Origin of the sequence: Streptococcus sp. V728 (assembly GCF_052077995.1) — a bacterium.
GTDB classification, from domain to species: Bacteria; Bacillota; Bacilli; order Lactobacillales; family Streptococcaceae; genus Streptococcus; species Streptococcus infantis_B.
This window is the reverse complement of the sequence record NZ_JBQJJH010000004.1, coordinates 1-115,343: the sequence shown is the minus strand read 5'-3', so window position 1 is coordinate 115,343 and position 115,343 is coordinate 1. Positions and strand designations below refer to the sequence as shown.

Below are 115,343 nucleotides of genomic sequence, written 5' to 3'. Positions count from 1 at the left end.
TCATAGTAGAGAGTCAATTCCCCATCTTCGTTGATCGATAGTTCACTCAAGGAAAGTGAGTTGGTAAAATACTCTTCTGTTAACTCCACATCATTTTCATCTGAATCAATCCAGTCTTGGGCTGTTTCCCACAGTTCTTTGACGATATAGTCTTTAATCTTAGCATCTTGAACTTGGAAAGATCCCATAAATTTCTTTAAATTATCGAAAGAACTTGGAGGAAGACTTTCATCTGCACCCGCATCAAACATAGCATGAATCTTACCGCCTTCATAGGTGATGAAGCCTTCAAACCAAGAATAGGCTCTATTTAGGGTGAACTCCCCAATAGCGTCTCGAATGATAACAGGTTTCTGGTAGGTTTCGATCAAGGTCTCTAACCTAGCATCCGTAGATTGGTCATCTAGGTATTCCAGCAAGCGGTAGCAATTGTTCGCCACTTCTGACATATAAGGCCCTAACTCCATGAAGGGACGTTTTTGACACTTAATGCGGTGAATTTTGTAGGGTTCAAAACTAAAGCCCCAATGCTTTTCTTTAAATTCTTCCGGAGTCAGGAGCCATTCCAAACGTCCTTCAAGTTCAGAAAAGTCCTGAGTTTCGACATTGACACTAGCTTTAAAATGAACGGACGGCATTAGACACCCATCTTTTAAAGAAGCAGCCCCATTTACATTTTGGAGGGTAAAAATCAAGAGTTCGACAATTTCACCACAAAATTCCTGTTCAAAATCATCTCTTGTTTTCTCAAATGGGGGTTTTAATCGGTTTGTCATTCTTATCATCCTTTCGCTCTATGCTTAAAATCGTTAGTATAGCTTTGTATCCGCTTACATTATATCGTGTTTTAGATTTTATTTCACTTATAAAGTGTGTCATAACAAAAAAAGAAGCGGAAACTCAAGTTCCCAACTTCTCATTATTCTTAGTTCATCGATACGTGTACGTGGTCATAGTGGTTTTCTGTAACGCTTCCACGGTCTGGCATTGGATTCCATGTGTAGGCTGGTCCATATTTGCTATCGAATGGTGCATAGAAACGTTGTTTCCAGATGATGTAGCTGATGCCACGGCTAGCCATATTTTGGATAGCATAATCCGCAATTTGGTCTCCGAGAGCTGAGCTTACTGGAACCATAAAGTCAATGGCAAGACCTTTTCCGTGGTCTCCACTATCACCAGGACGGTAGCCGCTAAATGATGTAATACCAAACAAGTTCGCAACTTCTTCTTTAAAGGCAGCCGTTTGTGGTTGAAGACCTGCATTTTCTGATTTCGTAGCTGCGATACTTGCATAATCAGGTGCTGCTGGTGCTGCATAAGTTGTTGATGCACCTTGGCTTGCTTCAGCTTGGTAAGTTGATGGTGCTGATTGTACTTCTGTTACAGCTTCTGTTGTTGCTTCCGTAGTTGCTTCAGCAACTGTTGTGGTTGTTTCTTCCACTACAGGTGTTTCTGTTACTGGTGCTGCAGCCTCAGTAGTAGCTTCTGTTGTTGCTTCTGCTACAGGCTCTGCTACTGGTGTTGCTACTTCGGTAGTAGCTTCTACAGCTGGTGCTGCAGTTTCTGTTACAGCTTCTTCATTAGCTTGTGAATCTGTTGTTTCTGCTACAACTTCTGTTTCTTCAACTGGTTGAGTTAAATCTTCAACTTTTACAGTTTGGTCATCTACGATTACTTGGTTCTTTTTCAAATCTGCTGTTGCACTTGCTACATCAGAACCTACTTCTTCAGGTGTGTATACCTCAACACCTGTTACTTCTTCTTGTTCATTAACGATTGTAGTCAATACAGTATCTGGGAAAATCAAGTCAATATTCGTAATCTTGTTCAAGTTAGCAAGGACATTTAAGTCAACTCCCAAAGCTTCCGCAATCGTGCTTAAGGTATCTCCATACTTAATTGTATAACTTGTTTTATTCTCACTTTTAGCAACATCGTTTTGAATTTGCTCAACTGTACGTGGTGACCATGCAACTTCCTCTGCTTGAGCTGCCAAGGCAGGGGCAATTGATAAAGCTACCGTTGATGCTAAAATAATTCTTTTCTTCATACTATTCAAACTCCTTCTTCAAATGTAGTACCTGTCTATCATAACATAAAGAAAAAAGAAAAAAAGCCCTTTTGGGGCTATTTAACAGAACTGTACATTCGTTGTAACAAATCACATTACTTGAAATAGTTTGTTAGTTTCTTGTCATCAAGCTGACACATTCTTCCTAAAATACTCTAGAAAGAAAGCGAGCTAATATCTTCTAATTGCTCTATCTGTTGATTACAAGCTGCGGGAGAGGCAAGGAAATTGATACTCTGGATGCCACTGTTTTGAGCAAATTCGATATCCAAGGTTCTGTCGCCTATATAATAGGTGCGATCTGGGTTTAAATGGTATTTATTGATAAGGTAGGTGGCTGCTTCTGGACTTGGTTTGCGGGCAAATCCGCTCTGGCTAGTCAAGATTTCTGTAAAATAAGAATCCAATCCTAGAGCACGTAAAATGGTAAAGGCATTTTCTCCTTTATGAGTATAGACAAATTGCTGAATTCCTCGCTGATCTGCCCAAGCTAGAACCTCACGTGCACCTGACATCAAGACGACTTGGGCATTCTTTTCGGACAAACTCCGAGCTCGAACTTGATTGAGAAGCCCTACATCTAGTCCTCGTTCTTTTGCCACTTGCTCCAATAAATCCTGGACAGAATATTTCAAGATAAAAGCTCGAACTTCTTTCTTGTTATAAGGAAGAGAAAACCGACGATAGGTTTCTTCAATCCCTGCTAAGATGGCTTCATAAGAATCCAACAAGGTTCCATCCAAATCCCAAATAAAAGCTGTTTCTTGCATTTCTTATCCTTTCGATATCATATAAACTTGGTAACGATAACATAGGAAAATCCAACGGAAACTATTATCCAAAAGAGTCCCTGCCCAAATACCAGGCAAGCCCCAACCAAGAACAATTCCCATCAAGTAACCTGTTCCGATACGGATACACCACATCCCGATACTTGTTGCATAAAAGGGAAGGCGGGCATTTCCCAAACCCTGCCAGACAGCTGTATAAATGACTGTCCCCGTCGTCATAGGAGTCCCTAGTAGAGAGAACAGCGTCACTAAAACACTGGCTTTAATAGCCGCAGAATCACTGGTGTAGAGGTAACTTAGTGGTGTTCCGAGAGCATAGATACTAAGCGTCAAGGGCAACATGAGAAAGAGGGATAGCCAAAAAGTTTGCCTACTGAGCTTGTCCACCCTTGCCCAATCATTCTCCCCTACTGCTCGTGCCACCTGCATAACTGTTGCCGTAGCGACACCAAAAGCAGGCATGTAGTTAAATTGAGTCAAGACTTCACCAATCGCGTTTCCCGCGACAGCCTCTGTCCCAAAGGAAACAACTAGGGCAATAATAACCACATCTCCAGCTCGCATCATGAGACGCTCTCCCGCTGCAGGTAAAGCTAAGGTCAGCAAGTCTTTGTCCAGTCCAAACCTTGGCCTCGTATATGGAAGTTTTAATTGTGACCATAAAATCACAACCCCAACCAAACGAGATAGGATGGTTCCCCAGGCTACACCAGCAATGCCCATATCAAGAATAAAGATAACGATACTTGAAAAGACAATATTCAAGGCATTGGATAATAGACTCACATAGAGGGGGAGACGAGGATTATGAGTGGCGCGAATCAAGGCACCTAGACTAGTCATCAATCCCAAGAGAAGAATTGTCCCACCAACTAAAGCTAGGTAAAGTCCACCACTTTCAGCGACCGCTTCTTCCGTCCCCAAAAGACCTATCATCTCTTGTCCTGCAAAGATGGACAAGGCTCCTAAAAATAAACTCAAGAGTAGGGTGATTTTGAGTGCCTCTGTCACATGGTAGGCCAGTCTAGACTGGTCCTTCTGCCCCAAACTTTTGGAAATGACGCTTGAAATCGCAGCTCCTAGAGCTATAAAAATTGCCTGGTAAATGGTGATAATATTGCTCGCTACAGATACACCCGAAATGGCTATCAAACCTAGATGGGCCACCAGATAACTGTCCACCATCCCCATAAGCATCTGCAAGAAATTTTCACCCATGGCTGGCAGAGCAATGTTGAGAATGTCCTTATTTTTCTTAAACAATCCTTCCTCCTGATGAAAAGAAACTCAGTTAGTTGCCCAACCGAGTTTACTTCCTCTGTTTTAAAGTCCTAGATAAGATTCTACTGCAGCCTGCATATCTGCTGCTGCAACAGTTGTCTTGTGACGAACTGGAGCTGTTTCAAGTCCATCCACTGCTGGTGGTACTGCCACTCCTGAAATTTCGTGCAACTGAGCCAAAGCTTCAAAGTCGGTCAAGCCTGATTTCCCTGTTACAGCTTCTACTGCAACTACTGGAAATTTATATGGACTAGCTGTTGAAGCAATCACAGTCTTAGTCGCATCACCTGTCGCTGCTTGGTATTTTTTATAAACAGCTGAGGCAACCGCTGTATGAGGATCCTCAATATAAGAATCTGATTCGTAAACACGCTTGATTTCTGCAGCTGTTTCTGCTTCTGTCGCATATTCTGCTGCAAAGAGGTCAAGGATCTCTGCATCAAAATCTGTCAATTCATACTGACCTTGAGTGTTCAAGGCATTCATAAGTTCAGCGGTCTTTTTAGCATCATTTCCCAAAAGGTGGAAAATCAAACGCTCCAAGTTTGAAGAGACCAAGATATCCATAGACGGGCTAGTAGTTACCTTAAACTCACGCTTCTTGTCGTAGACACGAGTTTTAAAGAAGTCTGTCAAAACATTGTTGTCATTTGAAGCGCAGATCAACTTACCAACTGGCAAACCGATTTGCTTAGCGTAAAAGGCAGCTAGGATATTTCCAAAGTTTCCTGTCGGTACAGTGAAGTTAACCTTGTCACCAGCTTTAATCTCACTAGTTTTTACCAACTGAGCGTAGGCATAAACATAATAAACAATCTGGGGCACCAAACGGCCGATATTCATAGAGTTAGCCGATGAAAATTGCAACTTGTTAGCTGCCAATTTTTCACGAAGAGCCACATCGTTGAACATATGCTTCACGTTGGTTTGAGCATCATCGAAGTTTCCATCAATGGCGATGACATGAGTATTATCACCAGTCTGAGTGGTCATTTGCAATTCTTGCACCTTGCTGACACCGTCTTTTGGATAAAAGACGATAATTTCAGTTCCAGGTACATCCGCAAATCCAGCCATGGCAGCTTTTCCAGTGTCTCCAGATGTTGCTGTCAAGATGACAATCTTGTTTTCCAAGCCATGTTTCTTAGCAGCTGTTGTCATAAAGTATGGCAAGATAGACAAGGCCATGTCTTTAAAGGCAATGGTTGATCCATGGAAGAGTTCCAAGTTGTATTGACCATCAAGTTTGACAAGAGGAGCAATAGCTGGAGTATCAAACTTGCTATCGTAGGCATTGTTGATACAGTAGTCCAACTCTTCTGCTGTAAAGTCATCCAAGAAGGCTGACAAGACAAGTTTGGCCACTTCTTGGTAAGAAGCATCTTTTAATGTGTCAAAATCCAAATCTACCTTTGGATAACTAACCGGAGTAAACAAACCTCCATCTGTTGCCAAACCTTGCAAAATCGCTTGGCTGGCTGTTACGGTATTTTTCGCATCACGCGTTGATTGATAAACTAATGTCATAAATCTCTATCCTTTATCTATAGTCTCATCCATTATAACATGATTTTTCAGAAAATTCTCCCTTTATAAGAAAATTATAGAGTCATTTCTTCTTTTAAAGGCTCTAAATAAGTCATTTCTCTCAGACCTCTACTCTCAAGCCCTTGCTCTGCTATAGCCAGCAAGTCTTTGGAGAACTGGACAACACCAGCTTTTTCCTCATCTGTGAGTTGTTTCTTAGAAAACTGTCGTCTCAAAGACTTGTAGTCACGGCCAAAGTTCTCAAAGAAAGGAGCGGTTTCGAGATAAGTTTCAAGCTTGTCTAGATTTACCAACAAACCTAGATGAAAGGCTGCTGAAGCAAAGGTACGGTCTAGCGGTTGCGTACAAACACTACGGAATTCAATCGTCCCTCGAGTTGTTAAGTCTTGATATTGGTAACTACGGTGCGTCTGGAAATCCTTCTCTTGAGGAACCAGAAGAGTTTCTTTTCCATTTAGAGTATAGGCAGGAATTTCATCAGTAGCTAGGTAATCTCTAGCCCGAATTGGAGAAAAATAGTAGGTTTCCCCATCTCGTTCTGCTGTAAAAATCGCAGAGCGGTCTAGATAATCAAAGAAATCATCCTCATCTTTGAAGAGTTTTGCATTGACACCGACATTCTCTGGATAAATTCCATGCATGGATTCTTCCCAAAAGATATCTCGTGAAATCAGAGTATCCCAATCTGCTCCCGAAAACTCAGAATTGGCAAATAAGTAAGCTTTTGCTGCTTCAATTTGAGTGAAAGCATTAATGACACGTAGGTAGTTAGCAGTCGATACATCCAACTGAACTTGACTCCCACAGATAAAGGCTCCATATTGTGGGAAGTCATGCAAATTAACTCTCTCTTGGCGACTTCCCATATGTAGGTAATCCATCAGCATCTGGTAGCGAGGATAAGCCACCGGTCGATTGTCATTCAGATCCCAGTTTGGATGAATCCCCCACCCCTGGATAGCATGATCCTTTTCGCTTAGCTTTTCCTGAATGACCTTCATATAAGCTTGAAATCGTCCTTCGACCTCTTGGATTTTCTGGGCTCTACCAAAGGCAAACTCCAAGGTCGTATAAGAAACCTCAAACAAAATCCGATCCTGACTCGCAGGTTCTACAAGTTGAATCGGATTCCCGTCCTCGTCCTCTTTCTCAACTTCCAAGCTGAGAGCATCCACTAAAAATCGCATCAAATCCTTGGCGACTTCAATATCTGTGGGTTTCCCTTTCGTGTGTACGATAGGAAACTCCAACTCAATCCCGATGTAGAGTTCTGGATTTTCTTTGATATTTTTTAAATAACGGCTTTTCAATATCCGAATAGAAGGGGACATACATACCTCTCACTCTAAATTCTCTTACTAGAAACATCAATTGCTTTCTATATTATACCAAAAAACTCTATGAGAACTTGACCGAAAAACGACTTTCAACAAATTGTTAATTACTTTGAAGTTTTATACTAATTTTCCCATGCAAGATTTTATGAAATCTCGAAGAGTATCGATATATCAATATCTTCAAAAACAAACTTCCCCCTTACATTCTTAGGATTTATTATAAGTAGTTGATTTTTTGCTGAAAACGGTTTATACTTAAAGAGTCTTAAAGTTTTCTTAAACTACAAGTCAAACATTTTATAAGGAGGAATGACAATAATGAGTATCGGAATCATTATTGCGAGCCACGGTGAATTTGCCGCGGGTATTCATCAGTCAGGATCTATGATCTTTGGTGAACAAGAAAAGGTTCAAGTTGTAACCTTTATGCCAAACGAAGGTCCAGATGATTTATACGCCAAATTCAACAATGCTGTGGCTGCATTTGACGCAGAAGATGAGGTTCTAGTCTTGGCTGACCTTTGGAGTGGTTCTCCATTTAACCAAGCTAGTCGCGTAATGGGAGAAAATCCTGAGCGTAAATTTGCCATCATCACTGGACTTAACTTGCCGATGTTGATCCAAGCCTACACAGAGCGTCTTATGGACGCGAATGCTGGAGTGGATAAAGTCGCTGCGAACATCATTAAAGAAGCTAAAGATGGCATCAAGGCTCTTCCAGAAGAGCTAAACCCAGCTGAGGAAGTTGCAACTGCTGCAACTGCTGCAGCTGCTCCTGTAGCCCAAGCTGCTATCCCAGAAGGAACAGTTATCGGAGACGGTAAATTGAAAATCAATCTTGCTCGTCTTGACACACGTCTTCTTCACGGACAAGTCGCAACTGCTTGGACACCAGATTCAAAAGCAGACCGTATCATCGTTGCTTCAGATAACGTTGCAAACGACGAATTGCGTAAAGAGTTGATCAAACAAGCTGCTCCTAACGGAGTGAAAGCTAACGTTGTTCCAATCAAAAAATTGATTGAGGTTGCAAAAGATCCTCGTTTTGGTAACACACACGCCCTTATCTTGTTTGAAACACCTCAAGACGCCCTTCGTGCTATCGAAGGCGGTGTGCCAATTAAGACTCTTAACGTTGGATCAATGGCTCACTCAACTGGTAAAACAATGATCAACAACGTATTGTCAATGGACAAAGACGACGTTGCTACATTTGAAAAAATGCGTGATCTTGGTGTTGAATTTGACGTACGTAAAGTACCAAACGACACTAAAAAAGATTTGTTTGACTTGATTAGCAAAGCTAACGTTCAATAATTAACATTAAATAGAAAAGGAATAAAACCATGTCAGATATTTCAATCATTTCTGCTATCTTGGTTGTAGTTGTTGCCTTCTTCGCAGGTCTTGAAGGTATCCTCGACCAATTCCAATTCCATCAACCAATCGTAGCATGTACCCTTATCGGTCTTGTAACTGGTAACCTCGAAGCAGGGGTTATGCTTGGTGGATCACTTCAAATGATCGCCCTTGGTTGGGCTAACATCGGAGCTGCCGTAGCTCCTGACGCGGCTCTTGCTTCTGTTGCTGCTGCAATTATCATGATCAAAGGTGGTAACTTTACTACTGAAGGTATCGCAGTCGCAACTGCAACTGCAATCCCTCTTGCCGTAGCTGGACTTTTCTTGACTATGATCGTTCGTACAATCTCAGTTGGTTTGGTTCACACTGCAGATGCTGCTGCTAAAGAAGGAAACATTGCAGCTGTTGAACGCGCTCACTACTTTGCCCTTGCTCTTCAAGGTCTACGTATTGCTATCCCAGCTGCACTCTTGCTTGCAATGCCAACTGAAGCAGTTCAAGGAGTATTGGAACTTATGCCAGAATGGCTTAAAGGTGGTATGGCTGTCGGTGGTGCCATGGTCGTTGCCGTTGGTTACGCTTTGGTTATCAACATGATGGCTACTCGTGAAGTATGGCCATTCTTCGCTATCGGTTTTGCTCTTGCAGCAATCTCTCAATTGACTTTGATTGCCCTTGGTGTCATCGGTGTTGCCCTTGCCTTCATCTACCTCAACCTTTCTAAACAAGGTGGAAACGGTGGCGGAGGAGCTGCAACTTCTAACGATCCAATCGGTGATATCCTAGAAGACTACTAGAAAGGGGAACAATCATGGCTGAAAAAATTCAATTATCAAAATCAGATCGCCAAAAAGTTTGGTGGCGTTCACAATTCCTTCAAGGTTCATGGAACTACGAACGTATGCAAAACTTGGGTTGGGCTTACTCTTTGATCCCAGCTATCAAGAAACTTTACACTAAAAAAGAAGACCAAGCCGCTGCTCTTGAGCGCCACCTTGAGTTCTTCAACACTCACCCATACGTAGCTGCTCCAATCATGGGGGTTACTCTTGCACTTGAAGAAGAACGCGCAAACGGTACTGACATCGATGATGCTGCTATCCAAGGTGTTAAGATTGGTATGATGGGACCTCTTGCTGGTATCGGTGACCCAGTCTTCTGGTTTACAGTACGTCCTATCCTTGGTGCCCTTGGTGCATCACTTGCAGCAACTGGTAATATCGTTGGACCACTTCTCTTCTTCTTTGGATGGAATGCAATCCGTATGTCTTTCCTTTGGTATACACAAGAGTTTGGTTACAAGGCTGGATCTGAAATCACCAAAGACATGTCAGGTGGTATCTTGAAAGACATCACTAAAGGAGCTTCTATCCTTGGTATGTTCATCCTTGCCGTTCTTGTACAACGTTGGGTATCAATCAACTTCACTATCAACCTTCCAGGTAAACAATTGTCAGAAGGTGCTTACATCGTCTTCCCAGAAGGTCCTGTTACAGGTGGAGAATTGAAGGGAATCCTCGGCCAAGCACTTAGCGGTTTGAGTTTGGATAGCGTTCAACCACAAACGCTTCAAGGTCAGTTGAACTCATTGATCCCAGGATTGATGGGACTTCTCCTTACTTTCCTTTGCATGTGGTTGCTTAAGAAAAAAGTATCTCCAATCACAATCATCCTTGCACTCTTTGCAGTTGGTATCGCAGCTCGTTACTTCGGTATCATGTAATCTCGGTGAGAATATACAAACAAAAAAGAATCAGGTTTATCACCTGATTCTTTTTTGTATTCTTTTATTCTGCCAAGGCACCCATTGGATCCCATGGTGCAAGAACGATTGGTTCTGCTTCATAGGCAGCTCGTTCTTCTGCTGTTAGTAATTCTTTACGTACAACAATTTGGTAAGTGTATTCGTCCATCCAAGCATCTGAGGCAACAAAGTAACCATCTGCACCGACCTTGTCTCCCCATGAGTTTTCAACTTTCCACTTGATTGATTTACCATTTTCATCCAAATCAACACCTGTCAAGACCATCGCATGGGTCATCAAGCTTTCACTGTAGTCCAAACGTCCTGCCTTGTCTTGAGTGAGTTGGATATCCATGCTTGATTCAAAATCATAGACATCTGTCGCAAGAATCCCTGCTTTACGGTTGCTGAGTTGGCCGACATCTGAACCAAACCAAACAGTTTCTCCTGTTTGCATTTGAGCAATCGCCAATTCTTTCAAGCGTTCCATCGGTACGTTGATGTAACGAACCGCACGGCTACCAACGACATTTCCCAACATCTCAACTGTATATGATTTACCGTATGGTTTATCAGCAGTCGGAGCATTGATCACAGAAACGTAGTCTTCTAGTGGAAGGTCAACGTATTTCTTGTAAAATTCTTGTGGGGTGATGCCTTTTTCGCTTTGGTAGTTGTTGTCCTTATCGCGATAAGCAAAGTCAAACTGACGTGGTGGGAGACCTAGTGACATGGCAAGGAAGTTAAAGATTTCTTGCAAGAGGTCTTCTTTCTTGGCTTGAACAGTTGCTTGGTCAGCGCCAGAAGCCAAGAGGTCACGCAAGATTTGGGCATCTTGACGAAGCAATTTATTAAGAATGGCATTTAGCTCACGACTATTGCTAGATGAAACAGATTCTGGATAAACAGACTTAGGAACGACACCGTATTTCTCAAAGAGAGAAACAACCATATCCCACTGACCACCATCTTGTTGTGGAGTTTGGAGTAGGAAGCTAACCTTTCGGCTAGTCAATTCTTGATCTGCAGTCGCAATCACTCGCTCCAAGAACCAGTTAGACTTTTCATACTTGTCCCAGAAGAAGGTGTGAGCTTGTGATAATTCAAAGTTTTCAAGTTTGTATTGAGAGATGAGTTTGTGGCGGAAAGTATTGAGGGCCGCAAACATCCAGCAACGACCTGAAGCCTTCTGGTTAGTCACCTTGTCCTTTGTCAAGTCAAGTGAGAAAACAGGTGTGTTATCTACATGACTCTGACGACGCTCAAGGGCTGCAAAAATTCCGTTGTGGCTAGTAGCATTTTCGATAGCTTGGTATTTAACATTTGCTTCATAATTAGCAAATAATTTATCTGTAAATGATTCTTGAATCGCGTTCATAAAATCCTCCTTTTTTCTTACTGTCTATTATAACTCTTTTCACAAATGAAGCAACCAAAAACTGAAAAAGGCAGGGATATTCTCCCTTCCTTTTTCGATTATCCAGTTTATTGAACACTCTCAAGCAAAGCTTCTAGCTCATCCTTGGTTAAACGACGCCATTCTCCACGTTTTAAATCCTTATCCAAGGTCAAAGTTCCCATGGTCAGACGTTGCAAGTCCACCACTTCCTTGCCACAGTAGGCTACCATCCGTTTGATTTGGTGAAATTTTCCTTCTGCGATGCTCACTCGGACCAGACTTTGATTCTTTTCTGCATCCATAGACACAAGCTCCAGCTTGGCAGGTTGGCAGGTAAAGTCCTTGAGCGGAATTCCTTGCGCAAATGTCTCAATGTCTTCATCCGTCATGATTCCATTAACCTGCGCCAGATAGGTCTTATCCACATGTCGTTTAGGCGAAAGAAGAGCATGAGCCAACTGGCCATCATTGGTCAAGAGCAAGAGTCCATGCGTATCGATATCCAAACGTCCTACTGGGAAAACTTCCTTTGAACGAGCTAAGTCATCCAACAAATCCAGTACAGTTTTGTGTTTGGGATCTTCAGTCGCTGAGATAACCCCCTGTGGCTTGTTCATCATATAGTAGACAAACTCTTCATAGTGTAAAACTTGCCCATCAAAGCAAATCTCATCTGCTTCTTCATTAATTTGCAGTTTGGCTGATTTTCCCTTTTTGCCATTGACCGTCACGCGCCCAGCCTTTAGAAAGTTTTTGACATCCGTTCTGCTACCGACAGCACAGGCAACTAAAAATTTATCTAATCTCATAGGGCTATTATATCATGAAAAAGCATAGACTTAGAACAAAAAAAGCCGCCTGATTGGGCGACTTAATTTTTTTATAGGGAGATTATTATGAAAAAGTTTTAGGAGTTTAAGTTAAGTTCTTTTTAACTTATGAGATAAGTATACAACCCCTAACTTAAAGTTTCCTTAAGATATTTTAAATTTGAGATTTTCCCATTTTTCTTGCCAATTTTTCTTAGATAAACGCTTTTGATAGAGCTTCATTCGGTCTTGATTTTCTAAAAAATGAGGAGTTGGACGAACCTGAAAGTTCAAAATATCCTCCAAACCATAAGGCGCAAAGAGCTCTAAAGTTGCGTCAGTATGCAAGCGAAGTCCTACTGCCGTACAACGTTCAGGATATTTACTCATGGCATCACAGGAATTCACATACGGTTCCGTATGGGGACTATGCTGGTGCATATAGACTTGATTTTTCAGCTCCCACTGATACTGGGGAAAGTCCTCTCTCAACTTGTTCTCTATAGCCAACGTTTCTTCATAACTCACATCTGGGTCAAAGAAAATCACATCCACATCCGTTTCACGGTCAAAGGCTGGTTTATCGGACAAAAGATTCCAGATAAAATTTCGGACCGAACCAGCTGCCAACCAGGAATCTTTCAATTCCAGGTCACGGATGATAGTCAGAATAGCCATCATATCAGGATTTTCTCTAAAAGAATCTAAGATTTCAATCTTATTTTTCAATGTATTCATACCCTAAATGTTCATAGGCCTTAGCAGTCGCGACCCGTCCTGAACGAGTTCGCATGATAAAGCCTTTCTGGATTAGGTAAGGTTCATACATATCCTCTACCGTCTCACGCTCTTCAGCGATATTTACCGAAAGTGTTCCTAAACCGACAGGACCGCCACCGTACATTTCAATCATGGTGCGGAGAATTTTCTGGTCTACATAGTCCAAACCTTCATGGTCTACATCCAGCATGGTCAAGGCCTTATCCGTAATCACATCATCAATCAAGCCATCGCCCATAATCTGCGCAAAGTCACGCACACGCTTAAGGAGACGATTGGCAATACGAGGAGTTCCACGGCTACGTAAAGCCAACTCCGAAGCTGCCTCATGGGTAATTTCCATTTCAAAGATATCTGCAGTCCGCTCGACAATCTCTGTCAAGTCAGCATGGGTATAGTATTCCATGTGACCAGTGATCCCAAAACGGGCACGAAGTGGATTTGAAAGCATCCCTGCTCGTGTCGTCGCACCAATCAAGGTAAAAGGAGGCAAGTCTAGATGAACGCTACGGCTAGCTTCCCCTGCCCCAATCATGATGTCGATGTAGAAATCTTCCATGGCACTGTAAAGGACCTCTTCGACTGACATGGGCAAGCGATGAATTTCATCAATAAAGAGAACATCTCCTGGCTCCAAGTCATTCAAAATCGCTACTAAATCACCGGCTTTTTCAATGACAGGTCCAGACGTTTGCTTGAGATTGACTCCCAATTCATTGGCAATGACAAAAGCCATAGTTGTTTTCCCGAGCCCTGGAGGGCCAAACAAAAGAACATGGTCCAGCGCCTCATCACGCATTTTTGCTGCCTCGATAAAGATTTGAAGCTGATCTTTGACCTTGTCTTGTCCGATATATTCACGTAAATATTGGGGACGGAGGGTACGTTCTACCAACTCTTCATCACCCATGATTTCATTATCTAAAATTCTACTCATGTTCCTATTATAGCAAAAATCCAGCCTACAAACAAAAAAGCCACCGAATTTGGTGGCTTCTTTAGGGAGATTATTATGAAAAAGAAAAGTTTAGGATTTCTATTAAATAAAGTTAGGAGGTCTTTACTTAATAAGTACATGATACAGTAGAAGACTTAAAATTAACTTAAGATAAAAAAATTATTTTAATTTTTTCTTGCTAGAAACCTTAACCAAGACTAGCCAAAGCAGAAAAGTTAGGAGGCAGATACTCAACACTATTAAGTATGTTTCTTCCTTTGTTAAAAGGTTCTGCCAATTAAGCCGGATTCCTAATTTTTCTTGAAATTCTTCTAATAAACTACTATTCCCCATAAATGTAGTTTCTAATTGCTCCTTCATTAAGACCTGTCTATAGAGAGAAGCAAGATAGGTAGCCGGTGTGCACTTCATGAGAACTTGAGCGAAGTTAGGAAGAATTCCCATTGGTACATAAGTTCCTACTAAAAATCCTGAAGCTGTACCTACAATTGTAGCCAATTTACCCAGACTATCTACTGACTGGAAATGATAAATCAAGAGTACATTTACCAATGTTGAAAGGAGACTACTTAGCAGCATGATTAAACTTATTTCAAATAGCTTACTCATAGCTGGAATTTCTTGAAAGTAAAGGCTCATAACAATAAACATAAAGGCTTGCATAACAAAGGAAATGATAAGGCTACTAATAAGATAAGACAGTTGCAAACCCCAGCTCCCTAAATCTGTCAAAAAGAGATCCTGATCCACTTGATTTTCACGGTCTTGTACCATCTGGGTCAAAGCTGTAAAACTGGTTGTAATCCCAGTCACAGCCAAGGTTCCACCCATCAGCCAGTTATTTAATAGACTCTTATTATCAGGAAGTTGGGACCAGGCATCCATCAAATTTTTCTGCAAAAAAATGATATAGAGTAGAAAGGAAATCAAAGCTCCCAGTAATGAGAAAAAGACTCCTGAACGATTACGAAAATACAACAAAAAATCACGCTTTAATAAGGCTAACATTAGCGCACCTCTCTTCCTGTAAGGGCTATGAAGGCATCATCCATAGTTCCTGGACGAAATTCAAAGCCAGCAATCTTCTCACGAACTTGGGTCAAATAATCAATAGCTTCCAATTGGCTCTTAGGATAAAGACTATACTCAAACTCATTTTCCTTTTCCACAGGCATATTTTTAGGTAAGAATTTCTCCACCTGCTTGTCTTTAAAACAAATTTTTAAAAGATTGGAAGCGTACTCACTTTTAATCTCAGTAGCAGAACCTTGGGCAATAACCTTTCCATGATCTATAATATAAAGTTGATCTGCCTCATCTGCTTCATCCAGATAATGAGTCGTTAAGATAATAGTCATCCCTTCATCTCTTTGTAGACGATACAATAAATCCCAAATGGATTTGCGAGTCTGAATATCTAGTCCAGTCGTAGGCTCATCTAGAAATAAAATATCGGGATTGGATAGGAGAGCCCGAGCAATGTCAACTCGACGTTTCTGTCCTCCTGATAAAGTTCCATAAAGTTGTTTCTGAAAAGCAGTCAACCCTAGTTGATTGATTAAATCTTCCACACGACCACCTTTAATCCCCTTATACTGCTGGGCTCGAATGGTTAGGTTTTCTTTGACTGTCAACTTTTCATCCAATACACTTGCTTGAAAAACAACTCCAATCCTAGTATTTGGCGCATAGATGATTTGACCATTAGTTGCTCGTTTAAGTCCGATTAACATTGAAATCGTGGTCGATTTCCCAGCCCCGTTAGGTCCTAATATTGCATTAAAACTCCCTTTTTCAAACTCTAAATTTATATTTCTAACTGCTATATGGTCTCCATAGTTCTTAGTGAGGCCTTTTGCTTGTAAAATCATATTTCCTTCCTCCTTTTTACACCTTCAGTTTAACAAAAAGGAAAAAGAAAAAATATACTTTGGAGCCATGTGGTCGAAATGGATGATTATGTGGTCAATTTTATTTTAAAATTTCTACAGGTGAACATAAAAAAAGCCACCGAATTTGGTGGCTTCTTTAGGGAGATTATTATGAAAAAGAAAAGTTTAGGATTTCTATTAAATAAAGTTAGGAGGTCTTTACTTAACAACTATATGTTACAGTAGAAGCCTTAAAGTTAGCTTAAGCGAAAAATTTATTTAAATTTTTTTCGGTCCACCAAAATCATGCCCGCACACTGGAAACTAGATAAGGTTTCAAACCCCAGAGAACGATAGAATCCCAAAGTTTTTTCTGTCTGTTCAGTCGCTAGTTGGATTTGGTAGGCATCCTTATAGTCAGCCAAGGCTTCTTTCATCAAGTTACTACCAATTCCTTGGCGCTGATAGCTAGGCAAAACAATCAAATCCTGGACAAAAACGGATGAAAATCCGTCTCCAACCAAACGCACTAAACCAACGATTTTCTCACCATCACGGGCAAGATAAGTCGCTAGCGAATGAGACAAGGCCTGCTCCAACATCTGTGGCTGATTGGTATAGTTTGTCCAACCAACTGCCTGATAGAGATGTAAAACGTCATCAATTGAAACAGGTCTTTCTTTTGTAATCTTAATCATAGCAAACCTTTCTAGCATTCTCTAAGAGATGTCAACTGATGGCCTTCTTCATCAAAATTCTCAGATTTTAACCACGCTTCCAAGCGAGCTTTGACTTGAGGCCAGTCCTTATCGATCATGGGCAACCAATCCGTATCTCTGGTGCGACCTTTATAGATAACAGCTTGGCGGAAGGTTCCTTCATAGACAAAGCCCAAACGCTCTGCTGCTTTTCTAGATGGAAGATTGAGGGCGTCGCACTTCCACTCATAGCGGCGATAGTTGAGTTCTTCAAAAACATAACGAGCTAGCAAATAGTGGGCCTCTGTTCCCATCCTTGTCTGTTTGAGAGCCGGAGAAAAGGTCACCGCGCCAACTTCAATGGTGCGATTAGCTTGGTCAATACGCATGAGAGAAAAAGTCCCTAGCACCTTTCCAGTCGCTTTATCGATAATCGCATAATAGAAACGATCCTTACGCTCAAGCATCTGCTTCAAAGCTACGATTAATTTTTCGAGATTCTCTACTGGTGGTTGAAAGAGATAGGTCCACATTTCTCGAGGTGATTCTGGGCCATAAACAGCTAACAAATCCTCCGCATGCTTTTCTACTGATAGAGCTTCGATAATCGTATACTGTCCTTCTATCCGTACAAGTGAAGGCAAAACTCCAGGTGTGTCGTCTACAGGTTCACCAATCATCTGACCATATTCATTTACAGGCATAATTTTCTCCTTGTCTCACTCTTATAAGTTTAAAGATGTGAATAGTATATCACATCTCACAGATAATCTACAAAAAATCCTCCAAAGCTGAGCTCTGAAGGATTTTTAAATTTATTTCACAACAATATTTACAAGTTTGGTTGGCTTCAATAGTCCAGTGGACTATTGAAGGTGGCAGATATGGCTAATAAACTCGTTATTTAACGACAATATTCACGAGTTTATTTGGTACACTAATCACTTTCACGATTTCCTTACCTTCGATCTCTGCCTTGACTTTTTCGTCAGCCAGAGCGACTTTTTGCAACTCTTCGCGTGACAGGTCTTTCGCAACCATGAGTTTAGCACGGACTTTACCTTTGATTTGAACGACAATTTCAATTTCGTCTTCAATTAATTTGCTTTCGTCCCATGTTGGCCAAGCTACATAAGAGATTGACTCACCCGTTGCTGCCACTGTTTGCCAGAGTTCTTCTGCCAAGTGAGGGGCAAATGGGGCAATCAATTGGATAAAGCCTTTGGCGTAATCCACGTAGAGTTTGTCTTCCTTGTTAGCCGCATTGATAAAGACCATGAGCTGGGCAATGGCTGTGTTGAATTTCATCGACTCGATTTGCTCTGTAACAGCTTTAACCGTTTCATTGTAAACCTTGTCAAGAGCGCCATTGTTTTCCGCAACGATTTCTTTGCTTGTAATCAAACGGTACACACGGTCGAGGAATTTACGGCTTCCTTCCAATCCTTCTTCAGACCAAGCGATAGAAGCATCAAGTGGTCCCATGAACATTTCATAAACACGAAGGGTATCCGCACCGTATTGTTCCACCACATCATCTGGATTAACCACGTTCTTGAGAGATTTAGACATCTTGGCTGGTGCTTGCTCCAACTCTTCTCCTGTTTCCACATGGAAGAAGGAACCGTCACGTTTTTCAACCTTATCAGTTGCCACGAGAGCGCCACGGTGGTCACGGTAGCTAGTTCCCAAAATCATACCTTGGTTAAAGAGTTTTTGGAATGGCTCTTTGGTTGGAACAACACCGATATCATAGAGGAATTTATGCCAGAAACGAGCGTAAAGCAAGTGGAGCACGGCGTGTTCTGCCCCACCCACGTAAATATCGACTGGCAACCATTGTTTGAGGAGATCCTCGTCAGCCAATTTCTCAGTGTTGTGTGGATCGATATAGCGGAGGTAGTACCAGCTTGAACCTGCCCATTGTGGCATCGTATTCGTCTCACGACGACCTTTGACACCATCCTCACGAGTCACTTCAAGCCAGTCTGTCAAGTTAGCCAATGGGCTTTCACCAGTACCTGAAGGGCGGATGTCCTTGGTTACTGGCAAGACAAGTGGGAGTTCACTTTCTGGAACAGCTGTTGAAGTTCCATCTTCCCAATGAATGATTGGGATTGGTTCACCCCAGTAACGTTGACGGCTAAAGAGCCAGTCACGAAGACGGTAGGTAACCTTTTCTTGACCACAGCCTTTTTCTTCTAGCCAAGCCACGATTTTAGCAATGGCTTCTTCTTTGTTGAGTCCATCTAGGAAATCAGAATTGACGTGAAGGCCATCTTCTGTGTAGGCAGCTTCTGCTACGTTTCCACCTTCAAGTACTTCTACGATTGGAAGTCCAAACTGGTTAGCAAATTCCCAGTCACGTTGATCGTGGGCAGGTACAGCCATTACAGCACCTGTTCCATAGCTAGAAAGAACGTAGTCCGCAATCCAGATTGGGATTTCTTTACCATTGACAGGGTTGATAGCATAAGCACCCGTCCAAACCCCTGTTTTTTCCTTGGCAAGGTCTGTACGAGCCAAGTCTGATTTAAGGCTGGCTTGGTGTTTGTAGTCCGCTACAGCTTCAGCTTGTTCAGGTTTCGTGATGGCATCTACTAGTTCATGTTCAGGCGCCAAAACAGTGAATGTCGCACCGAAAAGGGTGTCAGGACGTGTCGTAAAGACAGTGAATTCCTTGTCTGTTCCTTTTACTTTGAAGGCTACATTGGCACCAGTTGATTTCCCGATCCAGTTGCGTTGCATGTCCTTGATAGATTCTGGCCAGTCAAGGTCATCCAAGTCAGTCAGCAAGCGCTCCGCATAGGCCGTGATTTTAAGCATCCATTGGCGCATCGGTTTGCGGACAACTGGATAGCCACCACGCTCAGATGTCCCATCTGGAAGAACTTCTTCATTGGCGATAGCTGTTCCTAGTTCCTCAACCCAGTTTACTGGCACTTCCGCTTCATAAGCTAAGCCTTTTTCGTAAAGCTTGGTGAAAATCCATTGCGTCCACTTGTAGTAGTTCGGATCTGTCGTATTGACTTCACGATCCCAGTCGTAAGAGAAGCCAAGCGCATTGATTTGGCGTTTGAAGTTGGCAATGTTTTCTGCTGTGAAGTCAGCTGGATCATTACCAGTATCCATAGCATATTGCTCTGCAGGCAAACCAAAGGCATCCCATCCCATTGGGTGAAGGACATTGTAGCCTTGCGCACGTTTGAAACGGCTGAGGATATCAGTCGCTGTGTAACCTTCTGGATGTCCTACGTGAAGACCAGCTCCAGATGGATAAGGGAACATGTCGAGTGCATAAAACTTAGGTTTTGAAGCATCTGTTCCTGTCTTAAAGGTGTGATTGTCAGCCCAGTATTTTTGCCACTTAGGCTCGATTTCTTTATGATTGTAAAAACTCATGCTGTCTCTCCAATTTTCGTGATGCTCCTATTATACCATTTTTAGAGGGAATTAGCCTCTTTATTCTTAACTCTTTTCTTTTTTGACCTTGCCTTCCATTTTTAATACTGCTATACTTACTTTAACAGACTCTTCCCAAAGAGGTGAATTATGCCCCATTCTTTCAAAAAATCTCTCCAAAAAGAGATTCTTCACCGTAGTTCTTTAGCTGCCCTAGCGACTTCTCTCTTACTCCTTATCCTTCTATTTGGATTTTCCTATTTCCTTCAAAAGCAGCAACTAGCTAAGGATACTCAACAAATTTCTCAACATGTTCAAGACATGAAACAAGCAAATTATGAATTATTGGAAACCATGAATAAAAAAATGGTTCCAGAATTTATAGAAGGTAAACACACTGATAGAGAATTATTTAGTCTATTTTATGAAACAAAAGCTCAACTAAAACTCAGTTCTGATTTTGTCATTCTCGATGAGACTGGCGAACTTTTATTTAGCACCAATCGCAATCATAAAGAAACTCTTTTAGCTCCCTATTATTTAAAATTATTAATTCAAAACACTACCCAAGGATCCATTTCAGAGAAAGTTGCTCTATCGATGGACAAGCAACATTATGCTGTCTTTATTATGCCTATAATTCAAAATCAACGAGCAATAGCATATAGTATTTCCTTTGTGAATGAGAATGATTTCGTATCAAGTATCCCCTTAATTAATTCAAAATATATCATCACAGATTCCTTTGGTAATATATACTCTAGTAATACTAACCAATTTACACAATCAACTCTGGAAAAATTTGATGAGAAATCTCTCCGTTCAAAAACACATTGGTTCGTTGAAAATCCAATTTTGATTGAAAAACGTAAAGTTGATTCAATTTTTTCAATTTACACTTTCCAATCATTCTTTCCTATTCCTAGCTTACTTAGCCTTGCTTCCATACTAACACTTTGCATCTTTCTATTATATTTTTGGCAGGCTAGAAGAATCGCCCATAAAATCGCAACTCACAATGCCGGCCCTATCGAAAGTTTGGTCTATCAACTGCAGGAAATTCCTAAGAAGAACGATAGGAAGCTGGTTCTCCAGACAGGAGACGAGTTTGAACTGATCGCTGAGAACATCAACGATATGCTGCAGGAGTTGGACGAGCTTCATCAAAAGATGTTAACTATCGAGAAGGAAAAATGGGTTTTTGAAAGAAAGATGCTAGAAGCTCAGTTCAATCCTCATTTTCTCTACAATACACTTGAGACGATTAAGATCACTTCTTTAATGGATGCAGCTCTCACACAAGACCTGATTCAAAATCTCACGCGTATCTTGCGATACAGTGTGACTGAATTAGAGAAAGAAACGACTCTTGGACAGGACTTAGAGATTATTGAAGCTTACCTAAAGATTCATCAAATCCGCTTTGAACAATTTTCTTATCATATTGACTGTTCTCAAAAACTATATTCCCAAGTCATCCCAAAACTTTTCCTATTACCCCTTGTAGAAAATGCTCTAAAATACGGAAGACAGTATCGTATCGACCTTGCTATCTCTATAAAAATCACTCAAGATCAGGAAAAACTAACCTTTATCGTTATGGATAATGCCGGTGGTTTGACTAAACAAGAACGACTACATATCTTAGAATCTCTGAATAGTCCACATACGCAACATGGTATTGTCAACAGTTATAAACGATTAAATAACTTTTTTGATACTGTCGAATTGGATTTAGGAGTGAACCCTAAAGGCGAAACCTGGGTAAAATTTGTAACGAAAGGAAGAACACATGTTTAAACTTATCATTGTCGAAGACGAACATCTAATTCGAAAATGGCTTGAGATTGCTGTAGACTACTCTTCCTTAGGTATTCAAGTTGTAGGAACCGCTAGTCATGGACAAGAAGGGATGGAACTGATTCAAAAACTAAAACCACATATTGTGCTGACGGACATCACCATGCCAATCATGGATGCTTTCATGATGTTTGAAGCTACAAAGTCTCTCTCTTATGAAAAAGTAATCCTATCTGGTCATGACGATTTTCAAAATGCTAAAAAAGCTATGCAATATGGAGCAGTTGATTTCTTATCCAAACCAATTGATACCAAGGAGTTGACAGAATGTCTTCAAAAAATTGTTTTGCGATTACGAGTTAGCACTCGTCAAGAAACTCCTTTTTTAGAAGAATATCAAACTTTACTCACCTCTATCCAACAAATTGATACACAAAATCAAATCATTCAGCAAATTCTTGAATTTGTGCACCAACACTACTGCATGCACTTTACCATTTCTACCATTGCAGAGAATCTAGGATATAGTGAAAGTTATCTATATAAGGTTATCAAAGAAGACTTCCCAATGACGCTAAATGAATATATCTTACGCTACCGCCTCAAGCAAGCTATAGATAAAATGGCTGAGTCCCCTAATTCTCCCTTAAGCGATATCTCTGAACAAGTTGGATTTTCAGACTATAAATATTTTGCCAAAGTTTTTAAAAAATATCTCCATATTTCTCCAAAAGAATTAAAACTCATGGATAAAAACCATTGATGTAAAAGGATTGCTCAAATCAGGCAATCTTTTTATTTTGTACTTATACTAGAACAAACTAGGAAACTCGCTACAAGCTGCTCAAATCATAGCTTTGAGATCACAAATAAAATGACGTGCTTTGAAGAGGATTACCATCGAAATCCCAGTTACAGTTTCCCCATCCTTGCGCGAGATACCCATTTCCTATTCCCCGTTTTAGATTTCTTTAAGGTTTTTATTATATCCTGTAGAACTCTGCAAATTATAAACATTAAGCAAGTCGTAGAGTAAAAACGTTCGTAAAAAAGGAAATACTTATGAAAAAAATACTATTCTTTCTCTCTTGTGGATGGATATTTCTTACTTTATCAGGATGTTCTTCAACAACAGAAGCGGAAACTAGCGCTGAAAAAGATTCAGATAACACTTTGGTTGTCTACTCGCCTAACCCTGAAGACCTTATCGAAGAAATAATCCCAGCCTTCGAAGAAAAATATGGTATTAAGGTTGACTTAGTACAAGCCAGCACTGGTGAATTGTTTAAAAAAGCTGAGTCAGAAAAAGAAGCTCCTGTAGCGGATGTCATTTTCGGAGGCTCCTACGCCCTCTTCTCTTCTAACGAAAATCTTTTTGAACCTTATATTTCTCAAGAGAACGACCAGATAATCCCTGAATATCAAAATAAAACTGGATTCTACACTCCTTATACACTTGATGTCAGTGTCATCATTGCCAATTCAGCTCTTACAAAAGGTATTAAAATTGACGGCTACAATGATCTACTCAATCCTAAATTAAAAGGAAAAATCGCTACTGCTGATCCAAGTAATGCTTCTAGCGCCTTTGCACAACTAACAAACATGCTTGTAGACCAAGGTGGATACGAAAATGAACAAGCTTGGACCTATGTGAAAAATCTATTTACCCTAGTAGATGGAAAAATTGCATCTAGCTCTTCGAATGTTTACAAAGCTGTCGCCGATGGAGAAATGGCTGTAGGACTCACCTATGAAGATCCTGCCTTAAAACTCTTAAATGATGGGGCTGATGTAAAAGTCATTTATCCAAAAGAAGGAACCGTCTTTTTACCTGGTAACGCGGCTATCGTCAAAAACGCCAAACATATGGAAAACGCTAAGAAATTTATCGATTTCCTCCTTTCTCAAGAAATCCAAGATAAGCTAGGAACTGAAACAACAATCAGACCCATTCGTAAAAATGCTAGAACCAATAAAAATATGAAGGCTATGACAGAAATCAATATTGCCACTGAAGATTCCGATTATGTCATTAAAAACAAATCCTCTATTCTTAAAAAGTACAATGACATTTTTACAGATATCCAATCTAAAAAATAAAATTTGACTTACCAGTGATTAACTGTCAAACCCTGCTATAAAATCAAAAAGATTACTTCCGTTTTTGTAGAGAATTTTACCCTATTAGGATAGAATTCTGAGTTTTAAAAACGCTTACATTTTTTTACAATAGTATTATCAAAACTTTGGAGGTATCCATCATGAAAAAGAAATGGATGTATTTTGCTGCTTGTGGACTTGCTATTTTGGGGCTGACTGCCTGTTCTTCTGATGACGCTTCAGGAGATAAAGCTACTGAAAACGGAGGTAGCGATACTCTTGTAGTCTATTCGCCAAACTCAGAAGGACTAATTGGTGCAACAATCCCTGCCTTTGAAGAAAAATATGGCATTAAGGTTGAACTCATTCAAGCAGGAACTGGTGAACTCTTTAAAAAATTGGAATCTGAAAAAGAAGCACCTGTTGCAGATGTCATCTTTGGTGGTTCTTATACTCAATATGCTACTCATGGGGAGCTTTTTGAAAACTATGTTTCTCCTGAAAATGAAAATGTCATCAAAGAATATCAAAATACAACTGGTTACTCAACTCCTTATACATTGGATGGTAGTGTATTGATTGTAAATCCTGACTTAACTAAGGGTATGAATATCGAAGGATATAGCGATCTTATCAAACCAGAGCTCAAAGGAAAAATTGCAACAGCTGACCCTGCTAACTCTTCTAGTGCCTTTGCTCAACTAACAAACATGCTACAAGCTGAGGGTGGCTATACAGATGAAAAGGCTTGGACTTATGTCAAAGATCTCTTTACTTTAATTGATGGTAAAATCGGTTCAAGTTCATCTGGTGTTTATAAGGCAGTGGCAGATGGAGAAATGGCTGTTGGTCTTTCATATGAAGATCCTGCAGTTAAACTTCTAAATGACGGTGCTAACATTAAAGTTGTTTATCCAAAAGAAGGAACTGTTTTCTTACCAGCAAGTGCTGCTATTATCAAAAACGCAAAAAATAAAGAAAACGCTAAGAAATTTATCGATTTCATCATTTCACAAGAAGTCCAAGACACCCTTGGTACAACAACTACTAATCGTCCAGTTCGTAAAAATGCTAAAACTAGCGAAAATATGAAACCAATCGAACAAATTAAAACACTAACTGAAGACTATGACTATGTCATCAAAAACAAATCAGACATTGTTAAGAAATACAACGAAATCTTTACAGATATCCAATCTAAACAATAATAGGGGTTGACCATGAGCGAGATTAAAATTATTAATGCTAAGAAAATTTACAATGATGTACCCGTTATCGAAAATTTAAATGTTACAATTCCTAAGGGGAGCCTTTTCACTCTCCTTGGGCCTTCAGGATGCGGAAAAACAACTTTGCTTCGTATGATTGCTGGATTCAACAGTATCGAAGGAGGAGAATTTTACTTCGATGATACCAAAATTAATAACATGGAACCTAGCAAACGAAATATTGGGATGGTTTTCCAAAACTATGCGATTTTCCCACATTTGACAGTGCGTGATAACGTAGCATTCGGACTCAAGCAAAAGAAAGTTCCGAAAGAGGAACTCATCAAACAAACAAATAAATACCTTGAGTTGATGCAGATTGCCCAGTACGCTGATCGTAAACCAGATAAACTTAGTGGTGGTCAACAACAACGTGTTGCTCTAGCACGTGCCTTAGCTGTTAATCCAAGCGTTCTCCTCATGGATGAGCCCCTCAGTAACCTAGATGCCAAACTTCGTCTAGATATGCGTCAAGCCATTCGCGAAATCCAACACGAAGTTGGCATTACAACTGTCTATGTAACTCACGACCAAGAAGAAGCTATGGCCATTTCTGACCAAATCGCGGTTATGAAAGATGGTGTTATTCAACAAATTGGTCGTCCAAAAGAGCTATACCACAAGCCCGAGAACGAATTTGTCGCAACCTTTATCGGTAGAACAAACATAATCCCTGCTCGTTTAGAAAAGCAAGCTGATGGAGCTTACATCGTATTCGAAGACGGCTACTCTCTTCGTATGCCAGATCTTGACCAAGTTGAAGAACAAAATATTCGTGTCAGCATTCGTCCTGAAGAATTTATCCGTGATGAAAATGGCACAATCGATGGAACAATTACCGACAGCGTTTACCTTGGCTTGAATACTGAATACTTCATTGAAACAGGATTTGCTCCAAAACTTCAAGTGAGTGAAGAATCTACATTCGAAGAAGATTTAGAAAAAGGAAATCATGTTCGTTTACGTATCAATACTCAGAAACTCAATGTCTTCTCTGAAGATGGTTCTCGGAATCTCATAAAAGGAGTCAGCCATGGAGCGTAAAAAACTTAATATCTGGACTGCATCTTCCTTCTTCATTTTTCTTACATACTTAGTTTTCTTAGTCTACCCAATCGTGACTGTATTAAAACAAGCGTTGATACATGAAGGTAGTTTCTCTTTAGAAAATTTTGTAACATTCTTTAGCAAATCTTATTATTCTGAGACACTCATTAATAGTTTTAAGGTTTCTGTAACTGCCACAATCACTTCTGTCGTTGTTGGTACCTTGCTAGCTTATCTTTTTTCAATGTATGACTTCAAGGGAAAGAAATTTTTACAAATTTTGATTATCATCGCATCCATGTCAGCTCCCTTTGTAGGTGCCTATTCTTGGATTCTACTTCTTGGTAGAAACGGAGTTATCACAAAATTTCTAACCAACACACTACATTTGCCAGGCTTTGATATCTACGGCTTTAAAGGTATTGTACTTGTCTTTACACTCCAACTTTTCCCTCTCGTCTTCCTTTATGTAGCTGGAACTATGAAGAGTATTGACAATTCCCTCTTGGAAGCTGCGGAAAGCATGGGATCTTTTGGATTTAAACGTATTGTAAAAGTCATTTTACCTCTTTTGGTCCCAACTTTATTAGCAGCAGCCCTACTGGTATTTATGAGAGCTTTCTCTGACTTTGGTACTCCAATGTTGATTGGAGAGGGATACCGTACCTTCCCAGTGTTAATCTACACACAGTTCATTAGTGAAGTTGGAGGCAACTCAGCATTCGCATCTGCCTTAGCAATCATGGCTATTACAATTGCACTGGCTATCTTCCTCATCCAAAAGTACATTTCAAATCGTTATAGCTTCAGTATGAACTCGCTTCATCCAATCGAACCTAAGAAAACGACAAAAGGAAAGATGGCTGCTATTTATGTGACTGTTTATGGCATTATCTTATTCTCTGTATTACCTCAAGTTTACTTGATTTATACATCATTCCTTAAGACATCCGGTATGGTATTTGTTAAAGGATACTCATTAAATAGTTATAAGACAGCCTTTAACCGTATGGGGTCTGCTATTTTCAATACCATTCGAATCCCTCTACTTGCCTTGGTTCTTGTTGTTGTCTTTGCGACCTTCATCTCATACCTTGCAGTTCGTAAGCGCAACCTATTTACGAATCTAATCGATAGTCTTAGTATGGTGCCTTATATTGTACCAGGAACAGTTCTCGGTATTGCCTTTATTTCTTCATTCAATACAGGTATCTTCGGAAGTGGCTTCCTTATGATTACCGGAACAGCCTTTATCCTAATTATGTCCTTATCTGTAAGAAGACTTCCTTATACTATTCGCTCTTCAGTTGCTAGTTTGCAACAAATTGCTCCTAGTATCGAAGAAGCTGCCGAAAGCTTGGGAAGTAGCCGTCTCAATACCTTTACTAAAATCACAACCCCAATGATGCTTTCAGGTATCATTTCAGGAGCAATCCTATCATGGGTAACAATGATTTCAGAACTTTCTACTTCGATTCTCTTATACAATGTTAAAACTAGAACAATGACCGTAGCAATCTACACTGAAGTACTTCGTGGAAATTATGGCGTGGCAGCTGCTTTGTCAACTATCCTCACTGTCTTGACAGTTACTTCATTGTTACTATTTATGAAAATTTCTAAAAACAATAGTATTACACTCTAGTTTTTCTCCTAAAAACAGTCAGATTTCTTATTGGCTGTTTTTTATTTATACTCTCTATAAGTTAATTCTTAATAAATAATATTAATGCAAGTTAGTGCTTTTTATGGTAGAATATAGGAAAGTGCTTTCTCAGAAGGAGGGAAAAATGAACAAACAAACCATCGCTGTTTTAGGGCCTGGTTCTTGGGGTACTGCCTTGTCACAAGTCCTCAATGACAACGGACACCAAGTACGTATCTGGGGAAATATTCCTGATCAAATTGATGAAATCAATACACAACATACTAACAAACGTTATTTTAAAGAAGCTGTATTAGACGAAAAAATTGTTGCCTATCATGATTTGGCAGAAACCTTGAAGGGTGTTGATGCTATCTTGTTTGTGGTACCAACCAAGGTAACCAGATTGGTAGCTCAGCAAGTCGCTGCAGTTCTTGATCATAAAGTGGTTGTTATGCATGCCTCCAAAGGGCTTGAACCAGATAGCCACAAACGTCTCTCTACTGTTTTGGAAGAAGAAATTCCTGCTGAATTAAGAAGTGATATTGTCGTCGTCTCTGGACCTAGCCATGCTGAGGAAACCATTGTCCGTGACATTACCTTGATTACAGCAGCTTCAAAAAATCTGCAAACAGCACAGTATGTTCAATCACTCTTTAGCAACAACTACTTCCGTCTATATACAAATACGGATGTTATTGGAGTTGAAACAGCTGGAGCTCTAAAAAATATCATCGCTGTTGGGGCAGGGGCTCTCCATGGACTTGGATTTGGAGACAATGCTAAAGCTGCTATTATCACGCGCGGTCTTGCAGAAATTACACGTCTAGGAGTAAAACTTGGAGCAAATCCACTGACTTATAGCGGACTTTCAGGTGTCGGTGATTTGATTGTTACAGGAACTTCTGTCCACTCACGTAACTGGCGAGCAGGTGATGCTCTTGGGCGTGGCGAAGCCTTGGCAGATATCGAAGCCAATATGGGAATGGTCATCGAAGGAATTTCAACAACCAAAGCTGCTTACGAGTTGGCACAAGAACTTGACGTTTACATGCCTATCACCCAAGCTATTTATCAAGTTATTTATGAAAATGTTAATATTAAGGATGCCGTTGCTGAACTTATGAGCAATGAGTTCAAATCGGAAAACGAGTGGTCATAATCACCGTTAGAAAGGAAGCTCATGAAGCAAAAAGTGAGAAAAGCCGTTATCCCTGCTGCAGGACTTGGAACTCGTTTCCTACCCGCAACCAAAGCCTTGGCCAAAGAAATGTTGCCAATCGTGGATAAACCAACCATCCAGTTTATCGTTGAAGAAGCTCTCAAGTCTGGAATTGAGGATATTCTTGTTGTAACAGGGAAGTCAAAACGCTCCATCGAAGATCATTTTGACTCAAACTTTGAGTTGGAATTCAACCTTAAGGAAAAAGGAAAAACTGATCTTTTGAAATTAGTTGATGAAACAACTGGTATGCGTCTTCACTTCATTCGTCAAACCCACCCACGTGGTCTCGGAGATGCCGTTTTACAAGCCAAAGCTTTCGTCGGGAACGAACCTTTTGTGGTCATGCTTGGGGATGACCTCATGGATATCACTGATGACAAAGCTGTTCCATTGACCAAGCAACTCATGAATGATTATGAGAAGACTCATGCTTCTACTATCGCTGTGATGCCTGTACCACACGATGAAGTTTCTTCATACGGTGTCATCGCTCCTCAAGGTGAAGGAAAAGATGGACTTTACAGCGTTGAAACCTTCGTTGAAAAACCAGCTCCTGAAGATGCACCAAGTGATTTAGCGATCATCGGTCGTTACCTACTCACACCTGAAATTTTCGGTATTCTTGAAAAGCAAAAACCAGGTGCCGGAAATGAAATCCAACTAACAGACGCTATCGATACACTTAACAAAACTCAACGTGTATTTGCTCGTGAGTTTAAAGGCTCTCGTTACGATGTCGGAGACAAATTTGGATTTATGAAGACATCTATCGAATACGCCCTGAAACATCCTCAAGTCAAAGATCACTTGAAAGACTACTTGATCGATCTTGGAAAAGAACTTTCAGGAGAAAAATAATTGATAAAACCAGGTTCAAAATGTTCCTGGTTTTTTTGCTGCCTAAACACCTCCAAATCTTGTCTAAGCCTAATTTCTTGCAATAGATGCTTTTATGGTATAATAATAAGAAGTGAGGAAAGAAATGAAGAATAAATTGTTAGAACTTAAAGAAAAAGGACTGGCTTTCCTTCAGTCTCTAAAAACAAAACTAAAAAATATAGATTTAGGCAAAATTAGTCGTAAAGACTCTAAGAAGAAAAAACAAACTAAGACCAATATCTGGACAATCTTTGCTAATATCTTATTGGGAATCAAGGCAACCTTTAATACCCTTTTTATCATCGCCTTTCTTGGTGGACTTTTGGGCACTGGGGTTGTTTTCGGTTATGCGGTTTCTCTATTTGACAAAGTAACCGTTCCTCAGACGGAGGATCTGATCAAACAGGTGAATGATATTTCATCCATCTCTGAGATTTACTATGCTGACGGATCCATGATCGGTGCTATTGAGAGCGATCTTCTGCGAACATCTGTTGCGTCGGACGCTATTTCAGATAATCTCAAGCAGGCTATCGTTGCAACAGAGGATGAACATTTTGCAGAACACAATGGTGTCGTTCCTAAAGCTGTTATTCGTGCTAGTCTAGGAAACTTTATCGGTCTTGGTTCTTCGAGCGGTGGATCTACTCTGACACAACAGCTCATCAAACAACAAGTTGTTGGTGATGCCCCTACACTCGCTCGTAAAGCTAGTGAAATTGTGGATGCCTTGGCTTTAGAGCGAGCAATGAGCAAGGATGAAATCTTGACAACTTATCTCAACGTCGCTCCATTTGGCCGTAACAATAAAGGTCAAAATATTGCGGGGGCTCAACAAGCAGCCAAAGGTATTTTTGGGGTTGATGCAAATCAGCTAACAATCCCTCAGGCAGCCTTTATAGCAGGATTACCACAAAGTCCTATCTCTTACTCCCCTTATGAAGCGACTGGTGAGATGAAGAGTGAAGAGGATATGGAACTCGGAATCAAGCGTTCCAAAGATGTTCTCTACAATATGTATAGAACTGGAGTGCTCAGTCAGGAAGACTACGAAACCTATATAGCATATGACATTAAGCAAGACTTCTTGCCAGCAGAAAGTGTAAACCTAACAGCTAAGGGTTATCTTTACTTCACTGCACTTGATGAAGCGACTAAAGTCATGTATGATTATCTGGTCAAAAAAGATAACGTTTCCGAACAAGAGCTTAAGAATGAATCTATTCAGAAATCTTATCGTGAATTGGCTGAAAAAGAAATTCAAAATGGTGGTTACCGTATCACTACTACAATCGATAAAACGATCCATAATGCAATGCAAAATGCAGTGGCAAACTATAGCTACCTTCTAAATGATAGTAGTGGTCAACCTGAAGTCGGAAATGTCTTAATGGATAATAAAACAGGAGCCATCATAGGATTTGTAGGAGGACGAGATTACCAAAGCAATCAAAATAATCACGCCTTTGACACAAAACGATCTCCGGCTTCGACTACCAAACCTATCTTAGCCTATGGTATTGCTATTGATCAAGGCTTGATGGGAAGTGCTAGCATCCTATCAAACTATCCAACGAACTTTGCCAACGGAACTCCGATCATGCACGTCAACAGTCCGGGAACAGCTATGATAAACCTAAAGGAAGCTCTCAATTATTCCTGGAATATCCCGGCCTACTGGACTTATCGTATGCTTCGTGAAAAAGGAGTTGATGTCCGCTCCTATATGGAAAAAATGGGGTATGAAATCCCAGAATACGGTATTGAAAGTCTTCCTATGGGAGGAGGAATTGAAGTTACTGTAGCTCAACATACAAACGGATACCAAACCTTGGCCAACAATGGTGTTTACCATAAAAAATACATGATTTCGAAAATCGAAAAAAGCAGTGGAGAAGTTATCTATGAACATAAAGACGAACCTGTTCAAGTCTACTCAAAAGCTACTGCAACCATTATGCAAAGTCTACTAAGAGATGTACTTTCATCCCGGATAACTACAAGCTTCCAAAGCGATCTTTATGGCATAAATTCCAGTCTAGCAGGTGCTGATTGGATTGGGAAAACTGGTACAACCAACGAGGAGGGCGATATGTGGCTCATGCTTTCAACTCCACGATTGACCCTTGGTGGCTGGGTTGGTCATGATGATAACAGTCCGTTAGCCAAAGGCGCATATTATCGTAATGCTAAGTATATGGCCCACCTCGTAAACGCTATTCAACAAGCTTCCCCTTCTGCTTGGGGAACTGAGCGTTTCAGCCTTGATTCAAGTGTAACATCTTCTCAAGTCCTTAAGTCTACTGGACAGAAGCCTGGTAAGGTCACTATCAACGGCAAAGAGATTGACGTTACTGGAGAAATGGTAACAAGTTACTGGGCTAACCAAGCTGGTGCTCCGACTACTACCTACCGATTTGCTATTGGTGGAAGTGACTCTGATTACCAAAAAGCTTGGAATACGATTGTTGGAAATTTAATAAAACAAGACAACAAAGATAAAGATAAAGATAAAGATAAAGATAAAGATAAAGATAAGGATAAAGATAAAAATAATAACAATAATAACAGCTCTTCTTCGAATAGGTCCCAACGCTAACATACCTATTATCAAGAGTATGTCACCTAACTCGACTTTTATATGAATCACTATCAAAAAAATATTTTCAAGGGAACCATATATTCCCTCCTTTCCGGATTAATATGGGGTATTTGTGGCATTTTAGGAGAATTCTTCTTTACGCATTATCCAGTCTCCTCTGGGTGGATCACTTCTATGCGACTAAGTCTTGCAGGTAGTTTTGTACTCATCTTGTCCGGCTTTAAGTTCCGTTCCCACTTATTCGACCTTTGGAGAAACCGCAACAACTACCTACCTTTTCTGGCTTATGCTATCTTAGGAATTTTCTCCGTTCAGTATTTCTTCTATCTCTGTGTAGAATACTCTAATGCAACAACGGCAACTATCCTACAATTTATCAGTCCTGTTTTCATTCTCATATACAACCGTATTATCTACAAGAAAAAAGCTTCTAAAAAAGCAATTTTCTATGTTTTGACTGCTATGCTCGGAGTCTTTCTGATGGCTACTAAAGGCGATCTGTCTAAACTATCCATCACTCCCCTCGCATTGCTGACAGGGCTTCTCAGTGCTCTGGGAGTTATGTTTAATGTTATCTTGCCCCAGCCATTTGCTAAAAAATACGGTTTTGTGCCAACTGTTGGTTGGGGAATGTTGCTGGCTGGACTCTTTAGTAATTTTCTCTATCCTGTTTATAGAATTAGTTTTCAGCTTGATTGGGTGAGTATCTTGATTTGTTTGACCATTGCCTTTTTGGGAACAGCCTTTGCTTTCTTCCTATCCATGAAAGCTGTCTCGCTCGTTTCTCCTTTGGTGGTGTCAGTCGTCAGTGCAAGCGAACCTTTGTCATCAGCTATTCTAAGTGTTCTATTTCTAGGTCTGGTCCTAGATGGGTATCTGCTTCTGGCTATGATCTTGATTATTATTCCCATGATCTTCTTATCCATTGAAGAATCAAAAGATAAACTGAAAGAATCCTCTTTTAACACTTAAGGCTTCAAAATTGAAGCCTTTTTTGGTAGAATAGTAAGCATTACAAAGAGTGAGGAGACACCTATGACTGCTACAAAAATGAATGCACAAGAAATTATCCAATTTATCGCTAATGCTGAAAAAAAGACAAGTGTAAAAGTGACCTTTGAAGGGCAACTTGATGGAGCCATCCCTGCTTCTGTTATCAAGCTTGGGAATGTTCTTTTTGGAGACTGGAAAGATATCGCTCCACTTCTTGAAGGACTTACAGAAAACAAGGACTATGTTGTTGAACAAGACGCCCGCAATTCAGCTGTACCTCTCCTTGATAAACGTGATATCAATGCTCGTATCGAGCCAGGCGCTATCATCCGTGACCAAGTTGAGATTGGTGACAACGCTGTTATCATGATGGGAGCTGTTATCAATATCGGTGCAGAAATCGGTGCTGGCACTATGATTGATATGGGAGCTATTTTAGGTGGACGTGCTATTGTCGGTAAAAATAGTCACGTAGGTGCAGGTGCTGTTCTTGCAGGTGTCATCGAGCCAGCTAGTGCTGAGCCTGTCCGTGTCGGTGACAATGTTCTCATCGGTGCTAACGCTGTAGTTATCGAAGGTGTTCAGATTGGTAGTGGTTCTGTTGTCGCTGCAGGTGCCATCGTTACTCAAGATGTTCCAGAAAATGTTGTGGTAGCAGGCGTTCCAGCTCGTGTTATCAAAGAAATCGATAGCAAAACCCAACAAAAAACAGCGCTAGAAGATGCGCTTCGCACCTTGTAAATAGTAACAGAGGCGGAAACTTTTCCAGCCTCTTTATCGTATTAGTAAAAGGAAAATAGATATGTTAGATTTGATTCAGACTCGACGCGATCTTCACCAAATTCCTGAGATTGGTTTAGAAGAATTCAAGACTCACGCTTATTTACTCAATGTCATTGAGAAATTAACAGCTGACAAGGATTTTGTTCAGATTCGTACCTGGCGAACTGGTATTTTAGTTTACTTACAAGGAAGTCAGCCAGAACGTACCATCGGTTGGCGGACAGACATTGATGGCCTCCCAATTGTTGAACAAACAGGCCTTCCTTTTGCCTCTCAACATCCAGACCGCATGCATGCTTGTGGGCATGATTTTCATATGACCATTGCACTTGGAAGTCTCGAACGTGCTTTAGAAAAACAACCAAAAAACAACCTCCTCTTTCTCTTTCAACCTGCGGAAGAAAATGAGGCAGGCGGTATGCTCATGTATGAAGATGATGCCTTTGGTGACTGGTTGCCTGACCAATTCTATGGACTTCATGTTCGTCCAGACTTAAAAGTTGGACAGATTGCGACCAATACCCGTACACTCTTTGCGGGCACTTGCGAAGTCAAGATTCGCTTTAATGGTAAAGGTGGTCACGCTGCTTTTCCACATGAAGCCAACGATGCTCTGGTTGCAGCTAGCTATTTTGTGACCCAAGTTCAGTCGGTTGTCAGCCGTAACGTCGATCCTATCGAGGGAGCTGTCGTCACTTTTGGTGTTTTTCAAGCTGGGACAACCAACAATGTCATCGCTGATACAGCCTTCCTGCATGGAACCATTCGAGCTCTTACACACAATATGAGTCTCTTGGTTCAAAAACGTGTCAAAGCTATCGCTGAAGGTGTAGCAGCTGCTTTTGATATGGATGTAGAGATTGAACTCAAGCAGGGAGGTTATTTGCCAGTCGAAAACAACCCTGAATTAGCCCGGGAGTTGATGACTTTCTTTGATGAAAAAGAGGACATTGAACTAATCGATATCGAACCTGCCATGACAGGGGAAGACTTCGGTTACCTTCTCTCCAAGGTTCCTGGTGTCATGTTCTGGCTAGGTATTGATAGTCCTTATGCTCTTCACCATCCAAAGATGAGTCCTAAAGAAGAAGCTCTGGCTGTCGGTGTTGAGGCTGTATCAAGCTTTTTAGCCAAGAAAGCTGCGGAGTAAACAATGAAAAAAGCCTTACGCAAGCAGGTCTTGCAAGAACTCAAATCTCTATCCAAAGAAGAAAAGGAAGTTATGGGCGCTTGGTTGACTGAGCAACTACTTCTACATCCCTTCTACAAGGAAGCAAAAACCATCGCCACTTACCTGTCTTTTCCTCATGAATTTCAGACAGCTAGTCTCATTGAACAAGCTCAAAAAGATGGAAAGACTATCCTCATTCCCAAAACCTATCCACATGGAAAAATGGACTTTGTTCTATATGAACCAGAGAAACTCGAAAGAAATTCTTTTGGACTTCTTGAACCACAGGGGAAAACTATTGTCTTTGAGCCGTCTCAGATTGACTTGATCCATGTTCCTGGTTTAGCTTTCAATACTTCTGGTTATCGAGTTGGCTACGGTGGTGGCTATTACGACCGCTACTTGGAGCATTTTTCTAGTCACACCATTAGTACACTTTATCCATGTCAGATTCAGGACTTCCAACCTGATCACTACGATATTCCAGTTGAGGAGGTACTCATCTATGAAAGAGATTTTTGATCGTCGTTATCCTGTCACGACCTTCTTTCTACTCGTGACAACCCTGGTTTTTGTACTCATGTTTCTAACCAGTGGTTTCAATTACACAAGCGCAGCCACCTTGTATAAATTCGGAGCTGTGTATCCCCCAGCAATCAAGGCCATGCCTGAACAAATCTGGCGCCTATTCTCCGCAACCTTTGTTCATATTGGCTTGGAGCACTTTTTAGTCAATATGTTGTCCCTTTACTTCTTGGGACGTCAGATGGAACAAATCTTTGGCTCCAAACAGTTTTTCTTTATCTACCTTCTATCAGGTATGATGGGAAATCTCTTTGTCCTAGTTTTTAGTCCCAATGCTATTACTGCAGGTGCTTCAACTGCCCTCTACGGGATGTTTGCCTCAATTGTCGTTCTTCGTTATGCTTCACGCAATCCCTATCTTCAACAGCTTGGTCAATCCTATCTCTCCCTCTTGGTCATCAACCTAGTAGGAAGTATTTTAATGCCAGGAATCAGCCTTGCTGGACACGTAGGTGGAGCTGTCGGTGGTGCATTACTAGCTATCGTCTTCCCAGTTCGAGGAGAACGAAAGATTTACAGTCCAGGCCAACGTGGTCTAGCAACCCTAGCCTTTATTGCTTTATCAACTCTACTACTTTTTATCGGACTATTATAAGAATAAGAAAAACCATTGGAAACTCTCTCAAAGAGCTTTATTTCCAATGGTTTTTTCTTAATCTAATTGGTTATTTTACTTTTAAAATCCATTATTGTCACTGAGTTCTTTGAACCAGTGGCCGGATTTTTTCAGGCGGCGTTCTTGTGTTTCTAAGTCTAGCTCGACCAAACCATAGCGATTTTTGTAGCTGTTGAGCCATGACCAGCAATCGATAAAGGTCCAAATCAAATATCCTTTACAATTAGCACCGTCTTCGATAGCACGATGAAGCTCACGAAGGTGACCTTTGACAAAGTCAATACGGTAATCATCCTGAATCATGCCATTTTCACGGAATTTATCTTCACCTTCAACACCCATACCGTTTTCAGTTAACATCCACTCAATATTCCCATAGTTTCCCTTGATGTTTTGGGCAATGTCATAAATTCCTTGCTCGTAGATTTCCCAACCGCGGTGCGGATTGATCTTACGACCAGGCATGACGTAAGGCTCATAGAAATGCTCTGGCAAAAGGGGGCTGTCAGGATGCTTGGCAAAACGTGGCGCCATGACACGCAAAGGCTGGTAGTAGTTGACTCCAAGGAAATCTACTGTGTGCTCACGAATCAGCTCCAACTCTTCGGCTGTGTATTCTGGTAACAAGTCATGGTCTGCTAAAATCTCCACTAACTCTTCTGGATAAGTTCCCAAGACAGATGAATCTAGGAAAGATTGCGCTTGGAAGAGGTCCGCAATGCGTGCAGCTTTGACATCCGCAGGATGCTGGCTACGTGGATAAGCCGGAGTCAAGTTGAGGACAATCCCAATCTTAGAGCCTGGTAAGACCTCATGGCAAGCTTTGACCGCAAGAGTGCTGGCTAGTTGCGTGTGGTAGGCAACCTTAACTGCTGCTTTGGCATCTACCTTATGAGGATAATGGGCATCATAGAAATAGCCAAATTCTACAGGAACGATGGGCTCATTGAAGGTAATCCATTGGTCCACCAAGTCTCCATAAGTTTCAAAACAGAAACGAGCATAGTCTTCATAAGCCTTGATGGTCGCCTTATTTTCCCAACCATCCCCATCTTCTTGAAGGGCAAAAGGCAAGTCAAAGTGATAAAGATTGACTAAAAGGCGAATTCCCTTAGCCTTAATAGCTTCAAAGACCTGACGATAGAAAGCCACACCTTGAGGATTGACTTCTCCACGCCCTTGTGGGAAAATACGAGACCACTGGATAGAAGTACGAAAGGCTGTATGACCTGTTTCTAACAAAAGTTCAATGTCCTTCTCCCAGTTTTCATAGAAGGTCGACGTTTTGTCAGGGCCAATGCCATTGAAGTAACGGTTTGGCTCTACTTGGTACCAATAATCCCAGAGATTATCTCCCTTGCCGTCACCAGGCGCTCGCCCCTCTGTCTGTGGTCCAGAAGTTGAGGAACCCCAGACAAAATCCTTTGGAAATTTTAGCATAGCTCTACCTCTTTATTTACTCTTTTTATGTTTATTTTATCCCATTATAAAGAAAAAACAAGGCAAAAACTAGTTACATTTTTGTCTTGTTTTTCTTCTGATTATAGATTTTATTTATTTGTTAGGATTTCAAGGGTTTCAAGTAAGTTATCTGCGTGAACTTCGATTGTATCTCCGGTCGCCTTAATCTTCACTTCTACGATACCGTCGGCTGCTTTTTTACCAACAGTGATACGGATTGGAAGACCGATCAAATCGCTATCGCTGAATTTAACTCCGACACGTTCGTTACGGTCATCTGTCAAGACTTCGTATCCTTTGTTGACCAAGGCTTCTTCGATACGATTAGTCAATTCAAGACTTGCTTCATCCTTGACATTAACTGGAATCAAGTGTACATCAAATGGCGCCAATTCTTTAGGGAAATTGATACCCCAAGCGTAACGGTATTCCCCTTTAGGAGTTTTGTTAACAAAGAGGCGAGCGTGTTGCTCCATAACTGCTGAAAGGAGACGACTAACACCGATACCGTAGCATCCCATGATGATTGGCAAAGCGCGGCCATTTTCGTCCAAGACATCTGCTCCCATACTTGCTGAGTAACGAGTACCCAGTTTAAAGATGTGACCAATTTCAATACCACGCGCAAAGTTGAGAACACCTTGTCCGTCAGGAGAAATTTCACCTTCACGAACTTCACGGATATCCACATACTCGGCAGTGAAGTCACGACCTGGGTTTACACCAGTCAAGTGGTAGCCATCTTCGTTGGCACCAGCAACCGCATTACGGCTATCTTGTACCTTGCGGTCAGCGATAATCTTAACATTTTCTGGAAGATTTACTGGGCCAAGAGAACCAAAGTCCGCTCCCAACAATTCTTTCACTTCTGCCTCAGTTGCAGGTTCTAAGAAGTCTGCTCCAAGATAGTTTTTCAATTTAACTTCGTTGAGTTGGTCATTGCCAACGAGTAGAGCCACAACTGGCTCCTCGTCTGCGATATAAACCAAGGTCTTGATTGTTTGCTCTTCAGAGACATTTAAGAAAGCTGCGACTTCATCAATCGATTTGACACCTGGTGTTTCCACGCGAGCCACTTGATCTTCAGTCACAACACGATTGCTTGGTTTGTACTCGTTCATTGCCATTTCCAAGTTAGCTGCATAGCTTGATTCACTTGAGTAAGCAATGGTATCTTCACCAGAAACCATCCATTTGAGCAATTCTGCCTTGATTTCTTCTTGCACTTCTGCAGGGATTTCATCAAATGATGAGACAGACTTGTCTAAAACAACCCAACGGTCAAGGTCTGTACGAGCAGGTGTGATGGCCATAAATTCTTGGCTATCCTTACCACCCATAGCTCCACCGTCACCGATGATGGCTTTGAAGTCCAAGCCACTACGAGTGAAGATACGCTCATAGGCTGCCTTATACTCATCATAAGTTACATCCAAGCTATCGTAGTTAGCGTGGAAGCTATAACCGTCTTTCATGATGAATTCACGCGTACGAAGAAGTCCATTACGTGGACGTTTTTCATCACGGTATTTAGGCTGGATTTGGTACAAGTTTAGTGGCAATTGCTTGTAAGACTTGACAGAATCACGGACAATCGCTGTGAAGGTTTCTTCGTGAGTTGGGCCCAAGATAAAGTCTGATTTCTCACGATTTTTCAATTTGTACAAGTCTTCACCGTAGGTTTCATAACGGCCAGATTCACGCCAAAGGTCAGCACTGAGAAGGGCTGGAGCCAACATCTCAACAGCACCAATCTTGTCAAATTCTTGACGCATGATCTTCTTAGCTTTTTCGATAACACGGTTAGCAAGTGGCAGGTAAGAATAGACTCCTGCTGATACTTGACGAACATAACCAGCACGCAACATAAGAGCGTGGCTGATAACTTGAGCATCGCTTGGCATTTCGCGAAGCGTTGGGATTAGCATTTTACTTTGTTTCATATTTTTCCTCTAATTCTTAAAAGAAGGTTCGCATGATGTCGTTCCATGTAACGGCAATCATCAAGACAACCATAATCACAACTCCGACTAGAGTAACATAGGTTTCAATTTCTTGTTTCAGTGGTTTGCGGCGAATAGCTTCGATGATGTTGAGCACGATTTTCCCACCATCAAGTGCCGGGATAGGAATCAAGTTGAAAATCCCGATATTGATAGAAATCATAGCCAAGAAGAATAGGACGTTTTCAAGTCCATTCTTAGCAGCATCGCTACTTGCCTTAAAGATGGCAACAGGACCACCCAGTTTATTCAGGTCAGGTTGGAAAATCAAGTTTTTCAAGGCATTGAGAATGCGCAAGGCTGAGTCAGCTGCAGATGTGAATCCACCTACAAACATAGACCAGATATCTGATTTGAGTCTCGGTTGAACACCCAAAATATAACGCCCTTGGCTTTCCTCAGGTGTCACACTGACTTGTTTTTCAGTTCCATTTTCAGAGACTGTCACATCTAAAACAGGTGCTGTTTTATCCTTGGTCTCTGCTTCCACTGCCTGAATCAAATCTTGCCAGTTACTGATTTCGTGTGAACCGACTTTAGTGATTTGGGCCGTATTTTCAATACCGACCTTTGCAATCGCGCTATCAGGGATGATACTAAAGTTATTACTTTGTGTATCACGAACACCACCTTGCATGAAAATCAAAATCCAGAAGACGACAACTCCTAGGATAAAGTTATTCATGGGGCCTGCAAAGTTGGTAATCAATTTGCCCCAGACAGTTGCATTTTGATATTGAACGTCTAGCGGAGCGATACGAACTTCCGTTCCATCAGATTCCACAATAGTTGCATCATGGTCTAAGGAGAACGTTTTTTCCTCTTCTAAGACCAAACCTGTGATAAAGAGTTTATCCTCAAAGTCATATTGGGTTACCTGCATCGGAAGGGCTGTTTGGTCGACCTTCTTACCAGAAAGATTGATACGCTTAACCTTGCCATCCTCGGCCAAAGTCAAGCTAACAGGGGTTCCTGTCTTAATCTCTGTGGTATCCTCGCCCCAACCTGCCATGCGGACATAACCACCCAACGGTAGGAGACGAATCGTGTAAGCTGTCCCGTCTTTCCCGATATGGGAAAAGATTTTTGGTCCCATTCCAATGGCAAATTCACGAACCAGAATGCCAGACTTCTTGGCAAAATAAAAATGTCCGAACTCGTGAACCACCACTATAATTCCAAAAACAAGGATAAAGGTTAATAATCCTATCATTTAATTTCTGTTCACCTTTCCTTAAAATAAGCCAAAGAGGTGCATAATGGGGAAAACTGCTAGCATAGAATCAAAACGATCCAGTACTCCGCCATGCCCTGGAATAAAGAATCCTGAATCCTTGACTCCAAAATGGCGTTTCATGGCACTTTCAATCAAATCACCTAATTGACCTGCAATACTAAAGAAAATTGCAAAGAGCATCATTTTATAAATGCCGTAAGGAAGGGCAACTGTGCTATCCACTAACATAAAGATGAGTGTGACAAGCATAGCAGCTACAATCCCACCAAAAGCTCCTTCTACTGATTTGTTAGGAGAAACTCTTGGAGCCAATCTTCTCTTTCCAAAATTCATACCCACTAGGTAGGCACCACTATCTGTTGTCCACACGATACAGAGAGCCAAGAGTGCTTTATCCAAGCCAGCGATTCGAGCATCGACTAAAGCGTTGAATCCAAAACCAACATAGAAGCTCATAGCAATTGGGAAGGCGGCATCCTCAATCGTGTAGTTTTTGCTGAAGACAGTCGCTCCAAGCATAACAAAAATTACAACACTGTATGCGACGACATTTCCATCTACGGGCAAAAAGGTCAGATAGTTTTCCAAGGGAATAGTTAGTACGAAAGTTGCTAGCAAGGTTAACAAGCCCTCAGGGGTCATGGTATTTAAACCTTTCATCTGGAGCAATTCACGAACTCCAAGCATGGCTAAAATTCCCATCACAATCTGTAGCCACAGTCCTCCAACCATCAAGAGTGGGATAAAGATAGCTAGGGCCAAAGCGGCAAATATGGTCCTCTTTATTAAGTCCTTTTTCATAATTTTCCTATACTCCTCCAAATCGACGATTGCGGCGGTTAAACTCTGCAATAGCTTCCTTCAAGGCTTCCTCATCAAAGTCAGGCCACAAGACATCTGTGAAATAAAGTTCACTATAAGCTGCTTGCCAAGGCAAGAAATTACTCAAACGAAGCTCGCCACTAGTTCGGATGATCAAATCTGGATCGCGTAAAGTTTTCGGCAAATGCCCCGTAAAGAGATATTCCCCAATCAACTCTTCTGTAATATCGCCCGGATTTACCTTGGCATCCAAAACATCCTGCGCAATCAACTTGACTGCCTGTGTAATTTCAGCTCGTCCACCGTAATTAAGGGCAAAATTGAGAATCAAACCTGTATTTAACTTGGTCAACTCTTCTGCCTTTTTCAAAGCTTCAAAAGTCTGTTTAGGCAAACGATCAGTCTCCCCAATCATTTGAATCTTCATGTTCTTTTGGTGCAACTCAGGAACATACTTATCATAAAATTCAACCGGCAGATTCATGATAAACTTAACTTCCTGGTCTGGACGAGTCCAGTTTTCAGTTGAAAAGGCATAAACTGTCATAGCCTTGACACCCATATCACTGGCCGCAATGGCTACTGTTCTCAGAGCATCCATCCCAGCCTTATGCCCAAAGACACGTGGCTGCATGCGTTTTTTAGCCCAACGACCATTCCCATCCATGATAACCCCGATGTGAGCTGGCACTACCGCTGGTGTTTCTGTAACTTTATCTTTTTTTAAAAATCCAAACATGATTGTATTCCTATTCAAAAATCTATCGTTTCATTATACCATATTTTTCGCATTTCTTCTAACATCTTTTCTTATTCTAAGGCGGAATTTCCTATATAACTCCTATCTTTCTAAACTAACAAGCCTTGCATTTCCCAAAGAAAGTTGATACAATAAAACATAAAGATTTATCCTTGTTCAGTCACAGGGGTTTTTTATTGAAAGGATCTTATCATGTCAAAAAAACTACAACGTAAAAAACAATTAAGAAACAGTCTTCGTCGCTCAGGCGCACTTTCAAACGCAGTAAACAAGGTTGTCGAAGAAACAAAAAAAGTTGTGAAACACGCTGAAAAAGCTGCAAACAACGCAGGTAAAGCTGTTTCTAAGCAAGTTGAAAAAACTGTAGAGGCAACTAAAGAACAAGCTCAAAAAGTTACAAGCTCAGTAGAAGAATTCGCAGCCAACCTAGGTGGACTTTCAGTCGACCGTGCCAAGACTTTCTACGATGAAGGAATCAAGTCAGCTGCTGACTTCAAAAACTGGACAGAAAAAGAACTCCTTGCCTTGAAAGGAATCGGTCCAGCTACTATCAAGAAATTAAAAGAAAACGGCATCAAGTTCAAGTAATCTTTCTTGTTCCTTGCATTTCCGTCAAAAACTTGTTAAAATAAAGCCATTAGAGGTGTTTTGAGTCCCACATTTTACAGAAAGTGGCGGAGCTGAGAAATCCACAAATGTGTCAAAACTGGTTGCTAATGGATGAAATTTAAAAATGAAATATAAATGTCTTTTTGTTTTAAAGACGAGAGATGCGGGCTCTGCCCGAAATTGGGTGGTACCGCGGATTAAACACATTCGTCCCTGTCAGATTGATGACAGGGGCGATTTTTTTATTGCGGCCTAGCAAAAGGAAGTTGTCATGAAACAATCTTTTAAAACCAGTAAGCTCTACTTTGGTTTTCCTATCTTCATCTTAGGGTATCAGGACCAGAACTTTGGGCACAATATTACGACCTGCAGTTCCTCATATAGCCTGGGCGATTGGTTGGTCATCGGGGTTGGTTCTGAGGAAAATGCGGCTGACCAGATTAAGCATTACCAGAAGTTCACTGTGAACATCCCTGACGAAAACCTCATGCTTGAGATGGAGCAGGCTGGCTTTATCAGTCACCGGGAGAAATTGAAACACCTGGGGCTTGACTATGAGATTTCTGAACGAACTCAGGCACCGATTTTAGAGGCTTGTCCAGTCGTTTTGGATTGCCAGGTAGATCGAATTGTCGAAGAAGATGGCATCTGCCATATCTTTGCCAAGGTTCTCGAGCGACTGGCTGATCCAGAACTCTTAGATGACAAGGGACATTTTAAAAATGACCGTTTTGCGCCGACCTACTTTATGGGGGACGGCCACCAGCGTGTTTATCGTTATCTAGATGACCGAGTCGATCCCATGGGGAGCTTTATTAAGAAAGCGAGGCAGAAGAATGACAAGAGCTGAACTGCCAGAACGAATCGAAACGGAGCGTCTAGTCTTACGAGTCCGTACAGTGGCGGATGCTGAGGATATCCATGCCTACGCTAGTCTCCCAGAAGTTTCTTACCCAGCAGGTTTCCCACCCGTCAAGACCTTGGAAGATGAGATTTATTATCTGGAACATATCCTTCCCAAGCGCAATGAAAAGGACAATCTCCCAGCAGGCTATGGAATTGTGGTCAAAGGGACTGATAAAGTTATTGGCTCAGTTGATTTCAACCATCGCCATGAAGACGATGTACTGGAGATTGGCTATACCTTGCACCCAGACTATTGGGGCCTAGGTTATGTACCAGAAGCGGCGCGTGCCTTGATTGATTTAGCTTTTAAAGAATTGGGACTTCACAAGATAGAATTGTCTTGCTTTGGTTACAATGTCCAAAGTCAACGAGTCGCTGAGAAGCTTGCTTTCACCCTCGAAGCTCGGATAAGAGACCGGAAAGATGCTCAGGGCAATCGCTGTGATGATTTGAGATACGGCTTGCTGAAGAACGAGTGGGAAACTCAAGGTCAACATTAAAAATAGAAATAACTAGAAAGGACACACACATGTCTAAAGAACTTTCACCTAAATACAATCCAGCCGAGGTTGAGGCTGGTCGTTACCAAAAATGGCTTGACGAAGATGTTTTCAAGCCTTCAGGCGATAAAAAGGCTAAGCCTTATTCAATCGTGATTCCACCACCAAACGTAACTGGGAAACTTCACCTTGGTCACGCTTGGGATACAACTTTGCAAGATATCATTATCCGTCAAAAACGCATGCAAGGTTTCGACACGCTTTGGCTTCCAGGGATGGACCACGCGGGGATTGCGACTCAGGCTAAGGTTGAGGAGCGCTTGCGTGGTGAGGGCATCAGCCGTTATGACCTCGGTCGTGAGAAATTCCTTGACAAAGTCTGGGAATGGAAAGACGAATATGCCACTACTATCAAGGAACAATGGGGCAAGATGGGGCTCTCTGTAGACTACTCTCGTGAGCGTTTCACGCTTGACGAAGGTTTGTCAAAAGCCGTGCGCAAGGTCTTTGTGGATCTATACAAGAAAGGCTGGATCTACCGTGGTGAGTTTATCATCAACTGGGATCCAGCAGCTCGCACAGCCCTTTCTGATATCGAAGTTATCCACAAGGACGTGGAAGGTGCCTTCTACCACATGAACTACATGCTGGAAGACGGCTCACGCGCCCTTGAAGTTGCGACAACTCGTCCTGAGACTATGTTTGGGGACGTTGCCGTTGCGGTCAATCCAGAAGACCCACGCTACAAGGATTTGATCGGTAAAAACGTCGTCCTTCCTATCGCTAATAAATTGATTCCAATCGTTGGAGATGAGCACGCAGATCCAGAGTTTGGTACTGGTGTCGTGAAAATCACGCCTGCCCATGATCCAAACGACTTCTTGGTTGGACAACGCCATAACTTACCACAAGTCAATGTTATGAACGATGACGGAACCATGAATGACTTGGCCTTCGAATTTGCAGGCATGGATCGTTTCGAAGCTCGTAAGGCAGTCGTTGCTAAGTTGGAAGAAATCGGCGCCCTCGTCAAAATCGAAAAACGTGTTCACAGTGTTGGTCACTCAGAACGTACAGGTGTCGTGGTTGAGCCACGCTTGTCTACGCAATGGTTCGTGAAGATGGACCAATTGGCTAAAAATGCTATTGCCAACCAAGACACAGAGGACAAGGTAGAATTCTACCCACCTCGTTTCAACGATACCTTCCTTCAATGGATGGAAAATGTCCATGACTGGGTAATCTCTCGTCAGCTCTGGTGGGGTCACCAAATCCCTGCTTGGTACAATGCTGAAGGTGAAATGTACGTTGGCGAAGAAGCTCCAGAAGGTGACGGATGGACTCAGGACGAAGACGTTTTGGATACTTGGTTCAGTTCTGCCCTTTGGCCATTCTCAACTATGGGCTGGCCTGATGTCGACTCAGAAGACTTCAAACGTTACTTCCCAACTTCAACCTTGGTAACAGGTTACGACATCATCTTCTTCTGGGTATCTCGTATGATCTTCCAATCATTGGAATTCACAGGACGCCAACCATTTAAGAATGTCCTTATCCACGGTCTAATTCGTGACGAGCAAGGACGTAAGATGTCTAAATCTCTCGGTAACGGAATTGACCCAATGGATGTTATCGAGAAATACGGTGCCGATGCCCTTCGTTGGTTCCTTTCAAACGGTTCTGCACCAGGCCAAGACGTGCGCTTCTCTTACGAGAAAATGGATGCTTCATGGAACTTCATTAACAAAATCTGGAACATCTCTCGCTACATCCTCATGAACAATGAAGGTTTGACCCTTGAACAAGCAACTGCTAATGTGGAAAAAGTTGTTAACAAGGAAGCTGGAAACGTCACAGATCGCTGGATTCTCCACAACCTCAATGAAACCATCGGAAAAGTCACTGAAAACTTTGACAAGTTTGAGTTTGGTGTCGCTGGTCACATCCTCTACAACTTCATCTGGGACGAGTTTGCGGACTGGTATGTTGAGTTGACCAAGGAAGTCCTTTATAGCGATAACGAAGAAGAGAAAGTTATCACACGTTCTGTTCTCCTTTATACTTTGGACAAGATCCTTCGTCTCCTTCACCCAATCATGCCATTCGTGACTGAAGAAATCTTTGGACAAATCTCAGAAGGCTCTATCGTTACAGCGGAATACCCAACTGTTAATCCAGCCTTTGAAGACCTTGCTGCCCACACTGGTGTAGAAAGCCTCAAAGACTTGATCCGTGCCGTTCGTAATGCGCGTGCTGAAGTAAACGTAGCACCAAGCAAGCCAATCACCATCCTTGTTAAGACAAGCGATAGCGACTTGGAAACCTTCTTTAACAGCAATGTCAACTACATCAAACGCTTCACAAATCCAGAACACTTGGAAATCGCATCAAACATCCCTGCACCTGAACTCGCTATGTCAAGCGTCATCACAGGAGCAGAAATCTACTTGCCACTGGCAGACCTCCTCAATGTCGAAGAAGAACTCGCTCGTCTCGACAAGGAACTGGCTAAATGGCAAAAAGAACTGGACATGGTTGGTAAGAAGCTCTCTAACGAACGCTTCGTAGCCAATGCCAAACCAGAAGTCGTCCAAAAAGAACGCGACAAACAAGCCGACTACCAAGCCAAGTACGACGCTACAGTCGCACGTATTGATGAGATGAAGAAGTTGGTTAAGTAGTGTGGAAGTGATTTAATTTCTATAACTGAACAAAAGAAATGGAGCGGATATATGGATTCGATTAGACTTAAGAATTTAAGAAGTCTTGTAGATACTGGGGATATTGAAATTAAACCATTAAATGTTATTTTGGGGTCTAATAGCTCGGGTAAAAGTACTTTTTTACGTTTTTTTCCTTTATTAAAACAAACTATTAATAGAAAGATTCGAGGTGTTTTGTTTTGGAGTGGTTATGATCAAAACGACGTAGATTTTGGTGATTTTGATACAGCGGTTAATAATCAAAAGGGACACGACAAAATGGAATTTTCATTTTCATTTGACGTTCCTAGGTACGAAATAATAAAATACGCTCGTTTTTACAAATTAAACAAACGATCCTTTTTTGAAAAAGTACCTAAATTCAACAAAACAACTATTTCAATTTGTTTAGAAAAAAATAAAAGTAATGAATTAGAGAGAATTTCAAGAGTAACTATTTCTATATTGGATGAAGACATAACGATTGATGTGCAAAGTAAGAAAATAAATATAGGTGATAGAGAATATGGATTACTTACTTCAGATAGTGGATATATACATAGATTAGATAGTATTTTTCAACTAAATAATCTACTTGATTCAGAAGAGATTCTCGAAAAAGAATTAGGAGACATAATTAAAGAAATAAACAGTGATGATATACCGACCTTTTGGGAATATCATGATATTATAAAAAGAGATTTGGAAAAGTTATTTAAAGTAAACCGTGATAATGACGAGTTTGAAATTACAAAAGTTAAGAAATTATCAGAAAACGAGTTAATAATTTATAAAGATATACTAATGATTAAATTTTTAGAGATGATTTTAAAAATTTCTGATAACTATATCACGTCCTATTTTAATAAATCTGTTTATATTGCTCCTATCAGAGCTACTGCTGAAAGATATTATAGGCTAAGAAATTTATCAATTGAAGAAGTAGATTCTAGTGGCAGGAATCTTGTTGATTTTTTGTATAATCTTGATAATATAAAGTTTCAACAATTTCAAGAATGGACAAATGAATTTTTAGGCTTCCAAGTAGAAAAAGATGAAATAGGTTACGATGGGATTAATAAAGGATATGTATCTATTTATATTAGAAAAAATGGAGATCAGAATCGATATAACCTATCTGATACTGGATTCGGTTATAGCCAAATCCTTCCTATTGTAACTCAACTTTGGTTTATTGCTTATAATCCACGGAAAAAATTGTATTTATTGAAATCCCCTACCACAATTATTATTGAACAACCCGAACTTCATTTACATCCAAAACTACAAAGTAAGCTGATTTCAGCGATATGTAGTTTAGCTAATCGTAATTTCCGATTTATTATTGAAACTCACAGTGAAACAATTATTAATAAAATTGGAGATTTAATCTACAAGAAGAAAATAGGAAACGAAGATGTAAACATACAAATCTTTTCAAAGAAAAATGAGAAAATGGAAACAATTGTTGAGTCTTCTTCGTATGATGAAGAAGGGTTTCTTGAAAACTGGCCTATTGGATTCTTTGATGAAGGGAATTATCTCTAAAATGATATTTGAAATTCATAAAAGTTGTCTGCAATTATTAGCAGAGGAGGACCCAGACGTATGTTCTATGCTAAATAGTTTAGCGACAAATAGGAGAAAAGGATTAAACGTAATTATTGCAGACCGTGATGTGCTAGATTACTTAAAAAACTGTACACTTCTTGAGGTTAATGCTCGGAGGTTATTTGGTGATTTGAGAAGAAAAAGCCCTGAAACAGAAGGATTAAAAAAAGTTGTAAGTAGATACTATACAATTGTTGCTAATAATAGTATCGAATGTGATAATTGTCATATTATTACAGTATCAGATATTCTTAAAAATGAGTTTTTATCGAAAACACAACTTATAGTTGAAGATTCAACCGATTTTGATTTTTATCACTATATTGGATTGTATTTTGCCTCTAGAAATAGAATTAGTTATAACCTTTCGTTTGATATAGTCCCCGGAGGTGGACAAAATTCTGCTACTATACTTGATGGGTTAATTAAGCAAGAAAATAGATTATTACTCGGTATATTTGATGGCGACCAAAAATATCCCGGGGATACAATAGGTGGAACGTTAAAAGCTGTACTAAAGATAATAGACTCAAAAGACAGAAAGTTTTTCGAATGTATTTCATTAGCTGAGCAGGGTGTCCATGAAGTCGAGAACTTAATTCCGTTAAAACTCATTGAAGAAATATATGATAGTAGAGAAATTAATGCACAACATACTATAAAGTTTTTAAATAGATTGTATGAGAAAGAATCAAATTTGTATTTTTACTTTGATATGAAAAAGGGTATCTATCTAGGAAATAAAACATATACTGATAACTATGATGCTTGTTGGAAAGATTGTGTTGAATCATTTAAAGTAAGCGAAAATTTAGAAAGCTTACATATTTCCAAAGTTATTATTAGTCAATGTGGTTTATTGGAAAAAGCTATTGAATACCTTTCTAAGAAAAGTTTAGAGAACGGTGAAGATTTAATTTTCATATTTGAGAACTTCGTAAAAAATACATTTATTGATTCAAAATGGACTGAGCTTGGAAAGGAAATTTTTACATGGGGTTGTGTTGGTAGAAGGATTCCATAATGTTGATTTTTATATAAACCGTCATAACATTTAGTTATTTATTTTAGAAAGCAGGTTACTACATGACAAATTCTGTAAGTTCGAACCGACCTGAGAAGTACAACATTGCAGCTTTCTTCTCAGGTGTTGGGGGAATTGAGTTGGGATTTGAACAGACCAACGAGTTCAGAGTGGTGTATGCCAATGAATTTGATAAGTATGCGCGTCAGACTTATCAGTTAAACCATCCAGATACCTATTTGGATGGTCGTGATATTCACGATGTTCAGCCAGAGGATATTCCGGCTGAGCGCGTGGATGTGATTATGGGAGGTTTTCCTTGCCAGGCCTTTAGTATTGCGGGTTATCGCAAGGGCTTTGATGATGATCGTGGCGATCTTTTCTTCGAATTGCTTCGCATGATTGAGGGATGCAAACCTCGCGCTATTTTCATCGAAAACGTCAAGAACATGGTAGGTCATGACCATGGCAATACCTTCAAGGTCATTCGTGAAGCCTTGACTGAGAATAACTACTTTATCAAGTGGAAGGTTCTTAACGGAAAAGATTATGGAAATATCCCACAAAACCGTGAGCGGATTTACATTGTTGGTTTTGATACAAAAGAAGCCTATGACTTATTTGAGTTCCCAGAGGAAATCAAACTAACCACGACTCTTCAAGACGTCATTAACTTTGGTGATCAGCTAGACGAGGTCTACTACTACCGTGAAGGCAAGCAGAATTTCTACGACCAGTTGAAGTTTGAAGTGACTAGTCAAGATACAGTTTACCAATGGCGTCGTCAGTATGTCCGTGAAAATAAGAATGGCGTTGTCCCTACCCTCACAGCCAATATGGGAACAGGCGGACACAACGTTCCGTTGATTTTGACGGACAGTGGTGAGATTCGCAAGCTGACACCGAAAGAAACCTTTAATGTTCAAGGCTATCCTAAATCCTTTAAAATCCCAGAAGGGGTTTCTAATGGTCAGCTATACAAGCAAGCTGGAAACAGCGTGGTTGTGCCTGTGATTAAACGCATCGCGGAAAATGTTGCTAAGGCTTTAAACGAAAGCCAAGGGCAATCTCAACTTGACCGCTCAGGAAAATTCGCCATTATCTATACCAAGATGAATGGTCAATTTGAAGGGCAGTCCTATGTCAAGGATTTTGTGGATAGCTATGACCAGGCTCTTGAAAAAATCAAAGCTTATGACGATGGTTTAGCCCTTCTGTCAGATGAAGAATATTTGAGACTTGTTAAAAAACAAGGCAGACTCGAATTTTACAGTATTAATTAACGAATATATAAGAGGATTAGTGAAAAACTAATCTTCTTTTGATATACTGAAAATAGAAAAGAGGGCGCTTATGTGGGAACATCTAAAGTCTGAACAAAAAGACAAATACAAAACCTTAATTACCAACTTCGCTAGCTTGAGCCAGGCTTTCTCTCAAAAGGCAGAATCCGAAGACGAGGAACAAACAGAACATTCTGTCGCTCCGATTGTCAACTCCAAATTCCAGGAGACTGTTTTCCAGAAGGCTTTTAATGCTGTCGGGGAAGATATCGCCAATACTTCCTATGATGCTTCCGTCGTTGTGGATGAAAATCATAAATACCTAGTGGGTATTAAGTCTTTTGGGGTTAATTCTGGAGACCAAAAAATCGCTCAGTTTAAAAAAGATTCTCAATCTTGGACGGACTTATTGGGTGATATCAAGTTTCATGCGGATATTTCAGCAGATAAAGAAGCTGCAGACAAGGAAAACTATCAACGCTATGAAGAGTTAGCACGAAAGATTGCGACCTTGAGAAACCAGAGAATCGAATCTTCTAAGGCACAGATCAAGGGATTCAACTCTGACTCGGTCAATGTTGAAGCTGTTTACCACGTTCTGATGCCGACACCAAAGGGAGAAAATCCTAAGATTTTTGTCGGTGAAACATCTTATTTGCCAGTCGATATTGATAATCTAGTCATTGAAGGATCAACTACCAAAAACAACCCTACTAATTTTCGATTTACGGATGGACAACACCACTACAAGTACACGGCAGCTGACAGCCAGCTCCACATGACTTTTAACAATAAAGACATTGTTGTAGACACTTGGGACGTCCATTATATCGAAGATCCTTTTTCTCTCTTTGAAAACCTTCATCTACTGACAGCCAAAAAGGAACAATCCGATATTTTGGAAACAGTGTCTTGGGTTATCACAGATAAACATGGAAATGTGGAAGAAAACTCTGGTTTCAATGCCTTTAACGGTGGATCAAAACTAGCCAAAAAAGATCGTCTACCACGGATTTTAAAGATTCAGGATAAATTCAAGGACAATTTAGCTCCTGAAGAACTAGCTTTTGTGACTTTCTCCCTAGAAGAAATCCTCTTGAAAAAGTGGACCAGCAAGGAAGAAAAAGTTCAGATGAAGGCGATTCGTGAGGACTTAATTCACTTTGCCCATAATACTGGCAATGAAAAACTCATTAAAGAAATTGAACAGCTAGTTTATCGTCCAGTTAGCGAAGTTTATATCCCGCTACCTGACTCCAAAAACTTCCATGACGAAAGGCCCGACTTCTTTGGTCCTGGATTTGGAACTTTTGAATCTGGGACTAAAAAACTGGCCCTGTCCAAAGAAGAACGAACCTTTAAACTACGCTTCTTACCTTCTGGTGATGTCATCAACGCCTATATCAACCAAGAAGCTGGAAAGGCTATTCAGTCAACTGATAAGCAAGAAATTCTTGGAAATTGGATCTTGCGTGGTGTTTTCCAGTTGAAGGAAAGAGAAGTCTTGACAGGTCAAAGACTCAATGAACTGGAAATCAACGGAATTCGATTGACCAAGTTTAAAAACGGGGAAATCGGTATTGAATTTATCTGGATTGATACCGAAAACCCACCACACGATGCCATCGGTTGGGTAGCAAAATAGCTCTGAACGACACAAAAAATCTCTTAGTTCTATTTCTAAGAGATTTTTTCTTTCTCCCCCCTCACAACCAGCCTTCTTCTTCGGCAGTTTTGGCTGCTTCGGTTCGGTTGCTGGCGCCTAGTTTGGAGAGGATATTGGTCATGTAATTACGAACGGTACCGTTTGAGAGGTAGAGCTTGTCCGCAATCTCTTGGTTGGACAGCCCCTGTGCTACTCCATGTAAAACAGCTACTTCCTGCTCGGTCAAGGGATTGGGATGGGTCATCATGACTTCCATCAGCTCTGGAGAATATTCCTTGCGCCCCTCTAACACCGTATGTAGGGTTTGCATGAGTTCGGCGATGCTTCGCTCTTTCAAGACATAGGCGTCGACTCCTGCTTTGACCGCTCGTTCAAAATAACCTGGACGTTTAAAGGTCGTAACGATAACCACCTTGGTTTCAGGCACTTCTTGTTTGATCCACTCGAGAGCTTCGAGTCCTGTCTTGACTGGCATTTCGACGTCAAGGATGGCAATATCTACTGCTTCTTTCCCCAAAACCTCAATAGCCTCGGCTCCATTCTTCGCCTGCAGAACAGTCTCTACATCTGGCTGAAAGCTTAAGAGCTGGCACATGGCGTCTCTAAGCATACTTTGATCTTCTGCGACTAATACTTTCATCTACTTTCTCTCCTTATAAGGCAGATGCACGCGCACCTCTGTTGGACGTTTCAAACTGACCAGCTCTACTTGACCTGAGAAGGCTGCAACACGATCTCGGACTGTATGGAGTTCATTTCCTTTTACAGTTGCAAAACCTTTCCCATCATCTCTGACCGTCAATAGCAATTCCTGATCTGTACGTTCCAGTTTTAGATAGGCTTTTTCAGCACTGGCATGTTTGATGATATTGGTCGCCAGTTCTAACAAAATCATAGCAGCCGTCGACTCCACATCCTGGGTCAGGCTAGCCTTGTCCAATTGATTGTCAACCTCAACCTCAATTCCAGCAATCTCCAGCATCTTTTTGACAGTTTCAAGCTCTGATGCTAGAGTCCGTGATTTCAGATTTTCCACGATGGTTCGTACTTCATTCATAGAATCCTTGCTGATCTGGTGAATTTCTTTTAATTCCTTCTCCACCTGTGGATAGGCCTGCATCTGAAATAACTGCAAGGCTAAATCTGTCTTGACACTCAGCATAGCAAAGGTATGCCCCAGACTATCATGCAAATCCTGACCGATACGACTGCGTTCATTTTCAGCAAGCAATAAATTTATCTGAGCATTTTGCTTGGCCTGGGCTTCTTTCAAATCCTCGACAATGCGAATCCGAACCAAACCCAATGTCATCAAATCGACAAAAGTAAGAATCCCAAGCTCAAAGGCTACAGCCTCAGTTTCGACTGACTGAAACATCATGAGTTGTCCAACAACAAGAACTTGAGCAAGGAGAAAAGTCCAGACATGAAGAGGACGTAAGCTACGCACTCTAAAATGATAAATCAAGAGATTGGCAAGGAAAAAGAAGAACCAGACATAGTTGCCATAAATAAAGACGGTATTCCCAGCTACATAGGCTAGCATGATAATCCAAAAGAGCCAGGATAATCGCTGGCTCTTGGTTGTCAAAACGCCTAAGTAAGCCACCACAAATAGAATATCAACTAGTAAATGCCAGCTAGGAATTTCCCCAACTACTGCAGAGAGGATAGGGAAAACCATAAAAATCAAACTGGCCCAAAACATATAGTGTATGCTTTTCAGTCTTTCAAGCATTAAGCATTCTCCTTATGACCTTGAAGGTAAATAGTCAAACCAAATAAAACTGCTGAAAAAACAAGTAGATAAACTGTGGATGATAAATTGATGCCTCCCTCGTTTAAGAAGGTCTTGAGCAATTCCATCAACTGATAGGTTGGTAGACACTTCCCGATTGCTTGCATCCAGTCTGGAAATAAAGTGATGGGCATCCAGAGTCCGCCTAAAACAGCCAAGCCTAGATAGAGAAGATTGCCCACGACAGACATCAGCTGACTAGACGGTAAGAGTGTCAGGATCAAACCAAGCGCTACAAAGGCTATACTTCCCGCAATCAGCAAGAGCGCAGCCCCAATCCAGCTTCCTAAAGGCATATCCACACCTCTGACCAAGTGCCCAACTGAGAAAACAACCAGGATTGAAACCAAATAATCAACCATCATACTTGTTATCTTTGATAGATAATATTCTACCATATTTACTGGAGTATGGCGTAATGTTTTCTGCCAGTTGTTGATTTTATCGGTATGTAAAACAGCTGGGAATGAAAACATAGCTGTCGACATCATAGAAAAGGCCGTCATAGAGATAAGGTAGTCGCGCATAAAATTAGCTGGCCCATCTGGTGTATCCTGGTACATGCCTGAAAAGAATAAATAGAAGGCCGTCGGCATCCCTACGGATAATAGATAATAGACTAATTGTCGTTTGGTCAATAGAAATTCGATCTTGTTTAGTGCGATCCATCGTTTCATCTTAGTCATCTCCCTTTTGTGTTTCTTCAAAGATTGTATCTAGCAAGCTACGGTTATTGACTTCAATTTCTTGTATCCTACAGCCTGCCTGGACTAACAGTTCCCAGAAAGCATCTGCTTCGCGTGTAACTACTTGCAGGGCATCTTGTTTTTGTGACCAGTTTTCAACCAAGTTAGACTGTTCGACGACTTCCTTGTAAGCTAGAGGTAGGATGAAGTGCTTTTCAATCTCCTCACTGCGCATGGCTAGAGGTGTCGTATCACGAATCAACTCTCCCTTATTTAAGACCAAAATCCGGTCCGCTGTATGCTCTACTTCCTCAATATAATGAGACGAATAGAGAATGGTGACTCCCTGCGCTTTTAAGTCTTGGACAATTTCCCAAAAACGTTGACGGGTTGAAGTATCCATGGCCGCAGTTGGCTCATCTAAAAAGACAAGCTTTGGTCGGCCAATCAAGGTCAAGACAAATGAAAAGAGACGCTTTTGTCCACCTGACAATTTTTCCGCCAACTGCTCTTTTTGTTGCTTGTCAAACTGCAATAGTTGATCGATTTCCTGGTTGTTCAAGGGATTTGGATAAATGCTTTGAAAGAAAGCAATCAACTCTTTAACCTTTAATTTCTGAACAATGACATTTTCTTGAGGGAGGTAGGCTCTGGTGTAGTCTAACTGAGAACTCTTCACTGGCAAGCCTTGGATGGATACTTGACCGCTGGTGACTAGTTTATCTCCAAGCAAACAGTCCAAGAGTGTTGTCTTACCGGCACCATTTGGACCAATCAAGGCGACGCATTCGCCCTCTGCTACCTCTAAGGAAATATCCTTCAAAATAGCCTTGCCCTTGATGTTCTTATTTAGACTTTCTACCTTAATCATGTTCATGATATTCTCCTTTCAACCACTCCTTCCCCATCGGAAAGGCGATAAAAATCATAAATCCTAGACCCCAAGCACCGCGAATGACTTGGTGAAGGAAGGCTTGGTCAAACCACCCTGTAAACATTTCGACCAACCATACCACTAGTGATAGTGCAATAAAGAGATAGAGAATCGCTTTTTTCATTTTTCAAACTCCTTTTTCACATCTGAGACCAATTTCAAACCTTCTCGGATCAACCAAGACATCATACCAAATCCTGCAAATAACTCCCAAGGAAAATGATAGAAGCCTTCGTCCAATCCTGAAAACATGAGATAAGTCATGACTCCTGCTGCTACTAAACTCATTGCGACAATTACTTTATGTTTCATTTTTTCTTCCTCCATTTGATACATCTAGTATAATTCTTTGAAGGTAGAATCACTAGAAGCTTCTGTCATTAGGAAATATGACAAATGTCACAAAAAAAGAAAGTTGAGAAATCAACTTTCTTTTTTCTATTATTTAATCTTTATTCCACACTGAAAAGATATGGGTAAACTGGTTGTTGACCTTGGTGAATTTCTACTTCAACATCTTCGAATTCTTCTGCGATTTCTTGAGCAATTTCATTTGCCAATTCTTCACTTCCGTCTTCTCCGACATAGAAGGTTACGATTTCACTGTCTTCGTCCAACATGTGTTTCAAAGTTTCAGTCAAGGTTTGGTGCATATCAGGGTTTGATACGAGGATCTTACCATCAACCATACCAAGATTGTCATTTTCATGGATTTCCAAACCATCGATAGTTGTATCACGAACGGCTGTTGTTACACTACCACTGATGACATCGCCAAGGGCTGCAGTCATGCGTTCTTTATTTTCTTCGATTGATTTGCTTGGGTCAAAGGCAAGAAGACTAGTCAATCCTTGAGGAATTGTACGAGCTTCTACCACAACAGCTGGTTGTTCCAATACTTCAGCTGCAGATTGAGCTGCCATGAAGATATTTTTGTTGTTTGGCAAGAAGATGATGTTGCGAGCATTAACTTGCTTAACAGCCTTGACGAAGTCTTCTGTCGAAGGGTTCATAGTTTGTCCACCTTCGATGACATAATCCACACCTTGGGCACGGAAGATGTCTGCCAAGCCTTGTCCAGCTACTACTGCGATAAGGGCATATTCTTTTTCTTCAGCTGGTTTGCTGACTTGAGCTTCTTTTTCTACTTGCGCTTCGTGTTGGTTACGCATGTTATCGACTTTAACCTTGACCAAGCTACCATATTTGAGACCTTCTTGCATAACAAGGCCTGGATCTTCTGTATGGACGTGAACTTTAACGATTTCGTCGTCATTGACAACAAGTAGAGAATCCCCAAGATTGTTCAAGTAGTTACGGAACTCTTCGTAGTCAAACTCTTTAGCATAAGTCGGACCTTGTTTAAGGGCAACCATGATCTCAGTACAGTAACCAAAGGTAATGTCTTCAGTTGCCACATGTCCAGCTACAGATTTGTGGTGTTCTGCATTGATCATCTCACCCATATTGGCTGGAGTAGCTACAAAGTCTTCAGACGCACTGTATTCACCAGTAAGAGCTGAAAGGAATCCTTCATAGATAAAGACCAAACCTTGACCACCTGAGTCCACAACTCCAACTTCCTTCAATACTGGAAGCATTTCTGGAGTTTTGGCAAGGGCTGCTTTAGCTCCTTCTAAGGCAGCGCGCATAACTTCAACTGCGTCATCTGTCTGTTCTGCTTTTTTCTTAGCACCGATGGCAGCACCACGTGATACGGTCAAGATAGTTCCTTCAACTGGCTTCATAACAGCCTTGTAGGCTACTTCAACACCTGATTGGAAGGCAAGAGCTAGGTCTTTCCCTGTTAACTCTTCTTTTGTCTTGATGGCTTGTGAGAACCCACGGAAAAGCTGAGAAGTGATAACTCCTGAGTTTCCACGCGCACCCATCAAAAGACCTTTAGCCAAGATACTTGCAGCCTCTCCAACTGTTGAAGCTGGTTTGTCTGCGACTTCTTTAGCACCATTTTCGATCGTCATCCCCATGTTTGTTCCTGTATCTCCATCTGGAACTGGAAAGACGTTCAATGAATTGACATATTCGGCTTGCTTGTTCAAACGAGTTGAAGCAGCCTGTACCATTTCTTGAAATAAGCTTGTAGTAATATTTGACACGATTATTCTCCTACAACTTTGATATTTTGAATGTAGACATTCACAGTTTGCGCAGTGATTCCAAGTTGGTTCTCTAAACTAAAGCGAACACGCTCTTGGATGTTTTTTGAAACTTCACTGATTTTTGTACCGTAGCTCAATACAGTATATACATCAACTGCAATACTACCGTCTTCAGCTGCTTTAACGACTACACCTTTTGAATAATTTTCCTTACCAAGAAGGGCTTGGAAATTATCTTTGAGGGCATTTTTACTAGCCATACCGACTACACCAAAAATTTCAGTTGCTGCACCACCTACAACAGTAGCGATCACATCATCAGTTAGTTCGACTTGACCATCTTTTGTATTAATTTTTACAGTCATTTTTTTTACCTCAACTAGTTGATACTCTATTTTATCATATTTCAGCCCAACTGTAAAAGCAGAATGATGTATCATCGGATTTTTGCTTGATTTTTCAAATGATTTCAGCTTTCGAGCAAAAGAAAAAGACCTCGTCGGTCTTTTCATGTTTATTAAACGCGTTCTACTTTTCCTGATTTCAAAGCACGAGCTGAAGCCCAAACTTTTTTAGGTTTACCATCGATAAGAACAGTAACTTTTTGAAGGTTTGGTTTTACGGCACGTTTAGTTTGGTTCATCGCGTGTGAACGGTTGTTTCCTGATACAGTCTTACGACCTGTAAAGTAACATACTTTAGCCATTGTGTTTTCCTCCTATTAGATCTAATATAGCGGATGTGCTAGCACCACATACCGTACTATGTTATCACACTTTCTCCATTTTGGCAAGGGAATTGGAAGACTTTTTTTATTTAACGTAGACGACACCAAGTTTCCCGAAAGCTACGTCTCCACGGATAATCAAGGTTTTGCTCGTTGGGGCTACAGGAGCGTCTGCCTTGGCTGCTCCACAGAAAGTCTCCACTTTCAGATCCACTCTCCAGTGTTGGGGAACATAGACAACTGCATTCCCAAATCCGACTTCTATCTTCAAGGTTGCGCTATCACCTAACATCTCTGCATTGTCATAATAAATCTTGGCATTCCCAAATCCGACTTCAAACTCGTCTTCTACCAAATCTTGGTTCTGCTTGTAAAAAGTTCCGCTACCAAAGGCTACTTCCTTTTCTGTAAGGATAGTCTTTTCACCGTCATACCACCATTTTTTCCCATTCCAAGTCCGATTAGTATGAGTCAGCATACTAACTCCGAGCACGATTAGAATTCCTGCCCAAAACAGTGATTGATTGGGGATCGGTAAAATGTCATAAAAATGATTGGCAATCAATAGGGCTATAAAAGCTGTAAAAACTGCTGGTGTCAAACGACGGCGAAGCAAAGCATCAACTGATTGATAGGCAAAAAATCCAATACCAATCAAGGGCCAAATCTGCCCTCCAAATGAAGGGATTCCAAAATTCCCCTGTAACAATACTAAAGCTGCCAATACTAGCAACACAATACCAAATGCTTTCTTTTTCATCTTCTTACCTCATGTTTCTTAGATTTTCTTTTAGGAGGGATTGATAGTGCCGTGACACATGAACCTCCTTGTGGGTCTGATAAAAGGAAATAGTGCCTGTCCCTGAGAAGGACTTGTCCACCGAGTAGACCTGCAGAAGATTGGCAATGGTCGACTTGGATACCCGACTGAAATAGCGAGGCAGGATAGCCTCTAACTCATAAAGCTTGAGTCGAACCTCGTAGGCATCTTTCTGGGTATGGGCGTAAATCTTGCTACCTTCTGTCTCAAAAAAGAGAATTTCTGACAAGTCTAAGTAATACTCCCCCGTCCCCTTATAAAAAATCAACCTAGGAGCCTTGGTTTCTTGCAAGAGTCGTTGCAAGTCAGCTATTTCAACTGTCAGTGCTGCAGCCTTGATGACAATCTCTGTCTCAGTTAATTCACTATCAATCTCGATTCGTAACTTCATCCTATCTCCTTTCTGCATCTACTATACCAAAGCCCATAAGACTTTACAAGGGCAAAAAAGCAAGTGGTCACTTTTGACCCGTAAGTGGTTACGAGCCCAAGCCCACTTGCTTTGCTTTTTACAAAATAAAGAATAGAATTCCCCAGATGAGCCCACAGGCATAGCCAACTAGAACATCCTTGGGATAATGAACGCCACCCAAGACTCGCACCAGACCGAGAAGAGCTGACAAGACCAACAAAATCAAGCCCACAGGCAGATTTGCGTGCAGACAAGCCATGGAAATGATGGTTGCTGAAAAGACATGGCGGCTGGGCATTGAATTGCCTGCACTATCCTTGTCTAGTAGCGGGATAATTTCCCAAGCCTCATAAGGACGCGGTTGATTGATCCACTTACGAACTAGCGTTAATAGGACAAAGCCAGAAGCCGGCACCATGATATAGGTGGCAAGGTCTTTCCCCAAGCCTTTGCTGATAAAGCTTGCTCCCAGTAAGGTCAAGTATGCCAAGGGCATCAGGACTGTCATCATGCGATTAAAAACACGCATCAGTTGCAAAAGCTGTGGATGTCTAAGGAGATTTGATTTCCTTTTATCATACCACTCTTGATAGTTTTTCATTATTTCTCGATATTCCTATTCTTTACACAAGAAGCCTGTTAGCTTCTCCTACTCTAGTATAGTGTAGAAAAAGAAGGCCGTCAAGCCTTCTTTTAGTTTATTCTTCTACTTGGTCTTCTGTAAATTGACTATTGTAGAGGTCAGCATAGAAACCACCTTGAGCCATGAGCTCATCGTGATTGCCTTGCTCAATGATATTTCCATCTTTCATGACAAGAATCAAATCAGCATTACGAATAGTTGACAAGCGATGGGCAATGACAAAGGACGTACGTCCCTCCATCAAACGGTCCATGGCTTTCTGAATCAACTCCTCTGTACGTGTGTCGACTGAAGATGTCGCTTCATCAAGAATCAAGAGCGGTGCATCCTTGAGAAGGGCACGAGCAATGGTTAAGAGCTGTTTCTGTCCGACTGACAAGGTCACTGTATCATCTAAAACAGTATCGTAGCCATCTGGTAGAGTCATGATAAAGTGGTGGATTCCTACTGCTTTTGCTGCTTCAATCATTCGTTCATCACTAATCCCTGTTTGGTTGTAGATGAGATTATCACGAATGGTTCCTTCAAAGAGCCAAGTATCCTGTAAAACCATTGAGAAGGCATCGTGTACTTCTGAACGTTTCATAGACTTGGTATCCACACCATCAATGCGAATGCTTCCCTTATCAATCTCATAAAACTTCATCAAGAGATTAACAATAGTCGTCTTCCCAGCTCCAGTTGGTCCAACAATGGCAATCTTTTGCCCTGCATGAGCTGTCGCAGAAAAGTCATGAACGATGGTTCGCTCAGGTGTGTATCCAAAGGAAACTTGATCAAAGACTACTTCACCTTTCGTATCAGTCAATTGTGTTTCCTTATGAGATTCATCTTCCATCTCAGCTTCACTTAGAAATTCAAAGACACGGGTCATAGCTGCACTGGCTTGTTGTAAGCTGGTAATCCCTTGGGCAATCTGTGATAAGGGTTGAGAGAAGGTACGAACATAAACCATAAAGGCTACGATAATCCCAATACTGATATGGCCTTCAAGAGCCAAGGCAGCACCGACGATAACAACCAAAACATAACTAAAGTTTCCGACAAAGAACATAGCAGGCATCATGATGCCAGAAATAAACTGAGACTTCCAGATACTATCATGTAGATTTTGATTCAATCCTGCGAATGTTTCTTTAGTTGGTTCCACAGCATTATAGCTGGTCACAACATTGTGGCCAGAGTACATTTCTTCTACATAACCGTTTACGGCTGCTAGGTTGTTTTGCTGGGCTTTAAAGTAACCCTGTGACTTAGCCATAATCACTGAAACAGCAGCAAAACCTACAAGGGTTGAAACAACTGTTACCAATGCCAAAATCCAGTTCATGCCAAACATGGTAATCAAAACAGCAATCAGTAGAAAGCTAGCTGAGAGAACCGTTCCCAGACTTTGATTGAGGGACTGAGCCGCCGTATCGACGTCATTGGTTACACGAGAGAGAGTATCTCCTTGAGAATGACGGTCAAAATAAGCAAGAGGCAAACGATTAATCTTTTCAGCGATAGCCGTCCGCAAGCGTTTTGAAAAATGTTGGATACTCGTTGAAAAAATATAGGCTTGTGTATAGTTGAGAATGGCACCAAGCACATACAAAATAGCTAAAAAGCTGGCGATACTTGACACAGCTACCAAATCGATTTCTGTAGCCAAGCCATCTGAAATCAAGTTGGTGATTTCCTTAATCTTAGTTGGTCCATAAACCGTGATGATGCTTGAACATACAGCCGCCACAACCGCAACTAGTAGAGGAAGTTGGAGACCTGCTAGAAAAGGTTTATATTGTTTCCAAAAGGACATCTTCTTATTTTCCATGTTCCAATTCCTCCTTCGATAGTTGTGAATAGGCAATTTCTTGGTAAACTTCGTTGGTCGCAAGAAGTTCCTTGTGGGTGCCTTGTCCCACGACTTTACCTTGATCCAATACTAAGATCAAGTCAGCATCCATAATTGTTGAAATACGTTGGGCAACGATTAACTTAGTCATAGATTGCGTTTTTTCAGCTAATTCTTGGCGCAAGATACGATCTGTCTTGTAGTCCAAGGCCGAGAATGAATCGTCAAAAATGAGAATTTCTGGCTTACGAGCCAAGGCACGCGCAATGGCCAAACGTTGTCTTTGACCTCCTGAGAAGTTAGTCCCACCTTGAGCCACTTCTGAGTTTAGACCTGCTTCCTTATCTTCGATAAAGCTTTTAGACTGGGCCAACTCAAGAGCTTGCCACATAGCAGTCTCGCTTAGCGGAGTTTCTGGACTCTTACCAAAGTCGAGATTGCCCTTGACATCTCCAGAGAAAAGGACTGCTTTTTGTGGGATATAGCCGACTTTATTCCGCAAATCTTCCAAATCATAATCCTGTACATTGACACCGTCCACTAGGATTTCCCCATCAGATACATCATAAAAACGAGGCAAGAGGTTCACAAGCGTAGATTTACCAGAACCAGTTGATCCGATAAAGGCAATGGTTTGACCAGCTTCTGCCTTGAAGCTGACATGTTCCACAACTGCTTCTGAGTTTTTAGAATAGCGGAAGGTGACATCACGGAATTCCACTTGACCTTGAATAGAAGAATCTGCCGTCTGTGGTTGACTAGGATTTTCAATAGAAGAATGCAAGTCTAGCACCTGATTGATACGTCCTGCAGAAACCAAGGTACGAGGAAGGACGAAAAAGAGAGCACTCATGAGCAAGAAGCCCATCACGACCTGCATGGCATAAGACATGAAGACCACCATATCACTAAAGAGTGGTAGACGGTCTGTCAGGCTAGCATCGTTGATGATATAGGCACCAATCCAGTAAATGGCTAGACTCAAGCCACTCGAAATCGCCATCATAATAGGATTCATAATCGCCATCAAACGGTTGACAAAGAGATTAAGACGAGTGACTTCCTCATTGGCTTCTTCGAATTTCTTGTCTTGATAATCCTCGGCATTATAAGCACGCACCACTCGAATCCCTGTCAAACTTTCACGAGTAATACTATTGAGTTTATCTGTCAATTTTTGGATGACAGATTGTTTTGGAAAGGCCAGAGTCAGGAGAACAGTAGTCATCAGAACATTAACGATAACAGCAACCACGACTGCCCAGAGCCAGTACTCAGACTTCCCAAGGATTTTTCCAATGGCCCAGATAGCCATGATTGGTCCACGAGTGACCACCTGGAGTCCCATGGTAAAAAGCATCTGAACCTGTGTGATATCATTAGTCGTCCGAGTCAAGAGACTTGGGATTGAAAAACGTTTGATCTCTGTCTGCGAGAAATCTAGAACACGATTAAAAATATCACTTCGTAAATGAGTTGTGTAAGACGCTGCAACGCGAGCGGCAAAAAATCCAACAGTAACGGATGAGAGAAAAGCAAGTAGAGACAAGCCTATCATCTTAATGGCTGGTGACCAAAGTGCGTCCAACTGCGTACCTGGAGTTCCAAGTAGTTCTGTAATTTCTGAAATGTAAGTCGGTACTTCTAACTCTAGATAGACCGAGAAACAGGTAAAGAGGACAGTCAAGAGAATCATTCCCCACTCTTTTCCTGTGATACGTTTAGCGAGTTTCTTCATTCTTACCTCCCATTTTATCTACATTAGCCTGTAGTAGACCCATGACTTCTTCAAAAACAGCTAGTTTTTCCTCAGAAATTCCATCAAGTAGACTACGGTCAATTCGATCAAAGAAAGACTTGATTGGCTTCATCTGAGAGCGTGATTTATCCGTCAATCGAACGTACTTGGCTCTCTTGTCATTTGGACTCACTTCCAATTCCACCAAACCATTTTGTACCATACGCTTCACTAGATTGCTGGCGACTGACTTGGTGATATTGAGTTCCTGCTCAATATCCTTGATTAACACCGCCTGTTCAGACTCCTCACGATAGTCTAAAAATCGTATAACTTGGCCCTGCGGTCCGCCCATAAATTCAATACCACAACGCTTGGCTTCCTGTTGCACCATAAGGTGAACCTGATGACCAAAACGTTTAAAAGCTAACATTGGCTTATCCATGATTGCTCCTTTTTACATATAAATAGTTCTCTAGAGAACCAATTAGTTTTCATGAGAACTATTTTATCACTTTCAAATAGGATGTCAAGAAAAAAGTTCTTATGAGAACTATTTTATTTAAAATTGACATTAGGGCTCATTTTATCTATAATAAACACTATCTTACACGAATAAGATTCCACCCTGACTAGAAATGAGAAAGCCACAAATGAAACAAAAAGAAGAGAAAATCTTAGGAATCATTGCTATCATCTTGGGAACCCTTGCACTTCTCGGATCCTGGTTGCCAATTATCAGCGTACTATCTTTTTTCTTTGCTATTATTGCAATAGGTCTAGGTGTTTTTGGTATCATCCTCAATCTCCAGAACCGTAAAATATTGGCGATTATTGGTACCGCTCTAGGCATTGGATCCATTTTCCTTGTTTTGACAACGCAAGTACTCCCTTCTGGTGTTTTTACCGACTTGGCTAGAAATTTTCGTCACCCATACAGAAGTTTAACCTCTTTAACAGAAGATGACGATTTTGGAACGCTACCAAATAATAGCATCGATGAGGATGAGGACGACGAGGATACCGATTCCTTCACTTGGACCAAGGAACAATTCGATGCTTTGATAGAAGGTGATACTGCAAATAGAGGAAAAGGGGGCTCCAACTATAAAGATATTATCAGCAAGCATGGCCAGCCAGATTCTGAAATTGAGTCAACTTCAGGCGACTATGAGATTAAAAAAATCTCCTATGTCTCACTCGGTTCTAATACTAAGACAGTTGTACTGACTTTCGTGAAACAGGAAAATGGCCAGTTTCTTCTCATCCGTAAATTTGCCCTAGGATTAGACAGAACAGCGCAAACTGATGATGGAGTAAGAGTCTAAGATAACTAAAAAGCGAACAGACTTAATAGTCTGCTCGCTTTTTTATTAGAATCCATCTACGTTTGTGTAGATTTTTTGTACGTCTTCGTCGTCTTCAAGGACTCCGTAGAGTTTTTCAAATGTTTCCAAATCTTCGCCTGACAACTCAACTTCTGATTGAGGAATCATTTCCAATTCAGTTACTTGGAATTCTTCAATACCAGATTCACGCAAAGCAACGATAGCCTTGTGAAGATCAGTTGGAGCTGTGTAAACAGTGATTGTTCCTTCTTCTGCTTCTACATCGTCTACATCAACATCTGCTTCAAGCAAAAGCTCAAAGATCGCATCAGCATCATCACCTGCAAAGACGATAACACCTTTGTTGTCAAAGAGATAAGACACAGAACCTGAAGCTCCCATGTTTCCACCGTTTTTACCAAAAGCAGCACGGACATTCGCAGCTGTACGGTTAACGTTTGAAGTCAAGGTATCAACGATCAACATTGAACCATTTGGCCCAAATCCTTCGTAACGTCCTTCTGTAAAGGTTTCGTCTGTATTTCCTTTCGCTTTATCGATAGCCTTATCAATAACGTGTTTTGGCACTTGCGCTTGTTTGGCACGATCGATAACGAATTTCAAAGCAGTGTTTAGTTCTGGATCTGGTTCACCTTTTTTAGCTGCTACATAGATTTCTACACCAAATTTTGCATATACTTTAGAGTTAGCTCCATCTTTAGCCGTTTTCTTGGCTACGATATTGGCCCATTTACGTCCCATTAGGAATCTCCTTTATTCACATTTTAATCTTTCTTATTATAACACAAGTCTAGCTGATTTTCACTAGAGGAAATGGATTTTCTTTTGTAAACCAGGCTAAGATTTTCCACCGACTGCCACGATTTTCTTACCTTCTTTTATCCAAGGGTGTTGAGAGAGGGAGAAGTAAAGTTGAACGGTCATAACAACCCAGAGTAGCGGTTCACATAGGATAACTCCAGTATAACCTGTCCAAGGGATGATCCAAGCCACGAAAATAATTTTCCCAAACAACTCGATAAAGCTAGATACGAGGGGCAAGAGTTTTTGCCCTAACCCCTGCAAGCTATTTCTATAGATCAATAACAGGCTTAAAAATGGATAGAACACCGAACTAATACGCAGGTATAAAGTCCCGTTTTCAATCAGGTAGCCGTCTGTCGAACTTGCCAGGAAAGAAACTAGGCTAGGACTTGCAAAAAATAGGAAAACACAGGCAAAGGTTGCCCAAGACATACTCAAATAACTCCCTATACGAAGTCCTTGGACGATACGTTCGGGACGTTTTGCCCCAAAATTTTGAGAGATAAAAGTTGTCATGGAAGCTGAAATAGCTGTCATTGGCAGTAAGGCAAAGGCCATGATTCGGCGTGCTGCCGTTTGAGCACTGATAATGACTGCTCCAAAACTATTGACAGAGGATTGCAAGATGACACTTCCGATAGAGACGATTGATCCCATCAAGCCCATAGCTAACCCTTGCTCTAAAAGGTCAACATAGAGAGCCTTATTCCATTTGAAATGTTTGAGACCTGGAAGAAGCTCTGGAACACTCTTGCGAATATAGAAATAACAAAGGATTGCTGACAAACCTTGCGAGATAATGGTTGCAAGACCAGCGGACTGCACACCTAGCTGCAATTGCGTAATAAAATACAAATCTAGAATTACATTAATAATGGCTGAAAAGATAAGAAAAGCAAGCGCCGCAAGGCTATCACCAATCGATCGTAGCAATCCTGCAAAGAGATTATAGGCAAAGCTAACTCCCACGCAACTAACAATCATGGAGATGTATTCGTAGGATTGGGGGAGAATTTCTGCAGGTGTTTCTAGGTACTGCAAAAGTGGATAAAGACCAAAGAATCCCATCAGCATGACAAGACCACTCAGGATGGCACCCAAAATCCAAGTCGCCGCGACAGCTTCCTTAATCTTAGCGAAATTACGAGCACCGTAAAGACGAGCGATAACAACTCCCATCCCATTTCCAACTCCGAGGGCAAAACCGATAATTAAATCAAAAATGGCTGTCGTAGCTCCAACTGCCGCCAAGGAATCTTGTCCTAAAAAACGCCCCACAATCAAAATATCAGCTGTATTGTATAGTTGCTGAAAGATATTGGATAGTAAAATTGGTAAAGCAAAACTAATCAGTGAAGGAAGGATGGGACCATGAATCAAGTCCACCGTTGATTTTTTATTCATAAGGGTATTATATCAGCTTTCTAGTAGAGGAACAAGGGAGCTTCATTAAGAAAGCGTTGCCTAGATACAAACAATCTGGTATAATCGTGACAGAAAAGGAGGGTAGGTATGACCTTAACCAGCCAGTTAATTACAGATGTATTCCCAGACCTTGAAAAAGTTGAACAATTAAACAAGGAAGCCTTCCCTGAAGAAGAACGCGTCTCTTTGGAAGAATTTTTAAGTTACCAAGATAGAGATGACGCCCACTTTTTCGCTTTTTATAACGAAGAGGAATTTGTCGGCTTTGCCTTTGCCATTTCAAATCAAAAAGCTTTCTACATTAGCTTCTTTGCTATCATGCCCCATCTCCGTAGCCATGGATACGGGAGAGAAATCATTGAAAAACTCATTGATTTTTACCAGCGTACTATGATTCTTGAAGTGGAGCGATTGGACGAAGACTGTGATAATCTCGAACAACGAAAGGCCCGCATGGACTTCTACTTACAAAATGGTTTTAAAACTGCCAATGCTTTTTTAGAATACGAGGGAATGAGTTTTGAAATTCTCTACCGTGGTGACCATTTTGATGAAGAAGCCTATCGCAACATCTTTCAAAAATTGCAAGAAGAGAATTACTTTGACTTTCGCATCAAATACCGACGTTTTAGCGAACATTAGTTCTCATGAAATAAAAAAGTAGCAGTTCTCTGCTACTTTTTTTTTATTCTTCAATTTCGATTTCAAGAGCATCGCCCAAATCAAGAGTCACTTCTTGGTTAGAACTTGTTTCTGTTGCTGAACTTGCTTTAGAGCCTTCTTCCTCTTCGATCAAACCATATTGAACACGAACTTGGTGGTCAATTTCATCAAAGATTTCTGGATGATCTGCCAAGTATTTCTTCGCATTTTCAGAACCTTGTCCGATTTTTTCACCCTTGTATGAGTACCAAGCACCTGCTTTTTGGATGATATCCAAATCACTAGCAATCTTCAAGAGTTCACCAGTTCTAGAAATACCTTCCCCGTACATGATTTCAACAAGAGCTTCTTTGAACGGTGGAGCAACCTTGTTTTTCACAACTTTAATCTTAGTTTCTTTACCGACGTTAGTATCTTTTTGGTCGCCAGTTCCCTTAATTTGTGTGCTTCCACGAACGTCTAAACGAACTGAAGCATAGAATTTAAGGGCACGTCCACCAGGAGTTGTTTCTGGATTACCAAACATAACTCCAACTTTTTCACGCAACTGGTTGATGAAGATAGCAATTGTTTTTGTCTTGTTGATAGAAGCACCAAGTTTACGCATCGCCTGGCTCATCATACGAGCTTGAAGACCAACGTGGCTATCTCCGATATCCCCATCGATTTCCGCACGAGGTACAAGAGCTGCAACCGAGTCAATAACGACAAGGTCAACTGCACCTGAGTCAATCAATTTCCCTGCAATTTCAAGACCTTGCTCACCTGAGTCTGGTTGTGACAAGAGCAATTCATCAATATTCACTCCAAGAGCTGCTGCATAGGCTGGATCGAGCGCGTGTTCCGCATCGATAAAGGCTGCAATTCCACCTTCTTTTTGTGCTTGTGCTACAGCATGAAGGGCTACTGTTGTCTTACCTGATGATTCTGGACCGTAGATTTCAATGATACGTCCCTTTGGATAACCACCTGAACCAAGTGCAATATCAAGAGCCAAAGAGCCTGAACTCATCACTTGTACTTTTTGCTCTGCGCGTTCACCCAAGCGCATGATTGAACCCTTACCGAAGTCTTTTTCAATCAATTTAAGCGCATCATTCAAAGCTTTTTCACGATCAGCTCCAAATTTTTTCCCAATTTCATCTAATTTTTTTGTTGGTTTTTTCGCCATTTTGTTCTCCTATATTTTAATGATTCTAAGGACCTTCTTCTATTATATCAAAAGTCAGTCACTTAATAAAGCTTTGCGAACTAAGTTAAACGCATGCATAACTGCAATCTTACGAACATCCGCTCGGCTTCTTCCAGCTATATTGACTTGAATGACTTCGGTACCTGATGCTTGAGATAGGCCGATGAAAACTGTCCCTGCTGGATGCCCTTCTAGGCTATCCGGACCAGCTACTCCTGTCAAGCTAATCCCAAAATCTGACTGGGTTTTGAGGCGTGCCTGCTCAGCCATTTTTTCCGCAGCAAATGCTGAAACGACTCCATATTCTTCCAACTCTACTTTTGGAATGTCTAACATCTTAGCTTTTTCTTCCAGGCTATAAGTGACAAAACCACCTTTAAAGATTGTTGATGCTCCCGAAAAGTTTGCCAAAGTCGCTTGGAAAAGCCCTGCTGTTAAACTTTCTGCAGCTGTGATGGTTTGCTTTTTCTTTTTCAACTCCTCAACAACTACGCTGGCTAGACTCGCTTCTTCGCCATAACCATAGCAGATATCCTTTAAAGCAACCCCTTCAAAGGTCTGACGTGCAAGGATCTTTTCCTCCAGATTATCTAAGGCCTTTTGAGCCTCGTCTTGACTAGTGGCCTTGGTTGACAAGCGCAGAGTCACCTCTCCCGTTTTTGCATACGGTGCTATGGTTGGATCCGTCTGCTCTTCAATCAAATCTGATAAAATCGTCACTAGCTGGCTCTCACCAATGCCAAAGAAACGTAGCACACGTGAGTACAACTTAGCTCCTGTTGTCAATCTTGGTAGTAGCTCATTTAAAACCATTGGTTTCAGTTCACTTGGCGGACCTGGTAGGACAACATAAGTCACGCCATCTACCTCAATCATACCACCAACTGCTAGTCCTGTTTCATTTGAGAGTGGGATTGACCCCTCAACAATTTGAGCTTGGCGTTCATTATTTGGAGTTCGAGCATAGTCTGGGCGATGAGCAAAGAAATCATCCAGTTTAGCCTGTGCTTGAGCATCAAAAGTCAAATGACGCCCTAGAAATTGAGCCAATGTTTGTTTGGTCAAGTCATCCTCTGTCGGCCCCAATCCTCCCGTTAAGATAACCAGATTACTACGTTTCTGAGCAATCTCCAACAGGGATATGAGTCGAGTTTCATTGTCTCCCACGGCCGTCTGGAAGTAAACATCGACTCCGATTTCAGCTAACTTTTCAGACAAAAACTGAGCATTGGTATTGACAATTTGACCAGTTAGAATTTCTGTCCCAACAGCTATTATTTCCGCTTTCATTTTTTCCTCCTACTTATCTATTCGAATTTCTTTGAAAAAATCGCAGGAAAATTCCTACGATTTCAGTATTTATTTCTTATTATTCTGGTTGCTCTTGCTGCACTTGATGCACTTGTTGTCCTTGCTGTTCCTGATCTGCAATAGGTCCGGTTGTTTGTGGCAAGCGGCCATAAATATTTTCATACAAGACAACATTTGTCTCTAATTCCGTAACTTCTGGTTTGTCCAATGAACGACGCAAAAGATTTTGCATCTCTAACATATGAGCAGATGACACGATTTGGTAGGATGTCCCATCAATCATTGCATCCTCTCCACGCAACTGTTGAGATTCAATGTTTTTAAAGGAATCTTGGTAACCCATCAACTGAGGAATGGTTGTTGTCGTAATCTCGATATTTGTCTGCATATTATCGCTAAGAGCCTTCAAAATTTCTTGGTAGTGGCTAACACTATTCAAACTTAGAATCTTCTCAACAATCTTTTGAATGACTTCGCGCTGACGTTTCTGACGACCGTAATCCCCTTCTGGATCTTGATAGCGCATGCGTGAATACACCAGCGCCTCTTCACCATTTAGAGTTTGCTCTCCAACGCCGATAGAAATCGTATTAAACGGTTCTTGATCTTGGATAGAGATAGGGAAACCTAGAGTGTTGTTTACTGTGATTCCACCGACAGCATCAACCATTCTTTGAAGGCCATGCATGTTGACCATCACATAACGATCGATGTGGATATTCATCATTTTTTGAATGGTTGAAATAGCAAGTTCTGCTCCACCATCAGCATAGGCGGAATTGAGTTTCGCTTCTTTAACACTACCGTCTGGTTGTTGGATTTGTGTCAGAATATCACGTTCCAAACTCATCATAACAACTTTCTTGGTTTTAGGATTTACTGTTACTAAGATCATCGAATCACTGTTACCCGCCCATGGGGCTGTACGTTCAACGTTCCCCGTATCCACACCCATCAGTAGGATTGTCAGGGGTTCAGTTGCCTCGATAACCTTCGTTTCTTCCCCGATTTGTTTATAGGTTTTAGCTAGAGTCTGTGTACTTTGTTGGTAGATCGTATAGGCATAAGCTCCCACACCAAGCACTGTCACAAGGACAAAGCCTAAAAACATTCCGATTATTTTTTTTGCCATATATTTATTTGTCTATCAGTCGACCCATTTGGTAAACGTCAAGAAACTCTCCTCCCTCTATACAAGCACCACGTTCCTGTAATCCTTCTATGATGAAGCTCATCTTTTTATATAGATGAACAGCCGCAAGATTGCGTTTTTGAACTGTCAATTGTAAACGTCGAATACTAGCACTCGATTTGGCCCATTCAATAGCTTCTTCCATGAGGATACTACCGAGGCCATATCCCCAGTATGCTTTTTTAATTCCAAGAAAGACATCACCAATATGTCGAACTCTCGGACGTTGATCCGCCGTTATATTGATGACCCCTGCTAGCTCATCATTTAAAAAAGCTAGTAAAGTAATTTGATTGTCCGATTGGGCCTGCTTGTCAATAAAATGCTGCATTTCTGATGCAGTCATTGCAATTCCGTTTTCATCCAGACTGGTAAAGCTAGATTCTTGACCAATCTGATCCAAAAGTGCAATAAGAACCGAAGCATCTTGGACTTCTGCTTCACGGACTAAAAGATCATACTCCATCCGTCAACCTCTGTAAGAGCTCTGTTGCTCGTTGGCCACGGGCATGAAAGACAACTTCGCGTCCGTCACCATCTTTGAGAATTTCTAATTCCAGATATTCTGCCGGAAGAGCTTCTCCTAATAGATGCCCCCACTCAATAACAGTCACACCTGATCCAAAAAGAAATTCATCCAAGTCGATAGAATCTGCGTCCCCTTCAATACGATAAACATCCAAGTGATACAAGGGTAGACGACCTTCATATTCTCGAACAATGGTATAGGTAGGACTCTTAATCATTTGATGAATCCCTAGACCTTTAGCTAGACCTTTTGTAAGTGTTGTTTTCCCCGCACCTAATTCTCCAGTCAAAATCAATACATCATTTTTCTCTAGTAAAGAACCTAACTCTTGTCCAAGAGCAATGAGTTCATCTTCATTTTTTATGTGCATGTAATCATTATACCAAAAAGTTTTCTTTTGCGACATTTCTACTAATAAAAAAGGAGGAGAATCCTCCTTCTTTTTTTAAAGTTTTTATCATTAGTTAAGAGCCATGCTGATGTAGTTCAAGATGAACAAGGCATCCAAAATCCAGATCATGACATGGACTTCTTTGATTTGACCTTTAACAATCTTTGTCAAAGTGTAAGTCAAGAAACCAACGGCAATTCCTTGAGTGATTGAGTAGCTGAATCCCATAAAGATAGAAGTGAAGAAAGCTGGAACAGCTTCTGACATATCATCCCAAGGGATATTTTTCAAGTTAGAGAGCATCATAATTCCGACAATAATCAAAATTGGTGCAGTCGCAGCTGTTGGAACAATCGCTAATAGTGGGCTAAAGAAGCTAGATAAAGCAAAACAGATAGCAACAACTAAGGCTGTCAAACCAGTACGTCCACCAGCACCGATACCGGCTGCTGACTCAACATAAGTCGTAACGTTTGAAGTACCTGCAATGGCACCAATTGAAGTTGCTACCAAATCAGAGTAAAGAGCTTTATCCAATTTAGCTGACTCATGGTTTTCACCACTTGTCGCTACGATACCTACTTTTTCACCAGTACCGATAAGTGTACCAATAGTATCAAAAATATCTGTCAATGAGAAGGCAAGAATGGCCATCAAAGTTTCTGGTAAGCGAGAAGTGTTTGAAATCAAAGATCCTAAACCTTCTGAACCAAGAGCAGCACCAAACAAAGTTCCTAGGTCGTTAACTGCTGATGAAAGATTGTTGCTAGCGAAGTCAATCCCTGACACATTAACAAGACCAACTGCAATGGCAAGAACAGTCGTTGTTAAAATAGAAAGGATGATCCCACCTTTGATACCTTTAACAACAAAGAAGATAGTAATAGCAAGACCTGCAAGAGCTACCAAAACTGCTGTAGTATTGAAATCTACTAATCCTGGAACGGCTGAAGCATTTGCAGTAATCGCCGCTTGAGCCTTATCTGCTCCTTCACCTGCTACAGTATAAGTACCTGGGTCAATTGAGAATTTCAAAAGACCAGCATTCTTAATACCAACGTAAGCAAGGAAAACACCAATACCAGCTGAAATTGCTGAGCGAAGTGTTGTAGGAATAGATTCAATGATCATTTTACGAACATTGGTCAATGTAATAATCAGTGAAATAACTCCACAGATGAAGACCATCCCAAGAGCTTCTTTCCAAGTATAACCCATCCCAAATACGACGGTAAAGGTAAAGAAGGCGTTTAGTCCCATACCCGGGGCTTGTGCATATGGCAAGTTAGCATAGAAAGCCATCATCAAAGTTCCCACAACAGAACCGATGATTGTTGCCAAGAATACACCTTGAACAGGCATTCCTGTTTGTGAAAGCATTTGAGGGTTTACAAAGAGAATATAACTCATTGCAAAGAAAGTTGTTAAACCAGCAAGAACCTCTGTACGGACGTCTGTCCCGTGCTCTTTTAGTTTAAATAATTTGTCCATTTTTAATCTCCTTTGTCATTTTACGAACAATATGACTATTATAACACCAATCATTCATCTTTTCAAGGTATTTTTACTGAATTATAAAAATCTTATCCGATGCTATTCTTCGTTTTACTTATTGTCAGCTTTTCTAGCCACTTTTTGATATAATAGAAAACATCTTATCTGAAACTAGATTCGGGAGGATTTTATGACTAAAAAAATGATTGCCGTCGATTTAGACGGAACTCTACTCAACTCTGAAAGCAAACTTTCTGACTTTACTATTGAAACAATTAAGAAAATCTCTAAAAAAGGCCACCAAGTCGTTATTGCAACTGGGCGCCCTTACCGAATGGCCAAAGATTTTTATAACCAACTTGAACTCGAAACGCCTATGATTAACTTCAACGGTTCACTTACTCATCTGCCAGGTAAGACTTGGAAACATGAAAAGTGTCTGACTGTGGACAAAAAATACCTCTTGGATATCGTAAAACGAAAAAAGGAGATTGAGGCAGACTTTATCGCTGGTGAATATCGTAAAAAGTTTTACATTACGGCCCCAGACCAAGAAATCGCCGATCCCAAATTATTTGGTGTTGAAAACTTTCGCCCTGAAAATCAATTCAAGTCTGACTTAGTGACCAAGGGGCCTAACTGTATTTTATTACAAACTAGGGCTGACGATAAATATGCACTAGCAGAAGAGATGAACAGTTTTTACAAGCACCAACTCAATATTAACACTTGGGGTGGTCCTTTGAACATTCTAGAATGTACTCCAAAAGGTGTCCACAAGGCTTTTGCCCTCGAATACCTTCTCAATGTCATGAATATCGACAAACAGAATTTGATTGCCTTTGGTGACGAACACAATGACCAAGAAATGCTCTCTTTTGCAGGTAAAGGCTATGCTATGAAAAATGCAAATCCTGCTCTCTTACCTTTCGCAGACGAGCAATTACCATTAACCAATGAAGAAGACGGAGTCGCTCACTTTTTACAAGAACGATTCCTATAAATCATAACCTATAAATCAGTAGTTCTATACTTTTGGCTAAAATACGGGCCATTGAGTAAAGAACTTTTTTTCATATAATTATCCATAAAAAAAGGATTTGCACCTGTTTTATCCAGATCCAAATCCTTTAAAATATCTATTTTTTTAAAACAATACGATCTGAAACCTCACGGTCCATGTCGTCGATAATAATCTGGTTCTCTTCTGCCACATAAATCTTGACGTCGTCTCCGATGATGACTTTCTGGTTTTCTGGTTCAAAGGTTACCTTCTTAACTTCCTGTACTCCATCCGCTTCCACTTCTGTCCACGTTCCGGTATTACCAGTAACGACAAGCGTAATGCTATCACCCTCGTCCTGCCCCTTATAGGTACCATCCATATTGACGGTTGTAGCATTCGTAGCGCTAGCTGTTGTTGACTCAGATACCTGACTTGTTATCACTTCTGAACTAGTGCTTGCTTGTGGTGTCGAAGTTGTTTGTTCTTTTGTTGAACAAGCAACTAAAAGACCAAGACTTGCCAAAGTGGCAAGAGAAAGTGTGATTTTTTTAAACGACATAATAGCTCCTTTCTTTTGGTGGCTAAAAGTAGCAAAAGCTGCTGAAACATTCCACCTCAACTATATCAAATAAGGGAAGGGAGGTCAATCAATAGATTCATAACCCATGAGGTATGCACGGACCTCTGATATAAAGTAGAGAGAACCTGTCACAAACAGTAACTCTTTCTCCCCTACAGAACTTTCAAAGCCATCTAAAAACTCTCGATAGGAAGCAACCTTCTGATAATCTCCCAAGTCCTGCTCCTCCAAAGAACCTTGATAATCAAAGCTAGTAACATAGAGAGGAAGGTCTGGTAAATGTTTCGTCAGATATCCAAGCATACCACTGTAATCTTTACGCTTTAAAGCTCCAAAAAGAATTTGAGCTTGATAACCTTGTTGATTTTTTTCCTGTATAAATTCAACCAAACGCTCCAAGGCTGGTAAGTTGTGAGCCCCATCCAGATAAATGTGCTCAGTGATAGCTTCTAGTCTTCCTGCCCATCTGGTAGCTCGCAAGGCAGCTCGTACTGCTTCTTGATCAACCGTCTCACCTCTCTGATTCATAAACAATAGAAAGGCTTGTATGGCAAGAGCTGCGTTTTCCTCTTGATAAGCCCCTTCCAAACCTAGTTTTAGTTGGTTCAGATTCGCAAGAGAAGAAGAAAAATGACCATCCTTGAAAGAAAAATCTTGGTCAGCTTGGTAGAGAGTTACTCCCAAATTATGAGCAGCCATTTGACAAACGAGCTGAGCTTCCGATGCTAGATTGGCAACAACGGCTGATTTACCTGACTTAAAAATCCCTGCTTTCTGCTCAGCAATTAACTCTAGACTATTGCCCAAGGTCTCCTGGTGATCTAGGCCGATTGATGTAATAACTGCGATTTCTCCAGTTACCACATTAGTGGTATCAAGTAGTCCACCAATCCCAACTTCCAGTAACACCAAATCTACTTCTTGCTCTTTAAAATAAAGCAAAGCAATCAAGGTCAACAACTCAAAAAAAGATAACTGAGCGTGGGTTTCTAGAAGTTTCAGCTCCATTTCCTTAACTTGATCAGCTATACGAATAAAATCGGCATCCGATATAGGTTGACCATTGATACAGATACGGTCATGGATGCTGACAATGTGAGGCGAAGTAAAGGTTCCAACCTTTTTACCATGGGAAACAAAAAGTTCCCTCATAAAAGCAATAGTCGACCCCTTCCCATTTGTCCCCGTCACATGGATAATTGGATAGGTTTGCTCAGGATTTCCCAGCAAATCCACTGCTTTTTGCATCCGTCCCAAACCTGATCTAAAATTCAATCCAATCCGGCTATGGAGCCATTTTTCTACTTCAAACACGCTTATCTCCTTAATCCTTAATAAAAAAGCGAAGATTCTCTTCGCTTTTTACTTCATTTGCTAGAACCTAGCTTGTTTTAATTTCAATATGGGGTAAAAATATCCCCCGGATGTTCCAACTCTTTCTAGTTTCTAGGAGTTGGGCTAAAAACATCCCCCGAACTTACTTACGGTCTTTATTTTTAGCGTAAGGGTAAAAATGTTCCCCAGACGTTCCTGCTTTTTCTCATTTCTAGAAGCAGGGGTAAAAACATCCCCCGGATGTTTTTACTCCTCCATAAAGCTGTTGAAGACTTCTTCAATCATGTTCCATTCGTCGTCTGAATCTTCAGGGATTGGTTGCAATTCGCCTTCTGTTCCGTCTTCATTTTCGATGAATGAGTAAGCTTGGATTTCAACTTCTCCGTTTTCATCTTCTTCTGCATTAACTGGTACAAGAAGGACATAGTTTTTACCAAATTCTTCTTTTCCATCAATAGTCAAAAGGATTTCAAACAAAGTTTCGTTTCCTTGCTCATCTACAAGTGTAATAAGTTCACGTTCTTCGTGATCGTGGTTGTGATCGTGTGACATAGTTTCTCCTCTGTCTTAAAATTTTCTATCTAAATAATTTTGCAAAATCAATTGAGCCGCTAATTTATCAATAACTTTTTTACGCTTATTACGACTAATATCTGCTTGCTCAATCAACATGCGCTCTGCAGCAACCGTGGTTAAGCGCTCATCCTGATACTCCACTGGCAAATCAAAGAGCTCTTCCAGTTTTGCTCCGTATGCTTGACTCGCTTCCACCCGCGGTCCACTGGTATTGTTCATATTTTTAGGTAAACCAACAACAAAGCGCTCCACCTTATAGGTATCAACCAATTCTTTGAGTCGTTCAAAACCGAACTCCCCTTGTTCTTCATTGATTTGGATGATTTCGAGTCCTTGCGCTGTAAAACCTAACGGATCGCTAATCGCTACTCCTACTGTTTTGGAACCAACGTCCAACCCCATAATTCTCATTGGTTATAGATCGACTCCTTGTCCCTTAAGGTAGTAGCGAACCAATTCTTCAACAATCTCATCGCGTTCGTATTTACGGATTTGATTTCTTGCGTTATTGTAGCGAGGAACGTAAGCTGGGTCTCCACTGAGAACATAGCCCACAATTTGATTAATAGGGTTATACCCCTTCTCATTCAAGGAAGCATAGACTTCTGTCAATGTTTCGCTAATCTCTTTTTTATTGGAATCGTCCAATTTAAAACGTACGGTTTCTTCAGTAAATCCCATTCTAACACCCTCTTTCCTTAGAATAGTACTATTATAGCACATTCACAGCCGTTCTACAAATCACACAATCTGATTTTGCCTGATTTTCTGCGACTTCTTTACTGGACAGTCGCACCACTTGCAACTCGACTTGCGATATACTCTTCTGGTTCGTTTTTTAATAGATTTTCCAAGCCAACATTTTTTAAATATTCGCTTTCGCTTGCCTTTTTAACATCTAGAACTTGAAAATCATAACTTGTTTTCGTTTCAATCTCCGTTTCACTTAAGAGAGTGGTTTCAAGACTAAAACCAGGGATTTTACGAGCAGCTTGGACTGATTCATCCTTGTCTTCCTCTTCTTTCAAGGCCGTCTTTGCTTCCTCTAATCCATGCTCGGCAATGTAGTTCTTGAGTTCTTCTGAAACTTGCCGTTTTTGCTGAATCGTTAAGGTCAAGAATTGTTTACCCTTATAGGTAATGGTCTGAATTTGCTGAACTCCATTTTCATCAGTGGGTAGAACAAGTGTCTTGGTTACTACTGTATTGTTATTCGCATTTTCTAGGACTGGTAGAGTTGATTGGAGAGTTTCTGTTGTTGTATCCTTAGCAGGCTCCGCAGATTCTTTTTTCTGACCACAGCCAGCTAGTAAAAGTAGAAGCGCAACTGTTCTGATAACTATCTTCTTCATGTTCATTTTCCCTTATTTACCTATCAAATAAGGCCAGGAGTCACTCCCAGCCTTTATGTTTTATAGTGCTGCACGTAAACGTGCTTCTGCATTTTCTACATTGCGGACAGAGCGTGGCAAGAAGGCACGAATGTCGTCTTCTTTATAGCCAACTTGCAAACGTTTCTCGTCAACAAGAATTGGACTTTTTAGGATACGTGGTGTCTCCATTATCAAATTGAGCACTTCATTGACACTCAAATCTTCGATATCAACTCCAAGAGCTTTAGCGTAGCGATTCTTTGATGATACAATGCTCGCAATTCCATTGTCTGTTTTTGTTAGAATATCTAATAATTCTTCTCTAGAAATCCCCTCTTTACCGAGGTTTTGTTCTTTATAACTTAACTGGTGGGCATTAAGCCAGGTTTTCGCTTTTTTACAGCTAGTACAACTTGAGACTGTATAAATTTTGATCATGTACCTACCCCTTTCGCTACATGTTACTATCAGTTTATTCTATTATACCATAAAAAACATCCGACTTGCGACCTATTTTTAAAAAAATTTAACTTTTTTGCTCGTTTTTATCCTTTTTTCTTAACAAAACACGAACTATAACCACTCTCTGTACTTCTTAATGTAAAACTTCTTAATAACGGTGACGCTAAACATGTACAAGAAAATAATACCGACCAAAAACAAGAAGTATGGCAGTCCCAACGGAGCTAAACGCAGGATATTTACTAGTGGTCCATAAGGTAAACTAGTTACAAAGAAAGCTGCAACCAAAGTTGTAAAAATCACAAGCCAAGCTGGTCTGCTTTGTACAAAAGGAACTTTTGCTGTACGAAGCATATGGATGACCATGGTTTGAGACCACATAGATTCGATGAACCATCCTGTTTGGAACAAGATAATAAACTGAAGGGCAGATTCAGAACCATGAACATAATGATAGCCTGTCACCAAAGGAACAATGATAAAATAGAGGAAAATAAAGGTCAAAATATCAAAGATAGATGAAATTGGACCCATCCAAACCATAAATCGAGTAATAGATTTTGCTTCCCATGTATGAGGTTGTTTGAGGAAGTCTTGATCCACATTATCAAATGGCAATGCCACACAAGACAAATCATAGACTAGGTTTAAAACAATGAGATGAACAGGAGCCATTGGTAAAAATGGCAAGAAGATACTCGCAACAAGGAGTGAGAAGATATTCCCAAAGTTTGAACTGACGGTCATCTTGATGTACTTGGTCATGTTGGCGTAGACCTTACGACCTTCAACGATACCAGTTTCAAGAACCATGAGATCCTTGTCTAACAAAATAACATCCGCTGTTTCTTTGGCAATGTCTACCGCTGTATCTACAGAAATACCGACATCTGCTACCTTCATAGATGGGGCATCATTAATACCGTCACCCATATAACCAACTCCATGACCGTTTCTCTTCAACTGTAGAATGATACGCGCTTTTTGGTCAGGTGACAATTTAGCAAAGACTGTTACTTTTTCAACAACATCTGCCAATTCTTGGTCTGTCATTTGGTCGATATCAGCTCCCAAAAGGATGTGTTCAACATCCAAACCAACCTTTTCACAAATAGCTTGGGTTACTTTTTCGTTATCCCCAGTTAAAATTTTTGTTTTGACACCATGCTCAAGCAGAGCCTGAATAGCTGGTGCTGCAGATGGTTTTGGTGGATCCAAGAAAGCAAGATAACCAGTAAGGATCATGTCTCTTTCATCAGTCACGGTATAAGCATAGTCTTCACGTAGACCTGACTTGTAACCAACACCTAAGACACGCAAACCTTGACGGTTTAATTGACCAACTTCTGCCAACACTTCTTGACGAATGTCTTCAGTAAGAGGGATGACTTCTCCACGGTACTCCACATGTGTCGAAATGTTCAACATTTCTTCTAAAGCACCCTTGGTAACCATACTAACAACATTGCTATCGTCTTTGACAATGACACTCATGCGTCTGCGCTCAAAGTCAAATGGAAGCTCGTCGATTTTTTGGAAACTAGTATCTAAATTTTGTAGGATAGCGTGTTCTTTGGCCTCTTTTTCAGTTCTACTGATGATAGCACGGTCCATCAAGTTTTTCAAACCTGTTTGGAAATGTGAATTTAGATAGGCTCTTCTTAAGACTGCCATATCCAAATCGCCATGGATATCTAATGGGTATTCTAAAACAATCTCATCTTGCGTTAAAGTTCCAGTTTTGTCCGTACATAGGATATCGATTGCTCCTAAGTCCTGGATAGCATTGAGTTTTTTGATGACCACTTTTTCCTTGGCCATGATAATGGAACCTTTGGCCAAGCTGGCTGTAATAATCATTGGTAGCATTTCTGGTGTAAGTCCAACACCAACGCTCAAGGCAAAAACTCCAGCCTCTAGCCAGTCTCCGTCGGTCAAACCATTTGCGAAAAACACAATTGGAACCATGACAAGCATCAAGCGGATCAAGAGCCAAGAAATGCTGTTCATTTCACGTTCAAAAGAAGTTGGTTCATCATAGGTGTTGAGAGTTTGCTCAATGGCCCCCATCATGGTGTCATCACCAACTGCTAGAACCATAGCTATCGCACTTCCTGAGATAACGTTTGTCCCCATGAATGCCAACGATTCTGCTTCTAAAAGACTCTCTACATTTTGATTAGTAGCTTTATTTAAAGCAAGTTTTTCGACTGCATCGCTTTCTCCAGTCAAACCTGACTGTTGAACAAAAAAGTCTCGTGATTCAAATAAGATGACATCTGCTGGAATCATATCTCCAGCGCTCAATTTCACGAGATCTCCCACAACCAACTCATCGATGGGTAACTCTTGTTCAAGACCATCACGAATAACAGTTGCAGTGTTGACAATCATTTTTGAAAGGTTGGTTGTTGCCTTGTCGCTCCGCAATTCTTGGACAAAACGGATGCCTCCTGAAATCAAAACCAAGACAACGATAATGATAGAAGTCGTTGGATCCTCTTGACCAGGTTTGGCAAGCCAGACGTTTGTAACGAGAGAGATAAAGGCAATCACCAGCAAAATGATTGTGAAAGGATTGATAATAGACTCATAAATCTTTTTTAAGATGGAATCCTCTTGGCCCTTGGTGATGGTGTTTTCACCATATAGGTCACGGTTTTCTTCGACTTGTTCTGAATCTAAGCCTTTTAGACTTGTATGGTAAAAAGCTAGACTCTCTTTAAATGGAGTTTGAATAGCTGCTGCTAATCTTTCTTTTGTAGTTTTCATTGGTTTCTCCTATCTGTATGAATGGTAATTTCATACACAGGGACCAATCACTTTATAAGGACAGAACGACACAAATCAGCGATTGGCTGTGTATGTGCGGTTCTGGATGATCGTCAATTTGCATCGTTTGTCTCCTTTCTTTGTTTTAAAACAGCAGAAAATCCTGCCATAAAATGGCAGGACTAAAAAACTTATTATCTGTTTTCGTTCAAGCTTTAACTCCATAGGGCGATGTAATGAGCTTAGTCTTGACCTTCGCGACCAGGACTGTTGACCAACGAGTAGTGTCTCCACTGCTTTGCGGTAGTCATCCGTATCCCTATGGTAGCCTCACCTACCGTTTTCGCCTTTCAGTATAAACCTTTAACTAGTAAAAGTCAACGATTTATCTCATTTTTCTTAGATAATAATCAATTCCTTTGGTGCAAGGGTTAATAACTCACAACTTGTATCTGTAATCAGGATATCATCTTCGATACGAACCCCGTATTTGCCTTCAATATAAATACCCGGTTCATCAGTCAAGACCATACCCGATTTAATAACTTCTGTAGAGGTTTGGCTAAAGTAAGGTTCTTCGTGGATATCGAGTCCGATACCATGCCCGATACCGTGTGTAAAGTATTCTCCATAGCCTGCTTCAACAATAATATCACGAGGGATTTTGTCAAAATCACGGAAACCTAATCCATCCTTAGCTTGGTCAATCAGAGCTTGGTTAGCCTTCAAAACAGTGTTGTAGATTTCTGCTTGGTCATCACTGACATGACCTAGGTAGATAGTACGTGTCATATCACTGACATAGTGGTCGTAAAGGCAACCGAAGTCCATGGTAATAGTTTCACCTAGTTCTACTGGTTTGTGCATTGGGTGGGCGTGAGGTTTAGAAGAGTTGATTCCACTAGCTAGAATCGTGTCAAAAGACAAACCAGCAGCGCCTAATTCACGCATACGGAAGTCCAGGAAGTTGGCAATTTCAATTTCTGTCTTACCTGGCTTGATAAAGTCAAGAGCATCGTGGAAAGCTTGGTCTGAGATGGAACAAGCCTTACGAATAGTCGCAATCTCTGTCTCATCCTTAATCATACGAAGGGCTTCAACAAACTGTGTCTGTGGAACTAGTTCTAAACCTTCAAAGGCGGTTTGCATGCGATGATAATAAGAAACTGAAACCTCATCTTCAAATCCGATACGAGAAAGACCCATATCTTTTGCAATCTTTGCGATAGTTGCCAACTCATCACGTTCTGCAAAAATCTCAAAACCGGTTACTTCTTGCTTAGCAGCGATAATATAGCGAGCATCTGTCACTAAGACCTGACGGTCACGGCTGATGAAGACTGTCCCATTTGAACCCCAAAATCCTGTCAAATAGTAGACATTTTTAAGGTTATTGATAATGATTCCATCTAGTTCTTTTTCTTGCATTTTATCTAAAAATGCTTGCACACGTTTATTCATGATGTAACTTTCCTTTCAAATACTGTCCTGTATAGCTAGCTTCATTGGCAGCTACTTCCTCTGGTGTTCCTGTTGCGATAATAGTACCACCGCCAACACCACCTTCTGGTCCTAGGTCGATAATATGATCTGCTGTTTTGATAACATCTAGATTGTGCTCAATGACGAGAACTGTATTGCCATCATCGACAAAGCGGGACAAAACAGTGAGTAGGCGAGCAATGTCCTCAGTATGCAACCCAGTCGTTGGCTCATCTAGAATGTAGAAGGACTTACCTGTCGAACGCTTATGGAGTTCACTAGCCAGCTTCATACGCTGGGCCTCCCCTCCAGAAAGTGTCGTAGCTGGTTGTCCCAAGGTCACATAACCTAGACCAACATCTTTGATGGTCTGGAGTTTGCGTTGAATTTTCGGAATGTGTTGGAAAAATTCTACTGCGTCATTGACCGTCATATCCAAAACTTGCGAGATATTCTTTTCCTTGTAGTGAACTTCTAGCGTTTCACTGTTGTAGCGAGTCCCATGACAGACTTCACAGGCTACGTAAACATCTGGCAAGAAGTGCATCTCAATCTTGATAATCCCGTCACCCGAGCAGGCCTCACAGCGCCCACCCTTGACATTGAAACTGAAACGACCCTTCTTGTAGCCACGAATCTTGGCTTCATTTGTCTGAGCAAAGAGGTCTCGAATGTCATCAAAGACACCTGTATAGGTAGCTGGATTGGATCTCGGTGTTCGTCCGATTGGACTCTGGTCAATGTCTATCAGACGATCGATATGCTCGATTCCTGTAATGGATTTAAACTTACCAGGCTTGTCTGAATTGCGATTGAGCTTTTGTGCAATAGCCTTTTTGAGGATGCTATTAATCAAGGTAGACTTCCCTGAACCAGATACCCCTGTCACCGCAATGAATTTTCCTAGTGGGAAACGAACGGTGATGTTTTGCAAGTTGTTCTCACGCGCACCTGTCACTTCGATAAAGCGACCATTGCCTACACGGCGTTCTGACGGTACAGGAATCGCGCGTTTCCCTGATAGATACTGTCCTGTAATGGATTTGCTGTTGCGAGCTACCTGCTTAGGCGTTCCTGCAGCAACAATTTCTCCACCAAAGACACCTGCACCAGGGCCAACGTCAATCAGATAATCAGCTTCTCGCATAGTATCTTCATCGTGTTCCACCACGATCAAGGTATTCCCCAAGTCACGCATCTTTTTCAGGCTGGCAATCAGGCGGTCATTGTCCCTCTGGTGAAGACCGATGGATGGCTCATCAAGGATATAGAGAACTCCTGAGAGATTGGAACCAATCTGGGTCGCCAAACGAATACGTTGACTCTCCCCACCTGATAGGGTTCCTGCCGAGCGGGATAACGTTAAATAGTTAAGACCCACGTTATTGAGGAAGGTCAAGCGGTCCTTGATTTCCTTCAGGATAGGACGAGCGATAATAGCCTCATTTTCAGATAGAGTTAGCTGGTCAATAACTTCCAAATGGTCTGCGATGGAGAGGTCTGAAATTTCTCCGATATGGAGTCCCTTCTCTCCTCCTACACGAACAGATAAGGCTTGGTCATTGAGACGATAACCATGACAAGTGCCACAAGTCAGCTCATTCATATAAAGACGCATCTGTGTACGAGTGTAGTCGCTATTGGTTTCATGATAGCGACGCTTGATATTATTGACAACACCTTCAAATGGAATGTCGATATCACGAACTCCACCGAATTCATTTTCATAGTGGAAATGGAATTCTTTCCCATCTGAACCATAAAAAATGAGATGTTTATCCTCCTCAGACAAGTCCTCAAAAGGAGTATCCATGTCCACTCCGAAGGCTGTCATGGCTTGTTCCAGCATATTTGGATAATAGTTAGAAGAGATAGGGTTCCAAGGCGCTAAGGCTCCCTCACGAAGAGTCTTGCTAGCATCTGGCACTACTAAATCCGTATCAACCTCTAGCTTGATTCCCAAACCATCACACTCACTACAGGAGCCAAACGGTGCATTGAAGGAGAAGAGACGGGGTTCTAGCTCTGGAACCGTAAAACCACAGACTGGGCAGGCATAATGTTCTGAAAAGAGTAACTCTGAATCATCCATAGTATCGATAACCACATAACCTTCTGCGATACGGAGGGCTGCTTCGATGGAATCAAAGAGACGACTACGGATACCCTCTTTAATGATAATACGGTCTACCACCACATCGATGGTATGTTGTTTATTCTTTTCAAGTTCAGGAACTTCGGTCACATCATAGACAACCCCATCGACACGGACACGAACATAACCATCCTTTTGAATTTTTTCAATCAGCGTCTTGTGTTGCCCTTTTTTCTTACGAATAACAGGAGCCAAAATCTGCAGACGCTGGCGCTCTGGTAATTCCAAAACCTTATCCACAATCTGCTCTACAGACGAAGCCTTGATGGCTCCATGTCCATTGATACAGTAGGGTGTCCCTACACGAGCATAGAGGAGACGTAGATAGTCGTTGATTTCCGTCGTTGTCCCAACCGTCGAACGAGGATTTTTACTGGTCGTTTTCTGGTCAATGGAAATGGCAGGGCTGAGACCATCGATAGAGTCCACATCTGGCTTTTCCATATTGCCCAAGAACTGACGAGCGTAGGCTGACAGACTTTCGACGTAGCGACGTTGCCCTTCTGCATAAAGGGTATCAAAGGCTAAACTAGACTTTCCAGATCCAGATAGTCCCGTCACCACAACTAGTTTGTCTCGTGGAATTTCCACATCTATATTTTTTAAATTATGGGCGCGTGCCCCATGGATGACAATCTTATCTTGCATATTACTTCTTTCTAGTTCATTGTTGCTTTCCATTATACCAAAAAAAGTGAAATTCTATTACCAAAAAAGCAGAATTTGTAGTATAATAGTACGGTGTCAAAAATCACTGAAACACGGATTAGATTAGGAAAGGATAAGAGATATGAAGCAAGTCTTTCTCTCAACAACAACTGAATTTAAAGAGATTGATACGCTCCAGCCGGGCACTTGGATCAATCTCGTCAATCCTACTCAAAGCGAATCGATGGAAATCGCCTCGGCCTTTGATATTGATATTGCTGACCTCCGTGCACCGCTCGATGCGGAAGAAATGTCTCGTATCACCATCGAAGATGAGTACACTTTGATCATCGTAGACGTCCCAATCACAGAGGAAAGAAATAACCAGACCTACTACGTGACTATTCCCTTGGGGATTATCATCACAGAAGAGGCTATCATCACTACCTGCTTGGAGCCTCTACCACTTCTTGATGTCTTTATCAATCGTAGACTTCGGAATTTCTATACCTTCATGCGGTCGCGCTTCATCTTCCAAATCCTCTACCGCAATGCGGAGATTTACCTAACTGCCCTCCGTTCGATTGAACGTAAGAGTGAGCAGATTGAAAGCCAACTTCACAAATCTACTCGAAACGAAGAATTGATTGAACTCATGGAGTTGGAAAAGACCATCGTCTACTTCAAAGCTTCACTTAAGACAAATGAGCGCGTGATTAAAAAATTGACCAGCGCAACTAGCAATATTAAGAAATACCTTGAAGACGAAGACTTACTAGAAGATACCTTGATTGAAACCCAACAGGCCATCGAGATGGCGGATATCTATGGAAATGTCCTTCACTCTATGACAGAGACCTTTGCCTCAATCATTTCAAACAACCAGAACAATATCATGAAAACCTTGGCTCTCGTGACCATCGTTATGTCTATCCCGACCATGATTTTCTCAGCTTATGGAATGAACTTTAAGGATAATGAAATTCCTTTAAACGGAGAGCCGCATGCTTTCTGGCTCATCGTCTTTATCGCCTTTGCTATGAGTGTTTCTCTCACTCTTTACCTCATCCATAAAAAATGGTTCTAAACAGGAGTTATTATGTCACAGATTGATTTAAAAGAATTAACAAAGAAAAACCAGGAATTTATCCATATTGCAACCCAACAATTTCTCAAGGACGGAAAAACTGACGCTGAAATCAAGGCCATCCTTGAAGAAGTCATTCCTCACATCCTTGAAGAACAACCAAAAGGAGTGACAGCTCGTTCTATCTACGGAGCACCAACTCACTGGGCTCATAGTTTCAGCGAAAAAGAGCAATTCGAAAAAGAACATCCAAAAGAAAACGACGATCCAAAATTGATGATGTTGGATTCAGCCCTTTTCATCACAGGATTATTTGCAGTAGTTAGCGCCTTGATGAGCTTCTTCTCAAACCAACCTGTGGCCTACGGATTGGTAACACTTATCAGTGTAGGGGCCTTTGGTGGAGTTGCCTTTTACCTTCTCTATCACTTCATCTACCGCTACTACGGACCAGATACTGACCGTAGCCAACGCCCTCCATTCTGGAAATCACTTTTGGTTATGTTAGCAACCATGTTTGCCTGGGTCTTCATCCTCTTCTTGAGCAACTTCCTTCCACAAGCCATCAACATCAGCCTCCCACCACTTGTTTTATTGGTGATTGGAGGAGCTCTCCTTGCCCTACGTTTCTACCTCAAAAAACGTTTCAACATCAAGAGCGCAAGTGCTGGACCTGCTAGATATTAAGATAAACAATAAAAGTAGTGTGTTTTACAGACAGACTACTTTTATTATGGCTCCAAAGCTTTTTTTTATTCTCCAAAGAAAAGTAGCTACATTTTCTAAAAACGTTCTAATGTAAAGTCTTTCCTTAGAATCCCGAGGTTTTGTCCTTGAATCCAAGTTGTTTTTCTGTTATACTAATAAAGTAATAAGGAGAAATATATATGACTAAACAGAGAATTAATCAAGTTGTTGGTTCAATTGGTGCCTTTATCGGGATTATTGTATTTATAGCCTACATCCCTCAAATTTTTGCCAATTTACAAGGAAACAAAGCTCAACCATTTCAACCTTTATCAGCAGCAGTCTCTTGCTTAATCTGGGTCATTTATGGATGGACAAAAGAGCCTAAGAAAGACTGGATTCTAATCATTCCAAACTCAGCCGGGGTTATCCTTGGCGGACTGACTTTCCTTACTGCTCTATAAGAATACAACTACTATAAAAAGCAACCACATCGAGCGGTTGCTTTTTTATGTATAGGATTAAGACAAGGCTAAAATAATAAAGGATAGGCTATTGCCTAACATGTGAACAAGTAAGGGATAGTAGATATTCTCCTTTTCTTTCACATAAATAATAGAAAAAGCAAGGCCACCACCTAGGTATCCGACTGCACCGACCCACTCTGATAAAGACAAACTGTGCATATGAGTAAGTGCAAAGGCAAGACCGACCAAAAAGACACTCAGCCAAGTTGGTAGACTCTTCCTTAAATATCTCAATAAAATTTGACGGAAAAAGAGCTCTTCCACTAAAGGGCCTATGACACAGGCAAAAACCGCTATCAGTAGTGGTTGTTCTTTAAAGGCAGTTTGTATATTAGCCTCGTTTAGTCCCTGTCCGCTTAATCCCAACATCTGTCTCAACATTTCCGATAGGAGCCCAAAAAGAATGGTTGAAAGGAAAAGCAAGCCCCAGTCTTTTAAAACCCCAAAGATAAATTTCCTTTTAGAACTTCTAACCTCTTCCCACTTTTGGAGCAATAGGGACTTAAATAAGAAGCAACCATACACAAACATGATGGTATAGACTAAATAAGTCCCTGCAGAAGAAGGCAATGGAGCATCAAATACTCGTATACCATCAAACACAAAGAGAATTGTATATAGGAGCCCAAAAATCAGAACTCCCTTATATTTTGTAGACATCATTTAATTCCCCTTCCATTCACAATCATTCTCATGGTCATCAACTAGCCCTGCAGCCTTCAGATAGGACAAAACAGCGACTGGTCCAGTGAACTTAAAACCACGTTTTTTGAGATCCTTGGATATTTTTTCAGACAAAGGCGTTTTGGCTGGTGCTTGACTGTAGTCCGGGATATCGTTAACGATGGTTTTCCCCCCTACAAAAGACCAGAGATAAGCATCAAAAGAGCCATACTCTTTCTGAACTTGTAAAAAGGCCTGGGCGTTTGCTCGGGTGGCAAATATCTTGGCACGATTGCGGATGATAGCTGAATTATTCATCAGATCTTCCAGTTCTTCATCCGTCATGTCTGCAACAGCTTGAATGTGGTAACCATGAAAAGCTTGGCGGAAGGCTTGGCGTTTATTGAGCACCGTTTCCCAAGAAAGACCAGCCTGATAAGTCTCCATGCAAAGCAACTCAAAAAGTGCTCGGTCATCATGGAGGGCCTGTCCCCATTCCTCATCGTGGTAGGCTACATATAGAGGGTTGTTCATTTTAACCCAGCCACAGCGTTTTGGCATCTTCTTCTCCTATTTCACCAACATCTTAAGGGCAGATTTGATGTAGTTTTCAGCAGTATCTGAAGTTCCTTCAAAGAATTTCTTGATTTTCTTGAGCTCAGTCGCCTTGTAGCCCAGTGCCAACATGGCTTCCATAGCTTCCTCCAATTCTTGATTGTCACTGGTAGATGGAGCTGCAGTCTTAGCAGGAAGATCATCTCCGTCCACAACCACCTTACCTTCTAAGTCCAGTACCATCTGTTGGGCTGTTTTCTTACCGATTTTAGGAAATTTGGTCAAGTAGGTAATGTTCTTGGTCTCGATGGCTTGAACGAGGCCTGCATTGTCATCTGCTGCAATGATAGCCAAAGCTGATACAGGACCAATGCCCGACACCGAAATCAAGCTGAGAAAGAGTTTTTTCTCGTCTTCTGAACGGAAACCATAAAGGAGATGAGCGTCTTCGCGAACAACTTGATGCACATAGATTTGCGCTTCCTGATTGACTTGTCCCGAGTAAGCATAGGGATTTGCTACGTGTAGGATATAGCCGATTCCGTTTGCTTCTAGAACGATGTATTTAGCAGTAATTTTGGTAATGATACCTTTTAGATATTCGTACATAATTTTCCCTTCAATTTATACTCAATGAAAATCAAAGAGTAAACTAGGAAGCTAACCGTAGGCATAACTTAAGTTAGACAAGGTAAGGCTGACGCAGTTTAAAGAGATTTTCGAAGAGTATTAGTATTTTCCTAGTTCTCGTAGACTCGTGTGATTTTCCTGAATGCGACGGAACATCTTTTCCATATCTGACTTGGTAAAATGCACCAAAACAGGACGTCCGTGCGGACAGTTGTATGGGTTGTCACATTTAGAGAGCTGATAGAGGAGCTGTCTAGCAGAGTGGTCATCGATACGATGATTGGCTTTGATAGACCGCTTGCAGGACATCATAATGGCCAACTCTGCTCGGTATTTCTTGATTGAAACTTCCTTGGTCAAAAGGAGCATGTCGCACATCTCATAGATCCCAGATTCGATTTCCTCTTCTGCCATCCAAATAGGATGTTCCCTTAGGATAAATTGGTTCTCCCCGTACTCTGCTAGAAAGACGCCGACTTCCTCTAAGAGAGGCATTCTTTCCTTGAGACGAAGGACATCATCTGCTGGAAATTCAAAGATGTAGGGCACTAGGAGCTGCTGCTGGCTCTGGTCAACATTGCCAATGCTTTCGCGGTACTCCTCGTACTTAACCCGCTCCTGGGCCGCATGCTGATCTATGATGTAAAGCCCATCTCGACCTTGGGCAAAGAGATAGGTGCCGTGCATCTGACCGAAAAATTCCAACTCTGGGAAACTCGAAGACTCTTCTCGTTCCAGCTTGTCATAAGCCTTATCCAAACTAGCTAGATCTAACTCTGGATGGTCCAATTGATCATAGCTGACAGGCTTTCTCTCTGCAAAATGCAGTTTAGCTGGTTTAGTCAGCTGATCCAAGGTTTCCTTAGCAAAGAGGTTCAAATCCTGCTTCTCTTCTGTCAAGTTTACCTGATGGTCTGCTACCTCAGCTTGAGTCGGTCTTGTCGGTTCATTTTTTTCATAGTAGAGCGTATTTTCTCTCAGTGGTAAAGTCGTTTGCTCTACTTTTTCACGATTGCGAACGGTAGATTTGGCAAGATTTTCCAAGGCATCTGGAATCAAGGTCTGTTCCTTGAGACTTTTTGCGATAGCTTCTGAGACCAGCGCCATCAGCTCTCTTTCCTTGGAAATTCGTACCTCTTGCTTGGTTGGATGCACATTGACATCTGCTAGATAAGGATCGATATGAATGTGAATAACGGCCAGCGGAAAACGCCCCACCATGAGCTTGCTCCCGTAACCATCTAAAATAGCACGATTGAGCAAGAAGTTTTTGATATAACGACCATTGATAAAAAGACTGATATAATTGCGATTAGCCCGCGTCAATTCAGGCAATGAGACAAAGCCTGAAATTTCAAAATCTAGGTCAAAATTCTCAATTTCAACCATCTTTTTGGCACTAGCCAAACCATAAATGCCCGCAATGGCTTGGCGCAGTTGACCAGTTCCAGCTGTCCGTGTCATTTCCTTGCCATCGCTAATCAGGCTAAAGGAAATCTCAGGATAGGCCAAGCCTAGACGGTTAACGATATCGATGATATGAGATAACTCTGCCTGCTGGCTCTTCATATACTTGAGACGGGCTGGTGTGTTGAAAAAGAGATCCTCCACACAAACCTTAGTCCCTACAGGGCTTGTCGCTGGGATGATTTCTTCAACTTCTCCCCCACGAGCAACTAACTTGGTTCCGTGACTTGCGCCATCCACCGCTGTCAAAAGAGTCAGTACACTCACAGATGCGATAGAGGGCAGGGCTTCACCACGAAAACCGAGGGTCCGAATCCGAAAGAGATCCGCTTGATTCTTAATCTTACTGGTCGCATGACGGCGGAGAGCCAACTCGACTTCATCGTGGGCAATCCCATGACCATTATCGGTGATTTGGATTTTCTTAAGACCAGCTTCTTCAATCTCAACGATAATCTGGCTTGAGCCAGCGTCGATAGCATTTTCAACCAACTCTTTAACTACACTGGCAGGACGTTCGATCACTTCTCCTGCTGCGATTTGATTGGCCAAGACTTCTGGCAATTCAATAATATGAGACATCTTTCAGCCCCTTTCTCAACGATTTTTATCTATTTCTCTGAAAATAAGCTAGTGCTATTATACCATATTTCACTCGTTTCCAAAAAAGTACAAGCAGCAACTTTCTCCCCTAAGATACTAGGCTATTTCCTGACTTTGTGGTACAATAGGTAGAAACAATATTTTAAAAAGGAGAAAAGACACATGCACATTTTTGATGAGCTAAAAGAGCGTGGTTTGATTTTTCAAACGACTGATGAAGAAGCTTTGCGTAAAGCCCTAGAAGAAGGTCAAGTTTCTTATTATACTGGCTACGATCCAACTGCTGACAGCCTTCACCTAGGCCACCTTGTCGCAATCTTGACAAGTCGTCGTTTGCAGTTAGCAGGTCACAAACCTTATGCGCTCGTTGGCGGTGCTACAGGTCTCATCGGAGATCCGTCCTTCAAAGATGCTGAACGTAGTCTCCAAACAAAAGACACAGTAGATGGCTGGGTCAAGTCTATCCAAGGACAACTTTCTCGCTTTCTTGATTTTGAAAATGGTGAAAATAAAGCTGTCATGGTCAACAACTACGACTGGTTTGGCAGCATCAGCTTCATTGACTTCCTCCGAGATATCGGAAAATACTTCACTGTCAACTACATGATGAGCAAGGAGTCTGTGAAGAAACGTATTGAAACAGGGATTTCTTACACTGAGTTTGCCTACCAAATCATGCAAGGTTATGACTTCTTCGTTCTTAACCAAGAGCACAATGTAACCCTTCAAATCGGTGGTTCTGACCAGTGGGGAAATATGACAGCTGGTACCGAATTGCTTCGTCGTAAGGCTGACAAGACTGGTCATGTCATCACTGTTCCACTCATCACAGACGCAACTGGTAAGAAATTTGGTAAATCAGAAGGAAACGCCGTCTGGCTCAATCCTGAAAAGACTTCTCCATACGAAATGTACCAATTCTGGATGAATGTCATGGACGCTGACGCTGTTCGCTTCTTGAAGATCTTTTCTTTCTTGTCACTTGACGAGATTGAAGACATCCGTAAACAATTTGAAGCGGCGCCACACGAACGTTTGGCTCAAAAAGTCCTAGCTCGTGAAGTCGTAACACTTGTCCACGGTGAAGAAGCCTACAAAGAAGCTCTCAACATCACTGAGCAACTCTTTGCCGGAAATATCAAAAACCTTTCTGTCAAAGAACTCAAACAAGGACTTCGTGGTGTGCCAAACTACCAAGTGCAAGCAGACGAAAACCACAATATCGTAGAATTGCTCGTATCTTCTGGTGTGGTTAACTCAAAACGCCAAGCCCGCGAAGATGTTCAAAATGGAGCTATCTACGTCAACGGTGATCGTATCCAAGACCTTGACTATGTCTTGAGCGATGCAGATAAGTTAGAGAATGAACTTACTGTAATCCGCCGTGGTAAGAAAAAATACTTCGTTCTAACATACTAAAAAACAAACTGGATGCATTTGCCATCCAGTTCTTTTTTTGCTAGACTAAAACTATGAATACAAACCTCAAACCCAAACTCCAGCGTTTTGCATCTGCTAGTGCCTTTGCCTGCCCTATCTGCCAAGAAAATCTGACCTTGGCCGAGAGCAGTCTCAAGTGCGATAATCGCCATTCTTTTGACCTGGCTAAATTTGGCTATGTCAATCTAGCACCCCAAATCAAGCAATCCGCCAACTACGACAAGGAGAACTTCCAAAACCGCCAGCAAATCCTAGAAGCTGGCTTTTATCAGGCTGTTTTAGAAGGCATCTCGGACTCACTAGCGACTAAACCATCCGCAAAAACAGTCTTGGATATCGGTTGTGGTGAAGGTTTCTACTCTCGTAAACTCCAAGAAGTGCACCCTGAAAAAACCTTTTACGCCTTTGACATTTCAAAAGACTCAGTCCAAATCGCTGCCAAAAGTGAATCCAACTGGGCAGTCAACTGGTTTGTTGGCGACCTAGCTCACCTTCCTATAAAAGACGCCAGCATGGATATTCTTATTGATATCTTCTCTCCTGCCAACTACGGAGAATTTCGCCGTGTCTTATCAAAGGACGGTATCTTAATCAAGGTTATTCCTACTGAAAACCATCTCAAGGAAATCCGCCAAATGGTACAGGAACAACTAACAAAGAAGGACTATTCCAACCAAGATATCAAGGAACATTTCCAGGAACATTTCAGCATCCAATCTAGTCAAATCGCTTCCCTGACCAAGCCCATTACAGCAGAACAACGCCAAGCCTTACTCAGCATGACTCCCCTGCTCTTCCACGTTGACCAGAGCAAGATTGACTGGAGTCAATTGACAGAAATTACTATCGAAGCAGAGATTCTTGTTGGAAAAGTACTGTGAATGAACCTAAAAACAAAAAACGCATCTTTTTAGATGCGTTTTTTATAATCTAATGCAAAGAATCTTAGTTCAAGTGCCAGATATCTTCGTTGTACTGAGCGATTGTACGGTCAGATGAGAAGAATCCTGCTTTAGCAATGTTGACGATGACTTTATCCAACCATACGTCACGGTCTTCGTAGTCAGCAAGCATTTGCTCTTTAACCTTGATGTAGTCTTCCAAGTCAAGAAGAGTCATAAACCAGTCTTTGTTGATCAATTCGTTGTAAAGACGTTCCAAGCGTTCTTTCTTACCAACCGCAAGAACAGCGTCGCTGACGATGAAGTCAACCAATGGTTTGATAGCTTCACGTGCGTAGAATTCGCTTGATTTGTATGCTGCTTTCGCGTAAAGGTCGATAACAGTTTCTGAATCTTCACCGAAGATGTAGATGTTTTCGTCGCCAACCAACTCAGCGATTTCCACGTTAGCACCATCCATAGTACCAAGAGTCAAAGCTCCGTTCAACATGAATTTCATGTTACCAGTACCTGAAGCTTCTTTAGAAGCAAGTGAGATTTGTTCTGAGATATCACATGCTGGGATCAAGAAGCTTGCTGCAGTAACGTTGTAGTTTTCAACCATAACCACTTGTAAGTGTGGTGCTACTGCTGGATCGTTGGCAATCACTTCTGACAAGCAAAGGATCAAGTGGATGATGTCTTGAGCGATAGTGTAGGCAGGAGCTGCTTTACCACCAAAGAATACTGTGATTGGACGAGCAGGGATGTTACCAGCCTTGATGTCCAAGTATTTGTGGATGACATACAAAGCGTTCATTTGTTGGCGTTTGTACTCGTGAAGACGTTTGATTTGGATATCAAAGATAGAGTTTGTATTGATTTCCACACCTTGGTGCTCTTTCAAGTGACGAGCCAATTTACGTTTATTGTGAGCTTTGATGCTTTCCAATTTTTCTTTGACAGCAGCCTTGTCTTCGTATGAAAGAAGGTCTTCCAATTTAGAAGCTTCATGGTGCCATTCGCGTCCAAGAATCTCATCCAAGTAGTGAGACAATCTTGGGTTGGCATGCATGAGCCAACGACGGAAAGTAATACCGTTTGTTTTGTTGTTGAATTTTTCTGGGTAAATGTCGTAGAAAGCTTTCAACTCTGAGTTCTTCAAGATTTCAGTGTGAAGAGCCGCAACCCCGTTAACACTGTATCCGTAGTGGATATCCATGTGAGCCATATGAACACGTCCGCTCTCATCGATGATTTGAACTGCTGGATCTTTGTATTCTGCTTTAACACGGCGATCCAATTCTTCGATAATTGGTACCAAGTGAGGAACCACTTCTTCCAAGAATTCAAGAGGCCATTTTTCAAGGGCTTCAGCAAGGATTGTGTGGTTTGTGTAGGCAGTCATGCTACGAACGATAGAAATTGCTTCATCAAGTTCGATACCACGTTCAGTCAAAAGACGGATCAATTCAGGAATCACCATTGATGGGTGAGTATCGTTGATTTGTACAACTGCGTAGTCAGCAAGGTCATGCAAATTGCTTCCTTTTTCGATTGCTTCATCGATGATCAATTGTGCACCGTTTGAAACCATGAAGTATTGTTGGAAGATACGGAGCAATTCACCTTGTTTATCGCTATCGTCTGGGTAAAGGAAAAGAGTCAAGTTGCGAGCGATATCTGTCTTGTCAAAGTTGATACCATCTTTGATGATTGAAGAATCAACTGAATCCAAGTCAAACAAACGCAAACGGTTTTTGGTAGCTGTTTTGTAACCAGGTACATCGATATCGTAAAGAGTAGAAGTCAATGTGAAGTGTGCAAATGGTACTTGGTAGCTACGGCTTGAGCGAACCAACCAGTTTTGGTCAGTCAACCAAGCGTTAGGAATTGTTTCTTGTTGGTTGTTTTTAAGAACTTGTTGGAAAAGACCAAAGTGGTAGTTCAAACCAACACCGTCACCGTTCAAACCAAGTGTAGCGATTGAGTCGATAAAGCAGGCTGCCAAACGCCCCAAACCACCGTTACCAAGTGATGGTTCCAATTCTACTTCTTCGATTTCGATCAACTCTTTACCTGCGTCAGCAAGTTCTTTCTTAACATCGTCATAAAGACCAAGGTTAATCAAGTTGTTTGACAAGAGTTTACCGATCAAGAACTCAGCTGAGATATAGTAAACTTTTTTCTTACCAGTGTTGACTGGTTTTTGGCTGCTAGCAAGTTTGCTGTAGTTAAGAAGAGCAAGGTAAAGCTCTTCGTTGCTACATTCTGCGATAGATTTATTGTAACGATTATGTACAAATTCTTTTAATGGTAACATTTTTATGTCTCCTGATATTGTCTTATTTCTTTAATTCTACCAAATTTTCATTAATTCGGCGATAAATTGTAGTCAAGTCAAGCAAAGTTTCTTCGACAGCAGGAGTCAATTGATCCTCTGTCATACGCCATGACCAGTTTCCACCAAGAGTAGATGGGAAGTTCATACGAGCTGAACCATCCAACTCTAGCAAATCTTGCATAGTAGCGATAGTCATAAAGCTTACTGATGAAAAGGCTGTACGAAGCATAGCATGTACTACTGTTTCGTATTCCTTGCGGTTTGTATAGCGTGCCATGTACTCACGTGTTGGATCGTCAATCTCATCACGGTACCAACCAAGAACAGTGTTGTTATCGTGTGTTCCTGTATACATAACTGAGTTTGCTGGTGCCAAGTGTGGGCTGTCGATACTTTCATGTTCTGGGTTGAAGGCAAATTGAAGGACTTTCATTCCTGGGAAGCCAGTGCGCTCACGAAGCTCGATAACTTCATCAGTCATGAATCCAAGGTCTTCTGCGATGATGTTCAAGTCACCAAGCTCTTCTTTAACAGCTGCAAAGAGTTTGTAGTCAGGTCCTTTCACCCATTTACCAGGTGCCGCTGTTTTAGAACCAGCAGGGATTTCCCAGTAAGACTCAAATCCACGGAAGTGGTCGATACGAACGATATCGTAGATTTTAAAGCTTTCACGCAAGCGTTCAATCCACCATTTATAGCCATCTTTGTCCATTGCTTCCCAGTCATAGATTGGGTTCCCCCAAAGTTGACCGTCTGCAGAAAACTCATCTGGTGGGCATCCTGCAATGTGTGTTGCTTTTCCGTTTTCATCTGTTTTAAAGAGATGCGGATTAGCCCACATATCGCTTGAGTCCTCAGCCACATAGATAGGCATGTCTCCAACGATTTCGATGTGGTTGTCATTAGCGTATGCCTTTAATTTCAACCATTGTTGGAAGAAAAGGTATTGGGTTACGCGGTGGTAAACAAGCTTGTCAGCTAATTTCTCACGGTAACTTTCAAGAGTTGAAGCTTTGCGAGCACGAGCATCTGCATCTGGCCATTCTGTCCAAGCAAGGTTGTCAAAATGCTCTTTGATCGCCATATACTCTGCAAAGAGTTCAAGCCATGATTGATTTTCTTGCGCAAATTTTTCGAAGTCTTTGACATTTCCAACTTCAAGGAAACGTTTGACAGCTTTCTCTAAAAGCGGACGACGTGCATAGTAGATTTTAGCGTAGTCTACTTCTTTTGGGTTGCTACCAAAGTCCACACCTTCAAGATCACTTGCTTCCAACAAACCTTGCTCTACCAAAATATCAAGGTCGATAAAATGTGTGTTGCCAGCAAAGGCTGAGAATGATTGGTAAGGAGAATCCCCATAGCTAGTTGTTCCCAAAGGAAGGATTTGCCAGTAGCGTTGCTTCGTGCGAACCAAGAAGTCAACGAAATCATAGGCGCTTTGACCAAATGATCCGATTCCGTATGCTCCTGGAAGTGATGAGATGTGCATCAACACACCGCTTTGACGTTTTTTCATATTAGCACCTCAAGTGTTTATATTGTTAATTACTTCAATTTTTGCGCAAACGTTTGCGCTAATTAAAGTATAACCCATTTCCAAAAGAAATGCAAGCGTTTTTAAAAAACTTTTTTTGGATTTATTCATATTATTAAAAACAAAATTTACTATATCATCTTCTCTGCCCTTGATAATTTTTTTAAAAAAAATGAGCAATCGTTTCCATTCATTCCATTTCCGAACATTTTTCCTTGATTATTTATCTTTTCTTCCTATTATAGGGACCGTTTTCTGTTTTTCTTAACTTTAAGCTTTTTAAAAAATTTTTATAAAAAACGCTTGCAACCGTTTTCTGTTTGTGCTATACTATGGTCATAAGGGAAAACGTTTGCGTTTCCTCGAAATTAAAATTTGTTATTCTTTAGGAGGAATACACTATGTCAACTAAATTCATGAAGAGCGCTGCCGTACTTGGTACTGCTACTCTTGCTAGCTTGCTTTTGGTAGCTTGCGGAAGCAAAACTGCTGATAAAGCTGCTGATTCTTCTACATCAGGAAGTCAAGAAATCACTTTCTACGTTGAAGATCAATATAAAGCCTTCGCTGAATCAGCTGCAAAAGCTTACGAAAAAGAAGCTGGTGTAAAAGTTACTATTAAAACTGGTGACCAATTAGGTGGACTCGACAACCTTTCACTTGATAACCAATCAGGTAAAGCTGCTGACGTTATGATGGCTCCATACGACCGTGTAGGTAGCCTTGGTACTGACGGACAACTTTCAGAAGTAACTTTGAGCGACGGTGCTAAAACAGATGACACTACTAAATCTCTTGTAACTGTTGGTGGAAAAGTTTACGGTGCTCCAGCTGTTATCGAGTCACTTGTTATGTACTACAACAAAGACTTGATTAAAGAAGCTCCAAAAACATTTGCTGACTTAGAAAACCTTGCTAAAGATAGCAAATACGCTTTTGCTGGTGAAGAAGGAAAAACTACTGCTTTCCTAGCTGACTGGACTAACTTCTACTATGCATACGGACTTCTTGCAGGTAACGGTGCTTACGTATTTGGTGACAACGGTAAAAATCCTAAAGATATCGGTCTTGCTAACGATGGTGCTATAGCAGGTATCGAATACGCTAAGACTTGGTACGACAAATGGCCTAAAGGTATGCAAGATACTGAAGGTGCTGGAAACTTGATCCAAACTCAATTCCAAGAAGGTAAAACAGCTGCAATCATCGACGGTCCTTGGAAAGCTCAAGCATTCAAAGACGCTAAAGTAAACTACGGTGTTGCAACTATCCCAACTCTTCCAAACGGCAAAAACTATGCAGCCTTTGGTGGTGGTAAAGCTTGGATTATCCCATCAAGCACTAAGAACCTTGAAGGCGCTCAAAAATTTGTAGACTTCCTTGTTTCAACTGACCAACAAAAAGCATTCTACGATGCTACTAACGAAATCCCAGCGAACACTGAAGCTCGTGCTTACGCTGAAGGTAAAAACGATGAGTTGACTACAGCTGTTATCAAACAGTTCCAAAACGCTCAACCAATGCCAAACATCTCTCAAATGTCAACAGTTTGGGACCCAGCTAAAACAATGCTCTTTGACGCTGTAAGCGGTAAGAAAGATGCTAAAACAGCTGCTAATGATGCTGTAACATTGATCAAAGAAACAATCCAACAAAAATTTGGTAACTAATTGATTGCTTCAAGGGGGATTATTTAAAGATCCCCCTTAATTTTTAGATATTTTGACAATGTTTCGGCAGCCTTGCTGATTATCATCGAGCCCAGAGCTCGTATCTTATGAAAGGAGCACTCATGGAACAACAACCAAAAAAAGCAGCCTTGCTTTCATTGATTCCTGGGTTGGGACAAATCTACAACAAACAAAAAGCTAAAGGTTTTATCTTCCTTGCTGTAACAGTAGCTTTCGTCCTCTATTTTATAGTACTTGCAGCACCTGAATTGAGCAACTTAATCACTCTTGGTGAGAAACCTGGTCGTGATAACTCTCTCTTCATGTTGATTCGTGGTGCATTCCACTCTATTTTTGTAATTGTTTACCTAGCCTTTTATATTTTCAATATTAAAGACGCTCATACGATTGCAAAACGTATTAATAATGGCATTCCTGTCCCATTGACATTGAAGGATATGATTAAAGGAATCTATGAAAATGGGTTCCCATACTTACTCATCATCCCATCTTATGTTGCCATGACATTTGCTATCATCTTCCCAGTTATTGTAACCTTGATGATTGCCTTTACCAACTATGATTTCCAACATTTACCACCAAATAAATTGTTGGATTGGGTTGGATTGACTAATTTCACAAACATCTGGAGCTTGAGTACTTTCCGTTCAGCCTTCGGTTCTGTTCTTTCTTGGACTATTATCTGGGCTTTATCTGCATCTACTTTGCAAATCGTACTCGGTATCTTTACAGCTATTATTGCTAACCAACCATTCATCAAAGGGAAACGTATCTTTGGTGTTATCTTCCTTCTTCCTTGGGCTGTTCCAGCCTTCATCACTATCTTGACATTCTCAAACATGTTTAACGATAGTGTCGGGGCTATCAACACCCAAGTATTGCCTATCTTTGCTAAGTTTCTTCCTTTCTTAGATAGCGTTCTTATTCCTTGGAAGACAAACCCAACTTGGACTAAAATTGCCTTGATTATGATGCAAGGTTGGCTTGGATTCCCTTATATCTATGTCTTGACTCTCGGTATCCTTCAGTCTATTCCAAATGACTTGTATGAAGCAGCTTATATCGATGGTGCAAACGCTTGGCAAAAATTCCGCAACATTACTTTCCCAATGATTTTGGCTGTTGCGGCACCTACTTTGATCAGCCAATACACCTTCAACTTCAACAACTTCTCTATCATGTACCTCTTCAATGGTGGGGGTCCTGGTAGTGTCGGTGGTGGAGCTGGTTCAACCGACATCTTGATCTCATGGATCTACCGTTTGACAACTGGTACAGCTCCTCAATACTCTATGGCAGCTGCCGTTACCTTGATTATTTCAATCATTGTCATCTCTATTTCTATGATTGCATTCAAGAAACTACACGCATTTGATATGGAGGATGTCTAAGATGAATAACTCAATCAAACTCAAACGTAGACTGACTCAAACCCTCACTTACCTCTACTTGATTGGACTTTCAATCGTCATTATCTATCCGCTTTTAATCACGATTATGTCAGCCTTCAAGGCTGGTAACGTAGTGGCCTTTAAACTCGACAGCAATGTCAACTTTAGTCTTGATAACTTCAAAGGACTCTTTACAGAAACCTTGTACGGTACATGGTACCTTAATACTTTGATCATTGCTTTAATCACAATGGTCGTTCAGACAAGTATTATCGTACTTGCTGGTTATGCCTACAGCCGTTACAACTTCTTGGCTCGTAAGCAAAGTTTGGTCTTCTTCTTGATTATCCAAATGGTACCTACAATGGCCGCTTTGACTGCCTTCTTCGTTATGGCACTCATGTTGAACGCCCTTAACCATAGCTGGTTCCTCATCTTCCTCTATGTCGGTGGTGGTATCCCTATGAACGCTTGGTTGATGAAAGGTTACTTTGACACCGTACCAATGTCTCTTGATGAGTCTGCAAAACTTGATGGTGCAGGACACTTCCGCCGCTTCTGGCAAATCGTTCTCCCTCTTGTTCGCCCAATGGTTGCTGTACAAGCACTCTGGGCCTTCATGGGACCTTTCGGAGACTATATCCTCTCTAGTTTCTTGCTTCGTGAAAAAGAATACTTTACAGTTGCCGTTGGTCTACAAACCTTCGTCAGCAATGCGAAGAACTTGAAGATCGCCTACTTCTCAGCAGGTGCTATCCTCATTGCTCTTCCAATCTGTACACTCTTCTTCTTCTTGCAAAAGAACTTCGTTTCAGGACTTACAAGCGGTGGCGACAAGGGGTAATATACCCTCGCCACCCTTTTTCTTTTTGAACTTGTAACTAGATTGTCTGATGAGAAATCGAGCTTATCGAGAAAGCCTTCTTGTTTGTTTGTGAACAGATGTTAACAAACATTCACTTTTACCAAGGATTCTACTATCCCCGCTTGAAATAAAACCCATTTCTCTATATAATACTCGTATAGAAAAATGCCTATAGAAAGAGATTTATGTTACCATATCCGTTTTCTTATTTTAATAGTATTTGGGGATTCCGTAAGCCCCTCTCTCATCGTTTTGGTCTAAACTGGTTTCAACTGATTTTTACCAGTATATTCTTGATTAGCTTGTCTATGGTTCCTATTGCCATCCAGAATAGCTCTCAAGAGACTTATCCCTTAGAAACTTTTATCGATGATGTCTACGCTCCTTTGACGGACGAAGTCGTTCAGGATCTAGCTAAGAATGCTCAGATTGTAGATGGTAAACTAAGCTATACGGGCTCAACTCCTCATCAAGCCTCTGTTCAAATTGGAGATACTTCTAGTTCAAGTTTCCCTGAGGAATTGCTCCTTAGCTTTGAACCCGAGAATCTCGTCATCAGTAAGCAAGGAAAAGAACTAACCAGCATTCGCTATCACGCTATCACGACTGAAAGTTTTCAAAACAAGGAGAGCTTGACTCAGGCCAGTTCTAAAGACTGGTATCAACAGAACCGTGTCTATATCAGCCTCTTCCTGGTCTTAGGTGCTAGTTTCCTCTTTGGACTTAATTTTTTCATTGTAGCTTTAGGTGCGAGCCTTTTGCTCTACTTCACGAAAAAATCTCGTCTCTTCTCATTTAAGACCTATAAAGAGTGCTATCATTTTATTTTGAACTGTTTAGGATTACCAACTTTAATTACCCTGATTCTAGGTCTTTTGGGACAGAATATGGCAACTTTGATCACTGTTCAAAACATTTTATTTGTTCTATACCTGGTCACTATCTTTTATAAGACTCATTATCGTGATCCAGACTACCAAAAGTAGGAGATTATTATGCCTGTTACGATTAAAGACGTGGCCAAGGCTGCAGGAGTTTCACCTTCAACCGTAACCCGTGTTATTCAAAACAAATCAACGATTAGTGACGAAACCAAAAAACGAGTTCGAAAGGTAATGAAAGAACTCAATTATCATCCTAACCTTAATGCTCGAAGTCTTGTTAACAGTTACTCACAAGTTATTGGTTTGGTTCTTCCAGATGATTCAGACGTTTTCTACCAAAACCCTTTCTTCCCTTCTGTTCTTAGAGGGATTGCACAGGTTGCCTCAGAGAATCACTATGCCATTCAGATTGCGACCGGCAAGGATGAAAAAGAGCGTTTAAATGCCATTTCACAAATGGTCTACGGAAAACGTGTAGATGGGCTTATCTTCTTGTATGCTCAAGAAAATGATCCCTTGGTGCAATTAGTTGTCGATGAGCAATTCCCCTTCCTCATTCTTGGAAAATCGCATTCCCCTTTTATATCGCTTGTTGATAATGATAACATCCAAGCCGGATTTGATGCGACCGAATATTTCATCAAAAAAGGATGCAGTCGAATTGCCTTTATCGGTGGTACCAAGAAGCTCTTCGTTACCCAGGACCGTCTGACAGGTTACGAGCAAGCACTTCAAGAACACGATCTACCTCTTGATAGTCAACGTACCTTCTTTGCAGACGAGTTTCTAGAAGAAAAGGGCTATAACTTTAGTAAACAACTCTTTAAACACGACCCTCAGACCGATGCTATTATCACAATAGACAGTCTCTTAGCTGAAGGTGTATGTAACTATCTCAACGAACACCAGCTTGATGTTCCAGTCCTCAGCTTTGACTCAGTAAATCCAAGATTGAATCTGGCTGCCTATGTTGATATCAATAGTCTTGCTCTTGGTAGAACTTCATTTGAAACCATTCTTCAAATCATTAATGATGTCAAAGAAAATCGTCAAATCTGCTATCGTCAGGTGATCGCACACGAAATCGTCGAAAAATAAAACCCAACTCTCTTTTTGAACTGCACCCCAAAAGTTAGACAGAAAAAATCTAACTTTTGGGGTGCAGTACATTTTCGAGTTGGGTTTTTGTATTCTATTTATCTGAACAACTAGTTTTCAACTTCGACAAATCGGCCTAAAATATGTACATTCTCAGATACAGAAACAAAGGCTGTTGGATCAACTTGTTTCATAATCTGTTTAAAATCATTGAACTCTGCACGAGTGATAACCGTAATCAAAACTGCCTTACGTTCGTGGTTATAGGTTCCTTCAGCATCGTGAATCATGGTCGCACCACGGTGTAATTTATTGTGAATTTTCTCAATCACAGCATCTGGATTACTAGTAACAATCATAGCCTGCATGCGTTTTTGTTTGGTGAAAACTGCATCTGTCACACGACTTGAGACAAAGATGGTAATCATGGAATAAAGGGCATATTTCCAACCAAAGGTCAAGCCTGCAATCAGCATGATTGTCCCGTTCACTAGGAAGGAGATGCTTCCGACGTTTCGTCCTGTCTTCTTACGAATGGTAAGACTGACAATATCCGTTCCACCACTGGAAATGTTATGGCGTAAAGCAAAGCCGATACCAAGTCCCATGACTACCCCACCAAAGAGAGCATTGATGATGGGATCCTCTGTCAAGACCACCACTGGCACAAATTGGATAAAGAGCGAGCTCATGGATACCGTGATAAAGGTAAATATCGTGAACTTATGCCCAATCTGGCGCCAAGCTAAAATCATGAGTGGTATATTGATACAATAGAAAGCTACAGAAATTGGAATATGGAAATTAAACCAGTAGTTACTAAGGCTTGAGATAATCTGAGCTAAACCTGTTGCTCCACTTGAATAAACGTGTCCTGGTTGGAAGAAGAAATTGACGGCTACTGCTGATAGAAAACCATATACCAGAGAAGCTGAAATTTTTTCATCGTATTTTTCTCGGGAGATACTTTGCAAAACACGTAAAATCTTCACCCGATAAGCAAAGCGGCGCAGATAATGATACCACTTTTTAGTTAGTTTCGTTTGTTTCATCTTGTTCTACTTGTAGATTAAGTTCCTCTAATTGTTTAAGAGCTACTGTTGATGGTGCTTGCGTCATTGGGTCAGTTGCTTTGTTGTTCTTAGGAAAGGCAATCACTTCACGGATATTTTCTTCGCCTGCTAAGAGCATTACAAAGCGGTCAAGTCCGATAGCCAAGCCACCGTGTGGTGGGAATCCATAGTCCATAGCTTCCAAAAGGAAACCAAACTGGTCATTTGCTTCTTCTGTTGAGAATCCAAGGGCCTTGAACATACGTTCTTGAAGTTCTTTTTGGTTGATACGAAGGCTACCGCCACCAAGTTCATAACCGTTCAAGACGATGTCGTAGGCAATAGCACGAACCTTAGCCAAATCACCTTCAAGCTCATGAGTAGTATCTGCTTGAGGAAGAGTAAATGGATGGTGGGCGCTCATATAACGACCTTCTTCTTCAGACCATTCAAACATTGGCCAGTCAACTACCCAGAGGAAGTTAAATTTGTCGTTATCAATCAAGCCTAGTTCCTTGGCAATACGTCCACGAAGGGCACCAAGTGTTGCATTAGCTACTTCAAGCGTATCTGCTACAAAGAGAACCAAGTCCTTATCTTCAAGACTAAGTGCTCTTGTCAAATCTTCCTGAATACCAGTCAAGAATTTAGCAACTGGACCGTTTAATTCACCGTCAACAACCTTGACCCAAGCAAGACCTTTAGCCCCATACTGCTTGGCTACTTCTGTCATCTTGTCGATGTCTTTACGGGAGTAGTTATCTGCTGCGCCTTTGACGACAATGGCTTTGACGGCAGGTGCTTCTGAAAAGACTTTGAAATCAACACCCTTGACAACTTCTGTCAAGTCTTGAAGCAACATCTCAAAACGAGTATCAGGTTTGTCAGAACCATAAAGAGCCATGGCATCATTGTACTTCATACGAGGGAATGGCAGTGTCACTTCGATGCCTTTTGTTTCCTTCATCACGCGCGCAATCAAGCCTTCTGTAATATCTTGGATTTCTTGTTCAGTAAGGAAAGAAGTTTCCAAGTCGACCTGAGTAAACTCTGGTTGGCGGTCTCCACGCAAGTCTTCATCACGGAAACATTTAACAATTTGGTAGTAACGGTCAAATCCAGCATTCATCAACAACTGTTTTGTAATTTGTGGACTCTGAGGAAGGGCATAGAAATGCCCTTTATTGACACGAGATGGCACTAAATAGTCACGCGCCCCTTCTGGTGTTGACTTAGAAAGGAATGGTGTTTCCACATCGATAAATTCCAACTCATCCAAGTAGTTGCGGATAGAGTGAGTCACCTTGGCACGAAGTTTAAGGTTTTCCAGCATCTCTGGACGACGAAGGTCAAGGTAACGGTAACGTAAACGCGTATCATCGTTTGCTTCAATGCCATCCTTGATTTCAAATGGTGTTGTTTTGGCGGTATTAAGCACAGTAAGAGCCGTTACATCCAGTTCAACCGCTCCAGTCGCCAACTTGTCATTTGCTTGCTCACGTGTAGCAACTTGTCCAGTTACCTCGATGACAAATTCACTACGAAGGCTTTCAGCTGTTGCCATCACTTCTGCTGATACTTTTTCTGGGTTGATGACCAACTGCATGATTCCTTCACGGTCACGAAGGTCGATAAAAATCAAACCACCAAGGTCACGACGACGGGCAACCCAGCCTTTCAAAGTAATTTCTTGTCCGATGTGCTCCTCACGAACACGACCAGCATACATACTACGTTTCATGTTTTCTCTCCTCTTTTATTCTGTTACTATTTTACCATAAAAGCGCAGGCTCTTCATGAAAATCATCAGAAAAGTTGAGAAGAATCCTGCTATAAATGAAAAAATCCAGCAAAGTTATTCGCTGGATTTAGGTTTTCTTTATTTTTTACGCTTTTCCGCAATCTCTGCCGCCTTTTTAGGGAGAACAATCTCCGTTGCATAGGCTGTCGCAAATCGCATAATCCCTGCAATTGGTGCAAAGATAACTGCTAGATAGTTATAAAAGAAATCCCCTTTTAAAGCATAGGCAAACGCTCCAATGATAAAGAAAAGAACAACTGCCTGAATCACTGCTAATAATATCACTCGTTTCATGACTTCCTCCTGAGTCTATTATAGCATGAGAATCATTAAAAATCCGATTAAATTATTTAAAGCATGTAAAGCAATGCTGTAAGCCAGTCCACCCTTGCTGATATAAGCCAACCCCAAGCTCAAACCGAGGGAACCATACACTAGGAATTGTTGTGGAGTTCCAGGGAAATGAACGAGGGCAAAGATGATGCTTGTTACTAGTAGAAAGAGAGCTGTCTGCTTGATGTTATCCTGTTGAGGGAAGACATAACGAGCTAGCATACCTCTAAAAGTTAACTCTTCTGTCAGGGGCGCAAAGACAACTATCATGAAGAAAGCGAAGAGAGGTTGATTATGAGTCAATTCTTCTGCCGTCTGTTGATTGACTGATGGATCATTTGGCAAAAAGAATTGGGCAACAATGACAAGGGCCCATACCAAGGCAGGCAACCAGATGTATTTGTTAAGACCTGTTTTTTCAATCGTAACGGTTCCTGTCTTATACCACTTGTAGGTAACAAAGGTGAAAATTCCTGCTAATAAGACATATGCCGGAACAAAAACGTAGTCAGGTGCTCCCAACTTCATCGCCGCCACACCTACACCCTGAATAAAACTATAAATCATAATAAATGATAAGAAAGTAAGGCTATACCAGCCGATATTTTTAAGTGTTTTCATAATATTCTCCTATTTGAAATAACGTTTTGTTTTGCGCAACTGTGCAACATTTGTATACAAATGGATGACAACTGCCACCAGCAGAGCAACCAACTGCACTTGTCCCAATACTAGAGATAGTACGACTAAGACAACATAGATACCAGGAATGAGGAGCTGATTGACCTTGAATAAGATCAAGTAAGCTTCTTCCATCTCAGCCTGCTTTTCTCCCTCATCATAAGTATCCAGGTATTCCAAAACTTCCTTTGGAGTCGCCATAACAGAAAGTTTATAGTTACGGATCTTGCTAGTGATTTTGAGACAGTAAGCACCCGACCAGATACCTACAACCATCAAAAGTAAGGATGCTGCTGATGGGCCTAAACCTCCCAAATCTATCAGTAGGCAGGCTAGCATACTAATTTGGCAAACATTCCAAGCTACCGTACCATAATCCAAGAAACGATACATAGCAAGGTAGTCTTGCTCATTTCCTTCGTCCTCTTCCTCTCTTTGGTAGTTCTGGTAAGCCTGATGACTTTTTCTAGTGAAATAAAATGTTAGGATTGCCGTAATCAGCCCTAGACCAAGAAAAATTGAGTACGAGGCAATGATTACTTGCTCTTGACTGATACCTAAAGGATTAAGACCAAGGAAACCAGCAAATATTCCTAATAAAACACTTGCAATAATAATCTTCAGTGCAAAAATAATATGTTTCTTTTCCATCTTTTAACCTCTTTCTAAAACAGGCCAGACAACCATTGACCAAAGGCTTTACCTGATTCAAAAACAGCTGTCAATCCCTCTGCTCCAAGTGATACCAAAAGCAAACAAACAACAAGTAAGAGAACCGCTTGGTTTCTTGCTTTCTTCGCTCCATCTCCCAAGGGTTCATTGCCAAGCCAACCTGCTAGATAAGCATAGGCTGTAACTGTTATAATCCCAATCTCCGTCGAAGAGAGGAACAAGAAGACTGTCACCAAACGAACAATGTTGGCTTGAATGTTAAAATAATTTCCTAAGCCTGCACAAACACCTGCAAGTGCTTTGTTCTCAGTATCTACTTGAAAACCTGCTAAAAACTCTTTCATAACTTTTCTCCTTTTAGGATCTCTTTAAACTTTATTTTTTTCTCTACCCATCTAAAGACTAATAGTAAAACTATGTTAATCCAGAAGAGGTATTTACTTTCAACAATTGTAAACCAACCAAATAGGCTTCCAATCATAGCCAAAAGATTTACGATAAACACAACTATAGATAGATAATAAATCACTTTATACTTGTTCATCACTCATCCTCCTCTAAGCGAAAGACCGACTCGACCGGCTCATGGAATATCTGAGCAATCTTCAGGGCAATGACGATGGATGGGGTGTACTCATCCCGTTCTAGCAAACTGATGGTCTGCCTGGACACGCCAGCTAGTTTGGCCAGCTCGGTTTGATTCAGACCATCGCGAGCCCGAAGCTCTTTTAGACGATTTTTTAGCATGCCTTTTTTCTCCTTTGTTCTTTATCTTGATTTCATTGTAACACATCTTTTTATTTTTGACAAGTATATTTGTCAAAAAGTTTAAGATTTTTGTCATTTTGTAAAAGAAAAAGGTCAGGAATGGTATCCTGACCGTATTTTTTATAGTTGATAAAAGATTGCTTATTGCTTAGTCAGCTGATGGAGCGTCTTGACTTTCTTTCAGCTGGTTTTTATCATCCTTTTTGTAATCTCTTCTGATGATATACAAAGTTGATAGACTGATGAGAGTCAGTAGAGCTCCTGTAATCCTTCCTTTTTGAGAGAAAACAAATTCTACCTTATGTTGTCCGGAAGTAATCGGGAAGGAAATAAAACTGTTCCAAGCTTTTGTCACAGGAACATACTTACCGTCAACTTTCACTTTCCAACCTTCACTATAAGGGATGGAAGTCATCATATATTTACTGTCGTCCGTGATATTCACTGAACCGACGATATAAGTATTTGAGAATTTCTCAACTTGTAGGCCTTGTGCCTTCCGTTTTTCTAAAGCACTTTGAATTTGACTGATCTCTGCACGATAAACACCTGCGTTTGAAAGGTCAACTTTATCAGTTTTAAAACGGAACTCAAGTACAGATTCTTGATCAACTGCATTATCTGCGATTTGCCAGAGTTGACGTTGCGTGTTTCTCTTAGAATGAGTAAACCACTTGCCATTTAAGAGGACTGAGTAATCTTTTTCTGAATTTAGACTTGCAGGCACAAAGAAGTAATAAGTCAAGTCTGTTCGAGGAGTAATTCGGTAACGAACCACTGCATCTTTAGAAGAGTCCACACGCTTGTAGACTGCAGTTCCCTTTTCTTTGTCAACATTTTCCTCTGTAAGATTTTCTGTCTCAACATCTCCGTAGGCTAGAGGTTTGAAGTAGTCGAGGTAGTTTTCCTCGCCTTTTTTCACACCTTCCATGGAGTTGAGGATGATGTTTTGATTTTGAATAGCGTTATTCTTACCAAAGTTGATATTTCTTACCAAATCATTTGTTCCATAGGCTAATGGGAAAGAATTTGGATTTTCGTACACAATATAGCGCTCATCTTCATAGACCTTACTCGTGAAATAACGGCGCATGTCAAAACGGCTGGCAAAACGAGTGAAATACATTCTCTCAGGATGAGCTTCTTTCTCAGCAGGTTCCAGATCCTTGATATCCATATAATAGCGAACCCCGTATAAGGCATCTGTCAGAGGAGTTCCATTTTCGTATTCAATTGCTTCATCGCCCGCTTGATCCCCCATATAGGCAAAGTGATTCATAGTGGACCTCTCCAAATTTGAACTAAAAGTACTCAAACCTGGATAACCTATCAGAGATGGAGTTGTTCGAGAATAGGCAAAGGTCGTTGCAATTCTATAGAAAGGCTGATCTGCGTTTTCTTGGATTTTATCCGTCACACGTTTAACCGAAAGCGTTCCGTCCACAAATTCATCAACATTTGCATAACTAAAGGTCACTTGTGATAGATAGGCATTGTATCCTAGCTCAAATACTGTCAGAGTTGATAACAAGATAACAGCTAAGCGAATCATTCCTGGACGTAGCAAGGCCAGTACAGCTAAGTAAATGAGTAGAGTTAAGACTACACGAGAAAAGAGATAACCTGTTTGTAATAATAACAGCAATACCACTACAGATCCAGCCGCAATCACCAATACCCTTTTCTTTTCTTTCTGGGACTTGGCAGAGCGTTCCCAGTATAGATAAAATCCTGTAGCTGTAGCTGATACAACCAGTATCACAATAGCAATAAAATGGCTATTGATAAATAGAGTTAGAGCCTCAGGTTGTTTTTTTGGTAGATAGGTAAAGTCTTTAGTATAGAGGTAGATTGCCGATAAGACTAGGGCTACAACTGATAGCAATTTCTCTCGGCGAGAGATTTTAAATTTCTCTTTTAATGCTTGATAGGCTAGAAGTAGCATGAAGAAAGAGAATAACCATGAGAAGCGGAAGAAGAATCCGGCAGGGTTTTGTCCCATATGCCAAATCTTACTCACAAATTCATTGACAAAGGAAGTAAAGAAAATGAGAGTAACCACTCCCGCAGCCCATCTTCTTTCTTTGACTATCTTTCTTGATGTAAAGTACAATATAAAGCCGATAAACCCGAGAGCTCCAATATAGATATTTGGCAGGTTTGGTCCAGCTGCCCAACCTGATTGCTCATCAAAGCCCCCGATAGTTAGTTTGGATAGAATGTCTAAGGGGTTAATCTGAAAGGCCATGGAAAATGTCATGGCTCCTCCTGCTTGTCCCTTACTCTCAAGAAGATTATAAAATACTGGTACGATCAATATCGAAGCTGTTGCAACTCCAATGACGGAGAAGGCAAATGTTTTTACCAAAGGACTCAAGAAGTGTTTTAGTTTTTGTTTCAGAGTTCCCTGGATAGAGAGACGTGGCGAAACATAATAGCAAGAGTATAGGACGATAAAAATCGAAATCATATACCCCATATAGAATTGAAGGAATACCGTTAAGCCTAGTACAAAGGCATATGGATAAGCCGCTTTGCCATCTAATAACTGCTCTAAATATAGGATGACGAGGGGAAGCATAAACATAGCATCATAAAAGATAACATTCATCTGGTAGGATACCAACATACCAGACAGGGCATAAGCTGTCGCAAACAAGGGAACCATCCATCGTTTTGACTCTGCACCCTTATAACGTTTAATTAAGAGATGAGCAAAGGAAAGTCCAAAAGCTCCATATCTAAGCCAGATTGTTAGAAAAACAGATAATCCTATATATTTTAAAGGCAGAAGAACATAAATAAAATTGAAAGGGCTCATCAAATAATAACCCAACTCACCAATCATATCTCCACCTATAGATTTAGTAAAGGAATATGTCAGACTACTTAAATCACCAGATAGAATGGCATTCTTTAGCAATCCATAAAAACTAATGTACTGTTGATCAAAGACAACGGTCATTAAACTTTTATTTCCAAAAGGATAACTCCCCATGAAAAACCATACCACCAGCATGATGGTCATCGGTAGCAAGGCACTACTGACATAAAGGACACCCTTCGGATATTTTTCCTTTAATTTCTGCCATTGTGTCAACCAATTTTCCATTATTGATTTCTCCTCTATGTTTTTAACCAACTTCTGTTTGCTGTTTGCTATCGGCTACGTTAGCTAGTATTGTAATGTTGGCTTTGTGACTTCGTGATAAGTGGGGTTTCCCCTTGAAAAGGGAAGGATAGGTATCTACTACTCCATCATTTTAACATTTAAAAAAGAAGAGAGCAATGCTCTCTCCTCTCTAAAGTAATTTATCTAATGTTATTTAGAAAATTTACGTTTCATAACTACAGTACCTGACAAGATTACCACACCTGCCAATACAAGTACTAGGCTTGTAGCTTCACCAGTAAATGGAAGAGTTGGTCCTTCTTCTGTTGTTGTTGAACGACCTGGTTCTGGAGTTGTAGTTGTTCTACCAGCACCATCTCCATCTCCGTTTCCTGGACGACCTGGTTCTTCAGTAGTAGTGGTTGTTGTAGTTGTTGTTGTAGTGCTACCGTCACCTCTACCATGTGGGTTATGATATTCTGTCGTTGTAGTAGTTTCTGTTGTTGTAGGAGCTTCTGTTGTTGTAGGAGCTTCTGTTGTTGTAGGAGCTTCTGTTGTTGTAGGAGCTTCTGTTGTTGTAGGAGCTTCTGTTGTTGTAGGAGCTTCTGTTGTTGTAGGAGCCTCAGTTGTTGTTGGAGCTTCTGTTGTTGTAGGAGCTTCTGTTGTTGTAGGAGCTTCTGTTGTTGTAGGAGCTTCTGTTGTTGTAGGAGCTTCTGTTGTTGTAGGAGCTTCTGTTGTTGTAGGAGCTTCTGTTGTTGTAGGAGC

General features: G+C 41.1%; 107 protein-coding genes and 1 riboswitch (1 of these 108 running past the window's edge). Of the genes, 38 read left to right on the top strand and 69 right to left on the bottom strand.

What is annotated here, in order from left to right:
* The 6 genes from ACTO1Y_RS07225 to ACTO1Y_RS07200 form a co-directional block, all read right to left on the bottom strand.
* On the bottom strand, positions 1-776 hold the 5' portion of the coding sequence (locus tag ACTO1Y_RS07225; protein ID WP_441348787.1) for a DUF2262 domain-containing protein. Its footprint begins 88 nt before the window's first position; the window shows 776 of its 864 coding nt (coding positions 1-776); its start codon is at positions 774-776; the stop codon falls past the left edge of the window.
* Positions 777-925: 149 nt separating this feature from the next.
* On the bottom strand, positions 926-2,053 hold the full coding sequence (locus ACTO1Y_RS07220) for a LysM peptidoglycan-binding domain-containing protein (protein ID WP_006151322.1): 1,128 nt from the start codon (positions 2,051-2,053) through the stop codon (positions 926-928).
* Between the two features lie 176 nt (positions 2,054-2,229).
* The gene (locus ACTO1Y_RS07215) at positions 2,230-2,844 is read right to left on the bottom strand and encodes an HAD family hydrolase (RefSeq protein ID WP_303943278.1); all 615 of its coding nucleotides are present in this window, start codon (positions 2,842-2,844) and stop codon (positions 2,230-2,232) included.
* Between the two features lie 3 nt (positions 2,845-2,847).
* The gene (locus ACTO1Y_RS07210; RefSeq protein WP_441348786.1) at positions 2,848-4,128 is read right to left on the bottom strand and encodes an MATE family efflux transporter; all 1,281 of its coding nucleotides are present in this window, start codon (positions 4,126-4,128) and stop codon (positions 2,848-2,850) included.
* 60 nt (positions 4,129-4,188) lie between these two features.
* Positions 4,189-5,673 carry a threonine synthase gene (thrC, locus tag ACTO1Y_RS07205; protein WP_441348785.1) on the bottom strand — a complete coding sequence of 495 codons (1,485 nt, stop codon included), beginning with the start codon at positions 5,671-5,673 and terminating at the stop codon, positions 4,189-4,191.
* A 74-nt stretch (positions 5,674-5,747) separates the two neighbouring features.
* Positions 5,748-7,025 (bottom strand): gamma-glutamylcysteine synthetase, encoded by a 1,278-nt coding sequence (locus ACTO1Y_RS07200; protein WP_441348784.1) that lies wholly within the window; start codon positions 7,023-7,025, stop codon positions 5,748-5,750.
* A 324-nt stretch (positions 7,026-7,349) separates the two neighbouring features.
* On the opposite strand from ACTO1Y_RS07200, the gene ACTO1Y_RS07195 reads away from it, so the two are divergent.
* The 3 genes from ACTO1Y_RS07195 to ACTO1Y_RS07185 are packed head-to-tail and all read left to right on the top strand — an operon-like array spanning position 7,350 to position 10,116.
* Entirely contained in the window at positions 7,350-8,348 is a 999-nt protein-coding gene (locus tag ACTO1Y_RS07195; protein WP_371620852.1) for a PTS sugar transporter subunit IIB, read from the top strand.
* Positions 8,349-8,377: 29 nt separating this feature from the next.
* The gene (locus ACTO1Y_RS07190; RefSeq protein WP_006151319.1) at positions 8,378-9,190 is read left to right on the top strand and encodes a PTS mannose/fructose/sorbose transporter subunit IIC; all 813 of its coding nucleotides are present in this window, start codon (positions 8,378-8,380) and stop codon (positions 9,188-9,190) included.
* A gap of 14 nt (positions 9,191-9,204) precedes the next feature.
* On the top strand, positions 9,205-10,116 hold the full coding sequence (locus tag ACTO1Y_RS07185) for a PTS system mannose/fructose/sorbose family transporter subunit IID (RefSeq protein ID WP_006151300.1): 912 nt from the start codon (positions 9,205-9,207) through the stop codon (positions 10,114-10,116).
* A gap of 64 nt (positions 10,117-10,180) precedes the next feature.
* On the opposite strand, the gene pepC is transcribed toward ACTO1Y_RS07185, so the two are convergent.
* From pepC to leuS, 9 genes are all read right to left on the bottom strand, one after another.
* Positions 10,181-11,515, bottom strand: a complete 1,335-nt coding sequence (gene pepC / locus ACTO1Y_RS07180; protein WP_441348783.1) for an aminopeptidase C — start codon at positions 11,513-11,515, stop codon at positions 10,181-10,183.
* A 107-nt stretch (positions 11,516-11,622) separates the two neighbouring features.
* On the bottom strand, positions 11,623-12,345 hold the full coding sequence (locus tag ACTO1Y_RS07175) for a pseudouridine synthase (RefSeq protein ID WP_441348782.1): 723 nt from the start codon (positions 12,343-12,345) through the stop codon (positions 11,623-11,625).
* Positions 12,346-12,510: 165 nt separating this feature from the next.
* On the bottom strand, positions 12,511-13,083 hold the full coding sequence (locus ACTO1Y_RS07170) for a nucleotidyltransferase family protein (protein ID WP_441348781.1): 573 nt from the start codon (positions 13,081-13,083) through the stop codon (positions 12,511-12,513).
* Positions 13,064-14,062 (bottom strand): Holliday junction branch migration DNA helicase RuvB, encoded by a 999-nt coding sequence (ruvB, locus tag ACTO1Y_RS07165; protein WP_006153029.1) that lies wholly within the window; start codon positions 14,060-14,062, stop codon positions 13,064-13,066. Before ruvB ends, ACTO1Y_RS07170 begins: the two co-directional genes overlap by 20 nt.
* 180 nt (positions 14,063-14,242) lie before the next feature.
* On the bottom strand, positions 14,243-15,091 hold the full coding sequence (locus ACTO1Y_RS07160; RefSeq protein WP_441348780.1) for an ABC transporter permease: 849 nt from the start codon (positions 15,089-15,091) through the stop codon (positions 14,243-14,245).
* A complete protein-coding gene (locus ACTO1Y_RS07155) occupies positions 15,091-15,954 on the bottom strand; it encodes an ABC transporter ATP-binding protein (protein ID WP_441348779.1) in 864 nt (287 codons plus the stop codon). Before ACTO1Y_RS07155 ends, ACTO1Y_RS07160 begins: the two co-directional genes overlap by 1 nt.
* Before the next feature lie 275 nt (positions 15,955-16,229).
* The gene (locus ACTO1Y_RS07150) at positions 16,230-16,652 is read right to left on the bottom strand and encodes a GNAT family N-acetyltransferase (protein ID WP_441348778.1); all 423 of its coding nucleotides are present in this window, start codon (positions 16,650-16,652) and stop codon (positions 16,230-16,232) included.
* Between the two features lie 11 nt (positions 16,653-16,663).
* Positions 16,664-17,356, bottom strand: coding sequence for a GNAT family N-acetyltransferase (locus ACTO1Y_RS07145; RefSeq protein WP_441348777.1), 693 nt, complete (start codon positions 17,354-17,356; stop codon positions 16,664-16,666).
* 196 nt (positions 17,357-17,552) lie between these two features.
* Positions 17,553-20,054, bottom strand: a complete 2,502-nt coding sequence (gene leuS, locus ACTO1Y_RS07140; RefSeq protein ID WP_441348776.1) for a leucine--tRNA ligase — start codon at positions 20,052-20,054, stop codon at positions 17,553-17,555.
* Positions 20,055-20,204: 150 nt separating this feature from the next.
* On the opposite strand from leuS, the gene ACTO1Y_RS07135 reads away from it, so the two are divergent.
* The 14 genes from ACTO1Y_RS07135 to ACTO1Y_RS07070 all read left to right on the top strand — a co-directional run bounded on the left by ACTO1Y_RS07135 (position 20,205) and on the right by ACTO1Y_RS07070 (position 36,750).
* A complete protein-coding gene (locus tag ACTO1Y_RS07135; RefSeq protein WP_441348775.1) occupies positions 20,205-21,854 on the top strand; it encodes a sensor histidine kinase in 1,650 nt (549 codons plus the stop codon).
* Positions 21,847-22,617: a response regulator transcription factor gene (locus ACTO1Y_RS07130; protein WP_004250617.1), complete on the top strand. Its 771-nt coding sequence runs from the start codon at positions 21,847-21,849 to the stop codon at positions 22,615-22,617. The genes ACTO1Y_RS07135 and ACTO1Y_RS07130 overlap by 8 nt, the downstream gene beginning before the upstream one ends.
* A gap of 299 nt (positions 22,618-22,916) precedes the next feature.
* Positions 22,917-23,957, top strand: coding sequence for an extracellular solute-binding protein (locus ACTO1Y_RS07125; RefSeq protein WP_441348774.1), 1,041 nt, complete (start codon positions 22,917-22,919; stop codon positions 23,955-23,957).
* A gap of 161 nt (positions 23,958-24,118) precedes the next feature.
* Entirely contained in the window at positions 24,119-25,165 is a 1,047-nt protein-coding gene (locus ACTO1Y_RS07120) for an ABC transporter substrate-binding protein (RefSeq protein WP_004250612.1), read from the top strand.
* A gap of 12 nt (positions 25,166-25,177) precedes the next feature.
* Entirely contained in the window at positions 25,178-26,269 is a 1,092-nt protein-coding gene (locus ACTO1Y_RS07115) for an ABC transporter ATP-binding protein (RefSeq protein WP_004250611.1), read from the top strand.
* On the top strand, positions 26,259-27,917 hold the full coding sequence (locus ACTO1Y_RS07110) for an ABC transporter permease (RefSeq protein WP_004250610.1): 1,659 nt from the start codon (positions 26,259-26,261) through the stop codon (positions 27,915-27,917). Before ACTO1Y_RS07115 ends, ACTO1Y_RS07110 begins: the two co-directional genes overlap by 11 nt.
* A gap of 145 nt (positions 27,918-28,062) precedes the next feature.
* Positions 28,063-29,079 carry an NAD(P)H-dependent glycerol-3-phosphate dehydrogenase gene (locus tag ACTO1Y_RS07105; protein WP_441348773.1) on the top strand — a complete coding sequence of 339 codons (1,017 nt, stop codon included), beginning with the start codon at positions 28,063-28,065 and terminating at the stop codon, positions 29,077-29,079.
* 21 nt (positions 29,080-29,100) lie between these two features.
* Positions 29,101-30,000: a UTP--glucose-1-phosphate uridylyltransferase GalU gene (galU, locus tag ACTO1Y_RS07100; RefSeq protein WP_303943314.1), complete on the top strand. Its 900-nt coding sequence runs from the start codon at positions 29,101-29,103 to the stop codon at positions 29,998-30,000.
* A 124-nt stretch (positions 30,001-30,124) separates the two neighbouring features.
* A complete protein-coding gene (gene pbp1b, locus ACTO1Y_RS07095; RefSeq protein WP_441348772.1) occupies positions 30,125-32,620 on the top strand; it encodes a penicillin-binding protein PBP1B in 2,496 nt (831 codons plus the stop codon).
* A gap of 42 nt (positions 32,621-32,662) precedes the next feature.
* A complete protein-coding gene (locus ACTO1Y_RS07090; RefSeq protein ID WP_303405561.1) occupies positions 32,663-33,595 on the top strand; it encodes a DMT family transporter in 933 nt (310 codons plus the stop codon).
* 63 nt (positions 33,596-33,658) lie between these two features.
* Positions 33,659-34,357: a 2,3,4,5-tetrahydropyridine-2,6-dicarboxylate N-acetyltransferase gene (gene dapD, locus ACTO1Y_RS07085; protein ID WP_235083502.1), complete on the top strand. Its 699-nt coding sequence runs from the start codon at positions 33,659-33,661 to the stop codon at positions 34,355-34,357.
* Positions 34,358-34,418: 61 nt separating this feature from the next.
* Positions 34,419-35,549 carry an N-acetyldiaminopimelate deacetylase gene (locus ACTO1Y_RS07080; RefSeq protein WP_441348771.1) on the top strand — a complete coding sequence of 377 codons (1,131 nt, stop codon included), beginning with the start codon at positions 34,419-34,421 and terminating at the stop codon, positions 35,547-35,549.
* A 3-nt stretch (positions 35,550-35,552) separates the two neighbouring features.
* Positions 35,553-36,092, top strand: coding sequence for a 5-formyltetrahydrofolate cyclo-ligase (locus tag ACTO1Y_RS07075; protein WP_441348770.1), 540 nt, complete (start codon positions 35,553-35,555; stop codon positions 36,090-36,092).
* The gene (locus ACTO1Y_RS07070; protein ID WP_441348769.1) at positions 36,076-36,750 is read left to right on the top strand and encodes a rhomboid family intramembrane serine protease; all 675 of its coding nucleotides are present in this window, start codon (positions 36,076-36,078) and stop codon (positions 36,748-36,750) included. Before ACTO1Y_RS07075 ends, ACTO1Y_RS07070 begins: the two co-directional genes overlap by 17 nt.
* An 81-nt stretch (positions 36,751-36,831) precedes the next feature.
* Here the strand turns inward: ACTO1Y_RS07070 and ACTO1Y_RS07065 are convergent, their stop codons facing one another.
* From ACTO1Y_RS07065 to ACTO1Y_RS07045, 5 genes are all read right to left on the bottom strand, one after another.
* Entirely contained in the window at positions 36,832-38,211 is a 1,380-nt protein-coding gene (locus tag ACTO1Y_RS07065) for a glycoside hydrolase family 1 protein (protein WP_441348768.1), read from the bottom strand.
* Positions 38,212-38,321: 110 nt separating this feature from the next.
* Positions 38,322-40,175 (bottom strand): proline--tRNA ligase, encoded by a 1,854-nt coding sequence (locus tag ACTO1Y_RS07060; protein WP_441348767.1) that lies wholly within the window; start codon positions 40,173-40,175, stop codon positions 38,322-38,324.
* 16 nt (positions 40,176-40,191) lie between these two features.
* Positions 40,192-41,448 (bottom strand): RIP metalloprotease RseP, encoded by a 1,257-nt coding sequence (gene rseP, locus ACTO1Y_RS07055; protein ID WP_441348766.1) that lies wholly within the window; start codon positions 41,446-41,448, stop codon positions 40,192-40,194.
* A gap of 21 nt (positions 41,449-41,469) precedes the next feature.
* A complete protein-coding gene (locus ACTO1Y_RS07050; RefSeq protein ID WP_441348765.1) occupies positions 41,470-42,273 on the bottom strand; it encodes a phosphatidate cytidylyltransferase in 804 nt (267 codons plus the stop codon).
* Positions 42,274-42,280: 7 nt separating this feature from the next.
* On the bottom strand, positions 42,281-43,033 hold the full coding sequence (locus tag ACTO1Y_RS07045; protein WP_016466323.1) for an isoprenyl transferase: 753 nt from the start codon (positions 43,031-43,033) through the stop codon (positions 42,281-42,283).
* 213 nt (positions 43,034-43,246) lie between these two features.
* On the opposite strand from ACTO1Y_RS07045, the gene ACTO1Y_RS07040 reads away from it, so the two are divergent.
* The 8 genes from ACTO1Y_RS07040 (at position 43,247) to ACTO1Y_RS07005 (ending at position 53,334) form a co-directional block, all read left to right on the top strand.
* A complete protein-coding gene (locus ACTO1Y_RS07040) occupies positions 43,247-43,642 on the top strand; it encodes a helix-hairpin-helix domain-containing protein (RefSeq protein ID WP_006151340.1) in 396 nt (131 codons plus the stop codon).
* Between the two features lie 292 nt (positions 43,643-43,934).
* Positions 43,935-44,513: a flavin reductase family protein gene (locus ACTO1Y_RS07035; RefSeq protein ID WP_441348764.1), complete on the top strand. Its 579-nt coding sequence runs from the start codon at positions 43,935-43,937 to the stop codon at positions 44,511-44,513.
* Positions 44,500-45,069 (top strand): GNAT family N-acetyltransferase, encoded by a 570-nt coding sequence (locus ACTO1Y_RS07030; RefSeq protein ID WP_441348763.1) that lies wholly within the window; start codon positions 44,500-44,502, stop codon positions 45,067-45,069. The genes ACTO1Y_RS07035 and ACTO1Y_RS07030 overlap by 14 nt, the downstream gene beginning before the upstream one ends.
* Positions 45,070-45,098: 29 nt before the next feature.
* On the top strand, positions 45,099-47,750 hold the full coding sequence (locus ACTO1Y_RS07025) for a valine--tRNA ligase (RefSeq protein WP_441348762.1): 2,652 nt from the start codon (positions 45,099-45,101) through the stop codon (positions 47,748-47,750).
* A gap of 51 nt (positions 47,751-47,801) precedes the next feature.
* The gene (locus ACTO1Y_RS07020; protein WP_223334069.1) at positions 47,802-49,319 is read left to right on the top strand and encodes an AAA family ATPase; all 1,518 of its coding nucleotides are present in this window, start codon (positions 47,802-47,804) and stop codon (positions 49,317-49,319) included.
* Positions 49,300-50,406 carry a hypothetical protein gene (locus ACTO1Y_RS07015; protein WP_223334071.1) on the top strand — a complete coding sequence of 369 codons (1,107 nt, stop codon included), beginning with the start codon at positions 49,300-49,302 and terminating at the stop codon, positions 50,404-50,406. Before ACTO1Y_RS07020 ends, ACTO1Y_RS07015 begins: the two co-directional genes overlap by 20 nt.
* Before the next feature lie 62 nt (positions 50,407-50,468).
* The gene (locus ACTO1Y_RS07010) at positions 50,469-51,689 is read left to right on the top strand and encodes a DNA cytosine methyltransferase (RefSeq protein ID WP_441348761.1); all 1,221 of its coding nucleotides are present in this window, start codon (positions 50,469-50,471) and stop codon (positions 51,687-51,689) included.
* Positions 51,690-51,759: 70 nt separating this feature from the next.
* Entirely contained in the window at positions 51,760-53,334 is a 1,575-nt protein-coding gene (locus ACTO1Y_RS07005; protein WP_441348760.1) for a hypothetical protein, read from the top strand.
* A 61-nt stretch (positions 53,335-53,395) separates the two neighbouring features.
* Here ACTO1Y_RS07005 and ACTO1Y_RS07000 read toward each other — a convergent pair whose 3' ends face one another.
* The 15 genes from ACTO1Y_RS07000 to ACTO1Y_RS06930 form a co-directional block, all read right to left on the bottom strand.
* Positions 53,396-53,995: a response regulator transcription factor gene (locus tag ACTO1Y_RS07000; protein WP_006154868.1), complete on the bottom strand. Its 600-nt coding sequence runs from the start codon at positions 53,993-53,995 to the stop codon at positions 53,396-53,398.
* Complete coding sequence (locus ACTO1Y_RS06995) at positions 53,996-55,093, bottom strand: sensor histidine kinase (RefSeq protein ID WP_441348759.1); 1,098 nt, start codon at positions 55,091-55,093, stop codon at positions 53,996-53,998.
* Entirely contained in the window at positions 55,093-55,830 is a 738-nt protein-coding gene (locus tag ACTO1Y_RS06990) for an ABC transporter permease (RefSeq protein ID WP_006151291.1), read from the bottom strand. The genes ACTO1Y_RS06995 and ACTO1Y_RS06990 overlap by 1 nt, the downstream gene beginning before the upstream one ends.
* A 1-nt stretch (position 55,831) precedes the next feature.
* Positions 55,832-56,716 (bottom strand): ABC transporter ATP-binding protein, encoded by an 885-nt coding sequence (locus tag ACTO1Y_RS06985; RefSeq protein ID WP_441348758.1) that lies wholly within the window; start codon positions 56,714-56,716, stop codon positions 55,832-55,834.
* Positions 56,703-56,897, bottom strand: coding sequence for a hypothetical protein (locus tag ACTO1Y_RS06980; protein ID WP_000709296.1), 195 nt, complete (start codon positions 56,895-56,897; stop codon positions 56,703-56,705). The genes ACTO1Y_RS06985 and ACTO1Y_RS06980 overlap by 14 nt, the downstream gene beginning before the upstream one ends.
* A complete protein-coding gene (locus tag ACTO1Y_RS06975; RefSeq protein WP_025170070.1) occupies positions 56,894-57,100 on the bottom strand; it encodes a hypothetical protein in 207 nt (68 codons plus the stop codon). Before ACTO1Y_RS06975 ends, ACTO1Y_RS06980 begins: the two co-directional genes overlap by 4 nt.
* 125 nt (positions 57,101-57,225) lie before the next feature.
* Positions 57,226-58,890, bottom strand: coding sequence for a DAK2 domain-containing protein (locus tag ACTO1Y_RS06970; RefSeq protein WP_441348757.1), 1,665 nt, complete (start codon positions 58,888-58,890; stop codon positions 57,226-57,228).
* A gap of 2 nt (positions 58,891-58,892) precedes the next feature.
* The gene (locus ACTO1Y_RS06965; protein ID WP_000216443.1) at positions 58,893-59,258 is read right to left on the bottom strand and encodes an Asp23/Gls24 family envelope stress response protein; all 366 of its coding nucleotides are present in this window, start codon (positions 59,256-59,258) and stop codon (positions 58,893-58,895) included.
* A gap of 152 nt (positions 59,259-59,410) precedes the next feature.
* The gene (gene rpmB / locus ACTO1Y_RS06960) at positions 59,411-59,599 is read right to left on the bottom strand and encodes a 50S ribosomal protein L28 (protein ID WP_001140948.1); all 189 of its coding nucleotides are present in this window, start codon (positions 59,597-59,599) and stop codon (positions 59,411-59,413) included.
* Positions 59,600-59,705: 106 nt separating this feature from the next.
* Positions 59,706-60,380: a LiaF transmembrane domain-containing protein gene (locus ACTO1Y_RS06955; RefSeq protein ID WP_441348756.1), complete on the bottom strand. Its 675-nt coding sequence runs from the start codon at positions 60,378-60,380 to the stop codon at positions 59,706-59,708.
* A gap of 4 nt (positions 60,381-60,384) precedes the next feature.
* Complete coding sequence (locus tag ACTO1Y_RS06950; RefSeq protein ID WP_441348755.1) at positions 60,385-60,831, bottom strand: LytTR family DNA-binding domain-containing protein; 447 nt, start codon at positions 60,829-60,831, stop codon at positions 60,385-60,387.
* A 118-nt stretch (positions 60,832-60,949) separates the two neighbouring features.
* Positions 60,950-61,453, bottom strand: a complete 504-nt coding sequence (locus ACTO1Y_RS06945) for a phosphatase PAP2 family protein (protein WP_441348754.1) — start codon at positions 61,451-61,453, stop codon at positions 60,950-60,952.
* 97 nt (positions 61,454-61,550) lie between these two features.
* A complete protein-coding gene (locus ACTO1Y_RS06940) occupies positions 61,551-63,311 on the bottom strand; it encodes an ABC transporter ATP-binding protein (RefSeq protein ID WP_006151339.1) in 1,761 nt (586 codons plus the stop codon).
* The gene (locus ACTO1Y_RS06935; RefSeq protein WP_004250538.1) at positions 63,301-65,070 is read right to left on the bottom strand and encodes an ABC transporter ATP-binding protein; all 1,770 of its coding nucleotides are present in this window, start codon (positions 65,068-65,070) and stop codon (positions 63,301-63,303) included. The genes ACTO1Y_RS06940 and ACTO1Y_RS06935 overlap by 11 nt, the downstream gene beginning before the upstream one ends.
* Positions 65,054-65,515 (bottom strand): MarR family winged helix-turn-helix transcriptional regulator, encoded by a 462-nt coding sequence (locus tag ACTO1Y_RS06930; RefSeq protein WP_004250536.1) that lies wholly within the window; start codon positions 65,513-65,515, stop codon positions 65,054-65,056. The genes ACTO1Y_RS06935 and ACTO1Y_RS06930 overlap by 17 nt, the downstream gene beginning before the upstream one ends.
* 208 nt (positions 65,516-65,723) lie before the next feature.
* Between ACTO1Y_RS06930 and ACTO1Y_RS06925 the strand changes: the two genes are divergently transcribed.
* A complete protein-coding gene (locus ACTO1Y_RS06925) occupies positions 65,724-66,398 on the top strand; it encodes a hypothetical protein (RefSeq protein ID WP_006151326.1) in 675 nt (224 codons plus the stop codon).
* 45 nt (positions 66,399-66,443) lie between these two features.
* On the opposite strand, the gene ACTO1Y_RS06920 is transcribed toward ACTO1Y_RS06925, so the two are convergent.
* Both ACTO1Y_RS06920 and ACTO1Y_RS06915 read right to left on the bottom strand, forming a co-directional pair.
* Entirely contained in the window at positions 66,444-67,160 is a 717-nt protein-coding gene (locus ACTO1Y_RS06920; protein ID WP_000532896.1) for a YebC/PmpR family DNA-binding transcriptional regulator, read from the bottom strand.
* A gap of 96 nt (positions 67,161-67,256) precedes the next feature.
* Positions 67,257-68,627, bottom strand: a complete 1,371-nt coding sequence (locus tag ACTO1Y_RS06915) for an MATE family efflux transporter (RefSeq protein WP_235083523.1) — start codon at positions 68,625-68,627, stop codon at positions 67,257-67,259.
* Between the two features lie 108 nt (positions 68,628-68,735).
* Between ACTO1Y_RS06915 and ACTO1Y_RS06910 the strand changes: the two genes are divergently transcribed.
* Positions 68,736-69,290 (top strand): GNAT family N-acetyltransferase, encoded by a 555-nt coding sequence (locus tag ACTO1Y_RS06910; protein ID WP_235083524.1) that lies wholly within the window; start codon positions 68,736-68,738, stop codon positions 69,288-69,290.
* Between the two features lie 43 nt (positions 69,291-69,333).
* Here the strand turns inward: ACTO1Y_RS06910 and recA are convergent, their stop codons facing one another.
* From recA to ACTO1Y_RS06880, 6 genes are all read right to left on the bottom strand, one after another.
* Positions 69,334-70,482 (bottom strand): recombinase RecA, encoded by a 1,149-nt coding sequence (gene recA, locus ACTO1Y_RS06905; protein WP_006149620.1) that lies wholly within the window; start codon positions 70,480-70,482, stop codon positions 69,334-69,336.
* Positions 70,483-70,536: 54 nt separating this feature from the next.
* Positions 70,537-71,793, bottom strand: a complete 1,257-nt coding sequence (locus tag ACTO1Y_RS06900) for a competence/damage-inducible protein A (RefSeq protein WP_006149651.1) — start codon at positions 71,791-71,793, stop codon at positions 70,537-70,539.
* A 79-nt stretch (positions 71,794-71,872) separates the two neighbouring features.
* On the bottom strand, positions 71,873-72,946 hold the full coding sequence (gene lytR, locus ACTO1Y_RS06895; protein ID WP_441348753.1) for a glycopolymer--peptidoglycan transferase LytR: 1,074 nt from the start codon (positions 72,944-72,946) through the stop codon (positions 71,873-71,875).
* Positions 72,947-72,950: 4 nt separating this feature from the next.
* Positions 72,951-73,472: a GNAT family N-acetyltransferase gene (locus tag ACTO1Y_RS06890; RefSeq protein WP_006149646.1), complete on the bottom strand. Its 522-nt coding sequence runs from the start codon at positions 73,470-73,472 to the stop codon at positions 72,951-72,953.
* Positions 73,462-73,905 (bottom strand): tRNA (adenosine(37)-N6)-threonylcarbamoyltransferase complex ATPase subunit type 1 TsaE, encoded by a 444-nt coding sequence (gene tsaE / locus ACTO1Y_RS06885; RefSeq protein ID WP_025169951.1) that lies wholly within the window; start codon positions 73,903-73,905, stop codon positions 73,462-73,464. Before tsaE ends, ACTO1Y_RS06890 begins: the two co-directional genes overlap by 11 nt.
* Before the next feature lie 90 nt (positions 73,906-73,995).
* Positions 73,996-75,417: an NCS2 family permease gene (locus tag ACTO1Y_RS06880; RefSeq protein ID WP_006149586.1), complete on the bottom strand. Its 1,422-nt coding sequence runs from the start codon at positions 75,415-75,417 to the stop codon at positions 73,996-73,998.
* A 193-nt stretch (positions 75,418-75,610) separates the two neighbouring features.
* On the opposite strand from ACTO1Y_RS06880, the gene ACTO1Y_RS06875 reads away from it, so the two are divergent.
* Positions 75,611-76,423 carry a Cof-type HAD-IIB family hydrolase gene (locus ACTO1Y_RS06875; protein WP_006149640.1) on the top strand — a complete coding sequence of 271 codons (813 nt, stop codon included), beginning with the start codon at positions 75,611-75,613 and terminating at the stop codon, positions 76,421-76,423.
* Between the two features lie 136 nt (positions 76,424-76,559).
* On the opposite strand, the gene ACTO1Y_RS06870 is transcribed toward ACTO1Y_RS06875, so the two are convergent.
* The 10 genes from ACTO1Y_RS06870 to uvrA form a co-directional block, all read right to left on the bottom strand.
* Positions 76,560-76,985, bottom strand: a complete 426-nt coding sequence (locus ACTO1Y_RS06870; RefSeq protein ID WP_006149648.1) for an SP_0198 family lipoprotein — start codon at positions 76,983-76,985, stop codon at positions 76,560-76,562.
* A gap of 84 nt (positions 76,986-77,069) precedes the next feature.
* On the bottom strand, positions 77,070-78,320 hold the full coding sequence (locus tag ACTO1Y_RS06865; RefSeq protein ID WP_006149654.1) for a bifunctional folylpolyglutamate synthase/dihydrofolate synthase: 1,251 nt from the start codon (positions 78,318-78,320) through the stop codon (positions 77,070-77,072).
* 267 nt (positions 78,321-78,587) lie between these two features.
* Positions 78,588-78,893 carry a DUF1292 domain-containing protein gene (locus tag ACTO1Y_RS06860; RefSeq protein WP_004250503.1) on the bottom strand — a complete coding sequence of 102 codons (306 nt, stop codon included), beginning with the start codon at positions 78,891-78,893 and terminating at the stop codon, positions 78,588-78,590.
* A gap of 15 nt (positions 78,894-78,908) precedes the next feature.
* Positions 78,909-79,328: a Holliday junction resolvase RuvX gene (ruvX, locus tag ACTO1Y_RS06855; protein ID WP_441348752.1), complete on the bottom strand. Its 420-nt coding sequence runs from the start codon at positions 79,326-79,328 to the stop codon at positions 78,909-78,911.
* 3 nt (positions 79,329-79,331) lie between these two features.
* A complete protein-coding gene (locus ACTO1Y_RS06850; RefSeq protein ID WP_004250500.1) occupies positions 79,332-79,598 on the bottom strand; it encodes an IreB family regulatory phosphoprotein in 267 nt (88 codons plus the stop codon).
* 98 nt (positions 79,599-79,696) lie between these two features.
* Entirely contained in the window at positions 79,697-80,269 is a 573-nt protein-coding gene (locus ACTO1Y_RS06845) for an SP0191 family lipoprotein (RefSeq protein WP_441348751.1), read from the bottom strand.
* Positions 80,270-80,329: 60 nt separating this feature from the next.
* A complete protein-coding gene (gene spx, locus ACTO1Y_RS06840) occupies positions 80,330-80,728 on the bottom strand; it encodes a transcriptional regulator Spx (RefSeq protein WP_000591164.1) in 399 nt (132 codons plus the stop codon).
* Between the two features lie 135 nt (positions 80,729-80,863).
* Entirely contained in the window at positions 80,864-83,524 is a 2,661-nt protein-coding gene (mgtA, locus tag ACTO1Y_RS06835; protein ID WP_441348750.1) for a magnesium-translocating P-type ATPase, read from the bottom strand.
* Positions 83,525-83,716: 192 nt separating this feature from the next.
* Positions 83,717-83,870: riboswitch (M-box (ykoK) riboswitch) on the bottom strand.
* Between the two features lie 53 nt (positions 83,871-83,923).
* On the bottom strand, positions 83,924-84,985 hold the full coding sequence (locus ACTO1Y_RS06830; protein ID WP_441348749.1) for a M24 family metallopeptidase: 1,062 nt from the start codon (positions 84,983-84,985) through the stop codon (positions 83,924-83,926).
* Entirely contained in the window at positions 84,978-87,809 is a 2,832-nt protein-coding gene (gene uvrA, locus ACTO1Y_RS06825) for an excinuclease ABC subunit UvrA (RefSeq protein WP_441348748.1), read from the bottom strand. The genes ACTO1Y_RS06830 and uvrA overlap by 8 nt, the downstream gene beginning before the upstream one ends.
* A 142-nt stretch (positions 87,810-87,951) precedes the next feature.
* Here uvrA and ACTO1Y_RS06820 point away from each other — a divergent pair, with 142 nt between their 5' ends.
* The 3 genes from ACTO1Y_RS06820 to ACTO1Y_RS06810 all read left to right on the top strand — a co-directional run bounded on the left by ACTO1Y_RS06820 (position 87,952) and on the right by ACTO1Y_RS06810 (position 90,047).
* Entirely contained in the window at positions 87,952-88,896 is a 945-nt protein-coding gene (locus ACTO1Y_RS06820; RefSeq protein WP_000815631.1) for a magnesium transporter CorA family protein, read from the top strand.
* A gap of 12 nt (positions 88,897-88,908) precedes the next feature.
* Positions 88,909-89,583 carry a DUF1129 domain-containing protein gene (locus ACTO1Y_RS06815; RefSeq protein ID WP_006153110.1) on the top strand — a complete coding sequence of 225 codons (675 nt, stop codon included), beginning with the start codon at positions 88,909-88,911 and terminating at the stop codon, positions 89,581-89,583.
* A gap of 200 nt (positions 89,584-89,783) precedes the next feature.
* Positions 89,784-90,047: a SemiSWEET family transporter gene (locus ACTO1Y_RS06810; RefSeq protein WP_016466361.1), complete on the top strand. Its 264-nt coding sequence runs from the start codon at positions 89,784-89,786 to the stop codon at positions 90,045-90,047.
* Positions 90,048-90,104: 57 nt separating this feature from the next.
* Here the strand turns inward: ACTO1Y_RS06810 and ACTO1Y_RS06805 are convergent, their stop codons facing one another.
* The 4 genes from ACTO1Y_RS06805 to mutL all read right to left on the bottom strand — a co-directional run bounded on the left by ACTO1Y_RS06805 (position 90,105) and on the right by mutL (position 94,007).
* Positions 90,105-90,773: a CPBP family intramembrane glutamic endopeptidase gene (locus ACTO1Y_RS06805; protein WP_441348747.1), complete on the bottom strand. Its 669-nt coding sequence runs from the start codon at positions 90,771-90,773 to the stop codon at positions 90,105-90,107.
* Positions 90,774-91,334, bottom strand: a complete 561-nt coding sequence (locus ACTO1Y_RS06800; RefSeq protein ID WP_441348746.1) for a DNA-3-methyladenine glycosylase I — start codon at positions 91,332-91,334, stop codon at positions 90,774-90,776.
* A 9-nt stretch (positions 91,335-91,343) separates the two neighbouring features.
* Positions 91,344-91,937 carry a Holliday junction branch migration protein RuvA gene (gene ruvA / locus ACTO1Y_RS06795; protein WP_441348745.1) on the bottom strand — a complete coding sequence of 198 codons (594 nt, stop codon included), beginning with the start codon at positions 91,935-91,937 and terminating at the stop codon, positions 91,344-91,346.
* 120 nt (positions 91,938-92,057) lie between these two features.
* Complete coding sequence (gene mutL, locus ACTO1Y_RS06790; RefSeq protein ID WP_441348744.1) at positions 92,058-94,007, bottom strand: DNA mismatch repair endonuclease MutL; 1,950 nt, start codon at positions 94,005-94,007, stop codon at positions 92,058-92,060.
* A gap of 183 nt (positions 94,008-94,190) precedes the next feature.
* On the opposite strand from mutL, the gene tyrS reads away from it, so the two are divergent.
* Entirely contained in the window at positions 94,191-95,447 is a 1,257-nt protein-coding gene (tyrS, locus tag ACTO1Y_RS06785) for a tyrosine--tRNA ligase (RefSeq protein ID WP_441348743.1), read from the top strand.
* Between the two features lie 53 nt (positions 95,448-95,500).
* Entirely contained in the window at positions 95,501-96,349 is an 849-nt protein-coding gene (locus ACTO1Y_RS06780; protein WP_441348742.1) for a putative RNA methyltransferase, read from the top strand.
* Between the two features lie 64 nt (positions 96,350-96,413).
* On the opposite strand, the gene glgP is transcribed toward ACTO1Y_RS06780, so the two are convergent.
* A complete protein-coding gene (gene glgP / locus ACTO1Y_RS06775) occupies positions 96,414-98,672 on the bottom strand; it encodes a glycogen/starch/alpha-glucan family phosphorylase (protein ID WP_441348741.1) in 2,259 nt (752 codons plus the stop codon).
* 22 nt (positions 98,673-98,694) lie between these two features.
* Positions 98,695-100,212, bottom strand: coding sequence for a 4-alpha-glucanotransferase (malQ, locus tag ACTO1Y_RS06770; RefSeq protein WP_006149656.1), 1,518 nt, complete (start codon positions 100,210-100,212; stop codon positions 98,695-98,697).
* A 419-nt stretch (positions 100,213-100,631) separates the two neighbouring features.
* On the opposite strand from malQ, the gene ACTO1Y_RS06765 reads away from it, so the two are divergent.
* The 5 genes from ACTO1Y_RS06765 (at position 100,632) to ACTO1Y_RS06745 (ending at position 106,159) form a co-directional block, all read left to right on the top strand.
* Entirely contained in the window at positions 100,632-101,900 is a 1,269-nt protein-coding gene (locus tag ACTO1Y_RS06765; RefSeq protein WP_006149580.1) for an extracellular solute-binding protein, read from the top strand.
* Positions 101,901-102,022: 122 nt separating this feature from the next.
* On the top strand, positions 102,023-103,312 hold the full coding sequence (locus ACTO1Y_RS06760; RefSeq protein ID WP_441348740.1) for an ABC transporter permease subunit: 1,290 nt from the start codon (positions 102,023-102,025) through the stop codon (positions 103,310-103,312).
* Position 103,313: 1 nt separating this feature from the next.
* A complete protein-coding gene (locus ACTO1Y_RS06755; protein WP_006149616.1) occupies positions 103,314-104,156 on the top strand; it encodes a sugar ABC transporter permease in 843 nt (280 codons plus the stop codon).
* A gap of 206 nt (positions 104,157-104,362) precedes the next feature.
* Positions 104,363-105,163 carry a DUF1189 domain-containing protein gene (locus tag ACTO1Y_RS06750; protein WP_441348739.1) on the top strand — a complete coding sequence of 267 codons (801 nt, stop codon included), beginning with the start codon at positions 104,363-104,365 and terminating at the stop codon, positions 105,161-105,163.
* Between the two features lie 9 nt (positions 105,164-105,172).
* Positions 105,173-106,159, top strand: a complete 987-nt coding sequence (locus tag ACTO1Y_RS06745; RefSeq protein WP_441348738.1) for a LacI family DNA-binding transcriptional regulator — start codon at positions 105,173-105,175, stop codon at positions 106,157-106,159.
* Positions 106,160-106,269: 110 nt separating this feature from the next.
* Here the strand turns inward: ACTO1Y_RS06745 and ACTO1Y_RS06740 are convergent, their stop codons facing one another.
* The 10 genes from ACTO1Y_RS06740 to ACTO1Y_RS06695 form a co-directional block, all read right to left on the bottom strand.
* A complete protein-coding gene (locus ACTO1Y_RS06740) occupies positions 106,270-107,211 on the bottom strand; it encodes a YitT family protein (RefSeq protein ID WP_178894439.1) in 942 nt (313 codons plus the stop codon).
* On the bottom strand, positions 107,189-108,952 hold the full coding sequence (gene aspS, locus ACTO1Y_RS06735; RefSeq protein WP_441348737.1) for an aspartate--tRNA ligase: 1,764 nt from the start codon (positions 108,950-108,952) through the stop codon (positions 107,189-107,191). The genes ACTO1Y_RS06740 and aspS overlap by 23 nt, the downstream gene beginning before the upstream one ends.
* 138 nt (positions 108,953-109,090) lie before the next feature.
* On the bottom strand, positions 109,091-109,306 hold the full coding sequence (locus ACTO1Y_RS06730) for a hypothetical protein (RefSeq protein WP_441348736.1): 216 nt from the start codon (positions 109,304-109,306) through the stop codon (positions 109,091-109,093).
* Between the two features lie 18 nt (positions 109,307-109,324).
* A complete protein-coding gene (locus tag ACTO1Y_RS06725) occupies positions 109,325-109,966 on the bottom strand; it encodes a CPBP family intramembrane glutamic endopeptidase (RefSeq protein WP_441348735.1) in 642 nt (213 codons plus the stop codon).
* Between the two features lie 9 nt (positions 109,967-109,975).
* Positions 109,976-110,677 (bottom strand): DUF3169 family protein, encoded by a 702-nt coding sequence (locus ACTO1Y_RS06720; RefSeq protein ID WP_441348734.1) that lies wholly within the window; start codon positions 110,675-110,677, stop codon positions 109,976-109,978.
* 14 nt (positions 110,678-110,691) lie between these two features.
* Positions 110,692-111,042, bottom strand: a complete 351-nt coding sequence (locus tag ACTO1Y_RS06715; RefSeq protein ID WP_441348733.1) for a PspC domain-containing protein — start codon at positions 111,040-111,042, stop codon at positions 110,692-110,694.
* The gene (locus tag ACTO1Y_RS06710) at positions 111,039-111,242 is read right to left on the bottom strand and encodes a hypothetical protein (protein WP_006154979.1); all 204 of its coding nucleotides are present in this window, start codon (positions 111,240-111,242) and stop codon (positions 111,039-111,041) included. Before ACTO1Y_RS06710 ends, ACTO1Y_RS06715 begins: the two co-directional genes overlap by 4 nt.
* On the bottom strand, positions 111,242-111,445 hold the full coding sequence (locus ACTO1Y_RS06705) for a helix-turn-helix transcriptional regulator (RefSeq protein WP_000916944.1): 204 nt from the start codon (positions 111,443-111,445) through the stop codon (positions 111,242-111,244). The genes ACTO1Y_RS06710 and ACTO1Y_RS06705 overlap by 1 nt, the downstream gene beginning before the upstream one ends.
* 169 nt (positions 111,446-111,614) lie before the next feature.
* A complete protein-coding gene (pgfM1, locus tag ACTO1Y_RS06700; protein ID WP_441348732.1) occupies positions 111,615-114,578 on the bottom strand; it encodes a glycosyltransferase PgfM1 in 2,964 nt (987 codons plus the stop codon).
* A 210-nt stretch (positions 114,579-114,788) separates the two neighbouring features.
* A partial coding sequence (locus tag ACTO1Y_RS06695) for an LPXTG cell wall anchor domain-containing protein (RefSeq protein ID WP_441348731.1) occupies positions 114,789-115,343 on the bottom strand: 555 nt, incomplete at its 5' end.

Excerpts from the sequence above, each read along its gene's own strand:
- ACTO1Y_RS07220 (WP_006151322.1), bottom strand. The coding sequence starts at position 2,053 with ATGAAGAAAAGAATTATTTTAGCATCAACGGTAGCTTTATCAATTGCC.
- ACTO1Y_RS07215 (WP_303943278.1), bottom strand. The coding sequence starts at position 2,844 with ATGCAAGAAACAGCTTTTATTTGGGATTTGGATGGAACCTTGTTGGAT.
- thrC (WP_441348785.1), bottom strand. The coding sequence starts at position 5,673 with ATGACATTAGTTTATCAATCAACGCGTGATGCGAAAAATACCGTAACA.
- ACTO1Y_RS07200 (WP_441348784.1), bottom strand. The coding sequence starts at position 7,025 with ATGTCCCCTTCTATTCGGATATTGAAAAGCCGTTATTTAAAAAATATC.
- ACTO1Y_RS07195 (WP_371620852.1), top strand. The coding sequence starts at position 7,350 with ATGAGTATCGGAATCATTATTGCGAGCCACGGTGAATTTGCCGCGGGT.
- ACTO1Y_RS07190 (WP_006151319.1), top strand. The coding sequence starts at position 8,378 with ATGTCAGATATTTCAATCATTTCTGCTATCTTGGTTGTAGTTGTTGCC.
- ACTO1Y_RS07185 (WP_006151300.1), top strand. The coding sequence starts at position 9,205 with ATGGCTGAAAAAATTCAATTATCAAAATCAGATCGCCAAAAAGTTTGG.
- pepC (WP_441348783.1), bottom strand. The coding sequence starts at position 11,515 with ATGAACGCGATTCAAGAATCATTTACAGATAAATTATTTGCTAATTAT.
- ACTO1Y_RS07175 (WP_441348782.1), bottom strand. The coding sequence starts at position 12,345 with ATGAGATTAGATAAATTTTTAGTTGCCTGTGCTGTCGGTAGCAGAACG.
- ACTO1Y_RS07170 (WP_441348781.1), bottom strand. The coding sequence starts at position 13,083 with ATGAATACATTGAAAAATAAGATTGAAATCTTAGATTCTTTTAGAGAA.
- ruvB (WP_006153029.1), bottom strand. The coding sequence starts at position 14,062 with ATGAGTAGAATTTTAGATAATGAAATCATGGGTGATGAAGAGTTGGTA.
- ACTO1Y_RS07160 (WP_441348780.1), bottom strand. The coding sequence starts at position 15,091 with ATGTTAGCCTTATTAAAGCGTGATTTTTTGTTGTATTTTCGTAATCGT.
- ACTO1Y_RS07155 (WP_441348779.1), bottom strand. The coding sequence starts at position 15,954 with ATGATTTTACAAGCAAAAGGCCTCACTAAGAACTATGGAGACCATATA.
- ACTO1Y_RS07150 (WP_441348778.1), bottom strand. The coding sequence starts at position 16,652 with ATGATTAAGATTACAAAAGAAAGACCTGTTTCAATTGATGACGTTTTA.
- ACTO1Y_RS07145 (WP_441348777.1), bottom strand. The coding sequence starts at position 17,356 with ATGCCTGTAAATGAATATGGTCAGATGATTGGTGAACCTGTAGACGAC.
- leuS (WP_441348776.1), bottom strand. The coding sequence starts at position 20,054 with ATGAGTTTTTACAATCATAAAGAAATCGAGCCTAAGTGGCAAAAATAC.
- ACTO1Y_RS07135 (WP_441348775.1), top strand. The coding sequence starts at position 20,205 with ATGCCCCATTCTTTCAAAAAATCTCTCCAAAAAGAGATTCTTCACCGT.
- ACTO1Y_RS07130 (WP_004250617.1), top strand. The coding sequence starts at position 21,847 with ATGTTTAAACTTATCATTGTCGAAGACGAACATCTAATTCGAAAATGG.
- ACTO1Y_RS07125 (WP_441348774.1), top strand. The coding sequence starts at position 22,917 with ATGAAAAAAATACTATTCTTTCTCTCTTGTGGATGGATATTTCTTACT.
- ACTO1Y_RS07120 (WP_004250612.1), top strand. The coding sequence starts at position 24,119 with ATGAAAAAGAAATGGATGTATTTTGCTGCTTGTGGACTTGCTATTTTG.
- ACTO1Y_RS07115 (WP_004250611.1), top strand. The coding sequence starts at position 25,178 with ATGAGCGAGATTAAAATTATTAATGCTAAGAAAATTTACAATGATGTA.
- ACTO1Y_RS07110 (WP_004250610.1), top strand. The coding sequence starts at position 26,259 with ATGGAGCGTAAAAAACTTAATATCTGGACTGCATCTTCCTTCTTCATT.
- ACTO1Y_RS07105 (WP_441348773.1), top strand. The coding sequence starts at position 28,063 with ATGAACAAACAAACCATCGCTGTTTTAGGGCCTGGTTCTTGGGGTACT.
- galU (WP_303943314.1), top strand. The coding sequence starts at position 29,101 with ATGAAGCAAAAAGTGAGAAAAGCCGTTATCCCTGCTGCAGGACTTGGA.
- pbp1b (WP_441348772.1), top strand. The coding sequence starts at position 30,125 with ATGAAGAATAAATTGTTAGAACTTAAAGAAAAAGGACTGGCTTTCCTT.
- ACTO1Y_RS07090 (WP_303405561.1), top strand. The coding sequence starts at position 32,663 with ATGAATCACTATCAAAAAAATATTTTCAAGGGAACCATATATTCCCTC.
- dapD (WP_235083502.1), top strand. The coding sequence starts at position 33,659 with ATGACTGCTACAAAAATGAATGCACAAGAAATTATCCAATTTATCGCT.
- ACTO1Y_RS07080 (WP_441348771.1), top strand. The coding sequence starts at position 34,419 with ATGTTAGATTTGATTCAGACTCGACGCGATCTTCACCAAATTCCTGAG.
- ACTO1Y_RS07075 (WP_441348770.1), top strand. The coding sequence starts at position 35,553 with ATGAAAAAAGCCTTACGCAAGCAGGTCTTGCAAGAACTCAAATCTCTA.
- ACTO1Y_RS07070 (WP_441348769.1), top strand. The coding sequence starts at position 36,076 with ATGAAAGAGATTTTTGATCGTCGTTATCCTGTCACGACCTTCTTTCTA.
- ACTO1Y_RS07065 (WP_441348768.1), bottom strand. The coding sequence starts at position 38,211 with ATGCTAAAATTTCCAAAGGATTTTGTCTGGGGTTCCTCAACTTCTGGA.
- ACTO1Y_RS07060 (WP_441348767.1), bottom strand. The coding sequence starts at position 40,175 with ATGAAACAAAGTAAAATGCTAATCCCAACGCTTCGCGAAATGCCAAGC.
- rseP (WP_441348766.1), bottom strand. The coding sequence starts at position 41,448 with ATGATAGGATTATTAACCTTTATCCTTGTTTTTGGAATTATAGTGGTG.
- ACTO1Y_RS07050 (WP_441348765.1), bottom strand. The coding sequence starts at position 42,273 with ATGAAAAAGGACTTAATAAAGAGGACCATATTTGCCGCTTTGGCCCTA.
- ACTO1Y_RS07045 (WP_016466323.1), bottom strand. The coding sequence starts at position 43,033 with ATGTTTGGATTTTTAAAAAAAGATAAAGTTACAGAAACACCAGCGGTA.
- ACTO1Y_RS07040 (WP_006151340.1), top strand. The coding sequence starts at position 43,247 with ATGTCAAAAAAACTACAACGTAAAAAACAATTAAGAAACAGTCTTCGT.
- ACTO1Y_RS07035 (WP_441348764.1), top strand. The coding sequence starts at position 43,935 with ATGAAACAATCTTTTAAAACCAGTAAGCTCTACTTTGGTTTTCCTATC.
- ACTO1Y_RS07030 (WP_441348763.1), top strand. The coding sequence starts at position 44,500 with ATGACAAGAGCTGAACTGCCAGAACGAATCGAAACGGAGCGTCTAGTC.
- ACTO1Y_RS07025 (WP_441348762.1), top strand. The coding sequence starts at position 45,099 with ATGTCTAAAGAACTTTCACCTAAATACAATCCAGCCGAGGTTGAGGCT.
- ACTO1Y_RS07020 (WP_223334069.1), top strand. The coding sequence starts at position 47,802 with ATGGATTCGATTAGACTTAAGAATTTAAGAAGTCTTGTAGATACTGGG.
- ACTO1Y_RS07015 (WP_223334071.1), top strand. The coding sequence starts at position 49,300 with ATGAAGGGAATTATCTCTAAAATGATATTTGAAATTCATAAAAGTTGT.
- ACTO1Y_RS07010 (WP_441348761.1), top strand. The coding sequence starts at position 50,469 with ATGACAAATTCTGTAAGTTCGAACCGACCTGAGAAGTACAACATTGCA.
- ACTO1Y_RS07005 (WP_441348760.1), top strand. The coding sequence starts at position 51,760 with ATGTGGGAACATCTAAAGTCTGAACAAAAAGACAAATACAAAACCTTA.
- ACTO1Y_RS07000 (WP_006154868.1), bottom strand. The coding sequence starts at position 53,995 with ATGAAAGTATTAGTCGCAGAAGATCAAAGTATGCTTAGAGACGCCATG.
- ACTO1Y_RS06995 (WP_441348759.1), bottom strand. The coding sequence starts at position 55,093 with ATGCTTGAAAGACTGAAAAGCATACACTATATGTTTTGGGCCAGTTTG.
- ACTO1Y_RS06990 (WP_006151291.1), bottom strand. The coding sequence starts at position 55,830 with ATGAAACGATGGATCGCACTAAACAAGATCGAATTTCTATTGACCAAA.
- ACTO1Y_RS06985 (WP_441348758.1), bottom strand. The coding sequence starts at position 56,716 with ATGAACATGATTAAGGTAGAAAGTCTAAATAAGAACATCAAGGGCAAG.
- ACTO1Y_RS06980 (WP_000709296.1), bottom strand. The coding sequence starts at position 56,897 with ATGAAAAAAGCGATTCTCTATCTCTTTATTGCACTATCACTAGTGGTA.
- ACTO1Y_RS06975 (WP_025170070.1), bottom strand. The coding sequence starts at position 57,100 with ATGGAGGAAGAAAAAATGAAACATAAAGTAATTGTCGCAATGAGTTTA.
- ACTO1Y_RS06965 (WP_000216443.1), bottom strand. The coding sequence starts at position 59,258 with ATGACTGTAAAAATTAATACAAAAGATGGTCAAGTCGAACTAACTGAT.
- rpmB (WP_001140948.1), bottom strand. The coding sequence starts at position 59,599 with ATGGCTAAAGTATGTTACTTTACAGGTCGTAAGACTGTATCAGGAAAC.
- ACTO1Y_RS06955 (WP_441348756.1), bottom strand. The coding sequence starts at position 60,380 with ATGAAAAAGAAAGCATTTGGTATTGTGTTGCTAGTATTGGCAGCTTTA.
- ACTO1Y_RS06950 (WP_441348755.1), bottom strand. The coding sequence starts at position 60,831 with ATGAAGTTACGAATCGAGATTGATAGTGAATTAACTGAGACAGAGATT.
- ACTO1Y_RS06945 (WP_441348754.1), bottom strand. The coding sequence starts at position 61,453 with ATGAAAAACTATCAAGAGTGGTATGATAAAAGGAAATCAAATCTCCTT.
- ACTO1Y_RS06940 (WP_006151339.1), bottom strand. The coding sequence starts at position 63,311 with ATGGAAAATAAGAAGATGTCCTTTTGGAAACAATATAAACCTTTTCTA.
- ACTO1Y_RS06935 (WP_004250538.1), bottom strand. The coding sequence starts at position 65,070 with ATGAAGAAACTCGCTAAACGTATCACAGGAAAAGAGTGGGGAATGATT.
- ACTO1Y_RS06930 (WP_004250536.1), bottom strand. The coding sequence starts at position 65,515 with ATGGATAAGCCAATGTTAGCTTTTAAACGTTTTGGTCATCAGGTTCAC.
- ACTO1Y_RS06925 (WP_006151326.1), top strand. The coding sequence starts at position 65,724 with ATGAAACAAAAAGAAGAGAAAATCTTAGGAATCATTGCTATCATCTTG.
- ACTO1Y_RS06920 (WP_000532896.1), bottom strand. The coding sequence starts at position 67,160 with ATGGGACGTAAATGGGCCAATATCGTAGCCAAGAAAACGGCTAAAGAT.
- ACTO1Y_RS06915 (WP_235083523.1), bottom strand. The coding sequence starts at position 68,627 with ATGAATAAAAAATCAACGGTGGACTTGATTCATGGTCCCATCCTTCCT.
- ACTO1Y_RS06910 (WP_235083524.1), top strand. The coding sequence starts at position 68,736 with ATGACCTTAACCAGCCAGTTAATTACAGATGTATTCCCAGACCTTGAA.
- recA (WP_006149620.1), bottom strand. The coding sequence starts at position 70,482 with ATGGCGAAAAAACCAACAAAAAAATTAGATGAAATTGGGAAAAAATTT.
- ACTO1Y_RS06900 (WP_006149651.1), bottom strand. The coding sequence starts at position 71,793 with ATGAAAGCGGAAATAATAGCTGTTGGGACAGAAATTCTAACTGGTCAA.
- lytR (WP_441348753.1), bottom strand. The coding sequence starts at position 72,946 with ATGGCAAAAAAAATAATCGGAATGTTTTTAGGCTTTGTCCTTGTGACA.
- ACTO1Y_RS06890 (WP_006149646.1), bottom strand. The coding sequence starts at position 73,472 with ATGGAGTATGATCTTTTAGTCCGTGAAGCAGAAGTCCAAGATGCTTCG.
- tsaE (WP_025169951.1), bottom strand. The coding sequence starts at position 73,905 with ATGCACATAAAAAATGAAGATGAACTCATTGCTCTTGGACAAGAGTTA.
- ACTO1Y_RS06880 (WP_006149586.1), bottom strand. The coding sequence starts at position 75,417 with ATGGACAAATTATTTAAACTAAAAGAGCACGGGACAGACGTCCGTACA.
- ACTO1Y_RS06875 (WP_006149640.1), top strand. The coding sequence starts at position 75,611 with ATGACTAAAAAAATGATTGCCGTCGATTTAGACGGAACTCTACTCAAC.
- ACTO1Y_RS06870 (WP_006149648.1), bottom strand. The coding sequence starts at position 76,985 with ATGTCGTTTAAAAAAATCACACTTTCTCTTGCCACTTTGGCAAGTCTT.
- ACTO1Y_RS06860 (WP_004250503.1), bottom strand. The coding sequence starts at position 78,893 with ATGTCACACGATCACAACCACGATCACGAAGAACGTGAACTTATTACA.
- ruvX (WP_441348752.1), bottom strand. The coding sequence starts at position 79,328 with ATGAGAATTATGGGGTTGGACGTTGGTTCCAAAACAGTAGGAGTAGCG.
- ACTO1Y_RS06850 (WP_004250500.1), bottom strand. The coding sequence starts at position 79,598 with ATGGGATTTACTGAAGAAACCGTACGTTTTAAATTGGACGATTCCAAT.
- ACTO1Y_RS06845 (WP_441348751.1), bottom strand. The coding sequence starts at position 80,269 with ATGAAGAAGATAGTTATCAGAACAGTTGCGCTTCTACTTTTACTAGCT.
- spx (WP_000591164.1), bottom strand. The coding sequence starts at position 80,728 with ATGATCAAAATTTATACAGTCTCAAGTTGTACTAGCTGTAAAAAAGCG.
- mgtA (WP_441348750.1), bottom strand. The coding sequence starts at position 83,524 with ATGAAAACTACAAAAGAAAGATTAGCAGCAGCTATTCAAACTCCATTT.
- ACTO1Y_RS06830 (WP_441348749.1), bottom strand. The coding sequence starts at position 84,985 with ATGAATAAACGTGTGCAAGCATTTTTAGATAAAATGCAAGAAAAAGAA.
- uvrA (WP_441348748.1), bottom strand. The coding sequence starts at position 87,809 with ATGCAAGATAAGATTGTCATCCATGGGGCACGCGCCCATAATTTAAAA.
- ACTO1Y_RS06820 (WP_000815631.1), top strand. The coding sequence starts at position 87,952 with ATGAAGCAAGTCTTTCTCTCAACAACAACTGAATTTAAAGAGATTGAT.
- ACTO1Y_RS06815 (WP_006153110.1), top strand. The coding sequence starts at position 88,909 with ATGTCACAGATTGATTTAAAAGAATTAACAAAGAAAAACCAGGAATTT.
- ACTO1Y_RS06810 (WP_016466361.1), top strand. The coding sequence starts at position 89,784 with ATGACTAAACAGAGAATTAATCAAGTTGTTGGTTCAATTGGTGCCTTT.
- ACTO1Y_RS06805 (WP_441348747.1), bottom strand. The coding sequence starts at position 90,773 with ATGATGTCTACAAAATATAAGGGAGTTCTGATTTTTGGGCTCCTATAT.
- ACTO1Y_RS06800 (WP_441348746.1), bottom strand. The coding sequence starts at position 91,334 with ATGCCAAAACGCTGTGGCTGGGTTAAAATGAACAACCCTCTATATGTA.
- ruvA (WP_441348745.1), bottom strand. The coding sequence starts at position 91,937 with ATGTACGAATATCTAAAAGGTATCATTACCAAAATTACTGCTAAATAC.
- mutL (WP_441348744.1), bottom strand. The coding sequence starts at position 94,007 with ATGTCTCATATTATTGAATTGCCAGAAGTCTTGGCCAATCAAATCGCA.
- tyrS (WP_441348743.1), top strand. The coding sequence starts at position 94,191 with ATGCACATTTTTGATGAGCTAAAAGAGCGTGGTTTGATTTTTCAAACG.
- ACTO1Y_RS06780 (WP_441348742.1), top strand. The coding sequence starts at position 95,501 with ATGAATACAAACCTCAAACCCAAACTCCAGCGTTTTGCATCTGCTAGT.
- glgP (WP_441348741.1), bottom strand. The coding sequence starts at position 98,672 with ATGTTACCATTAAAAGAATTTGTACATAATCGTTACAATAAATCTATC.
- malQ (WP_006149656.1), bottom strand. The coding sequence starts at position 100,212 with ATGAAAAAACGTCAAAGCGGTGTGTTGATGCACATCTCATCACTTCCA.
- ACTO1Y_RS06765 (WP_006149580.1), top strand. The coding sequence starts at position 100,632 with ATGTCAACTAAATTCATGAAGAGCGCTGCCGTACTTGGTACTGCTACT.
- ACTO1Y_RS06760 (WP_441348740.1), top strand. The coding sequence starts at position 102,023 with ATGGAACAACAACCAAAAAAAGCAGCCTTGCTTTCATTGATTCCTGGG.
- ACTO1Y_RS06755 (WP_006149616.1), top strand. The coding sequence starts at position 103,314 with ATGAATAACTCAATCAAACTCAAACGTAGACTGACTCAAACCCTCACT.
- ACTO1Y_RS06750 (WP_441348739.1), top strand. The coding sequence starts at position 104,363 with ATGTTACCATATCCGTTTTCTTATTTTAATAGTATTTGGGGATTCCGT.
- ACTO1Y_RS06745 (WP_441348738.1), top strand. The coding sequence starts at position 105,173 with ATGCCTGTTACGATTAAAGACGTGGCCAAGGCTGCAGGAGTTTCACCT.
- ACTO1Y_RS06740 (WP_178894439.1), bottom strand. The coding sequence starts at position 107,211 with ATGAAACAAACGAAACTAACTAAAAAGTGGTATCATTATCTGCGCCGC.
- aspS (WP_441348737.1), bottom strand. The coding sequence starts at position 108,952 with ATGAAACGTAGTATGTATGCTGGTCGTGTTCGTGAGGAGCACATCGGA.
- ACTO1Y_RS06730 (WP_441348736.1), bottom strand. The coding sequence starts at position 109,306 with ATGAAACGAGTGATATTATTAGCAGTGATTCAGGCAGTTGTTCTTTTC.
- ACTO1Y_RS06725 (WP_441348735.1), bottom strand. The coding sequence starts at position 109,966 with ATGAAAACACTTAAAAATATCGGCTGGTATAGCCTTACTTTCTTATCA.
- ACTO1Y_RS06720 (WP_441348734.1), bottom strand. The coding sequence starts at position 110,677 with ATGGAAAAGAAACATATTATTTTTGCACTGAAGATTATTATTGCAAGT.
- ACTO1Y_RS06715 (WP_441348733.1), bottom strand. The coding sequence starts at position 111,042 with ATGAAAGAGTTTTTAGCAGGTTTTCAAGTAGATACTGAGAACAAAGCA.
- ACTO1Y_RS06710 (WP_006154979.1), bottom strand. The coding sequence starts at position 111,242 with ATGAACAAGTATAAAGTGATTTATTATCTATCTATAGTTGTGTTTATC.
- ACTO1Y_RS06705 (WP_000916944.1), bottom strand. The coding sequence starts at position 111,445 with ATGCTAAAAAATCGTCTAAAAGAGCTTCGGGCTCGCGATGGTCTGAAT.
- pgfM1 (WP_441348732.1), bottom strand. The coding sequence starts at position 114,578 with ATGGAAAATTGGTTGACACAATGGCAGAAATTAAAGGAAAAATATCCG.